This window comes from Aquirufa esocilacus, from assembly GCF_042715595.1.
Taxonomy (GTDB): Bacteria; Bacteroidota; Bacteroidia; order Cytophagales; family Spirosomataceae; genus Aquirufa; species Aquirufa esocilacus.
In genome coordinates this window covers 1-115,343 of sequence record NZ_JBBKXX010000003.1, presented here as the reverse complement: position 1 = coordinate 115,343, position 115,343 = coordinate 1, and the positions used below count along the sequence as shown (strand labels likewise).

The 115,343-nt window shown below is 42.2% G+C and carries 109 protein-coding genes, 1 tRNA gene and 2 rRNA genes (1 of these 112 running past the window's edge); 45 read left to right on the top strand and 67 right to left on the bottom strand.

All coding sequences use genetic code 11. The annotated features are described in order from the left end of the window. Together aat and proB are read left to right on the top strand one after the other, a co-directional pair. On the top strand, positions 1-225 hold the end of the coding sequence (aat, locus tag SKC37_RS09070) for a leucyl/phenylalanyl-tRNA--protein transferase (RefSeq protein WP_377981168.1). 384 nt of this gene lie to the left of the window's left edge; the window shows 225 of its 609 coding nt (coding positions 385-609); the start codon falls outside the window, past its left edge; its stop codon occupies positions 223-225. Positions 226-238: 13 nt separating this feature from the next. Then, the gene (proB, locus tag SKC37_RS09065; RefSeq protein ID WP_377981167.1) at positions 239-1,267 is read left to right on the top strand and encodes a glutamate 5-kinase; all 1,029 of its coding nucleotides are present in this window, start codon (positions 239-241) and stop codon (positions 1,265-1,267) included. Positions 1,268-1,477: 210 nt separating this feature from the next. Here proB and secA read toward each other — a convergent pair whose 3' ends face one another. Continuing rightward, complete coding sequence (gene secA / locus SKC37_RS09060) at positions 1,478-4,831, bottom strand: preprotein translocase subunit SecA (protein ID WP_377981166.1); 3,354 nt, start codon at positions 4,829-4,831, stop codon at positions 1,478-1,480. A 153-nt stretch (positions 4,832-4,984) separates the two neighbouring features. Between secA and SKC37_RS09055 the strand changes: the two genes are divergently transcribed. The 8 genes from SKC37_RS09055 to SKC37_RS09020 all read left to right on the top strand — a co-directional run bounded on the left by SKC37_RS09055 (position 4,985) and on the right by SKC37_RS09020 (position 13,817). Next, complete coding sequence (locus SKC37_RS09055; protein ID WP_377981165.1) at positions 4,985-5,458, top strand: hypothetical protein; 474 nt, start codon at positions 4,985-4,987, stop codon at positions 5,456-5,458. 1 nt (position 5,459) lies between these two features. After that, the gene (locus SKC37_RS09050; RefSeq protein WP_377981164.1) at positions 5,460-6,830 is read left to right on the top strand and encodes a DUF1800 domain-containing protein; all 1,371 of its coding nucleotides are present in this window, start codon (positions 5,460-5,462) and stop codon (positions 6,828-6,830) included. A gap of 2 nt (positions 6,831-6,832) precedes the next feature. Next, positions 6,833-8,371 (top strand): DUF1501 domain-containing protein, encoded by a 1,539-nt coding sequence (locus SKC37_RS09045; protein WP_377981163.1) that lies wholly within the window; start codon positions 6,833-6,835, stop codon positions 8,369-8,371. Between the two features lie 26 nt (positions 8,372-8,397). Further along, on the top strand, positions 8,398-9,093 hold the full coding sequence (locus tag SKC37_RS09040; RefSeq protein WP_377981162.1) for a DUF6089 family protein: 696 nt from the start codon (positions 8,398-8,400) through the stop codon (positions 9,091-9,093). Positions 9,094-9,163: 70 nt separating this feature from the next. After that, positions 9,164-9,904, top strand: a complete 741-nt coding sequence (locus tag SKC37_RS09035; RefSeq protein ID WP_377981161.1) for an isoprenyl transferase — start codon at positions 9,164-9,166, stop codon at positions 9,902-9,904. A gap of 16 nt (positions 9,905-9,920) precedes the next feature. Further along, positions 9,921-12,575, top strand: a complete 2,655-nt coding sequence (gene bamA / locus SKC37_RS09030) for an outer membrane protein assembly factor BamA (RefSeq protein ID WP_377981160.1) — start codon at positions 9,921-9,923, stop codon at positions 12,573-12,575. Between the two features lie 5 nt (positions 12,576-12,580). Continuing rightward, complete coding sequence (locus SKC37_RS09025; protein ID WP_377981159.1) at positions 12,581-13,162, top strand: OmpH/Skp family outer membrane protein; 582 nt, start codon at positions 12,581-12,583, stop codon at positions 13,160-13,162. Between the two features lie 46 nt (positions 13,163-13,208). Next, positions 13,209-13,817, top strand: a complete 609-nt coding sequence (locus SKC37_RS09020) for an OmpH/Skp family outer membrane protein (RefSeq protein ID WP_377981158.1) — start codon at positions 13,209-13,211, stop codon at positions 13,815-13,817. A gap of 50 nt (positions 13,818-13,867) precedes the next feature. On the opposite strand, the gene SKC37_RS09015 is transcribed toward SKC37_RS09020, so the two are convergent. From SKC37_RS09015 to SKC37_RS09005, 3 genes are read right to left on the bottom strand one after another with little or no spacing between them, the layout of a single operon-like run. Continuing rightward, the gene (locus SKC37_RS09015; protein ID WP_377981157.1) at positions 13,868-14,599 is read right to left on the bottom strand and encodes a sulfite exporter TauE/SafE family protein; all 732 of its coding nucleotides are present in this window, start codon (positions 14,597-14,599) and stop codon (positions 13,868-13,870) included. 2 nt (positions 14,600-14,601) lie between these two features. Then, a complete protein-coding gene (locus tag SKC37_RS09010) occupies positions 14,602-15,180 on the bottom strand; it encodes a lipoprotein signal peptidase (RefSeq protein ID WP_377981156.1) in 579 nt (192 codons plus the stop codon). After that, positions 15,177-16,376 (bottom strand): proline dehydrogenase family protein, encoded by a 1,200-nt coding sequence (locus SKC37_RS09005; RefSeq protein ID WP_377981155.1) that lies wholly within the window; start codon positions 16,374-16,376, stop codon positions 15,177-15,179. The genes SKC37_RS09010 and SKC37_RS09005 overlap by 4 nt, the downstream gene beginning before the upstream one ends. Before the next feature lie 106 nt (positions 16,377-16,482). On the opposite strand from SKC37_RS09005, the gene SKC37_RS09000 reads away from it, so the two are divergent. Further along, positions 16,483-17,577 carry a chorismate mutase gene (locus SKC37_RS09000; RefSeq protein ID WP_377979394.1) on the top strand — a complete coding sequence of 365 codons (1,095 nt, stop codon included), beginning with the start codon at positions 16,483-16,485 and terminating at the stop codon, positions 17,575-17,577. A gap of 88 nt (positions 17,578-17,665) precedes the next feature. Here the strand turns inward: SKC37_RS09000 and SKC37_RS08995 are convergent, their stop codons facing one another. Next, on the bottom strand, positions 17,666-17,872 hold the full coding sequence (locus SKC37_RS08995) for a hypothetical protein (protein ID WP_377981154.1): 207 nt from the start codon (positions 17,870-17,872) through the stop codon (positions 17,666-17,668). A 17-nt stretch (positions 17,873-17,889) separates the two neighbouring features. Then, entirely contained in the window at positions 17,890-18,771 is an 882-nt protein-coding gene (locus tag SKC37_RS08990) for a DMT family transporter (protein WP_377981153.1), read from the bottom strand. Between the two features lie 60 nt (positions 18,772-18,831). Here SKC37_RS08990 and SKC37_RS08985 point away from each other — a divergent pair, with 60 nt between their 5' ends. Genes SKC37_RS08985 through gatC form a run of 4 tightly spaced genes read left to right on the top strand, consistent with a single transcriptional unit; the run spans position 18,832 to position 21,177 of the window. Beyond that, positions 18,832-19,203: a RidA family protein gene (locus SKC37_RS08985; RefSeq protein ID WP_223131413.1), complete on the top strand. Its 372-nt coding sequence runs from the start codon at positions 18,832-18,834 to the stop codon at positions 19,201-19,203. A 5-nt stretch (positions 19,204-19,208) separates the two neighbouring features. Beyond that, positions 19,209-20,711 (top strand): glutamate--tRNA ligase, encoded by a 1,503-nt coding sequence (gene gltX, locus SKC37_RS08980; RefSeq protein ID WP_377981152.1) that lies wholly within the window; start codon positions 19,209-19,211, stop codon positions 20,709-20,711. 6 nt (positions 20,712-20,717) lie between these two features. Beyond that, positions 20,718-20,900: a hypothetical protein gene (locus tag SKC37_RS08975; RefSeq protein WP_377981151.1), complete on the top strand. Its 183-nt coding sequence runs from the start codon at positions 20,718-20,720 to the stop codon at positions 20,898-20,900. After that, positions 20,890-21,177: an Asp-tRNA(Asn)/Glu-tRNA(Gln) amidotransferase subunit GatC gene (gatC, locus tag SKC37_RS08970; protein ID WP_377981150.1), complete on the top strand. Its 288-nt coding sequence runs from the start codon at positions 20,890-20,892 to the stop codon at positions 21,175-21,177. The genes SKC37_RS08975 and gatC overlap by 11 nt, the downstream gene beginning before the upstream one ends. Before the next feature lie 11 nt (positions 21,178-21,188). On the opposite strand, the gene aroB is transcribed toward gatC, so the two are convergent. Next, positions 21,189-22,217, bottom strand: a complete 1,029-nt coding sequence (gene aroB, locus SKC37_RS08965) for a 3-dehydroquinate synthase (RefSeq protein WP_377981149.1) — start codon at positions 22,215-22,217, stop codon at positions 21,189-21,191. A gap of 111 nt (positions 22,218-22,328) precedes the next feature. On the opposite strand from aroB, the gene SKC37_RS08960 reads away from it, so the two are divergent. Continuing rightward, entirely contained in the window at positions 22,329-23,312 is a 984-nt protein-coding gene (locus tag SKC37_RS08960) for a pyruvate dehydrogenase complex E1 component subunit beta (protein ID WP_377981148.1), read from the top strand. Positions 23,313-23,516: 204 nt separating this feature from the next. On the opposite strand, the gene SKC37_RS08955 is transcribed toward SKC37_RS08960, so the two are convergent. Beyond that, the gene (locus SKC37_RS08955; protein ID WP_377981147.1) at positions 23,517-24,998 is read right to left on the bottom strand and encodes a Do family serine endopeptidase; all 1,482 of its coding nucleotides are present in this window, start codon (positions 24,996-24,998) and stop codon (positions 23,517-23,519) included. A gap of 145 nt (positions 24,999-25,143) precedes the next feature. Between SKC37_RS08955 and lysS the strand changes: the two genes are divergently transcribed. Next, entirely contained in the window at positions 25,144-26,859 is a 1,716-nt protein-coding gene (gene lysS, locus SKC37_RS08950; protein WP_377981146.1) for a lysine--tRNA ligase, read from the top strand. A 152-nt stretch (positions 26,860-27,011) separates the two neighbouring features. Here lysS and SKC37_RS08945 read toward each other — a convergent pair whose 3' ends face one another. Continuing rightward, positions 27,012-27,206 carry a cold-shock protein gene (locus tag SKC37_RS08945; RefSeq protein WP_130895221.1) on the bottom strand — a complete coding sequence of 65 codons (195 nt, stop codon included), beginning with the start codon at positions 27,204-27,206 and terminating at the stop codon, positions 27,012-27,014. Positions 27,207-27,417: 211 nt separating this feature from the next. Here SKC37_RS08945 and SKC37_RS08940 point away from each other — a divergent pair, with 211 nt between their 5' ends. After that, complete coding sequence (locus SKC37_RS08940; RefSeq protein WP_223131421.1) at positions 27,418-27,639, top strand: PspC domain-containing protein; 222 nt, start codon at positions 27,418-27,420, stop codon at positions 27,637-27,639. Here the strand turns inward: SKC37_RS08940 and SKC37_RS08935 are convergent. Further along, entirely contained in the window at positions 27,636-28,640 is a 1,005-nt protein-coding gene (locus SKC37_RS08935) for a glycosyltransferase family 2 protein (RefSeq protein ID WP_377981145.1), read from the bottom strand. The genes SKC37_RS08940 and SKC37_RS08935 overlap by 4 nt on opposite strands. 85 nt (positions 28,641-28,725) lie before the next feature. Here SKC37_RS08935 and SKC37_RS08930 point away from each other — a divergent pair, with 85 nt between their 5' ends. After that, positions 28,726-30,438, top strand: a complete 1,713-nt coding sequence (locus SKC37_RS08930; protein ID WP_377981144.1) for an amino acid permease — start codon at positions 28,726-28,728, stop codon at positions 30,436-30,438. 192 nt (positions 30,439-30,630) lie between these two features. Here SKC37_RS08930 and SKC37_RS08925 read toward each other — a convergent pair whose 3' ends face one another. From SKC37_RS08925 to SKC37_RS08915, 3 genes are read right to left on the bottom strand one after another with little or no spacing between them, the layout of a single operon-like run. Then, a complete protein-coding gene (locus SKC37_RS08925) occupies positions 30,631-31,311 on the bottom strand; it encodes a zinc metallopeptidase (protein ID WP_377981143.1) in 681 nt (226 codons plus the stop codon). 5 nt (positions 31,312-31,316) lie between these two features. Further along, positions 31,317-31,796, bottom strand: coding sequence for an adenylyltransferase/cytidyltransferase family protein (locus SKC37_RS08920; protein ID WP_377981619.1), 480 nt, complete (start codon positions 31,794-31,796; stop codon positions 31,317-31,319). Next, positions 31,786-32,769, bottom strand: coding sequence for a lysylphosphatidylglycerol synthase transmembrane domain-containing protein (locus SKC37_RS08915; RefSeq protein ID WP_377981142.1), 984 nt, complete (start codon positions 32,767-32,769; stop codon positions 31,786-31,788). The genes SKC37_RS08920 and SKC37_RS08915 overlap by 11 nt, the downstream gene beginning before the upstream one ends. Before the next feature lie 124 nt (positions 32,770-32,893). On the opposite strand from SKC37_RS08915, the gene SKC37_RS08910 reads away from it, so the two are divergent. From SKC37_RS08910 to SKC37_RS08900, 3 genes are read left to right on the top strand one after another with little or no spacing between them, the layout of a single operon-like run. Continuing rightward, complete coding sequence (locus tag SKC37_RS08910) at positions 32,894-33,703, top strand: glycogen/starch synthase (protein WP_377979407.1); 810 nt, start codon at positions 32,894-32,896, stop codon at positions 33,701-33,703. Then, a complete protein-coding gene (locus tag SKC37_RS08905; RefSeq protein ID WP_377981141.1) occupies positions 33,654-35,024 on the top strand; it encodes a DUF4270 family protein in 1,371 nt (456 codons plus the stop codon). The genes SKC37_RS08910 and SKC37_RS08905 overlap by 50 nt, the downstream gene beginning before the upstream one ends. A 12-nt stretch (positions 35,025-35,036) precedes the next feature. Then, complete coding sequence (locus SKC37_RS08900; protein ID WP_377981140.1) at positions 35,037-35,816, top strand: amidohydrolase; 780 nt, start codon at positions 35,037-35,039, stop codon at positions 35,814-35,816. Here SKC37_RS08900 and SKC37_RS08895 read toward each other — a convergent pair. Next, positions 35,797-36,486, bottom strand: coding sequence for an ABC transporter ATP-binding protein (locus SKC37_RS08895; RefSeq protein WP_377981139.1), 690 nt, complete (start codon positions 36,484-36,486; stop codon positions 35,797-35,799). The two genes, SKC37_RS08900 and SKC37_RS08895, sit on opposite strands and share 20 nt — an antisense overlap. Before the next feature lie 69 nt (positions 36,487-36,555). Here SKC37_RS08895 and SKC37_RS08890 point away from each other — a divergent pair, with 69 nt between their 5' ends. Next, complete coding sequence (locus tag SKC37_RS08890) at positions 36,556-37,767, top strand: bifunctional 3,4-dihydroxy-2-butanone-4-phosphate synthase/GTP cyclohydrolase II (RefSeq protein WP_377981138.1); 1,212 nt, start codon at positions 36,556-36,558, stop codon at positions 37,765-37,767. Between the two features lie 18 nt (positions 37,768-37,785). Here SKC37_RS08890 and SKC37_RS08885 read toward each other — a convergent pair whose 3' ends face one another. Further along, positions 37,786-38,688 carry a prohibitin family protein gene (locus SKC37_RS08885; protein WP_377981137.1) on the bottom strand — a complete coding sequence of 301 codons (903 nt, stop codon included), beginning with the start codon at positions 38,686-38,688 and terminating at the stop codon, positions 37,786-37,788. 63 nt (positions 38,689-38,751) lie between these two features. Between SKC37_RS08885 and SKC37_RS08880 the strand changes: the two genes are divergently transcribed. The 3 genes from SKC37_RS08880 to kdsA are packed head-to-tail and all read left to right on the top strand — an operon-like array spanning position 38,752 to position 41,297. Further along, positions 38,752-39,480: an ABC transporter ATP-binding protein gene (locus tag SKC37_RS08880; protein WP_377979413.1), complete on the top strand. Its 729-nt coding sequence runs from the start codon at positions 38,752-38,754 to the stop codon at positions 39,478-39,480. A 1-nt stretch (position 39,481) separates the two neighbouring features. Further along, positions 39,482-40,486: a UDP-N-acetylmuramate dehydrogenase gene (gene murB, locus SKC37_RS08875; protein ID WP_377981136.1), complete on the top strand. Its 1,005-nt coding sequence runs from the start codon at positions 39,482-39,484 to the stop codon at positions 40,484-40,486. A 1-nt stretch (position 40,487) separates the two neighbouring features. Next, positions 40,488-41,297 carry a 3-deoxy-8-phosphooctulonate synthase gene (gene kdsA, locus SKC37_RS08870; RefSeq protein ID WP_377981135.1) on the top strand — a complete coding sequence of 270 codons (810 nt, stop codon included), beginning with the start codon at positions 40,488-40,490 and terminating at the stop codon, positions 41,295-41,297. On the opposite strand, the gene SKC37_RS08865 is transcribed toward kdsA, so the two are convergent. The 11 genes from SKC37_RS08865 to SKC37_RS08815 form a co-directional block, all read right to left on the bottom strand. Next, positions 41,294-43,192 (bottom strand): ComEA family DNA-binding protein, encoded by a 1,899-nt coding sequence (locus tag SKC37_RS08865; RefSeq protein ID WP_377981134.1) that lies wholly within the window; start codon positions 43,190-43,192, stop codon positions 41,294-41,296. The two genes, kdsA and SKC37_RS08865, sit on opposite strands and share 4 nt — an antisense overlap. 72 nt (positions 43,193-43,264) lie before the next feature. After that, complete coding sequence (locus tag SKC37_RS08860) at positions 43,265-44,194, bottom strand: hypothetical protein (RefSeq protein ID WP_377981133.1); 930 nt, start codon at positions 44,192-44,194, stop codon at positions 43,265-43,267. A 7-nt stretch (positions 44,195-44,201) separates the two neighbouring features. Then, positions 44,202-44,945: a ribonuclease III gene (gene rnc / locus SKC37_RS08855; RefSeq protein WP_377981132.1), complete on the bottom strand. Its 744-nt coding sequence runs from the start codon at positions 44,943-44,945 to the stop codon at positions 44,202-44,204. Positions 44,946-44,952: 7 nt separating this feature from the next. After that, positions 44,953-46,200, bottom strand: coding sequence for a beta-ketoacyl-ACP synthase II (gene fabF, locus SKC37_RS08850; RefSeq protein WP_223131438.1), 1,248 nt, complete (start codon positions 46,198-46,200; stop codon positions 44,953-44,955). Positions 46,201-46,318: 118 nt separating this feature from the next. Further along, positions 46,319-46,555, bottom strand: a complete 237-nt coding sequence (locus SKC37_RS08845) for an acyl carrier protein (RefSeq protein WP_130895240.1) — start codon at positions 46,553-46,555, stop codon at positions 46,319-46,321. A gap of 102 nt (positions 46,556-46,657) precedes the next feature. Next, positions 46,658-47,575 (bottom strand): ROK family protein, encoded by a 918-nt coding sequence (locus SKC37_RS08840; protein ID WP_377979419.1) that lies wholly within the window; start codon positions 47,573-47,575, stop codon positions 46,658-46,660. A 63-nt stretch (positions 47,576-47,638) separates the two neighbouring features. Next, a complete protein-coding gene (locus tag SKC37_RS08835; protein WP_130923029.1) occupies positions 47,639-48,103 on the bottom strand; it encodes a YkgJ family cysteine cluster protein in 465 nt (154 codons plus the stop codon). Continuing rightward, the gene (locus SKC37_RS08830; RefSeq protein ID WP_261345562.1) at positions 48,090-48,674 is read right to left on the bottom strand and encodes a thymidine kinase; all 585 of its coding nucleotides are present in this window, start codon (positions 48,672-48,674) and stop codon (positions 48,090-48,092) included. The genes SKC37_RS08835 and SKC37_RS08830 overlap by 14 nt, the downstream gene beginning before the upstream one ends. A 48-nt stretch (positions 48,675-48,722) precedes the next feature. Next, a complete protein-coding gene (locus tag SKC37_RS08825; RefSeq protein ID WP_377979420.1) occupies positions 48,723-49,481 on the bottom strand; it encodes a succinate dehydrogenase/fumarate reductase iron-sulfur subunit in 759 nt (252 codons plus the stop codon). Positions 49,482-49,490: 9 nt separating this feature from the next. Beyond that, complete coding sequence (locus SKC37_RS08820; protein ID WP_377981131.1) at positions 49,491-51,470, bottom strand: fumarate reductase/succinate dehydrogenase flavoprotein subunit; 1,980 nt, start codon at positions 51,468-51,470, stop codon at positions 49,491-49,493. A gap of 21 nt (positions 51,471-51,491) precedes the next feature. Then, positions 51,492-52,160: a succinate dehydrogenase cytochrome b subunit gene (locus SKC37_RS08815; RefSeq protein ID WP_377981130.1), complete on the bottom strand. Its 669-nt coding sequence runs from the start codon at positions 52,158-52,160 to the stop codon at positions 51,492-51,494. 213 nt (positions 52,161-52,373) lie between these two features. Between SKC37_RS08815 and SKC37_RS08810 the strand changes: the two genes are divergently transcribed. From SKC37_RS08810 to SKC37_RS08795, 4 genes are all read left to right on the top strand, one after another. After that, on the top strand, positions 52,374-55,145 hold the full coding sequence (locus tag SKC37_RS08810; protein ID WP_377981129.1) for a T9SS type B sorting domain-containing protein: 2,772 nt from the start codon (positions 52,374-52,376) through the stop codon (positions 55,143-55,145). 1 nt (position 55,146) lies between these two features. Beyond that, complete coding sequence (locus tag SKC37_RS08805; protein WP_377981128.1) at positions 55,147-55,482, top strand: thiol-disulfide oxidoreductase DCC family protein; 336 nt, start codon at positions 55,147-55,149, stop codon at positions 55,480-55,482. A 46-nt stretch (positions 55,483-55,528) separates the two neighbouring features. Then, positions 55,529-56,410: an ACP S-malonyltransferase gene (gene fabD, locus SKC37_RS08800; RefSeq protein WP_377981127.1), complete on the top strand. Its 882-nt coding sequence runs from the start codon at positions 55,529-55,531 to the stop codon at positions 56,408-56,410. Positions 56,411-56,538: 128 nt separating this feature from the next. Further along, positions 56,539-56,609: transfer RNA gene (locus SKC37_RS08795), tRNA-Gln, on the top strand. Positions 56,610-56,659: 50 nt separating this feature from the next. Here SKC37_RS08795 and SKC37_RS08790 read toward each other — a convergent pair. The 6 genes from SKC37_RS08790 to SKC37_RS08765 form a co-directional block, all read right to left on the bottom strand. Next, on the bottom strand, positions 56,660-57,112 hold the full coding sequence (locus SKC37_RS08790) for a hypothetical protein (protein ID WP_377981126.1): 453 nt from the start codon (positions 57,110-57,112) through the stop codon (positions 56,660-56,662). A gap of 59 nt (positions 57,113-57,171) precedes the next feature. Then, positions 57,172-59,301, bottom strand: coding sequence for a WG repeat-containing protein (locus tag SKC37_RS08785; protein WP_377981125.1), 2,130 nt, complete (start codon positions 59,299-59,301; stop codon positions 57,172-57,174). Positions 59,302-59,368: 67 nt separating this feature from the next. Continuing rightward, positions 59,369-61,522: a WG repeat-containing protein gene (locus SKC37_RS08780; RefSeq protein WP_377981124.1), complete on the bottom strand. Its 2,154-nt coding sequence runs from the start codon at positions 61,520-61,522 to the stop codon at positions 59,369-59,371. 103 nt (positions 61,523-61,625) lie between these two features. Next, a complete protein-coding gene (locus tag SKC37_RS08775; RefSeq protein WP_377981123.1) occupies positions 61,626-62,549 on the bottom strand; it encodes a sugar phosphate isomerase/epimerase family protein in 924 nt (307 codons plus the stop codon). Positions 62,550-62,551: 2 nt separating this feature from the next. Continuing rightward, positions 62,552-63,808, bottom strand: a complete 1,257-nt coding sequence (locus tag SKC37_RS08770; protein WP_377981122.1) for an AGE family epimerase/isomerase — start codon at positions 63,806-63,808, stop codon at positions 62,552-62,554. Then, positions 63,789-64,739, bottom strand: coding sequence for a bifunctional heptose 7-phosphate kinase/heptose 1-phosphate adenyltransferase (locus SKC37_RS08765; protein ID WP_377981121.1), 951 nt, complete (start codon positions 64,737-64,739; stop codon positions 63,789-63,791). Before SKC37_RS08765 ends, SKC37_RS08770 begins: the two co-directional genes overlap by 20 nt. 87 nt (positions 64,740-64,826) lie before the next feature. On the opposite strand from SKC37_RS08765, the gene glmM reads away from it, so the two are divergent. Further along, positions 64,827-66,215 carry a phosphoglucosamine mutase gene (gene glmM / locus SKC37_RS08760; RefSeq protein WP_377981120.1) on the top strand — a complete coding sequence of 463 codons (1,389 nt, stop codon included), beginning with the start codon at positions 64,827-64,829 and terminating at the stop codon, positions 66,213-66,215. Next, the gene (locus tag SKC37_RS08755) at positions 66,216-67,358 is read left to right on the top strand and encodes a cysteine desulfurase family protein (protein WP_377981119.1); all 1,143 of its coding nucleotides are present in this window, start codon (positions 66,216-66,218) and stop codon (positions 67,356-67,358) included. Here SKC37_RS08755 and proS read toward each other — a convergent pair. After that, positions 67,355-68,827: a proline--tRNA ligase gene (gene proS, locus SKC37_RS08750; RefSeq protein WP_377981118.1), complete on the bottom strand. Its 1,473-nt coding sequence runs from the start codon at positions 68,825-68,827 to the stop codon at positions 67,355-67,357. The two genes, SKC37_RS08755 and proS, sit on opposite strands and share 4 nt — an antisense overlap. A gap of 118 nt (positions 68,828-68,945) precedes the next feature. Between proS and SKC37_RS08745 the strand changes: the two genes are divergently transcribed. Together SKC37_RS08745 and SKC37_RS08740 are read left to right on the top strand one after the other, a co-directional pair. Continuing rightward, positions 68,946-69,878, top strand: coding sequence for a hypothetical protein (locus SKC37_RS08745; RefSeq protein WP_377981117.1), 933 nt, complete (start codon positions 68,946-68,948; stop codon positions 69,876-69,878). A gap of 9 nt (positions 69,879-69,887) precedes the next feature. Further along, positions 69,888-71,441 (top strand): hypothetical protein, encoded by a 1,554-nt coding sequence (locus SKC37_RS08740; RefSeq protein ID WP_377981116.1) that lies wholly within the window; start codon positions 69,888-69,890, stop codon positions 71,439-71,441. Here the strand turns inward: SKC37_RS08740 and SKC37_RS08735 are convergent. The 3 genes from SKC37_RS08735 to SKC37_RS08725 are packed head-to-tail and all read right to left on the bottom strand — an operon-like array spanning position 71,438 to position 73,627. Next, positions 71,438-71,956, bottom strand: coding sequence for a shikimate kinase (locus tag SKC37_RS08735; protein ID WP_130895257.1), 519 nt, complete (start codon positions 71,954-71,956; stop codon positions 71,438-71,440). The two genes, SKC37_RS08740 and SKC37_RS08735, sit on opposite strands and share 4 nt — an antisense overlap. A 7-nt stretch (positions 71,957-71,963) precedes the next feature. After that, entirely contained in the window at positions 71,964-73,046 is a 1,083-nt protein-coding gene (locus tag SKC37_RS08730) for a BT_3928 family protein (protein ID WP_377981115.1), read from the bottom strand. Continuing rightward, on the bottom strand, positions 73,046-73,627 hold the full coding sequence (locus SKC37_RS08725) for a DUF1599 domain-containing protein (protein WP_377981114.1): 582 nt from the start codon (positions 73,625-73,627) through the stop codon (positions 73,046-73,048). Before SKC37_RS08725 ends, SKC37_RS08730 begins: the two co-directional genes overlap by 1 nt. Before the next feature lie 150 nt (positions 73,628-73,777). Here SKC37_RS08725 and folP point away from each other — a divergent pair, with 150 nt between their 5' ends. Both folP and SKC37_RS08715 read left to right on the top strand, forming a co-directional pair. After that, positions 73,778-74,572: a dihydropteroate synthase gene (gene folP, locus SKC37_RS08720; protein ID WP_377981113.1), complete on the top strand. Its 795-nt coding sequence runs from the start codon at positions 73,778-73,780 to the stop codon at positions 74,570-74,572. Further along, complete coding sequence (locus tag SKC37_RS08715; RefSeq protein ID WP_377981112.1) at positions 74,550-75,365, top strand: aminotransferase class IV; 816 nt, start codon at positions 74,550-74,552, stop codon at positions 75,363-75,365. Before folP ends, SKC37_RS08715 begins: the two co-directional genes overlap by 23 nt. Before the next feature lie 125 nt (positions 75,366-75,490). On the opposite strand, the gene mog is transcribed toward SKC37_RS08715, so the two are convergent. Genes mog through aroQ form a run of 8 tightly spaced genes read right to left on the bottom strand, consistent with a single transcriptional unit; the run spans position 75,491 to position 81,117 of the window. Continuing rightward, positions 75,491-76,006, bottom strand: a complete 516-nt coding sequence (gene mog, locus SKC37_RS08710; RefSeq protein ID WP_223131461.1) for a molybdopterin adenylyltransferase — start codon at positions 76,004-76,006, stop codon at positions 75,491-75,493. Beyond that, the gene (locus tag SKC37_RS08705; RefSeq protein WP_377981111.1) at positions 75,984-76,775 is read right to left on the bottom strand and encodes a tRNA threonylcarbamoyladenosine dehydratase; all 792 of its coding nucleotides are present in this window, start codon (positions 76,773-76,775) and stop codon (positions 75,984-75,986) included. The genes mog and SKC37_RS08705 overlap by 23 nt, the downstream gene beginning before the upstream one ends. Positions 76,776-76,777: 2 nt before the next feature. Beyond that, positions 76,778-77,731, bottom strand: coding sequence for a glycosyltransferase family 2 protein (locus tag SKC37_RS08700; RefSeq protein ID WP_377981110.1), 954 nt, complete (start codon positions 77,729-77,731; stop codon positions 76,778-76,780). 21 nt (positions 77,732-77,752) lie between these two features. Next, positions 77,753-78,472 carry a tRNA1(Val) (adenine(37)-N6)-methyltransferase gene (locus SKC37_RS08695; RefSeq protein ID WP_377981109.1) on the bottom strand — a complete coding sequence of 240 codons (720 nt, stop codon included), beginning with the start codon at positions 78,470-78,472 and terminating at the stop codon, positions 77,753-77,755. Further along, the gene (locus SKC37_RS08690; RefSeq protein ID WP_377981108.1) at positions 78,459-79,082 is read right to left on the bottom strand and encodes a ribonuclease H1 domain-containing protein; all 624 of its coding nucleotides are present in this window, start codon (positions 79,080-79,082) and stop codon (positions 78,459-78,461) included. Before SKC37_RS08690 ends, SKC37_RS08695 begins: the two co-directional genes overlap by 14 nt. Continuing rightward, positions 79,083-79,652 (bottom strand): MarC family protein, encoded by a 570-nt coding sequence (locus SKC37_RS08685; protein ID WP_377981107.1) that lies wholly within the window; start codon positions 79,650-79,652, stop codon positions 79,083-79,085. Beyond that, positions 79,642-80,688, bottom strand: coding sequence for an aminotransferase class V-fold PLP-dependent enzyme (locus SKC37_RS08680; protein WP_377981106.1), 1,047 nt, complete (start codon positions 80,686-80,688; stop codon positions 79,642-79,644). The genes SKC37_RS08685 and SKC37_RS08680 overlap by 11 nt, the downstream gene beginning before the upstream one ends. 3 nt (positions 80,689-80,691) lie before the next feature. Next, positions 80,692-81,117: a type II 3-dehydroquinate dehydratase gene (gene aroQ, locus SKC37_RS08675; RefSeq protein ID WP_377981105.1), complete on the bottom strand. Its 426-nt coding sequence runs from the start codon at positions 81,115-81,117 to the stop codon at positions 80,692-80,694. Between the two features lie 73 nt (positions 81,118-81,190). Here aroQ and xerD point away from each other — a divergent pair, with 73 nt between their 5' ends. Beyond that, the gene (xerD, locus tag SKC37_RS08670) at positions 81,191-82,099 is read left to right on the top strand and encodes a site-specific tyrosine recombinase XerD (protein ID WP_377981104.1); all 909 of its coding nucleotides are present in this window, start codon (positions 81,191-81,193) and stop codon (positions 82,097-82,099) included. Positions 82,100-82,137: 38 nt separating this feature from the next. On the opposite strand, the gene SKC37_RS08665 is transcribed toward xerD, so the two are convergent. From SKC37_RS08665 to SKC37_RS08650, 4 genes are read right to left on the bottom strand one after another with little or no spacing between them, the layout of a single operon-like run. Further along, positions 82,138-82,560: a hypothetical protein gene (locus SKC37_RS08665; protein WP_377981103.1), complete on the bottom strand. Its 423-nt coding sequence runs from the start codon at positions 82,558-82,560 to the stop codon at positions 82,138-82,140. 3 nt (positions 82,561-82,563) lie between these two features. After that, complete coding sequence (locus tag SKC37_RS08660) at positions 82,564-83,784, bottom strand: alanine dehydrogenase (protein ID WP_377981102.1); 1,221 nt, start codon at positions 83,782-83,784, stop codon at positions 82,564-82,566. Continuing rightward, a complete protein-coding gene (tsaE, locus tag SKC37_RS08655) occupies positions 83,769-84,200 on the bottom strand; it encodes a tRNA (adenosine(37)-N6)-threonylcarbamoyltransferase complex ATPase subunit type 1 TsaE (protein WP_377981101.1) in 432 nt (143 codons plus the stop codon). Before tsaE ends, SKC37_RS08660 begins: the two co-directional genes overlap by 16 nt. Beyond that, a complete protein-coding gene (locus tag SKC37_RS08650; protein ID WP_377981100.1) occupies positions 84,197-84,898 on the bottom strand; it encodes an SDR family oxidoreductase in 702 nt (233 codons plus the stop codon). The genes tsaE and SKC37_RS08650 overlap by 4 nt, the downstream gene beginning before the upstream one ends. A 38-nt stretch (positions 84,899-84,936) precedes the next feature. On the opposite strand from SKC37_RS08650, the gene SKC37_RS08645 reads away from it, so the two are divergent. After that, positions 84,937-85,668: an MlaE family ABC transporter permease gene (locus tag SKC37_RS08645; RefSeq protein WP_223131474.1), complete on the top strand. Its 732-nt coding sequence runs from the start codon at positions 84,937-84,939 to the stop codon at positions 85,666-85,668. Here SKC37_RS08645 and SKC37_RS08640 read toward each other — a convergent pair. Genes SKC37_RS08640 through SKC37_RS08630 form a run of 3 tightly spaced genes read right to left on the bottom strand, consistent with a single transcriptional unit; the run spans position 85,665 to position 88,262 of the window. Continuing rightward, complete coding sequence (locus SKC37_RS08640) at positions 85,665-86,519, bottom strand: transglutaminase family protein (protein WP_377981099.1); 855 nt, start codon at positions 86,517-86,519, stop codon at positions 85,665-85,667. The genes SKC37_RS08645 and SKC37_RS08640 overlap by 4 nt on opposite strands. Beyond that, a complete protein-coding gene (locus SKC37_RS08635) occupies positions 86,516-87,241 on the bottom strand; it encodes a proteasome-type protease (RefSeq protein ID WP_377981098.1) in 726 nt (241 codons plus the stop codon). Before SKC37_RS08635 ends, SKC37_RS08640 begins: the two co-directional genes overlap by 4 nt. Positions 87,242-87,299: 58 nt before the next feature. After that, positions 87,300-88,262: an alpha-E domain-containing protein gene (locus SKC37_RS08630; protein ID WP_377981097.1), complete on the bottom strand. Its 963-nt coding sequence runs from the start codon at positions 88,260-88,262 to the stop codon at positions 87,300-87,302. A gap of 116 nt (positions 88,263-88,378) precedes the next feature. Here SKC37_RS08630 and SKC37_RS08625 point away from each other — a divergent pair, with 116 nt between their 5' ends. From SKC37_RS08625 to lolA1, 3 genes are all read left to right on the top strand, one after another. Then, positions 88,379-89,407, top strand: a complete 1,029-nt coding sequence (locus SKC37_RS08625) for a quinone-dependent dihydroorotate dehydrogenase (protein WP_377981096.1) — start codon at positions 88,379-88,381, stop codon at positions 89,405-89,407. 62 nt (positions 89,408-89,469) lie between these two features. Next, positions 89,470-91,908 carry an FtsK/SpoIIIE family DNA translocase gene (locus SKC37_RS08620; RefSeq protein ID WP_377981095.1) on the top strand — a complete coding sequence of 813 codons (2,439 nt, stop codon included), beginning with the start codon at positions 89,470-89,472 and terminating at the stop codon, positions 91,906-91,908. A 1-nt stretch (position 91,909) separates the two neighbouring features. Beyond that, positions 91,910-92,512, top strand: a complete 603-nt coding sequence (lolA1, locus tag SKC37_RS08615) for an outer membrane lipoprotein periplasmic chaperone LolA1 (protein WP_377981094.1) — start codon at positions 91,910-91,912, stop codon at positions 92,510-92,512. 69 nt (positions 92,513-92,581) lie between these two features. Here the strand turns inward: lolA1 and purQ are convergent, their stop codons facing one another. From purQ to SKC37_RS08585, 6 genes are all read right to left on the bottom strand, one after another. Beyond that, positions 92,582-93,268 carry a phosphoribosylformylglycinamidine synthase I gene (gene purQ / locus SKC37_RS08610; RefSeq protein ID WP_377981093.1) on the bottom strand — a complete coding sequence of 229 codons (687 nt, stop codon included), beginning with the start codon at positions 93,266-93,268 and terminating at the stop codon, positions 92,582-92,584. 68 nt (positions 93,269-93,336) lie between these two features. Then, positions 93,337-93,819, bottom strand: a complete 483-nt coding sequence (locus SKC37_RS08605; RefSeq protein ID WP_377981092.1) for a hypothetical protein — start codon at positions 93,817-93,819, stop codon at positions 93,337-93,339. Positions 93,820-93,829: 10 nt separating this feature from the next. Continuing rightward, positions 93,830-94,801: a hypothetical protein gene (locus SKC37_RS08600; RefSeq protein WP_377981091.1), complete on the bottom strand. Its 972-nt coding sequence runs from the start codon at positions 94,799-94,801 to the stop codon at positions 93,830-93,832. A 159-nt stretch (positions 94,802-94,960) separates the two neighbouring features. Next, entirely contained in the window at positions 94,961-96,277 is a 1,317-nt protein-coding gene (ahcY, locus tag SKC37_RS08595) for an adenosylhomocysteinase (protein ID WP_377981090.1), read from the bottom strand. Positions 96,278-96,329: 52 nt separating this feature from the next. Further along, positions 96,330-97,628 (bottom strand): UDP-N-acetylmuramoyl-tripeptide--D-alanyl-D-alanine ligase, encoded by a 1,299-nt coding sequence (locus SKC37_RS08590; RefSeq protein WP_377981089.1) that lies wholly within the window; start codon positions 97,626-97,628, stop codon positions 96,330-96,332. Positions 97,629-97,658: 30 nt separating this feature from the next. Continuing rightward, complete coding sequence (locus SKC37_RS08585) at positions 97,659-98,591, bottom strand: sulfite exporter TauE/SafE family protein (RefSeq protein ID WP_377981088.1); 933 nt, start codon at positions 98,589-98,591, stop codon at positions 97,659-97,661. 118 nt (positions 98,592-98,709) lie between these two features. On the opposite strand from SKC37_RS08585, the gene leuS reads away from it, so the two are divergent. Beyond that, the gene (gene leuS / locus SKC37_RS08580) at positions 98,710-101,526 is read left to right on the top strand and encodes a leucine--tRNA ligase (RefSeq protein WP_377981087.1); all 2,817 of its coding nucleotides are present in this window, start codon (positions 98,710-98,712) and stop codon (positions 101,524-101,526) included. 41 nt (positions 101,527-101,567) lie between these two features. On the opposite strand, the gene SKC37_RS08575 is transcribed toward leuS, so the two are convergent. The 7 genes from SKC37_RS08575 to SKC37_RS08545 are packed head-to-tail and all read right to left on the bottom strand — an operon-like array spanning position 101,568 to position 108,253. Then, positions 101,568-101,927, bottom strand: a complete 360-nt coding sequence (locus SKC37_RS08575; protein ID WP_377981086.1) for a hypothetical protein — start codon at positions 101,925-101,927, stop codon at positions 101,568-101,570. Position 101,928: 1 nt separating this feature from the next. After that, on the bottom strand, positions 101,929-103,290 hold the full coding sequence (locus SKC37_RS08570; RefSeq protein WP_377981618.1) for an alkaline phosphatase family protein: 1,362 nt from the start codon (positions 103,288-103,290) through the stop codon (positions 101,929-101,931). Further along, the gene (eboE, locus tag SKC37_RS08565) at positions 103,290-104,444 is read right to left on the bottom strand and encodes a metabolite traffic protein EboE (protein WP_377981085.1); all 1,155 of its coding nucleotides are present in this window, start codon (positions 104,442-104,444) and stop codon (positions 103,290-103,292) included. The genes SKC37_RS08570 and eboE overlap by 1 nt, the downstream gene beginning before the upstream one ends. A 1-nt stretch (position 104,445) precedes the next feature. Next, positions 104,446-105,591, bottom strand: a complete 1,146-nt coding sequence (locus SKC37_RS08560; RefSeq protein ID WP_377981084.1) for a 3-dehydroquinate synthase — start codon at positions 105,589-105,591, stop codon at positions 104,446-104,448. Between the two features lie 4 nt (positions 105,592-105,595). Then, positions 105,596-106,471 carry a UbiA-like protein EboC gene (gene eboC, locus SKC37_RS08555; protein ID WP_377981083.1) on the bottom strand — a complete coding sequence of 292 codons (876 nt, stop codon included), beginning with the start codon at positions 106,469-106,471 and terminating at the stop codon, positions 105,596-105,598. Continuing rightward, on the bottom strand, positions 106,471-107,490 hold the full coding sequence (locus tag SKC37_RS08550) for a TatD family hydrolase (protein WP_377981082.1): 1,020 nt from the start codon (positions 107,488-107,490) through the stop codon (positions 106,471-106,473). Before SKC37_RS08550 ends, eboC begins: the two co-directional genes overlap by 1 nt. 1 nt (position 107,491) lies before the next feature. Next, the gene (locus SKC37_RS08545) at positions 107,492-108,253 is read right to left on the bottom strand and encodes an EboA domain-containing protein (RefSeq protein WP_377981081.1); all 762 of its coding nucleotides are present in this window, start codon (positions 108,251-108,253) and stop codon (positions 107,492-107,494) included. Positions 108,254-108,366: 113 nt separating this feature from the next. Between SKC37_RS08545 and SKC37_RS08540 the strand changes: the two genes are divergently transcribed. The 3 genes from SKC37_RS08540 (at position 108,367) to SKC37_RS08530 (ending at position 111,104) form a co-directional block, all read left to right on the top strand. Further along, positions 108,367-110,214 (top strand): YgiQ family radical SAM protein, encoded by a 1,848-nt coding sequence (locus SKC37_RS08540; protein ID WP_377981080.1) that lies wholly within the window; start codon positions 108,367-108,369, stop codon positions 110,212-110,214. A 38-nt stretch (positions 110,215-110,252) separates the two neighbouring features. Further along, a complete protein-coding gene (locus tag SKC37_RS08535; RefSeq protein WP_130895301.1) occupies positions 110,253-110,480 on the top strand; it encodes a zinc ribbon domain-containing protein YjdM in 228 nt (75 codons plus the stop codon). 84 nt (positions 110,481-110,564) lie between these two features. Further along, entirely contained in the window at positions 110,565-111,104 is a 540-nt protein-coding gene (locus SKC37_RS08530; RefSeq protein ID WP_377981079.1) for a hypothetical protein, read from the top strand. Positions 111,105-111,157: 53 nt separating this feature from the next. Here the strand turns inward: SKC37_RS08530 and SKC37_RS08525 are convergent, their stop codons facing one another. From SKC37_RS08525 to SKC37_RS08515, 3 genes are all read right to left on the bottom strand, one after another. After that, positions 111,158-112,420 (bottom strand): DNA recombination protein RmuC, encoded by a 1,263-nt coding sequence (locus SKC37_RS08525; protein WP_377981078.1) that lies wholly within the window; start codon positions 112,418-112,420, stop codon positions 111,158-111,160. A 214-nt stretch (positions 112,421-112,634) separates the two neighbouring features. Continuing rightward, positions 112,635-112,746, bottom strand: a 5S ribosomal RNA gene (gene rrf, locus SKC37_RS08520). Positions 112,747-112,813: 67 nt separating this feature from the next. Next, positions 112,814-115,343: ribosomal RNA gene (locus SKC37_RS08515) — 23S ribosomal RNA — on the bottom strand; the annotation flags it as partial.

Genomic DNA, 115,343 nt, shown 5'->3' with positions numbered 1-115,343 from the left:
TTTTTTGGCGAATCGATGTTCTCCTTTGTCTCTAATTCCTCTAAAGTCGCCTTTCATTATTTGATCCAAATCCTGCGCGAACAAAACTACCAGTTGTTAGATTCGCAATTCATGAACGATAACGTATTGCGTTACGGCGCTATCGATATTCCCCGGTCTGCCTACCTCAGAAGACTAACCAAAGCCCTAAAAAGCACCTGCCATTTTCAGAAACCCACAATTTAACGTAAATTGCGGTATGTCTAGGCCCATTCTTGTCATCAAATTCGGTTCCTCCTCCATCACCCACAAAAATGGGGAGGTGAATGAGCAGACGTTGGAAAAGATCGCAGCCCAGGTTTCTAGCCTCGCAAAAGACTACCACATCGTCCTCGTCTCCTCCGGAGCCGTGGCCGCTGGAAAAGCTTTTTTAACGAATTACAAAGGCACCCTTTCTGAACGAAAAGCCGCTGCAGCGATCGGAAACCCGATCCTCATTGCAAAATACAACCAGTATTTCTCAAAATACGGCATCGCCATCGCCCAATCGCTTTGCGAACGCCACCACTTTTCCAACCGCGAATCTTTCCTACAACTAAAGGAAACCTACACGGAACTGTGGAAAAGCAACGTCATTCCCATCGCAAACGAAAATGACGTAGTCTCTAACACCGAACTAAAATTCTCTGACAACGACGAACTAGCGACCTTGATCGCTACCGGCTTTGGCGCAGAAAAACTCTTAATATCTACTTCCGTAGGCGGCCTCTTAGACGCAAACGGCGAAATCATCCGCCACGTGCCTAAAATCGACGCCTCCACTTTATCCGTCGTTTCCTCTGATACCTCATCTACCGGTTTAGGCGGCATGATCTCGAAACTAACATTCACCCGCCTTGCCATGCGCTTAGGTATCAAAGTCGTGATTTTTGGATTAGATAACGCAGGCGGAATCGTAGACGCCCTACACGAAAAAATAGGCACGGTCTTCGAAGCAGGCAAAGCCAGCTTAACAGCCCGCCAAAAATGGCTCGCCGCCGGCAGCCTCATCACCGGCAAAGTCGTCCTAGACAAAGGCGCCGTCAAAGCGATCACTTCTCGCAAAAGCCTTCTTTCCGTAGGCATCACTGAAATCTTAGGTGATTTCATGAAAGGCGAGGTCATCGAATTATTGGATTCCACTAAAACTCCATTTGCCATTGCAAGAGCTAGATGCTCGAAGGCAGAGCTGGAGGAGGCCGGAAAAGGGGTGGAGGTCGCTAACGCCGACGACATCGTTCTTATTTAGTTAGTCCGTAGGGAGAGAGTCCGAAGTCCGAAGTAAATAGATGTATTTTCAAGATATAATATAAAAAAAAGAGCCAAAGGGGGGCACCTAGGGCTCTTTTATATATTTCTATCCTTCCTCCGGACTCAATTCGTATTTTCCTCCGGACTTCGGACTATCTTCCTCCGGACTAGCATAGTCGCGCCGTTTTGCGCGCAGCGCAAAAGCGCACTATGCTATCACCACCGCTCTCCCACTTTCCACATCTTGCTCCACCGTCTTGTACTTCACATCTTCTTTGATGCTTCCGTCAGCGTATTGAACAGTCACGCGTTGGTTACGATCTGCAATTTTGATGGCTTGGCGAGGTGCCGCTCGCTCTACCGATGGGGTAGATGGTTCGTGGTATTCCTCTTGAGAACCGGCTAGGCCACCTAATAAAGAAGAAATGGCATCGTCTTTGCTCATTTGCAATTTAGGTGCTTTCTCTTTCGGTGCTTTGGCTGCGGATTGATTCGTTTGTTGAACCGCTGGAATTTCGGCTTTGATCACAAAGCTGATGGTATCCATGTTCACACGGGAAACGAAACGTTGGAACAAGTTAACGGATTCGAATTTGTAGATCAATAAAGGATCTTTTTGTTCGAATACCGCGTTTTGAACGGATTGTTTCAAATCATCCATCTCACGCAAATGCTCTTTCCACTCTTGGTCGATCAGCGATAAGGTGATGAATTTCTCCATCTCTTTGACCACTTCTTTACCTTGTGTTGAAATCGTTTTGTCTGCATCTACGACGATACCTGTCGTCATTTGGCCATTACTAATCGGCACTTGAATGCCAGAATAGCCGTGTTGTTTCGCTTCTTGAGCCACCTGAATGACCTGAGAGGCGATGACCTCGTTTTTCGACTTGTAATGTTGCTCTGCCGCTAGGAATAATTGTTCCGTTCTTTGGTCATTGCTCAGTTTATTGAACGCTGACGCCTCGAATGGCGGTTCCATTCCTAATAATTCAATCGTTTTCAATTCGAAATCATCGTAGTTTGTGAACTGCGTCGCGATGTCGCGGCATACGTCGAACAAGATGTTGATGATATCTAAAGAAAGGCGCTCGCCTAATAGGGCGTTTTGACGACGCTTATAGATAGCGTTACGTTGGTAATTCATGACGTCATCGTATTCTAATAGACGTTTACGAATGCCAAAGTTATTCTCTTCCACCTTCTTCTGTGCTCTTTCAATCGACGACGTAATCATCGAGTGTTGAATCACTTCGCCTTCTTCCATTCCCAGGCGGTCCATCACTTTCGCGATACGGTCTGATCCGAAAAGACGCATCAAGTTATCCTCTAAGGAAACAAAGAACTGTGACGAACCCACATCTCCTTGACGACCCGCACGACCACGCAACTGGCGATCGACGCGACGTGATTCGTGGCGCTCCGTACCGATGATCGCAAGACCACCAGCGGCTTTAGATTCTATACTTAATTTAATATCGGTACCACGACCTGCCATATTCGTAGCGATCGTTACCTTGCCTGATTGACCCGCTTCTGCGACGATTTCCGCCTCGCGTGCGTGTTGTTTGGCATTAAGAACATTGTGTTGAATCTTACGAATCGTTAACAAACGGCTCAATAATTCTGAGTTCTCTACCGAAGTCGTACCGACTAGGACTGGACGTCCGCTGGCTACTAATTCTTGAATCTCTTCTGCTACCGCGTTATACTTTTCGCGCACCGTGCGGTACACTTTATCTTCGTGGTCCTTACGTTGAATGACGCGATTCGTAGGAATCGAAACGACATCTAGTTTATAGATCGTCCAAAACTCGCCCGCTTCCGTCTCCGCCGTTCCTGTCATACCACCTAATTTGTGGTACATACGGAAATAATTTTGGAGGGTAACGGTGGCATAGGTTTGGGACGCATCTTCTACATTCACGCCTTCCTTCGCCTCAATCGCCTGGTGTAAACCATCCGAATAACGACGGCCTTCCATTACACGACCCGTTTGCTCATCTACGATTTTCACCTTGCCATCTACTAAGATGTATTCCGTATCCTTCTCGAATAGGGTATAGGCCTTCAATAATTGGCTCACCGTGTGGATACGCGATGCTTTCTCGTTATATTCTTGGATCAATTGCTCCTTCGCGCCCAAACGGTCAGCGTCAGATAATTCCTTGTTTTGTTCTATCTTGTTTAAATCGATAGACAAATCCGGTAGTACGAAGAAGTTCGGATTCTCGGTGTTGCCACTCATGAATTCCAAGCCTTTTTCGGTCATCTCTACCTGGTTGTTCTTCTCCTCGATCGTGAACAATAACGGCGCTACTGCCTCAGGCATTAATTTTTGATTGTCTGCCAAGAATGTGCTCTCGGTCTCGTTCATCAATTGCTTCATTCCGTTTTCGGAAAGGAACTTGATCAACGGCTTCGACTTAGGTAAACCTTTGTACGCACGGTATAGGGCTAAACCACCCTCTTTCTTATCACCTGCGGCGATCAATTTCTTTGCTTCCACTAAGAAGTTTTGAACGATCTGCTTCTGTGCTTCTACTAATTTGTGAATACGTGGTTGGAACGTTTCGAACTCTTGTTCGTCACCTCTTGGAATCGGTCCAGAGATAATCAATGGCGTTCTTGCATCATCGATTAACACGGAATCGACCTCATCGACCATTGCGAAATGGTGGGGTCTTTGGACTTGATCCTCTAAACTACGCGCCATGTTATCACGCAAGTAATCAAAGCCAAATTCATTATTCGTACCATACGTAATATCCGCCATATAAGCGACACGACGCTCTTCTGTATTCGGTTCGTGCTTATCGATGCAATCCACCTTTAAACCGTGGAATTCAAATAAAGGCGCGTTCCATTCCGAGTCACGTTTCGCTAAGTAATCATTCACTGTTACTAAGTGAACCCCGCGACCCGCTAAGGCATTTAAGTAGGTAGGCAGAGTCGAAACGAGTGTTTTTCCCTCACCCGTACCCATCTCAGAAATTTTTCCCTGGTGTAATACGATACCCCCGATTAGCTGCACATCATAGTGCACCATATCCCAGGTAATTTCATTTCCAGCGGCTAACCATTGATTTTTCCAAATTGCTTTCTCTCCCTCAATCACCACATTCTTCTTCTTAGAAGCGATGAATTTATCTTCTACGGTTGCTGATACAACTAATTGTTTATTTTCTGTGAAACGACGCGCCGTTTCTTTCACCACCGCGAAAGCTTCAGGCAAGATTTCCATTAATACTACTTCTAAGCTTGAATTACGCTCTACTTGAAGTGCATCGATTTCTTGGAAAAAACGGTCTTTTGCATCTACATCCTCTGTTTCCTCAGCTGAGGTGTGTAATGCGATGATTTGGGAATCTATATTTTGTAAAAAAGCGGCGATGCGCGATTTGAACTCCGCCGTTTTAGCGCGTAATTCGTCATCGGTCAAGCTAGCTAATTTAGCGTACTCGTTTTTTATATTCTCAACGATGGGCATCAACGCTTTAATGTCGCGCTCTGATTTCGTGCCAAAAATTTTCGTTACCGATTTACTGATGAATGAAATCATTATAATAATCTATGCTTGTTAGGCGTTTGGAAAAAATGAAAAGGCAATTTACCAATTTGAAATTTTATCCTAACTATAATCGATAAATTAATCCGAAAAAATGTTAGAATCCAATCAAAATTACTTGATTTGTAAATTAAACTACTCAACAAAATGTCAGACATTCCAGTTCCACCGCGTAGAGCTCCCCGCAAAAAATTAAAAATGCCCCTTTTCGGTGGTATGGGTGGAGGTGCATCGGCGAACAAGGATGATTTTTTTGGCAAAAATTTCGGCTCTATTCTCATCGCTATGACGGGAATGGCTTTCGCAGCACAAATCTTTTTGCCCAATATTTGGTCCGAAAAAGTGTACAACGACGCTGACGAAATCACAGAGATGGCCTGGAATGGGTCAATCCGAAAGAAATACACGGACGCAAAACACAAAAGCGAAATTCATTATTATCTCTTAATTAAGGGGGAGAAAGGTAAAAAACAGTTAGTGGATCTAGTCGAAGCTGATCCTGTTTTCTTCGATCAAGTGGCGGTCCCTCAGCGAGTAATGAAAGCCGCTAATTCACTTGATGTGCGCGTTCAACGTTTCTCCAAGCCAGATACGACTTTGAGAATTAAATTCATTAATTAATATGGCAGTTTGGAATGCAACCCATGTGAGTCATTTATTAGGAAGAACCCTTTTCGGTTATTCTAAGAATAACTTAACGCTTGCCCAAGGCTACGGGACTTTTGTGGATTTGTTGGACGCCACTTTATTGAAAGATAATCCTGCCCCAGCCCCTCCTAATACTTGGGTTAACACCGTACCCGCTGCGTCTCAGACAACATCAGGCGAAACGGGGACTTGGTACCGGGAGTTCAATTATTGGTGGTTTAATTTGATGCATAAAGAGGGCCTGAATATGCGGGAGAAAATGGTCCTCTTCTTTCATAATCATTTTGCAAATGAGCGGGATAAAGTGACTTATCCCCAAAACATGTACGCTCAAAATGCCCTATTTAGGAAATATGCGTTTGGGAATTTCAAACAATTAGTGAAAGAGATCTCCATCGATCCATCCATGCTGATCTACTTAGACGGCAACAATTCCCGCGGATCTGCTCCGAATGAAAATTATGCGCGCGAGCTGTTGGAATTATTCACCATGGGTATAGGCAACTATACAGAAACTGACGTAAAGCAGGCGGCTAAAGTATTATCCGGCTGGCAGGTAAGCGGTTTGAAAGCTAATTTTGTTGCAACCCGTTGGTATACAGAAGCCTCCGTTACCGTTTTAGGTAAGACGGCTAAGTTTGATGTCAATACCTTGATTGATCACATCTTTGAGCAGAAAGCCACCGCAGAATTTATCTGTCGAAAACTCTACAAAGAATTCGTTTATTATAAGCCAAACGAAGCTTTCGTTTTACAAATGGCAGCCGTTTTACGCTCGGCTAATTATGAAATAAAGCCTTTGCTTAAATTCTTATTTACTTCGGATGAGTTTTTTACACCAGCCTACCTTGGTAGTAAAATCAAGAATCCGACAGAATTAATGGTAGGAGCATCCAAACTCCTAGAACTAACAGCACCTGATTACATCAACCTGTATGATATGTCGAAAGTACTTCAGATGCAACTCTTTCAACCGCCTGATGTGGCGGGGTGGCCGGGTCAGCGGGAGTGGATTTCGTCTACTACCTATTCCTACCGGGGTGGATTTACGGATTCATTGATTACTGGAAAGCGCTATAATGGAGTGGCTGTTACAGGTAAATTAGTGCCTGTTCCTTTTGCTCAAACATTTAGTAATTCAGAGAAAGCGGTGGAATTTGTCGATGATGTGTGTGCGTTGTTTTTAGCTTTTCCCGTATCTGCGAAGAAGAAAGCCTTTTTATTAGAAACATTGCTGGCCGGTACGATTGTGAAAAACTATTCCACTTACACTGCTGGAGTAAGCGCGAATCTGCAGCAATTTTTCAAAGCAGTGATGCGTTTACCTGAATTTCAACTTTGCTAAGGATGAAAAAAGATCTATCTCGCTCAGAATTTTTAAGGCAAATGGCGCTTCTTTCAGGAGGCGTAGGATTAGGCATTGCGGGAATTCCGGGTCAAGCCTATGCGACATTGCCTGCTGGTTTAGCGGCTTCAGTCCCTGCCGGAAACGTGTTAGTAATCATACAATTAGCAGGTGGGAATGATGGTTTAAATACCGTGATTCCGGCGGAAAATGACACTTATTTTGCCAAAAGACCAGACATCGCCATCAAAAAAACGGATGCCTTAGTTCTTAAAAACGGAATGTATTTGCATCCCTCGATGACCGGGATAAAATCCTTGTACGACCAGGGGAATGTAGCTATCGTCCAAAGCGTAGGCTACGCAAACCCGAATAGATCACACTTCCGTGCCACTGATATTTGGAATACGGGCTCCGATGCGAATGTGGTCTGGGAGGAGGGTTGGGCTGCCCGTTATTTAGCAGAAAAATACCCAGCCTATCCCATAACGATGCCCTCTCAACCGATGGCGATCCAATTAGGATCGGTCGAATCCCTTTTGTTTCAATCCGATATCGGTCGTTTTGGAACGGTTTTTGAGGATCCTGCTTTATTCTATCAATTGGTTTCTGGTACTTTAGCGGATGATGAGATTCCACCCGCAACGTTAGCTGGGGAGGAATTAGCCTTTTTGAAACAAATTTCTAGTACGTCGATTCAATATTCGAAAGTGATTCGGGATGGTGCCCTGAAAGGAGCAAACTCAGTGACTTATCCTGCCACGAGTTTAGCGAAGCAACTGGGTATCGTAGCTAAATTAATTTCAGGAGGATTAGAAACACCGGTCTATTTATGCACGATTGGAGGATTTGATACCCATGCAAATCAATTGAATCAGCACGCTAACCTTTGGAAACAAATTTCTGATGCAGTGACGGCCTTTCAGAAAGATTTAAAAACCCAAAACAAAGGGGATAAAGTGACTTTGATGACTTTCTCGGAATTTGGTCGTAGAGTAAATCAAAACGGTACCACAGGAACCGATCATGGAACGGCAGCTCCGCTATTTGTCATTGGAAATACGGTACGTGGAGGCTTGATAGGGGAGAATCCTAATTTGGTTAACCTGGATTCCAATGGCGATTTGAAAGCTAATTTTGATTACCGCCAAGTCTATTCGACCATTTTGTCTGATCATTTAGGTTTATCCCAAACGAGCACAAATAGTATTTTTAAGAAATCATTTGATCGATTACCTATCTTCTTGAATTCTCCGCTCATCGCTGAGGCCGGGGTGAAAGTTACGTTACTTGATCCTGCGCCTAACCCAGCGTCTACTCAAGTTCGCATTCAATTTGCGGCATTTGAGCCTATGCGAGTAGAATTAGCCTTATTTGATATGCAAGGTCAAAAAGTGGGATCAATTTTTGGAGGTGAAGTGCTCAGTGGTACGTATACCTATTCGGTCGATTTGAGGAATTTCCCCCCTGGAAATTATTTGGTTAGTTTAGCTACCTCTACCGGAGCTAGAATAACCAAGCGATTAATTATAGTAAATTAGAATCAGATGCTTATCTTTGTAGATTGATGAAAAAGAACCTCTATTTAGTGATTTTATTTACGTTGTTTACCTTGTCCGCAAGTGCGCAACGTTGGTCTTACGGCGCAGGCTTAGGTGGTTCCTTGTACCACGGTACTTGGGCAAATTGGCACACGTTGCCCAACAATAAGGAGTTTGCAATGACTCGTCCTGCCTTAAATCTTCAAGTGCGTTATCAAAATAATCCCACATTTGCTTACCGCTTACAAACGGTCATGACTGATTTGCGTGGAGGTACTGGAAATCGAGTTTCGCCTACAACAGTCTCTCTTCCGGCTACTAATTTTGCTACGTCAATTTTCGGAATAGATGCCTTAGTGGAATATAATTTCTTGAATTACCAAAATTCGGTTAGACGCGTGAATAATTGGACTCCTTATTTCTATGTGGGTGCTTCTACCGTTTTTGCGCGTGTTACTGGTCAAGAAAATGGAACAGGATTCCGGACAAAAACAAAGATGAATTATGCTTTGCCTTTTGGAATAGGATTCAAATATCAATTATCTCCTAGTTGGGGTATCCAATGGGACTTGGGAGCTAGAAAAACCTTTACGGATGCATTGGATCGCCCATTGGCAGATGGAGGCGAATCATCTTTTAATCTATCGAAAGGAGATCAATTTTTAAATTCCTCCTTAACGGTGACTTATACCATTCAATCCGTTTTTTGTCCTACCTATTAACAAGTTTTAATTGGATAGGGTGGCCAATATGAGTACATTTGCCCCTTACTGAATGCAAATCCTTTAGAAATTGAAAGAGTTAATTGACCTACGTAATGTACCTGTTCACATCGCCGTTATTATGGATGGTAATGGACGTTGGGCAAAGCAACAAGGGATCATGGATCGTGTTTTTGGACATAGATCTGCCTTGAAAGCGGTACGTGAGACGATAGAGGGTTGTGGTGAATTAGGCGTAAAGTTTTTGACCTTATATGCCTTTTCTACAGAGAATTGGAATCGCCCGAAAGCAGAAGTGACCGCTTTAATGAGTTTGCTAGTCAGTGCCATAAAGGACGAATTGCCTGGAATGATTCAGAAAGATATTCGCCTAAAAGCCATTGGGGATTTAAGTAAATTACCAGCCTCATCTCGCGTTGAACTCGAAAAAGCGATGGAGAAGACGGCAAACAACAAGGGTTTAACCTTGAATTTAGCCTTGTCTTATTCCGGTAAATGGGATCTAGTGCAAGCGACTCAGCAGATAGCAGAGAAAGTAAAAAGTGGCGAATTAAACGCAGCATCCATTAATGCTGATACGATAAATGAGTACTTAGCTACGGCTGGAATGCCTGATCCAGATTTGATGATTAGGACGGGAGGCGACCACCGAATTAGTAATTTTATGCTATGGCAATTAGCCTATGCAGAGTTGTATATTTTTGAAGATTTGTTTTGGCCTGATTTTAGAAAAGAACATCTAAATGAAGCGATTATAGACTTTCAAATGCGTGAAAGACGTTTTGGAAAGATTAGTGAACAATTAAATTAAGGGCTGAGGCCCCCGTATGAAAAAATCAATTGCCATCCGATTAATGAATGCCCGTAGTCTAGCTATAGGTCTACTTATTTTTATCCTAGGTGCATATTCAGCATCCGCTCAAATTTTGGGTGGAGCACGTTCCCTGGGCTCCGCTCTTCCTGATATGAGTTTCTCCTATGCTGATCCGAAAGAGTATACCATTACAGATATTCAAGTAACAGGTTCTCAATTTTACGATGGGACTTCGATGATCAACATCTCTGGCTTACAAGTAGGGGATAAAATCAAAGTGCCTGGGGAAGCCATAGGTGCTGCGATTCGGAAGATTATGAACCAAGGAATCTTGGATGAAGTACAGATATTTGCTTCGAAAGTGGAGGGGGATAAGATTTGGTTAACGATCGAGTTGAAAGAGCGTCCGCGTTTATTTTCTATTCAATACACCGGAATCAGAAAAGGGGAACAAGAAGCCTTAAACGAAAAGATGAAGACCTATAAAGGGAAGATCATCACGGAAACGCTTCGTAAAAATTTAGAATTAACCATCCGTAAATATTACCAAGAAAAAGGGCGTTTAAATGCTAAGACAAAGTCTACGATTAAGACGGATTCTTTGCGGGGGAATAATGCGATTTTACAAATCGTGGTTGATAAAGGGGAGAAAGTAAAAGTGAATAAAATCATTATCAATGGTATCGATGAAAGTCAACGCTCGTTGATTTTACGCAAGATTAAAAACACAAAGCAGATTCGTTTTGGTCGGATATTTAAGCCGTCTAAATTCGTTCCTAAAAAATGGGATGAAGACAAAGAAAAGTTGCTAGCGGCGATGAATAAATTAGGTTTCCGTGATTTTCAATTGAAGTCTGATTCCATCGGTAATTTCAATAAAGAGTCTATAAATCTAGTATTAAATATAGAGCAAGGACGCAAATATTATTACCGTAGCATTCGTTTCGAGGGTAATTATATTTACCCGGATTCAGTTTTACATGACGTATTAGGAGTAAAGAAAGGTGACGTTTACAATACGGAAGAATTAGACAAAAAGATGAATTCAAATCCCGGTGAGGATTTAAGTTCAGTGTATATGGATAATGGTTACTTGTATTACCGAGCAGAGCCGGTTGAAACAGCGATTGAAGGTGATTCGATTGATTTGACCATTCGTATTTCAGAAGGTAAGCAAGCCACCATCAATAAGGTAACTTTGAATGGTAATACTAAAACTTCGGATCACGTGGTGATGCGGGAGATTCGTACCTTGCCAGGCCAGAAATTTAATAAATCTGCCATCATTCGTACTGTACGTGAGCTTTCTACCATTGGATATTTCAATCCAGAGAAGATTAGTCCGAATCCAGTTCCTCGTCCAGATGGGACAGTAGATATCGAGTACAATGTAGAAGAGAAGCCATCAGATCAGATCGAGCTTTCAGGTGGTTGGGGTGGTTATATTGGCTTCGTAGGTACTTTAGGGGTCGTATTTAATAACTTCTCAGCTAAGAATGTCTTTAATACAAAATCATACCACCCATTGCCGGCAGGTGATGGACAAAAATTAGCCATTCGTTTTCAAGCCAATGGTGCTTCTTTTCAAAACTACAGTTTAACCTTTACAGAGCCTTGGTTAGGAGGTAAGAAACCTAATTCCCTTTCGATCTCATTAAATAGTAGTATTTCTTATCCTTATAAATTTCGTCAAACAGGGTATAACAATTTTAATCAAGGTGGCCTAGGTGGCTACGGCGGTGGTTATGGAAGTGGTTACGGTGGCTACGGCGGTTACGGTGGTGGCCTAGGTGGTTATGGTGGTGGATACGGAAATTACTCCGTACCTGATTCTTTAGTAGATGCTCACTTTAATGTCACAAGTTTGTCGATAAGCTTAGGAAAAAGATTAAAATGGCCGGATGATTATTTCTCCTTAAGTCACTCCTTAGCGTTCTCTCGTTTTGATGTAGATCGTTATTATACGTGGGCCTATCCTCAAGGTATTTCAACGTCTGTAACGTTTATGACGAACTTTTCGCGAAATAGTATAGATAATCCTACGTTCCCTCGATCTGGGTCTAGTTTCTCTCTATCAGGAACGCTTACGCCACCGTTCAGTATGTTAGGCTTAAATAAAGACAATCTCTTAATTGAGTACCATAAGTGGATGATGGATGCGAGTTGGTTTAGTCCATTGGTGGGTAAATTTATCTTACATACGCGGGCGCACTTAGGGTTCTTAGGTTCATACGGAGGAAAAGAGACAACCCGTTTTGAGCGCTTTGATCTAGGTGGATCAGGTATGGTGCAAGGATTCTCTTTTAACCGCGATATTGTTGGCTTAAGAGGTTACAAAGACCGCGTCATTGGGCCATCAGGTTCCTATGGTAATGGAGGTGTTGCTTATAATAAATTCGTAATGGAAGTTCGCTATCCTGTTTCATTGAATCCGTCGGCTACTATCTTTTTGTTAGGTTTTGCTGAGGGAGGGAATAACTTTGCCTCTTTAGGGGAATACAATCCGTTCAATTTGTACAAATCAGCTGGAGTAGGTGCTCGTATCTTTATGCCGGCATTCGGTATGATTGGAATTGACTATGGGATGGGCTTTGATAAACCACGTCCGGGAGATTCGGATTTTGGTCGTCAAGCGTTCACTTTCTCGATTGGACAACAACTTAGATAATTGTGATGCGGTTTTTACTAGCATTTTTGGGTATTCTATTATTTGCAAGTTCAAGTTTTGCGCAGAAGTTTGGGTATGTAGATACGGAGTTTATCACGTCTAAGATGCCGGAGTATGCCAAAGTTCAGCAGCAAATTGATCAAAATACCAAGACTTGGTTAGCCGAGGTAGATAAGAAGAAAAAAGACGTAGAGAAGCTAGAGAAAGAGTACAAACTGGAAGAGCTTTTGTTAACGGAAGATTTGAAGCAACAGCGTTTAGCAGCTATTCAAACGAAGAGCAAGGAAGCGAAATCTTTTGAGAATCAAGTTTTCGGAGCAGAGGGCGAGCTATTTAAAATGAAGCAAGCGGCTTACAAATCGATTTTGGACCAAATATCTAAAGCGATTGAAAAAGTTGTGAGAGCGAAACGCTTAGACTTCATCTTTGATAAGGCAAACGATGGATTAGTTTTATTGTACACAAATCCTATTCACGACTATTCTGACTATGTTTTAGAGGAGTTGGGCTTAGAGATAGATCCTAATTTGGTAGAAAAAACAAAGAAAGAGGAGGCGCAAGAGCAGAAAAGTCCTAAAAAGAATTAATTTTACCCTAAATAATACAGAGAACACAAACAAATTATCAATACACATGAAAAACAAGTTTATTTTGGCCGCAGGCCTACTTTTCGGATTAGCTGCGTTGCCTGCAACGGCTCAAGTAAAAATCGGATTCATCTACCAAGAGAAAATCTATAGCCAAATGCCTGAGGCAAAGCAAGTAGAGGAAGATTTGAAAAACACAGAGAAGCAATACCAAACATTGATTCAAGCGAAAATCAAAGATTTCCAAGATAAGGCTGCTGTGTACGAGAAAATGCCAGCGAACACGTCTGATATCATCAAGCAAGACAAAGAGAAAGAATTACAAAACTTACAAACTTCGATCCAAGAGTTCCAACAAAACGCACAAACTTCTATCCAAAAGAAGCAAGCGCAATTGTTACAACCGATCGTTAAGAAGATTGAAGAAAACATGCACGCAGTAGCGAACGAGAATGCCTATACATTCGTATTCAATAATTACGAGCCAGGTACAGGTGCTAACCCAGTGTTATTGCACTTCCCAGCTGAGGCAGATATCTCTGACTTAGTATTGAAGAAAATGGGTATTACTCCACGTGCAGCAGGTGCTCCAGCTCCAGCGGCAGCGGCTCCAGTAGCAGCGCCAGCAGCGAAACCAGCAGCTCCTAAGAAGTAATTCTTACAGCCTTTATTCAGGAAGCCCGATCGGAAACGATTGGGCTTTTTTTATGCTCTGAAATACTGAATGGTTTGTAGGATGGAAATAGTTCCGATTACTCCCAGCACGATGTAATGAAAGTATTTTTCTGGAATGTAAGTAAGTATCCTTTTGCCTAGGTAAGATCCTAAGATGGCGATAACAATCAGAAAAGGAATCAGTATAAGGTGTTCTTGTGTAAAGTAACCTTGTAGGATATACACCACCGCACGGCTAGAATCTACCCCTAAATCGATCAATGCAGATGTGGCAATGAAGATGTCTTTTTCTAGGCCAAAAGCCGCCAAAGTAATTCCCCTAATCGCACCACCTGTTCCGATTAAGCCAGCTAAAAAGCCTGAAATCACACCACCCGTGTATAAATTGAAATTACTCTGTTTGATCTTTTTTCCTGCGCCTGAGATCAAGAATAGGGTTAAACCTAGGATGATGAGGTTCATGCTTAATTCGATCTCTTTTAAGGGAATAATGGAAGTTAAATAAGCCCCTAGAATGACAAAGAGTACGGCAGGGATGCCTAGTTTCAGGGCGATGGTTTTATCTATCCCTTTTTGGAATAAAAAAATCTTCGAGAGATTGCTGAACACATGGAAAACGGCTGTGATGCCTAAGACTAATTTGAAATCAATGAAAATGGATGCCAAAGGAACGAATAGGATAGAGGAACCGAAGCCGCTGATCGTTCCAATGATCTCCGCTAACAAGGCTAATAAAAAGAAGAGATAAAAGCCTTGGTTCATGTCTATTCGTCTTTTAGGAGAAACTTGTTTTGGAAAAACAAGATAGCCATTACTCCGCAAAAGATGGCGGCATCAGCGAAATTAAAGATAGGCGTGGAATAATACGACCCACCCCAAAGAGGAATCCAAGACGGCAAAGTGCCCTCATAAAAATCCGCAAAAAACATATCAATCACTTGGCCATGGAACCAGCTCATGGGTGCGCCTGCTGGTGCATTATTAAACCAAACCCCATAGAAAACAGAATCAATCAAGTTGCCTATGGCGCCCCCTAAAATCAAGGCGACAGAAATCAATAAGCCTGTAGGACTATTTTTAACTGTCAAGGAATGCAGGTAATAACCAATCCCAAACATGGCCACAATTCGGAAGCTAGTTAACATGAGTTTGCCCCAAATAGAACCAATCTGAATCCCAAAGGCCATTCCCGGATTCAAGGTATAGTGTAATTTAAAAAAGTCTCCAATCAGTGGAATTTGGCCAAAATAACCCGGTTCCATCCACGTATGAACCGCTATTTTAATCCCCTGATCTAGGGCAATAATCAAGATGCTTAATAAGAAATAGCGGTAATTTTTCATGCGTTGTTTCGGCGGTTTACTTCTTTTTGTAATAGGGCAAATTCGCGGGAAGTTTGTCCAGCGATCGAGCTATTCTCCTCTGCTCTGCGGAATAGATACGGCATTACAGCATCTACTGGGCCGTAAGGTACGTATTTAGCTACATTATAGCCTGAGGCAGCTAAATTATAAGAGATGTTATCTGACATGCCTAATAATTGCGCAAAATAGATATTCGGGTGATTGCTTGGGATTTGTAAGGCATTCATGGCATCACAAAGTCGCAAACAGCTCGCCTCGTTGTGGGTTCCCATGCAGAAATGTACGCGTTCTACCTGTTTTAAACACAATTCAACGCCTAAATCATAATCGCGGTCTGTATCCTCCTTGCAAACATGTAAAGGCTCAGAATACTCATCCTCATGTGCTTTTTGGCGTTCTTTTTCCAAATAAGCCCCGCGCACTAATTTCACTCCTAAGAAATAATTCTTTTCCTCCGCCGCTGCGATAGCCTCTTTTAGGTTCGCTAGCATATCGTGGCGGTACATTTGGAACGTGTTGTAAATGATGGCTGTCTCTTGATTGTATTTTGCCATCATTTCATAGGTCAATTGGTCGATCGTTGTCTGGATCCAGCTTTCTTCTGCATCGATGAAAAGGCGAACCTTTAATGCGTGTGCTAGATCGCAAATCTCCATCAATAGGTCCTTGCTATGATCGAATAATTCCTGCTCTTCTTCTGTTAATTCTGTTTCGGTTTGGGCTTTTTCCAAAAGCTCTGCCTTAAAGATCCCCGTCACCTTGAAAACGGCAAAGGGAATGGCCGGATTTTCGGCCGATTTACGGATGGTTTTTAGGATTTCCTCCTTGGTATTTTGGAACGATTTTTCGCTTTCTTCCCCCTCTACTGAGTAATCCAAAATAGTCCCGATTTTTGCTTTTTCGAGTTCTTGAATCGTTGATTCACAGCCATCTATGGTTTCTCCACCACAAAATTGAGCAAAAATGGTACTTTTTATGACTTTTTTAACCGGAAAATGCAGGAAAAGGAATAATTTGATGAAAAAAGTACCTAAATTTACTAGCCAATTTTGGTTCATTGTGGCGAAAATCCAATAGGACTTCTTCAACTGAAAATTGTCTTTCGATGCAAAGGCTATTTTAGTATCCTCAAAAGATAAACTTGCAGAGGATGATGTTGATGATTTTTTTGTCATTTGTGCGAAAAATTGTTGCAAATATAAGTGAATTATTATCGATTGCTTAAGAAATAAATAAACAAATCAATAGGGGGCGAAAGTCCTCGTTAACCGTCAGATTATTATGAATGCCAATTTAGACATTGTACCGATGCAGGACTGGATTCAGACGAACGGCAAACCCTTGATTATCGCGGGTCCCTGTTCAGCTGAGACAGAAGAGCAAGTATTAGAAACCGCTCGCCGTATCAAAGCGGAGGGTTATGCTCACATTATGAGAGCGGGTGTTTGGAAACCTCGTACACGTCCAGGCAGTTTTGAAGGGATGGGAGAACCAGCTTTGAAATGGTTAGTAGAAGCAAAGAAAGAAACAGGATTACCTTTAGCGATTGAAGTAGCTACTCCAGAGCACATCGAATTAGCCTTGAAATACGGCGTTGATGTTTTATGGATTGGTGCTCGTACAACGGTTAACCCGTTTAACGTACAAGATTTAGCGGATGCTTTGAAAGGAGTAGACGTTCCTGTATTAGTAAAGAATCCAGTGAATCCAGATTTAGCTCTTTGGGTAGGTGCTTTTGAGCGTCTTCAAGGATCAGGTATCAAGAAATTAGGTGCTATCCACCGTGGTTTCTCGAATGCACAAGAAACAAAGTACCGTAACTCTCCTATGTGGGCGATGGCGGTTGAATTGAAGCGTTTGTTCCCTCAAATGCCTTTGATCGGTGACCCATCTCACATGGCTGGTAAGCGTGCGTTATTGATGGAATTGTCTCAACGTATTTTGGATTTGAACTACGATGGTATGATCATCGAAACTCACCGCGATCCAGATGCAGCTTGGTCAGATGCTTCACAACAAGTGACTCCTGAGAAATTAGGCGAAATGTTACGTGACCTAGAAGTTCGCAACGCGAGCTACGGCGCTGACTTCTCTGATGAATTAGCAGGTCTTCGTGAGAAAATCGACAACATCGACCGCGAATTGTTAGAAGTTCTTGCTGCTCGTATGTCAGTTGTAGAGAAATTAGGTGAATACAAGCGTGATAACAACGTAGCGGTATTGCAATTAGATCGTTGGAAGCAATTACACAACGACCGTGCAAACCAAGCGAAAGGTTTAGCTTTATATCCAGAATTCGTAGAAGAACTATTCAAATTAGTTCACTTAGAGTCTATCCGTAAGCAAACGGAAGTGATGAATAATGCGACAGCATAATTAGTCCGAAGTCCGGAGGAAATGAGTCCGGAGGATTTTATTAAAAATGGGGCCCTTAAAAGGTCCCATTTTTTGTTTAAAGCTTAATTTATTTAAAGTATAAAGCACAAAGAATAAAGTATGAAGATTGAATCCGCGAAGCGGATGCATTCATGAAATGTCCCTCCGGACTCAATCCCTCCGGACTCAATCCCTCCGGACTCAATCCCTCCGGACTCAATCCCTCCGGACTCATTCCCTCCGGACTCATTCCCTCCGGACTCAATCCCTCCGGACTCATTCCCTCCGGACTCAATCCCTCCGGACTAAAGACTAGCGACTAATCTTCCACCCCGCCCACACAATCAGCCCCATTCCCAGAAATGTCAGCAAATCTGGTAATCCGTGGCCTAGCACCACCTCGATCGCAATTGAAAAGATAACCGCGCTATTTCCCACTACGCCTACTACACTGGCTTTTTCGTTTAATAGCGCCTGCGTGGTAAAGTATTGAACGCCTAAAGCTAAAAGACCCATCACTAAGGCCCAGATCCATTCGGCGATGGATGGCTGCACCCAAACACCCGTCACGAAGCTGTTTTCAAAACCACCTAGTGTTCCCGTTAAAAGGGAAATGGTCGAAGCGATTAATCCAGCCCCCATAAAGGAAACGACGACCCAGCGGGAGTCATAATACTTTTGGGCCTCTTTGATCGCTAAATAGCCTAAAGCCGTACCCATTGCGTAGATGATTCCGGTACTGTGATGCCAAAGAGATCCACCGCTGCCGGGTTGGAAAATGAGCAAGATGCCAAAGAAGCCGATCAGCAGAAATAATACTTGTTTGCTGGAAAGTCCCTCATTTGGCAATAAAAAGAAGCTAAAAACCGCGATGAAAAGCGGGAATGCCTGGCCATAGGTGTTCGTTAAGGACAAACCGAGGTGTTCCAGCGTGTAGAAGAGACAATACAAGGTAAAGGCACCTAAAAGTCCTCGTAGGATGATGAAATAGAGTTTGCCGCCTGCTTGAACGGCCGGTTTTCGGTATAGGCTCGTTAATAAGAAAGGTAATCCTACGGCACTTCGAAAAAAGACGAGTTGGATGGAGCTGAATGTGTGGCTCATTTCTTTGGCGATCGCGGACATAATTGCGAAACAAAGGGAGGAGAGCAACATGAAAAAGACCCCTTTATTGGAGTAAATTCGTTTCAACATCTATATTTAAATTTCGAGGATTAGCTCAAATTTTGGTAACTTGCATTTCATTTCAAAGGTATGACAAAAAAAATAATTTTATCTCCTGAAGCACCTGCTCCCATCGGACCTTATTCCCAGGCAGTTGAGGTGAACAACACGCTTTATGTATCTGGTCAGATTGCATTGTCCGTTTTCGAGGCAGGTGGATCGATCGAAGAAGAGACGAATCAAGTGATGTTGAATTTGCAACATATTTTGACGGCGGCGGGCTATACGTTCGATCACGTGGTGAAATGTTCCATTTTCGTGAAGGATATGGGTCATTTTGGCCAAATCAATGAAGTATACGGTCGTTATTTCGTTCAAAATCCTCCCGCTAGAGAGACGGTAGAGGTGGCACGCTTGCCTAAGGATGTGCGTGTGGAGATTTCGTGTATTGCCTATAAATAATAACTATGTCTGATTCAGTACGTGTTCGCTTTGCGCCCAGTCCTACAGGACCACTCCATATCGGAGGGGTGAGAACCGCTTTATATAATTACCTGTTTGCCCGCAAAATGGGTGGTAAATTCTTGTTACGTATCGAAGATACCGACCAAGCGCGTTTTGTGCCGGGTGCGGAAAACTATATTTTAGAAAGCTTAGCTTGGTTAGGCATCAGTCCTGACGAGGGTGTAGGCGTGGGTGGACCACATGAACCCTACCGCCAAAGCGAACGCAAAGACCTCTACAAGGCCTATGCTGATCAATTATTAGCAGATGGCAAAGCGTATTACGCCTTTGACACCTCAGAAGAATTAGACGCGATGCGCGCTAGTTTTGAGAGCCAAGGTTCTGCCTTTCAGTACAATTCATTAACACGTGTGAAGTTGAAAAATTCGATTGCATTGGCTCCGGCTGAGGTGGAGGATTTGATCGCTTCCGGAACACCTTACGTCATTCGTTTGAAAGTTCCAGCGAAAGGGGAGGTGCGTTTCCAAGACAGCATTCGCGATTGGGTTCACGTGCACACGTCCAGCATTGATGACAAAGTCTTGATGAAGTCGGACGGTATGCCTACCTACCATTTGGCGAACGTGGTGGATGATCACATAATGGAAATTACCCACGTGATCCGTGGTGAAGAATGGTTGCCATCAGCGCCATTGCATATTTTATTGTACCAAGCTTTCGGTTGGAAAGCACCTCAGTTTGCTCATTTACCTCTATTATTAAAACCAGGGGGGAATGGTAAGTTGTCCAAAAGAGACGCGGATTTAGGTGGTTTCCCCGTATTCCCTATGGAATGGACGGATCCAGCAACGGGTGCGGTTTCTAAAGGATTTAAGCAGGAAGGCTACCTGAAGGAAGCCACCTTGAATTTCTTGGCTTTCTTAGGCTGGAATCCAGGCACAGAGCAAGAGATGTTTAGTTTGACAGAACTAGCAGATGCTTTTTCTTTAGAGCGTATTAACAAAGCAGGCGCGAAGTTCGATGTAAAAAAAGCCCAATGGTTTAATGAGCAATACATTAAGCAACAAGATCCAGCAGCTTTAGCGGCAGATTATTTGCCTAACTTGCCTGCAGATCAAGGTTTGTCTTTTGTTCAATTATTCTTGGATCGTATTACGTTCCCACAAGAATTAGCGGTAAAAGTGGCAGAGTTTCAAGCGCGTCCAGCGATTTATGATGAAGCTGTTATGGCTTCGAAGTGGAATGCTGATGCGGCGTCTGGTTTACAATTTATTTCACAAGCTTTGCCTAGCGTAGATTCGTGGGAGCCGGAAGGCATCAAACACGCGATTCACGAGGTATTAGAGGCGAATGGAATTAAGATGGGCAAAGTGATGCAGATTTTGCGCGTTGCCTTGAGTGGAAATGGAGCAGGTCCAGATTTGATGATTTCGATGCAATTATGGGGTAAAGCGGAGGTGATCGAGCGATTGGCTACGGCTTTGGCAAAATTCCCTGCACTATAAAAGAACATGGCTAAAAAGGACAAAAAGAAGGAATTACCCACCGTTCATCCAGAATTAGCGGGATTTGAAATGAATATCGATTCATTAGGGACCATCACGTCCACTTTGGATCGTGATCGTTTAAATGCCTTTTTGGACAAGCATATGCCCGAGGATAAAAAATTAAAATCGAAAGAAAATGAAGGTTAGTCAAGAGGATGTGAAGAAAATCGCGCATTTGGCTCGATTAGAGATGCCCGATTCTAAACTAGAGGAGATGCAAGATTCGATTAACAAGGTGTTAGTCTGGATGGAAGCCCTCAATTCGGTGGATACGTCGTCCGTGGAGCCTTTGGTCCATATGACGTCTGCCTTAAATCATTTCCGTGAAGACGAAGGAAAGGTTACGTTAGATCGTGCCCAAGCCCTGGCCTTAGGCCCAGATACAAACGATACCTATTTCAAGGTGCCGCAAGTAATCGAATAATAATCAATCAACTAGCCGATATAGTATTCAATAGCTTTCTTCATTTCCGATTTGCTCACCGGAATATCATAGCCGCAATCTCCAATACCTGTTAATAGCGAGAAGCGTACTTCTCCACCTTTGTTCTTCTTATCTTGTAGCGTTAAGGCGATAATGGCTGGAATCTCAGAAGTTTTTAGTGCTACTTTTCCATACGTCTCAAACAAGTAAACTTCGATGTCACCCAGTTCTTCCGAGCTAATCAATCCGCGTTGATAGGCTAAAAATGCCTCCATGATCATCCCCACAGCTATGGCTTCGCCATGTAAAATCTTTCGCTTTCCTTGGTCTAGTAAGAAGGTTTCCACCGCATGACCTAAGGTATGTCCCCAATTCAAGATCTTGCGTAATCCTTTTTCAGTCGGATCTTCAGCCACCACTGCCTTTTTGATTTTAACGGAATGTTCAATAAGACTGGCGAAATCAACTTCCGAGAAATCGGTGTGGCTAATTTGCTCCCATTTCTCCGTATCGCGAATCAGGCAATGTTTGATGATTTCAGCATAACCTGAAAGCTTTTGAGCCGCAGGTAATGTTTGTATGAAAGTAGGGTCAATCAATACCGTTTTGGGTAAATTAAATACCCCAATGTGGTTCTTTAATCCCTGAAAATCAACTCCTAATTTTCCGCCCACACTTGCATCTACTTGAGCTAATAAGGTCGTAGGTATCTGAATAAAGTCGATTCCTCGCTTATAAGTAGAAGCACAGAATCCTCCCAAATCTCCAATTACCCCACCACCTAAATTAATCAATAGGCCGTGGCGGTCCATATTGGCTTTTGTCATCGCTTCCCAAACCCTTTCACAAGTGCCCAGGTGTTTATTATTCTCCCCTGATTTGATTTGAATCTTGATAAAATTCTTAGGTAAATAGGCTTGAATCAATGGAAGGCAATGTTTTGAAGTTTGCTCGTCTACCAGAACCGCTATTTGCAAGTAGGAATTTTGGCTCAAAAAAGCCGGCAAAGAATTTGAAATAGCTGCGATTTCTACTGACATAGGATTTTTTCTTCAATGGATTCCTCAAAATTACCATGATTTTGTGAAAATGGACTATTTTTTGCCTAATTTTGTACCCGCTTGTTAATCCCACAAGATTTACATTTTTTTATGAGAGAAATTCAGTTTAGAGAAGCCTTACGTGAGGCGATGTCAGAGGAAATGCGTCGTGATGCATCTGTTTTTTTAATGGGTGAGGAAGTGGCGGAATACAATGGAGCCTACAAAGTTTCCCAAGGAATGTTAGACGAATTCGGTCCGGAGCGCGTCATTGATACGCCGATTGCTGAATTAGGTTTTGGTGGTATTGCCGTAGGTGCTTCTGCGAATGGCCTTCGCCCAATCGTTGAATTTATGACCTTTAACTTCTCTTTAGTAGCGATTGACCAAATCATCAACTCTGCTGCTAAATTGATGTCTATGTCCGGTGGACAATATTCTTGCCCTATCGTTTTCCGTGGACCTACGGGAAATGCTGGCCAATTATCTTCTCAACACTCGTCTAACTTCGAGAACTGGTTTGCAAACACTCCAGGCTTAAAAGTAGTCGTTCCTTCGAATCCAGCAGATGCGAAAGGTTTAATGAAATCAGCGATTCGTGATAACGATCCGGTGATCTTCATGGAATCAGAAGTAATGTACGGTGACAAAGGTTTAGTACCAGATGGCGAATACTTAATCCCAATCGGTAAAGCGAACATCGTAAAGCCAGGTTCAGCGGTAACAATCGTAACTTTTGGTAAAATGCTTTCTCGCGTGGTGATGCCAGCGGTAGAGGAATTAGAGAAGCAAGGAATCTCTTGCGAAGTAATCGACTTACGTTCTGTTCGTCCAATTGATTATATCACTGTGGTAGAATCAGTTAAGAAAACGAATCGTTGCGTTGTAGTAGAAGAGGCGAATCCATTATCTGCAATTTCATCTGAGATCGCATATCACTTACAACGTTGGGCATTTGATTACTTAGATGCGCCAGTTGTTCGCGTAAACTCACGTGACTTACCACTTCCATACGCACCTACCTTGATCGAAGAAATTCTTCCAAGCATCGAGCGTACGATCCAAGCGGTTAAAACAGTAACTTATAAGAAGTAATCTTCTTCAGTGCATAAAAAAAGCCAGCGTTTCGGAAGAAGCGCTGGCTTTTTTTAGTCCGGAGGGAACGAGTCCGAATGGAACGAGTCCGGAGGGAAAGAGTCCGAATGGAACGAGTCCGAATGGAACGAGTCCGGAGGGAAAGAGTCTAAACTATGGACTACCTCCCTCTGGACTTCGGACTAATTCCCTCCGGACTTCGGATTACAGCACATAAATAAACCTCGACCCATCCACATCCACACCCTCCAGCTTAATGCGTCCTTTTCTGGATTCCAAAGCCTCAACGGCCTCCTTAGGGCTGTTTATTGCGCGGTCGTTGATCTTAGTGATGACAGAACCTTTTGCAAGTCCATACATTTCAAGACGGCCATCCGGTAATACTTCGGCGATCTTCACACCAGAACTAACTCCGAATTTCTTCATCTCAGCAGGAGTCAAGCTCGCAAACTTAGCGCCTAAGAATTCTGATTTCGCTGATTCAGGAGAATTATCGCCTTTCACGATTTCGGTGTTGCCGTCTTTGTTCTTTAAGGTAACCTTGAATTCTTTTGTAGCGCCATCGCGGTTAACGGTTACTTGAATAGCCTCACCTGGACGCTTGCGGCTAACGATTTCCATCAATTTAGCTGATGATTTAGTCTCAGATCCATCGATCTTCACGATCACGTCGTTGATTTTGATACCTGCATCTTTCGCAGCTGAGTTTTCAGAGAAACCACCCACGTACACACCAGCACTTGTTTTAAGGTCTTTTTCGTCCGCTAATTTGGCATTCACCTCAGAGATTTGAACTCCTAAGAAACCGCGCTGAACGTTACCGTATTTGATTAAGTCACCTGATACTTTCTTCACGATGCTCACTGGAACGGCGAAAGAGTAGCCGGCGAATTGACCTGTACGAGAATAGATGGCGGTATTGATACCGATTAATTCTCCTTTTAAGTTCACCAAAGCCCCTCCAGAGTTGCCCGGATTTACGGCAGCATCCGTTTGGATGAAGGACTCTAATGGATTAACGTCTGGGCTATCGCGGTCGATGATGTTTTGGCGACCTTTGGCAGAAACGATACCTGCTGTAACCGTTGACTCTAAATTGAATGGATTACCCACGGCTAATACCCACTCACCCACGCGAAGGGCGTCTGAATCGCCAAAAGTTAAGAAAGGCAAATTCGTTTCCTTGATTTGAATGACTGCTAAATCCGAGGATGGATCCGTTGAAATGACTTTGGCCTTGTATTCGCGCTTGTCATTTAAGATAACAGTTACTTCAGAGGCTTCAGCCACTACGTGGTTATTAGTAACAATATAACCGTCTGCTGAGATGATTACCCCAGAGCCAGACGCTTCCTGTGGTTGTTGCTGTTGTCTTCGACCACCGCCACCACCGAATGGATCACCAAAACCAAAGAAGTCATCGAAAGGACTCGAGAATTGTTGTTGTCTTTGGCGGACTTCCATCTTCATCTTAATATGCACCACAGCAGGTGTTGTTTTTTCTGCTGCATACGTGAACTCGCCTGGATTTCCAGGGACGTTTTGATTAGATACGGAAGTAGTGAAAGCGGAGGGTGCATCCGAGAATCCGGATGAGTTTCCTAAATTAAAAAGAGAATAGGCACCTAAAGTGACTCCACTGGACATTAATGCGATGATTGCATACGACTTAAGCTGATTATTCATTTTTATTTTTTTGATTTAAATTAAAAATAACTGCTACGAATTTAATTGAAAATTCGCCTCGCACAACCTCATTAACAAGTTTTAAGAGTTTTAAATCCCAAAGGAAATGGCTAATTTTGTGGTTCATTCGTAAAAACACGTTCAAATGATTTTAAGTGAGCAAGAATTATTGAGGAGACAAAAGCGCCAAGAATTATTGGCGATGGGAATTGATCCTTATCCTGCACAGGAATACCCGGTGAATGTTTATTCTGATCAGATTTTGGCAGAATTCAAACCGGAGTCTGGAAAATTCCAAGACGTGGTATTAGCTGGTCGCTTAATGGGCTTCCGTATTATGGGAAATGCCTCTTTTGCGGAACTTCAGGACGCGAATGGCCGCATTCAATTGTACTTCCGCCGCGACGACTTATGTCCGGGCGAGGATAAAACCTTGTACAATACGGTATTTAAAAAGTTACTAGACATCGGTGACATCATCGGCGTAAAAGGATATGTTTTCACGACGCAGATGGGAGAAATCTCCGTTCACGTACGTGAGTTTACGATTCTCTCCAAAGCCCTAAAGCCACTTCCTGTCGTTAAAGAAGCAGATGGCCAAACTTACGACGCCTTTTCTGATCCAGAAATGCGTTACAGACAGCGTTACGTTGATTTAATTGTTAACCCATCTGTAAAAGACATCTTCATCAAGCGTGCGAAGATCATCTCGACGATGCGTGCGATGTTTGACGAACGTGGTTGGTTAGAGGTGGAAACACCGGTATTGCAAGCGGTACACGGCGGTGCTTCGGCTCGTCCGTTCAAGACCCACCACAATACCTTAGATATGCCTCTTTATTTGCGTATCGCAAATGAATTATATCTGAAGCGCCTAATCGTAGGTGGATTTGATGGCGTTTATGAGTTCGGTAAAATGTTCCGTAATGAAGGAATGGACCGCACACACAACCCAGAATTTACCTCGTTGGAATTCTATGTAGCCTACAAGGATTACAACTGGATGATGAACTTGACGGAGTTAATCTTCGAAACGGTTGCCTCTCGTTTACATGGGAAAACCAAAATCGCGGTAGGGGAGAACGAAATTGAATTTGCAGGACCTTATCCTCGTTTAACTATCTCAGGTGCTATTTTGCAGTACTCTGGAGTAGATGTGGATGCATTGTCTGAAGATGAGTTACGCGCGAAGTGTGTGGAGTTCGGAATGGAAGTAGATAAGGGAATGGGCAAAGGGAAATTAATCGACGAGTTATTTGGCGAGAAAGTAGAAGCGAATTTGATTCAGCCTACCTTTATCACCGATTATCCGGTAGAAATGTCCCCTCTAACGAAGAAGCACCGCTCGAAAGAGGGTTTAGTAGAGCGTTTCGAGTTATTCGTAAACGGGAAAGAAATCGCGAATGCTTACTCTGAATTAAATGATCCAATCGATCAAAAAGAACGTTTCGAAGATCAATTAGCCTTAGCGGAGCGCGGAGACGATGAAGCGATGGCGATGGATCACGATTTCATTCGTTCACTTGAATATGCGATGCCTCCTACCTCTGGTATTGGTATTGGTATTGACCGCTTAACGATGTTGATGACGAATCAATCCTCTATCCAGGAGGTATTATTCTTCCCTCAAATGCGTGCAGAAGTAGTGAAAGAAGTTGATTCTGAATCAGCTTTTGCTGAAAGAGGTATTTCTGAAGTATGGATCCCTGCCTTACAAAAGATGGGTATCTTAACATTAGAAGCCTTGGACGCTGCAAACCCGAACAAAGTATTTAATGACTTAGGTGGAATGCGCAAGAAATTGAAGATTGATGCGGCGATGCCGACGAAAGATGAAGTGACTGCTTGGATTCAAGGATAATCGCTTCACTTATATGCATAAAAAAAAGCCTTCCGTTAAGAAGGCTTTTTTATTTCTCTTTAACTAGAGATCAATGTTGCAATTTTTGTAGGTCAAGCCTAAATATATATTGTAAATAAAGATTTTCTCTAATCAAAAAAACGAAAGAAAAATTAGATTTTCTTTACGTTGATAGCGTTTGCTCCACGCTTTCCATCAGTAACTTCATAAGATACTGAATCATTTTCGCGGATAGTAACACCTGAAAGGCCAGTTACGTGTACGAAAATGTCTTCACCTGTTTGATCGTCAACGATGAATCCGAAACCTTTCGTCTCGTTGAAAAATTTTACTTTACCAGTTTGCATAAAAAAAATGTTAAAAATATTAATGCCATCCAGACGAAAGTCTTTCAAGCTCTCAAATGTAGAAAAAAAACAATTGTATGCAAGACTTTTAAAATAATAATTCGATTATTTTAAAATATATTTATATTATTACAATAAAACATGTAACTATTTTAAGTTGCCATCATTTGCGTTTAAAAATGACTAAATTTGTTTGTTCAATCAGTAACCTATGGAAAAGCTTAAATTTTTTGTTGAGAATCAGGCATTTGGCGTGTGCACTCGCTTAGGAGAGAAGTTAAATATTTCCACGAGTAGCATTCGATTGTACTTTATCTACACCTCATTTATCACGATGGGATCCCCGGTCATTATTTATTTGATCTTAGCTTTCTGGATGAATATCCGTCGCTATTTACGTCAAAGAAATAACCCTAGTGTCTGGGATATCTAAAATTTGATTTGATTGAATTTCTTTTTGCCTTGTAAGAAATAGGCATTCAAAATGCTGCCATCAAAACTTTTTACCCAGTTTTTTTGCAACGCTGGAGATAGATTCTGCTTGTTATTTACGAAGAACATATAGTGATAGAAGCCATAATGGGCCTTTAGGATCGCTAAAAAGGAACTGAATTTTCCCTCTGTTAAAAATTTAATTCCCGCGATTCCGTCTAAGATCATTCGGATGAAAATAGTCTTAAAACGTAAAGATGGTTCTAGGTTTTTATAGAGCAAAATCAAGTTATTGCGGAAATTCAAGTAGGTTTTGAATGGATTTTCTTTGTTTAACGTCCCACCACCTACGTGTAATACTTCACTTTCTGCCACGGCTGCGATGGAATATCCTGCTCTTTGCATGCGCCAGCATAGGTCGATTTCTTCCATGTGAGCAAAAAGGTAAGCGTCTAATCCTCCTACTAAGTGAAAAACTTCAGCTCGGACCATTAAGCAGGCACCTGTAGCCCAGTTGACGATGGAGGTAGTATATTGACCTTCACTTTTTTCTAGTGTATCGAATAAGCGACCACGGCAGAAAGGGTAACCATAGGAATCCCAAAATCCTCCCGCTGCTCCTGCGTATTCAAAATACGCTGGTTTTTGAAAGTCTAGTAGAAATGGCTGCGCCGCGGCAACTAAAGGATTGGCTTTGAAATAGGCCACTAAAGGTTGTAACCAATTCTTGCGTGGCGCAATATCAGAATTCATTAGCACGAAATAGTCCGCTTTTATTTGGCCCAATGCAAAATTATAGCCGCCCGCGTAGCCAAGATTTTCAGCCCATGAAAGGACGGAAACACTGGGGAAATCAGCCGCTAATAAGGCCAAAGAATCGTCGGAAGATCCATTGTCTGCTACATAAATCGCTGCATCCTGGGTATTCTTAAGGACAATAGGCAAGAAGTCGGCTAAGAATTTCCGACCATTATAATTCAAGATGACGACAGCAACAGGCATGGCACAAAGGTAGTCGAAATCAATCAAATTAGAATTTCTTTCAGAAAGATGTATTTTTGTCACTTCATTAACAATCCAATACCGTATGTGGTCAAGTTTTTTTCGCAAGAAATCCATCGATAAAATTATTTCGGATCAGTTAGAAATCGAAAGTATAGAGGGCAACTCTATGGACCGTAACCTAGGGGTCCGCGATTTGACCTTTATGGGTGTGGCGGCAATCATCGGCGCAAGTATCTTCTCTGCGATCGGTCAGGCTTCTGCTAATGGCGGTCCAGCGGTATCGATGTTATTCGTGTTTACGGCCATGGCCTGCATGTTTACAGCTTTTTGTTATGCGCGTTTTGCAGCTACAGTGCCTATTTCTGGTAGTGCTTATACCTATGCTTATACGAGTTTGGGAGAGATTGTAGCCTGGATTTTAGGCTGGAATTTATTGTTAGAATATGCCATTTCGAACGTAGCTGTGGCTATTTCGTGGTCAAAATACTTTGTGGATTTGCTTGAAGGATTAGGAGTTCATGTGCCAGAGTTTATGACGATGGATTATTTATCTGCCAAAAGAGCCTTCACCGAAACCTCCTCCGCACTAGCTAGTGGCGAGAAATTTGAAGCTTTATCTGTTAACCTACGTGAGGGTTTTACGGCCTATCAATCAGCTCCTACTATTTTTGGTTGGCATTTTGTGGCTAATATTCCGGCGCTCTTGATCACGGTAGCGATTACCTATTTGGTATATATTGGAATTAAAGAGTCAAAAAATACGAACAATATCCTCGTGATATTGAAGCTATTGGTTATTATGATCGTAGTGGGAGTGGGTGCTTTTTATGTGCAGGTAGATAACTGGACGCCTTTTGCGCCTAATGGAATTTCAGGGGTATTGAAGAGTGTGGCGGCTGTTTGTTTTGCCTATATCGGGTTTGATTCGATTTCCACCACCGCAGAAGAGTGCAAGAATCCGCAGCGGGATATTCCCAAAGCAATGATGTATGCCTTAATCATCTGTACAGTACTTTATGTATTAGTCACCTTAGTTTTAACGGGTATTGTGCCATCTGAAAATTTAGCTGGAATTGAGGATCCATTGGCCTTTATGTTTGTACGAGTAGGCTTACACGGCGTGGCTGGAATTGTAGCAGCTAGTGCAGTGATTGCCTTAACCTCTGCGCTTTTGGTCTATCAATTAGGTCAGCCCCGTATTTGGATGACGATGTCGCGTGATGGTTTATTGCCAAAAGCGTTCTCACGCATTCACCCCAAATACCGTACTCCTTCGTTCTCGACCATTATGACGGGCGTTTTAGTAGGTGTTCCCGCCTTGTTCGCAAACTTGGAAGAGGTGATTAATTTAAGCTCTATTGGAACGTTATTTGCCTTTGTATTAGTCTGTGGTGGAGTATTAGTGTTAGATCTAGATCCAGAAAATCAAAAGAAATCTAAATTCAAAATTCCCTACATCAATGCTAGTTATTGGGTAGGTCTATCGCTGATTTTGGCACTTGGTCTGATTTCTTATTCGGGCGTAAATCTAAGTGAATGGTTACAAGGATTGTATTCTGGAGAAGCTAAGGCAGATCATTTTATTATGTTCGGGTTCTTCATCATTTGGGCTATGATGGCCTTTTTTAGTGTAACCAAGAAATTGTCATTAATTCCTGTCTTGGGATTATTGGTCAACCTGTATTTGATGACTCAAATGGGTGCAACTAATTGGGAGCGCTTTATGTACTGGTGCTTGGCGGGGGTTGTTATCTATTTTGGGTATAGTTATAGGAAGTCGAAGTTGAACGTATAGTTCAAAGCATAAAGCACAAAGAATAAAGTATAAAGTTGGAATAAAAATAGGGCTGAATTTTCAGCCCTATTTTTATGTTTCAGAAAAATACATTTCATAGATCGTTGCGAAGCAACAACCTTCTTTATTCTTTGTGCTTTATTCTTTATGCTTTAAAGTAGTGCTTTATTCTTTGTGATTTAAGAAATGACGCTAGTCATTTCTTCTCCCACCCAACAAATTCAAATAATACAGCAACTGCGCTAACATACCTAGCGCAGCAACGACATAGGTCATAGCTGCCCACCAAAGTGCATCTTTTGACATCGCATACTCTGTAGGATTAACTATTCCTTTTTCTTTGATCCAATTCAACGCTCTATTCGAGGCATCGAATTCAACGGGTAACGTAATAAAACTGAATAAAGTTGCCAAAGCGAAAAGGGCAACACCAATGGATAATAAGGTGGTGTTTCCTGTTGAATAAAGCGCAAACATTCCGGCCATCAATAAAATAGGCATGAAGCCATTCGCAACGTTTAGCATAGGAACCATAGCACTACGGAATTGTAAGAACGAATAAGCTCTGGCGTGTTGAACCGCGTGGCCGCATTCGTGGGCGGCTACTGCTGCTGCTGCCGCATGGCGACCGTGGAACACATCATTACTTAAATTAACGGTCTTATCGGCCGGATTGTAGTGGTCAGTTAATTGTCCTTCTACAGAGATAACGCGAACATCCGTGATTCCGTGGTCAGCCAGCATTTGCTCCGCAATTTCCTGTCCAGACAAATTACTCTGTAAAGGGGTTTGGGAATAGGTTTTGAACTTCGATTTAAGTCGCCAAGAGATAAGCATACTCGCAATACCGAAAATAATGAGAAGGATATACATGGTTTTTATTGTTTAAGTTTTTGAATGATTTTAGTAGTGGAATAATTAGGAACTAGCCCAATGGTTTTTACTTCGCCGCCGGCTGCTATCACTTCTTTGGCCCCCACAATTGTTTCAATCGTATAATCGTCACCTTTAACAAGCACGTCCGGACGGAGTGATTGAATCAATTCCAACGGGGTTGGCTCCCCGAAAATAATAACCATCGATACAAATCCCAAAGCGGCAATCAATCGAGCTCTAGCATATTCAGCATTAACAGGTCTCTCGACTCCTTTCTCTAAGGTGCGTACAGAGGCGTCTGAGTTAATAGCAACGATCATTTGGGTGCCAAATTCGCTGGATTTTTCTAAATAATCCACGTGGCCCAAATGTAAAATATCGAAGCATCCATTTGTGAAAACGACTTTATCTCCGTTCGCTTTCCATTGTTTTCGAATTTCAATTCCTTCCGATAAAGTGACAATTTTATGTTCAGTTCTGATCGACACGTGAGTTGATTTTGGGTAAAAATAAGGTTAAAATAAAACTAATTCCACCCAATAACAACAGGGTAATCATTTGAGTTCCGTGGAAAAAGGTAGCCAGCATGAAGCCGTCTTTGTAAGCGAGTGAATAGAATACAAAAGCGGATGCCACTAAACTGTGGTAAGCACCGATTCCGCCCTGGGTAGGTGTTGCCATCCCAAAAGTCCCCATCACTAAAACAGTCAATGCGGCACTCATCCCCAGGTTTTCACTCATTGGGAATGCGAGAAATAAGGTGTAAGTGCTTAAATAATAGCACAACCAAATACCTGCACTATAGCCGATGAATTTTCCAGGTTGATCCAAGTGGCGAATACTCCCAATGCCAGCGACCCAGCCCAGAATCATTTTCCCCACTTTCGATTCCTTACCTACTTTTTGTAGAAAATCCTTAAACTTCCATAAAATCCCTAATCCCAATAAACCCAGCACAGAGGCAGTGATAATTAGGGTGCCCGATGGTAAATGCAAGGTGGGAAATAAGCTCTCTTGCAAAGGTTTCCACTCGAATATAAAGGTGATCCCGACTAATACAACCAGACTCAATAAGTCCACAATCCTTTCTGTTATAACGGTGCCAAATGACTCTTCAAATGGGATATCAGCCGTCTTTTTCAAAGACCCACAGCGCGAAACTTCGCCTAGACGAGGTACGAGAAAATTAGCAAAATAACCTATTAAAACTGCCGAAAAAGTCCTCACCGTTCCCGGTTGATACTTCATAGCCCCCAATAATTGCTCCCACCGTAAGGCTCGAAGTAGATGGGAAATAATAGCGATTACTATCGAGACGGTCACCCAATTATAGTCAGCTTTAAAAAAAGTTAAAAGTAGGTCTCTCCAATGAAGATGACTGGTAGAAAAAGCCCATGACAGCAAGACTAGTGCCAATAAACTGGATATAAGGTATTTTAGAATCGATTTTAGCATTTGGTTGTTTAATCAGATGGCAAATTAAAGACCTTTCATTGTATAATGATGGTGATAATCCGATTATTTTTTTGTATTTTTGTAATGTTTTTTGGGGTAATTTTCCCCTAGTAATCAATTTAGAATGGCCAAATTACGTATTCTTTACGTTTCAAGTGAGGTAGATCCTTTTCAAAACACGTCAAAAATTGCTGATTTCGTTCGCGCTCTTCCTACAGCTATGCAGGAGAGAGGGATGGAAATTAGAATTTTAGTGCCCCGATTCGGTTCGATCAATGAGCGTAAAAACCGATTGCACGAAGTGGTTCGTCTTTCAGGTATTACCATTCCAATGGGTGAGGAAGAAAAGCCTTTGACCATTAAAGTAGCGAGTATTCCGGCTGCGAAATTACAAGTATATTTCATCGATAACGAAGATTATTACCAACGTAAATATGTGTTAACTGATAAAGAAGGTGCATTTTACCCAGATAATCACGAACGTGCTATTTTCTTCTGCAAAGGAGCGTTAGAGACGGTTGTGAAGTTAGGTTGGGCTCCTGATGTCATTCACTGTAATGACTGGATGTCTAGTTTAGTGCCTTTGTATATTTCGACACATTACCAAAATCACCCGATCTACAAGGATTCGAAAACTATTTTCTCTCCACACAATTCAGCATTTGATTTCACGTTTGAATCAGACGATTTGATCGAAAAAGTGAAGATCGGAGATTTAGACGAAGCTCATTTAGGTAGCTTAGCTGGAGGAAATTACGAAGCATTTATCAAGATAGGTGCGGAGTATGCAGACAAAATAGTTTCTTTAGAAAATGCGGATAATAGCCGTATCCAATCGATTATTGATGAATATCAACATAAAACCTCTCAAAACATTGCCGACAATGACCTCGATTTCTTCGAAAAAACGTACTTGGAAATGTCCGGCAATTAAATGGGTAGGAATTCTTTCCTTATTCCTTGCATCCTGTGATACACCTAAAGAAATCGGCGACGATTTGTTTAGTGTGGAGGTGGGATTGAATTATACGGATACGCTGACAGTTAAGTCATCGACAGTTCTTATCGATTCCATATATACGGGATCCCCAAGCACTTTTTTAGTGGGTACATACAATCATCCTGTATTGGGTTTGGCTGAATCTGCTGTGTATACCCAAGTATCTAGTATCGATACACTTTTCGCTAAATCTACCTCTGTATTTGATTCGCTGACGATGCGTTTAGCCTATGCTGGGTATCAAGGCGATACGACTAAAACGCAAACCTTGAGTGTTTATCGTTTATTAGATAGTTTAAGTAGGGGTACAGATTATTTTGCAAGTTCGTCTATTCGTACGGATGGCGCTATTTTAGGTAGACACACTTTTGCTCCAAGACCAATTCGAATGAAGGCCATGAATGGAGATTCTATACGCTACGATACTTTACGGTTTCGGATGTCAGATTCCTTTGGTCGCGAATTGTTGAGTAAATATGCGGAAACAACGGTTGCTGCTGGTGGTAAGGGCTTTAGAGATTTTTTCCCTGGATTGTTATTCAAGGCAAATACGTCTTCAGCTGGTGCTTTAATAGGCTTTAATCCGGGTTACTCTCGCATGACTTTGTATTACCATAATCCGGGGGATACAACTAAGTACAATATGGATTATTATTTCAGTCTTTCTAATGCGCTGTATCCTGAATTATTAGCTCGATTTAATCAAATTAAGTCAACTAAATCAGGGGCTTTAGCAGCTCTCCAAAATCCAGGCAATATCGTTTCCTCCACAGCAACTGGTGGATTGACCTATATTCAAGCTGGAACCGGCGTAGCTACTAAGGTGGAATTTCCATACTTGCAGAGCTTGAAAGGTAATCGAAATGTAGCGGTTAATAAAGCGGAATTGGTGCTAACAGCAGCTGATAATGTTGATTTGCAGCAAACGATTGGTCAATTATCAATCGTTGAAACAAATGCTACTAATCGCACGCTTCGAAATAGTTATGGTCTAAAATATTTGCTTTCTGAGGGTGGTTCGAGTGTGTTGACCTCTGCGATCGATCCAGGTGCAAAGACCTATACATTCAATGTGACGACAGCGATTCAATCGATCTTAGTAGGAAAACAAGCGAATAGTGGTTGGTTAATTACTCCGGCATTGACTTCGAACTCGGCTGGGAATACGAGAATCATTAATGAAAGTGCGCGATTTGTTCCATTGCAAGCTATGAAAGCTCGTTTGAAAATCTATTATTCCTATATTGCCAAATAAACTCCGGCAATCATGACGAATTTACGACTAAGCATAGTTCAAACCGATTTAGTTTGGGAAGATCCGTCAGCTAATTGTGCTCAATTAGAGGAAAAAATCGCGGCATTAGCTGGCCTAACTGACGTAGTCGTATTGCCTGAAATGTTTGCAACTGGTTTTTCTATGTCGCCTGCAGGCGCAGAAATAGGCAGAGGTCCTGCACTTCAATGGATGCAGATTCAAGCGAATCGCTTAGGAGCTTTAGTCATTGGTTCCCTCAAAGTAAAACAACAGAATTGTTTCTATAATCGACTTTATGCTGTCTATCCTGATGGTACCTATTCTGCCTACGATAAACGTCATCTGTTTCGTATGGGGGGCGAACACGAGTTCTATCAGTCAGGTGATGAGCAGGTAATTGTCTCTTACATGGGTTGGAATTTAGCTTTATATATATGCTATGATCTTCGCTTTCCGGTATGGTCTCGTAATGCGGGGATGGTATATGATGTAGCTCTTTATGTAGCGAATTGGCCGGTTCCTCGTGCGAATGCTTGGCGAACCTTATTGCAGGCAAGAGCGATTGAAAATCTATCTTATGTGGTGGGGGTGAATCGAGTTGGAATGGATGCCAATGATTTATCCTACGCTGGAGATTCCTTATTAGTGGATTTCAAAGGCGGATTACAGCTTGATTTACAAGCGCAGGAGCAAATCTTGACTAGTGAATTATCTCGTGAGGCATTGGATGAATTTAGGGCCAAATTCCCTGCACATCTTGATGCAGATTCCTTTAGTTTGTCTTCTCTTTAAAGAATTTTTCCAAATCTTTAATTTCTTTCATAGGGCTATCGCTGACCAGTTTCCCTTGGTTGATAAGCAAAACGCGATCGCAAATAGCTTCTACTTCTGAAAGTATATGGCTAGAAAATAAAATGATTCGATCTTTTTGAAGACTTTTAATTAAGTTTCTGATTTCATCCCGTTGATTCGGATCCAAGCCACTTGTAGGTTCGTCTAGAATTAAAATTTGGGGATCGTGCAAAATGGCCATGGCGATACCCACCCGCTGCTGGAAACCTTTCGAAAGCTCTTGGATTTTCTTATGTGCTTCTTTTTGTAGGCCCACCCATTCGATGACATCTTGAATTCGGCGATCAAGATTTTTCAGCTGGTGGATATTTCCGATAAAGGCTAAAAACTCACGTACATACATCTCCGGATAGAGTGGGTTGTTCTCTGCTAAATAGCCAATTTGTTTTTTGAGTTGAATATTTTGTTCTTGAGGGTCTTTGCCATCGATTAGAACAGTCCCAGCAGAAGGAGAAATTAGTCCCAAAAGCATTTTTAATGTGGTCGATTTCCCTGCGCCATTGGGTCCAAGAAAGCCAACGATTTCGCCCTCACCTAAATGAAAGTTCAGGTCTTGGACGGCTGATTGTTTTCCGTAGTTTTTAGAAAGATTTTTGGCCTCGATGAACATAATGACAAAGGTAGTTAAAAAGGGAATTATTTCGTGTAACTTTGTGTTTCTGATTCAAATGCCTACAAAATGCTAGATAAAATTCGCTTAGATCGTATCGAAGACGCCTTGGAAGATATTCGCCAAGGAAAAATAATTATAGTCGCTGACGATGAAGATCGAGAGAACGAGGGCGATATGATCTGTGCCTCAGAAGCGATTACGCCTGAAATCGTCAATTTTATGATTAAGGAGGCGCGCGGTTTGATGTGTGTATCTTTGACAGATGAGCGTTGCCAAGCCTTGGGTTTAGAGATGATGGTAAACCAGAATACTACCTCCCACGAAACGCCTTTTACGGTATCAGTGGATTTGTTAGGCAATGGTTGCACCACGGGTATTTCAGCACAAGATCGGGCCAAAACCATACAAGCGCTAGTGGATCCCGCTACTCAGCCGACTGACTTAGGAAGGCCGGGCCATATTTTTCCTTTAAAATCGCGTTCAGAAGGCGTTTTACGTCGAACTGGTCATACCGAGGCTTCGATGGATTTCGCACGATTAGCGGGCTTTAAACCCTCGGGTGTATTGATTGAAATTCTGAATGAGGATGGTAGTATGGCGCGTTTACCGGACTTACGTGTCATTGCTGACAAATTTGATCTGAAATTAGTAACAATTAAGGATTTGATTGAATACCGTTTGGCAAAGGAATCCCTCATAAAAAGAGAAATAGGCGTGAATATGCCCACAGAATGGGGTTCTTTTGAATTAGTGGCCTTTAAGCAGATCAATACGGGTGATACTCATTTAGCCTTGATCAAGGGAAGTTGGGAGAAAAACGAACCGGTGATGGTACGTGTTCACAGCTCTTGTGTGACAGGAGATATTTTTGGTTCCTGTCGCTGTGATTGTGGAGAACAATTACACGCCGCGATGGAAATGGTAGAGAAAGAGGGGAAAGGTGTGATTTTATATATGTTCCAAGAAGGCCGCGGAATCGGTCTAATCAATAAGTTGAAAGCGTATAAATTGCAAGAGCAAGGCCGGGATACGGTAGAAGCGAATTTAGAATTAGGCTTTGCTATGGATGAGCGTGATTATGGTGTAGGAGCCCAAATATTACGCGATTTAGGCATTCACAAAATTCGGTTGATCTCCAATAATCCGAAGAAAAGAGCTGGCCTAATGGGCTATGGATTAGAAATAGTAGATTCTATCGGGATTGAGATTCCCGCTAACCCACACAACAAGAAATACTTAGAAACGAAAAGAGATAAAATGGGGCACGCGATTCGTTAGAATCGCGCGCCGTTAATTTTATTGATTCCCTAAAATAATGGGGGTGCTTTTGCCTCCACCCATAATAATCACTTTAGCGTTAGGGGATTTTGCTAATTCTTTTTGGGCAATAATCGATTCATATTGTAATTGCTTATCGCTTAGGCCCGTAGATAAAATTTTCTGGTAATCTGCGATACCTTGCGCCTCAACCCGTTTTCTCTCTGCTTCTTGCTTCTCTTTCTGTAACACGAACTGCATTTTTTGCGCATCTTGTTCGGCATTGATTTTTGATTCAATGGTGGTCTTTACAGAAGTAGGAAGGTTGATGTTGCGAATCAACAATTGCTCTAATACTAAGCCTCTTTTCTTGAAGTTCTTCTCAATATCTGTGTAGATACGTTGTTGGAATTCATTGCGCTTCAAAGAGTAAAGGGCTACTGCATCGTAATAAACCGCATTATCGCGGATCATCGTACGCGTAATAGGACGAACTACTTTGTCTTTATAATCCTCTCCAATCTCCCGTAAAACGCGTGGTGCTTCTGATGGAATAATGCGAAAAAGGACGGTCAGGTCAACAACCACTTCAAGACCATCTGCCGTTAATACGCGAATGGCATCATCTCCTTCTTTGTCGCCCTCATCATGGACGCTGGACATGGTGTAGTTTTGTGTTTTAGCATCGAAAACGACCACTTTAGCTAAGGGGTTAACGAAGTTTAAGCCACTATTTAAGGTGGAAGTTTGTACTTTTCCGAAGACACTTTGGACTCCTACTTCACCCGCGTCTACTTGTACAACGGCTGAACTGGTTAGTCCAAGGATGGCGAATGCGGCACCTACGACTTTTAAAGTTGTCGCATATTTGTAGAATACTAAATTCGGACTAATCGTGTTTGCGCCGATAAACAACAAGATACCTAGGAAGATGAAAAACATAGTTTTTTGATTTAAATGTCATCAAATTTATCATAAAGTATTCAATAATCCCTAATTTTGAATATGATTGAAATCAAGGGTTTATCTAAATCTTTTAACGGTCGTGTGGTGCTCGATGACATTAGTGCGAATTTCCAACCTGGAAAGACGAATATGGTGATCGGGGGTAGTGGTACAGGTAAATCTGTGCTGCTAAAATGCATGATCGGGATTTTAGTGCCTGAAAAGGGAAAAGTATTGTATGACGGTCGTGATTTTTTAACGGCACATCAGGATGTGGTAAAGGAAATTCGCCGCGAAATGGGCGTTCTTTTTCAAGGAGGAGCCCTTTTTGATTCCAAATCTGTTCTAGAAAACGTTCGTTTCCCACTTGATACCCTTACTTCCCAAACGCTCGAAGAGAAAAACGCGCAGGCGATGCTTTGCTTGCAACGCGTGGGTTTGGAAAATGCGGCGCTTTTAATGCCTTCAGAAATTTCTGGTGGGATGAAAAAACGGGTAGGTATTGCGCGTGCCATTGTCATGAATCCGAAATATTTGTTCTGTGATGAGCCTAATTCAGGATTAGATCCATTAACGGCAGTGAAAATTGATTATTTAATCCAGGAAATTACGCAGGAATACAACATGACCACGGTTGTCATATCGCACGATATGAATTCGGTGATGCGGATGGGAGAATCGATCATTTTCTTGAAAGAGGGAAAGAAGATTTGGGAGGGGAATTCGGAGACATTTCACCATTCAGGCGTGCCTGCTTTAGAGGAGTTTTTATCTACTAAATTATTTTAATATGTACTCTCTACGTGCTTATAATACGTTTGGGATTGAGGCGGAAGCTAGTCAATTCGTAGAGATTAGTTCGATTGATCAATACATTTCTCTTCGTAAATCTGGTGAATATGCGCATTTGCCCCATCTTTTTCTAGGAGGAGGAAGTAATGTGTTATTGACCAAAGCGCAAGAGGCTCTTGTGGTTAAAATTTCCATTCCAGGCATTACGTTATTAAACGAGGATGCTGATTTTGTGTGGTTGAAAGGTGGTGCCGGGGTGGTTTGGGATGAATTTGTACAGTATTCTGTGAACCAAGGCTGGTCTGGATTAGAGAACTTATCCCTGATTCCAGGTACCGTGGGTGCGGCTCCGATGCAAAATATTGGAGCTTATGGCGCGGAAATTAAAGATACGTTTGCCTCGTTGGAGGCGTTGAATTTAGAAACGTTAGAAGTGGAGGTTTTTGATGCCAAAGCCTGCGATTTCGGCTACCGTGAAAGCTTTTTTAAGCGTGCGGGGAAAGGCCAATATTTAATTAGTTCTGTAACGTTTAAGTTATCGAAGCAAGCTTCGGTTAAAACCTCCTATGGCGCAATTCAGGAAGTTCTAGCTACCAAAGGTATAACGCAGCCCTCTATACGGGAGGTGGCCGATGCAGTGATTGAAATTCGCAGAAGTAAATTGCCAGATCCGAAAGAAATTGGTAATTCTGGGAGCTTCTTCAAAAACCCTACTGTTTCTGCCTCTGAAGCTGCTAGACTTATTTCTGCCTATCCAGGCATTCCGAATTATCCGGTAGACGGAAGTACAGACGTTAAGTTTCCGGCGGGTTGGTTTATTGAAAAAGCGGGTTGGAAAGGCTACCGTAAAGGGGATGCGGGAGTACACGCCAAACAAGCTTTGGTATTAGTGAATTATGGTGAGGCGACTGGCGGGGAGATTTTGGCCCTGTCAGAAGAAATAAAGAAATCAATTAAAGACACTTTCGGTGTATCATTAGAGACCGAAGTAAATATTTTATAATATGACATTACCGACTTTAGATAATTTAGGCAAAGGCCCCTTCTTTTTGATGGCAGGATCTTGTGCGATAGAAAGCAATGATTTAGCTTTTGAGATTGCGGAAAAAATCGATGGAATTACAAAGTCGATGGGTATTCCCTATATTTTTAAAGGTTCGTACCGTAAAGCTAATCGTACCAAAATCGATTCTTTTACCGGTATTGGTGATATAAAGGCATTGGAGATTCTACAAGCGGTAGGTAAACATTATTCCCTACCTACGGTGACAGATATTCACGAAAGTGCAGAAGCAGCTATGGCAGCGGCTTATGTCGATGTTTTGCAAATTCCCGCTTTCCTTTGCCGTCAAACTGATTTATTAGCAGCTGCTGCCCAAACAGGCAAAGCCGTGAATATCAAAAAAGGTCAGTTCATGTCAGGTGCCTCGATGCGATTTGCGGTAGAAAAGGTTTTGCATGAAAATCCCGAAGCAGTAGTGTACTTAACGGATCGAGGTAATTCGTTTGGATATGGTGATTTAGTGGTGGATTACCGTAATCTTCCTGAGATGTCTGCCATGAATGTTCCTGTTATCATGGATTGTACGCACTCTTTACAACGTCCTAATCAAACCACGGGTGTAACAGGTGGACAGCCAGCACTTATCGAAACCATCGCTAAAGCTGCTATTGCGGTAGGAGCAGATGGTATTTTCATCGAAACACATCCGAATCCGGCTGTGGCTAAATCAGATGGTGCGAATATGCTACCATTAGATCAACTCGAGGGACTTCTAGAAAAGCTATTGCGTGTTCGCGAGGCCATTGTTTAATGCATTTTATAGCTAATTTGTAGGGTAATATCCGTTTTAGTTTGGCCATCAATGGCATCTAATCCCGATCCAATTTCTGTTCGATCTTGGTATTGAATACGGGCCCATTTAGCCGCAATAGACATTTCTCTATTCCATTGGTAAGATATCACTAGCATGGTTTTGAAGGCTTTACCCGCGTAGGCTGGGAGTAGGAAAGAATACGGCACCCCAGGTTCATAAGCGTAATTTCGGGTATCGTAGCTGGGGGTATTCATATAAGCGACTCTACTCTGCCAACTCCATTTTCCCTGATCCCATTTGATATCTTGCAAAAGTAGGTACCCAAACTCTGAGCCTAACTTAGAGGCCATGGCACGGATATGGAAATCCCATGATTTTTGGATTACATAGTGTCCATCAAGACTGATTTGTAGAAGATCTTTTGCTTCTTTTCGAGTCCATTTTCCTTGGATGAATCCTCTAGCGATGTGCCTTTTCTCCCACTGTAAACGGCTTAATACTTCCCATCCTGAAGTATTGGGCTCTATGACCTGGTATTTGGGCCCCGGGAAACGAAAATAGTCTACGTACGAGCTTAGTTTCATTCGTTTGTTTATCTGATAGCCCGCGCCTAGGAATAAACCCATTTCGTTGAGGTTCTCGGAGTTCTCTGATAGGCCGTTAGACTTAGGGCTAAAATAGCCAGCTGAATAGTTTCTAAAAAGGTAGGAAAGATCTAGTTTCTTGGAAAGTGAAGTTGCACCTGATTGAATGATAGCATAACCACCATGACTGGCATAGGCAAACTCACCTACCAAACGGATATTTCGTAGCGGATATTGAAAGCTAAGGGAGTAATTTAATAGCTCGTTTCCGGACCATTCAGGTTGCTTGTAGCCCGTTCCAATAGGTTTAGTCAATGACCAGGAGGTGAGTACCGTATTGAATTGAATGACGAGCGGGATCTTGAAAGGCGAATATACCAGGTTTGTGCCGCCGGTCTTTTCTTGCATTGCGTTTCTGTGGCTAATTTCTGAGCTTGTCCTATGAAAACCATCTTCTACCCTGGAACGTAAGTATTGGGTTCCTAGTGAGTCTATTCCGGTGGTAGCGTCCAAATTCCGGTAGGAAAAGAAAGCTTGTATTCGTACATATTCGGTCATTTTTAGCGTAGTATTTATTCCTCTGTAATATCCGTATTCCACGCTAGAGCTATAGGCCAATCCTCCTAAGTTGAATTTTTGGGTAGCCTTTATGCTTTCGAAACTTTTACCTAAGGAGAATCCCCCTGATTGGACAAGGCCTTGTCCCCACTGATTGACAAAATCCCCCAAGATGATTTTTTCGACTATTCCTGTTGACTTAATTTCTAAAAATCCGCTACTGAAGTCACTTAGGTCTTTTTCCCCGGCATCTTTCTGTAATAGAAAGCCCAGTCGGAGATTGGCATTCAACTGACCTCGGTAGCGCAGGGTTTGGTTTGTTCGATCGCCCATATAGCGCGTTTTACTACGTAAATCAGGATCTGTAAAGCCTTTCTTTGTCTCAGCAGTCCAATCTGTTTTAAACAGTATTTGATGCGTAGACGAGTTTGGCTTCCACCAATTAGGTTGTATTGGGTTACAAACTAAATAGTCTTGTATTCTGCGCAGCAAATCGAGGTCCCAGCCTGGAATGGTTTGCAGTTCAAGTATGGACTGAAAAGCACCGATTTGCGCGCGAAATGCAAGGAATGAGTTAATTTGTTCTGGGCTGAATAGGAGGGAGGATTGTAATTCGGTTTCTGATACTAAGTTGATATTCAGCGGATTTGCTAGAAAATAGTCAAAGCTAGATAGTTTTTCCTCTTCTTCTTGTAGGGAGATTTGGGCGAAACAAGTAAATGTACTAAGCAATAAGATTATCGTTTTCAAGGGGAGTGTTTTTCCTTGAAATTACGTTGACTTGACTTAGAAAGACTGGGTAAAGCTGATAATGAAAATCAGTTAATTGAACTTTCGTTCGATGAGTTGATGTAGTTCTTCCCAAATGGCCTCGTTTTCCGCCACGCGATAATTTTGGTAGCGATGTAACAATTCGTTAGCCCATGTTTCAGCTTCAGCTTCGTCATCGATGTACTGAATAAGTGATTCCAATTGCTCCACATCCCCCCGGAAAATTTCTTGAATGAATTTGATCCGTTGATGTAGACTGATGGTGTCTGCGATGCGTTGAGTCATTTGTGACTCGACTTGGGACTTTAATGACCCTAAATTACCACTCAGTAGGTCTTTTAAGCGAGTATATTCTTCCTCAGTGGAATCTTCTAGACTTTCAGTTGCCTCGAAATAGACTTCGGTATTCAATAGGTCAAAGGGCTCTGCTGGCGTTTCCGCTGCCGGGTACTCCATTTTCGCTGGCGTTTCCGCTGCAGGGTACTCCATTTCCGCTGGCGTTTCCGCTGCAGGGTACTCCATTTCCGCTGGCGTTTCTGCCGCCGGGTAATCGAAAGTATCCACAAGTGCTTCGAAAGCTGGCGCATCAGCCGTCTCAACTTCTGCCACCGCCATTTCTAGCTCATCCATTACGGGTGCATCCGGTGCTTCATACGCATTCAATAAATCGGCGAAACTAGGTTGTGGCACATCCTCTATAGGAACCACCAGACTTTCAATCCAGGAGCCCCAAATGAATTCAGGCAATGCAACTTGGTACAATAAGGTTTGAGCAATACCTTCCCATTTCTCTAAAAAGCGTGGACTAGACCAGGGGAAATTTGGGAAGTTTTCTTGGGCTCGCGCAGAGTTTAGCTGAGCTAACAAATCCGCTTGAATGGATTCTATGATAGGAGTAGGAACCTCCCAGGCTAATACCTCTTGAAATGTGATTGATTCAGGGGAATCATTCCAGTATTGCAAGAATATATTAGGTGCCATAGGTGATTTATTTTATGTCTAGTAGTTCACAAGCCATTCTAGCGGCTGTTTGTTCTGCTTTCTTCTTCGAGTAACCTTTCCCTTCAGAGATCTTTTCGCCGTCTAAGATGACCAAAGCCGTAAATTCACGGTTGTGGTGCTCTCCTTCTTGATCTAACTCAAAAGAGACCTTTTTGCCTTCTTTTTGAGCCCATTCAATTAGCATTGACTTGAAGTTCGGGTTGTTTTGTACAACGGCTTCTAGGTCAAAGTATTGCGTCAGAATCTTTTTAATGATGAAGTTTTGGGTGAATGCGAAGCCTTTGTCTAAATATATTGCTCCCACAAAAGCTTCCAAAGCATCTCCGTACATCGACGTGCGGGACATCGCGTTTTTGCGCTGTGTTTCGTATTCGATTACTTCCTCTAAGCCTAATTTGCGGCCAATTACGTTCAAAGACTCCCGGCTGACCATACGAGAACGTATTTCAGTCAAAAAGCCTTCGTCTTTGAAAGGGAATTTTTGGAACAAATACGTCGCCGTAATCATCCCTAGGACAGAATCACCTAAGAATTCCAGGCGTTCATTTGACTCTTTGTAGTTTTCTGCTACACTCTCTTTCGAAGCAGAGGAGTGTAAAAAGGCTAGTCGATATAACGTTAAATTACTCGGACTAGCCCCAATAAGATGAGTAACCGATTTCTTTAAGAATTTCTCTCGTTCGTCTAGTCGAATCGGATCTAACCAGTTTAGGAGAGATTTTACGGCCATATTTGTCTTAGATTTTTCTGAAAATAACCGTTGCATTGTGACCACCGAAACCAAATCCGTTACTCAATGCTACGTCAATTTTACGCGCTTTACCCACGTTCTCCGTCAAGTCGATGCGTTGATCGATTTCTGGATCACGGTTAAATACGTTGATGGTAGGAGGGACAAATTGGTGTTGAATGGCTAATACAGACGCTACCGCCTCTACTGCACCTGCACCGCCTAATAAGTGACCCGTCATTGATTTCGTAGAAGAGATCGCAATTTTATAAGCGTGCTCACCAAAACAATCCACGATCGCTTTAATCTCTTGTGGATCACCGATCGGAGTGGATGTTCCGTGGGTATTCACATAATCAACTTCTTCAGGCTTGATGTTAGCATCTTCTAAGGCGTCGATCATCGACAATAAAGCGCCATAACCCTCTGGGTGCGGTGCTGTAATGTGGTGTGCATCAGAAGAGAAACCTCCACCGATTAATTCAGCGTATATTTTCGCACCACGCGCTTTAGCGTGCTCGTATTCTTCTAAAATCAAGGCACCCGCTCCTTCACCTACCACGAAACCATCGCGATCCACGTCATAAGGACGTGAAGCCGTAGCTGGATCGTCATTACGAGTTGACATGGCGTGCATTGCGGTGAAACCACCTACCGATGCAATCGTCACTGGAGCCTCAGAGCCACCCGTTACACACACGTTGATACGGCCTGTGCGGATATAGTTGAAAGCATCAATAATCGCGTTGTTTGCTGAAGAACAAGCCGAAACAGTCACGTAGTTAGGACCACGGAATCCGTTGCGGATCGAAATTTGGCCTGATGATGAATCTGCAATCATCTTAGGGATAAAGAATGGATTGATTTTCGGGGTTCCGTCTCCTTGTCCGAAATAGATCATCTCGTCTTCAAAAGTCTTCAAACCACCGATACCTGATCCCCAGATAACGCCTACTTTGTTTTTATTCAAGGTTTCCATGTCAAAATTCGCATCAGCGATGGCTTCGTCAGCCGCCACTACTGCGTATTGTGTGAATGGGTCCATTTTACGCGCTTCTTTGGCATTGATAAAATCTTCTACCTTGAAGTTCTTTAATTCGCAAGCAAAACGAGTTCTGAATTTTTCCGCATCGAATTTCGTGATGGGTCCACAACCGCTTACGCCGTTCTTTAATCCATCCCAATATTCACTAACTGTGTTCCCGATGGGGGTTAGGGCGCCTAAGCCCGTGACAACTACTCGTTTTAACTCCATATTCTTGTTATTTATGAATCTGCTTAAAATAAAAAATGTCAATCAGTCCGAGAAATCCCATGGAAAAATCCACCTGATTACTGTTAACTAATTGACATAATTTTTATGGTTGCTTCGATTACTTTGCGTTCTCTTCCAAATAAGTAATAGCTTGGCCTACTGTTTGGATGTTCTCCGCTTGATCATCTGGAATAGAAACAGAGAATTCTTTTTCGAATTCCATGATTAACTCAACTGTGTCTAGAGAGTCAGCTCCCAAATCGTTTGTGAAAGATGCCTCAGGAGTAACTTCTGATGCTTCTACACCTAATTTTTCAACGATGATGCTCTTTACTTTTTCTGCAATATCTGACATTTTAATATTATTTTGGGGTTCAAAAACGATGCAAAGATTAGAATTAAAGTTGAATTTATCAAACAAATTCAATTCTTATTAACCTGTTCTACGCTGTTTATCTTAAAAACAAAGTGATGCAGCCCCTAAAAGGCCTGCGTCATTGCCTAATAAGGCTTTTTTAATCGTCAATTTTTCTAAATAAGCCGGAGTTAACCAGTAATTCAACTGCTTCTCCATACTAGGTAAAATAAAGTCGTAAGAGGCTGATAATCCGCCACCTATGAAGATATTTTTGATATCTAGGATACGAATCAATGAAACGAGCATATCACCTAACATCGTACCTACTTCGTTCCAAATCGCTAAGGCTAATTCATCTCCTTCTTCTGCGCCTACCACTAAAGCGGTAGTTGAAATAGTGCCATCAGCAGGAAGCGAGGTTTTACCTGTATAAGCTGCACGCATGGCGGTAGCCATTTGCAATAATTCCTTCTTACCTACATTGCGCTCTAACACTTTCCCATCACGAGAGGGCACGTGACCCGGTTCCATGGCATTCCCATCGCCACCTAAGAAGATTTTGCGGTCAATAACAGCAGCGCCACCTACACCTGTTCCCAGGGTAATGAAAACGAAGTCTTCGGGCATATTCGTTTTCTCAGGAGAGAAGTAGAATTCGCCTAAAGCCGCTGCATTCGCATCGTTTTCCATAAAGAAAGCGTGCTCAGGGAAACGTTTCTCTAGCATCTCAATCATAGGAGAACCATCGATTTCAGGAATAGCGGTGATTTCAATTAAGGTACGGCGGTCTTTTGTTAGGATACCTGGAAGACCGATTCCCACTTTCTTTACATTCTTGTGTTGGTACAATTGCAAAGCAATCGCATCGGCCAAACGCTCTAAAAAGTGGTGTGATTCTCTCCAGGTAGCAGTATCGTAGCTTTGAAAATTGTTGATTTGACCCGTGTCTGCGTGGACGATTCCCATTTTAACGCCGGTTCCACCTACATCGATTCCTAAGTATTCTGCTGCTGCCATAATTTTGATTTATTGAGTTACGAAATTGTCGAATTTTGACGTGAATTTCAAATCAAAAGTAGCTCAAGGGTAAATTTGCTCGATTTTTTCAAGGATTTGTGTCACTGCTGGACAGATTAACGCGTTTTTTGAGGTTAATCCCAAAATCCCCATGATGTTCTTTCGGTCAGTATGGGGGTATTCGCGGCAGGCTTTTGGGCGGTGATCATAGATGCCACATTTATTGTCCTCTAGATCTAAAAAGGGGCAAGGGGCTTTCGGATACACCCAATCGCCATCAGAATCTTGTACTAAATAAGCATCCAAGAAAGCTGACGTCTTCATTTTAAATAAATGTGATACGCGCTGTATATCCGTGTCATTCCACATCGGACTTGTCGTGCGGCAGCAATTGCCACAGGTCAAGCAATCTGTTTTCTTGAAAACTTCGGTGTGTGCTTGGAAAAATTGCTGGTCCAAGTTCTTAGGCTTACGAGCCACTAAACGTTGAATCAGTTTACGGAAAGAGGGATCTTTAGTTTTGGCCATGGAAGCAAGAACGGCAGCGCGCCTCGTAAGACTCGGTTTCGCCTAATAAGACGGTTTGTTGTTGCTCCACCTTGCGGTAAGAATAATGGGCTGCTGCGCCACAGTTTACGCAAACTGCGTGCACCTTTGTGACGAACTCGGCGATAGCCATAAGTCCAGGCATAGGCCCAAAAGGTTGCCCTTTAAAGTCCATATCTAATCCCGCCACGATGATTCGCTTACCTTGATTCGCCAAGGAATTACATACTTCTACGATGTTATCATCAAAGAATTGTACTTCATCTAAACCGATCACATCGCAATCTCCAGCTAACAAAAGGATTTCTCCCGAGTTGTTGACTGGTGTGGAACGGATGGAATTTTGATTATGGGAAACAATATCTTCGTCATGGTAGCGGGTATCTGCCATCGGTTTGAAGATTTCGACCCGCATTTGGGCGATTTTTGCGCGTTTTAGGCGGCGAATCAGTTCCTCTGTTTTACCAGAGAACATGGAACCGCATATTACTTCAATCCAACCAGCGGGTGGATTGCGTTCAGCAGATTTGGAATGGGTAGGTTCTAAAAACAAGGGCGTAAAAAGCCCCTGAAATTGCATCCAGGGGCTATAAATTAAAGATTATTTAGACGAGAATGTCGCTGAGAAATATTCGCGGTTCATACGCGCGATGTTCTCAATCGAGATACCTTTAGGGCATTCAGCCTCGCAAGCACCGGTGTTTGAACAAGCACCGAATCCTTCTTCGTCCATCTGAGCGACCATTGCCTGAGCACGTGTCGCTGCTTCGATTTGTCCTTGAGGAAGTAGGGCTAACTGAGAAACTTTGGCAGAGGTAAACAACATCGCTGAAGCATTCTTACAAGCCGCTACGCAAGCACCACAACCGATACAAGCCGCTGCTGCGAAAGCTTCGTCCGCATCGTCCTTGTTAATCGGGATGTTGTTCGCATCCTTCGCATTTCCTGTGTTGACTGAAACGAAACCTCCTGCCGCGATAATACGGTCAAAAGAAGAGCGGTTCACTACTAAGTCCTTAATCACTGGGAACGCACTCGCTCTCCAAGGCTCTACCGTGATGGTTTCGCCATCTTGGAATGAACGCATGTGTAATTGGCAAGTCGTAACGCCACGGTTTGGTCCGTGAGGACGACCGTTAATGTACATCGAGCACATACCGCAAATACCTTCGCGGCAATCGTGGTCAAACGCTACCGGATCATCTCCTTCTTCGATCAAACGGTTGTTTAACACGTCAATCATTTCCAAAAATGACATATCTGTGGAGATGCCGCTCACCTGGTATGTTTCGAACTTACCAGCTACGCTTGCATTTTTTTGTCTCCAAATTTTGAGTGTCAGGTTTAAATGTCCTTCCATTGTATCGAATTATTTATAAGATCTTTGAGCAATTTTGATGTTTTCGTATTTCAATTCTTCTTTGTGAAGTTTGAAAGTCGATTGTTTTTCGTATTCCCAAGCCGCTACATAAGCATACTTTTCGTCATCACGAAGGGCTTCCCCGTCTTCTGTTTGGAATTCTGTACGGAAGTGACCACCACAACTTTCGTCGCGATCCAAGGCATCAATACACATTAACTCACCTAATTCAAGGAAGTCAGCCACACGGCCCGCTTTCTCTAATTCAGGGTTAAGGTTATCGATCTCACCTGGAATCTTCACATCTGACCAGAATTCTTTCTGTAAGGCTTGGATCTCCTTGATAGAAGCTTTCAAACCTTCTGCGCTACGTGCCATACCGCACTCGTCCCACATGATCTTACCTAAACGCTTGTGGAAGTAATCGACTGGCTTAGATCCTTTAATGTTCATCAAGGTCTCTAAACGATCACGTACCGCTTTCTCTGCCGCTACGAAATCTTCTGAATCCGTTGACATCGCTGGCGTACGAATCTCTGATGCTAAATAAGCACCGATCGTGTAAGGAATCACGAAATAACCATCTGCTAAACCTTGCATCAAGGCTGAAGCTCCTAAACGGTTAGCGCCGTGATCAGAGAAGTTAGCTTCTCCTAAAGCGTATAAACCTGGAACAGTCGTCATTAAGTTATAATCTACCCAAAGTCCGCCCATCGTATAGTGAACCGCTGGATAAATACGCATAGGCACCTCGTAAGGATCTTCACCCGTAATTTGCTTGTACATATCAAACAAGTTACCGTATTTCTCTTTCACGACTGCTTTACCCATCGCTTGAATCTCTTCGTCGGATGGATTGTGCATATTGTTTTTGTTTGCTTCTCCTTTTCCGTAACGGATGATTGCCGCTGCATAGTCTAAGTAAACCGCCATTTTAGACGTCCCTACACCATAACCTGCATCACAACGCTCCTTAGCTGCACGTGACGCAATATCACGAGGTACTAAGTTACCGAACGCAGGATAACGACGCTCTAAGTAGTAATCTCTTTCGTCTTCAGGAATCTCGTTCGCCTTACGGTTATCGTTTTGTTTCTTAGGAACCCAAATACGACCATCATTACGAAGGGACTCGGACATCAAGGTTAATTTCGACTGGTGATCGCCAGAAACTGGGATACACGTCGGGTGAATCTGCGTGTAACAAGGATTAGCGAAGTAGGCACCTTTTTTGTGTGCTTTCCAAGCGGCTGTTACGTTCGATCCCATCGCGTTAGTAGACAAGTAGAATACGTTTCCGTAACCACCTGTACACAATAATACCGCGTGCCCGAAGTGACGCTCTAAAGCTCCTGTCACTGAATCACGAGCGATAATACCACGTGCCTTTCCTTCGATCGTTACGACATCTAGCATTTCGTGACGTGTATACATTTTTACGTTACCCATTCCCACTTGGCGTTGCAAAGCAGAATAAGCACCTAATAATAATTGCTGTCCAGTTTGACCTGCCGCGTAGAACGTACGTTGTACTTGCGTTCCACCGAATGAACGGTTAGAAAGCAATCCACCGTATTCACGAGCGAAAGGAACCCCTTGCGCTACGCATTGGTCGATAATGCTTCCAGATACTTCAGCTAGACGGTGAACGTTCGCTTCACGCGCACGGTAATCACCACCTTTGATGGTATCGTAGAATAAACGGTAAACCGAGTCACCGTCGTTTTGGTAGTTCTTCGCTGCGTTGATACCTCCTTGTGCGGCAATCGAGTGCGCACGACGTGGGGAATCTTGGAAACAGAATACTTTTACTTTATATCCTAATTCAGCTAACGATGCAGCGGCAGATGCACCTGCTAGGCCTGAACCTACCACGATGATTTCTAAGCTACGTTTGTTCGCAGGGTTTACTAGGGAAACGCTGGAACGATATTTGGTCCATTTGTCGGCTAACGCGCCTTCTGGAATTTTGGCATCTAATTTTGTCATATCAATCGAATCGCTGAAATATTATTGAATCAAATGGAAATAAAAAGCAATCGGCATCGCAGCAAAAGCCGCTGGGATGACGATAGAGAAGATAGTACCGATCGTTTTGATCGTAGGCGTATACTTCGGGTGATTCCAACCAATGGACTGGAATGCGCTAGAGAAACCGTGTAAAAGGTGGTATCCTAATGAAATACATCCTAACACATACACCACAACTACTACTGGGTTATTAAATACGGATTGCATCTCATTGTATAAGGTATGCGAGGGTGTTAGGTCGTTTGTTAAACGAGAGAAGTACCAAAAGTGCTTCAAGTGAAGAATTAAGAACAATAATAATAAAGTTCCTAATAGACCCATCGAGCGAGAATACCACTTGCTGTTAGCTGCACCATCTACCTTTGCATAGGCAACGGGACGTTTTGATTTGTTTTCAAACCAAAGACGCAAACCATCATAAATGTGTAACAACAATCCTGCGAACAACACAATCTCCATCGTCCGGATGATCGGGTTTGTTCCCATGAATTCTGCACCCTCATTAAAAGCTTTACCTCCATCATTTAAGAAGATTAAAGCGTTCAAGCTGCAGTGAACTAACAGGAAGCTAATTAAAAAGAGGCCCGTAATGGCCATCAGGAGCTTTTTCCCGAGAGATGAATTAAGTGATTTTGCTAACCAAGCCATAAATACATGTATTTGTTAAGAGGAAATAAAATGAAACGAACAGGTTCGATTTTTTTTACCTACCAAAACTACAATCGAATCCCCGCTCTATCAAATTTAAAACGTAAAAAATCCATTTTTTTTGAAAAAAACGAATTGCATTCTTAACTTACAGCTAATCAAAAATGTTTTATGTTCATCAATAGATTTAGCCTTTATTTTCTTTTTCTGTGCATGCTAGGTTTTGCAGCTCAGGCGACCCATTTAAAGGGGGGAGAGATTACGGTAAAACGTATTTCAGATAAAACATTAACGTTTGAATTTACACTGACGACCTTTACAGAGAATAACCGGGCGAATGTGGAGCAGAACTCGGTGAATTTCTGTTTTGGGGATGGGTCTTCCATTCTCTCTGCCAGGCGTTCTGCCGGATATCCTATCAATTTAGGGAATGGGACCATGAAAAACGTCTATAAAATTCAATACACGTATCCAGCAGCTTCTTTATTTTACAAAGTCTCGGTAGCCGTGCCTAATCGAAATGATGGCGTTTTGAACATCACACGTTCCGTGGATGTGGCCTTTTACGTGGAAACGATATTTTCTATCAATGCGGGTTTGGGCTTAAATTCCACCCCCGTCTTGTTGAATCCAGCCGTCGACTTAACAGCCGTAGTCGGTCAACCCTTTATTCATAATTCGAATGCGGTAGATGCGGAGGGAGATTCTTTGGCCTACCGATTATCTGTTTCCAGAACAGGAGCGGAATTAACGTGTGATCCTGCTAGCCGTGGCTTATTAGCCCCTAATTTCAAGCAGCCGAATGAAGTGTCAGCGACACCATCCTCTTTTACGATTAATGCCAAAACAGGGGATTTAATCTGGAGATCACCCCAAGAAGTGGGAATTTACAACTGCGCTTTTATCATCGAGGAATGGCGAAATGGAGTGAAAATATCAGAAACAGTTCGGGATATGCAGATCGAGGTGAAAGATTTAGATAACAAAGGTCCCTTGTTATCGATACCCGCGGATGTCTGCATACAGGCCGGAACGCGTTTAAATCAAACGATTACGGCCGTTGATCAAGTTTCTAAAACAGGACGGGTGGATCCGATATCCATTACTAGTAGCGGAAATGTGTATGCAATAGATACGTCGTATGCTGTAAAGCCTCCTAATGCCACTTTCGCAGCCGCAGCTCGCCAAACAAGTTTAACAGCAGTGGGTACATTCAACTGGCAAACAGATTGTGTTCACATTCGAAAAGAGGGATATGATGTCTTTTTTAAGGCAGAGGACTTTCCGCCTGTGACAAACGCTGGGGTGAGTAATTTAGTGGATAGTAAGATTTGGAATATACGCGTGCTCGCGCCAGCAGTGAAAAATGTGACGGCTACAGCGGGTGTAGGAACCTCCATCGCGCTTAAATGGTCTAGCTACGCTTGTTCTTTACCTAATGCGACTTTGATTTTGTACCGAAAACAAGGTGCCTGCGATGCCATCTTAAATGCGAATTGTGCTACTGGAATGTCTGCCACAGGGTATACAGAGTTAGCTCGTTTACCTAGTAGCACAACCAGCTATACAGATAATGCAATCGTAAAAAATACGAACTACTCCTATGTGTTAGTGGTGTCCTTTACGAATTCGAAAGGGCAAGATGATTTTAGTCCGATGTCTAATGCAGCCTGCTATCTTATTGCCAGTGCGTCGCCTATTATGACAAATGTGTCGGTTATTAAGACGAGTACGACGGCAGGAGAGAACCTTGTGCGTTGGACGCGTCCAGTGAAATTAGATACCTTGCAATTTTCAGGTCCTTATGCTTATCAAGTGATGCGTGCGGCTGGAACAGGTGCTTTTGGCGCGATTGGTTCGCCTATTTCAGCATCGATTCGCACGGCAGTAAATGATACGACCTACACAGATACGGGAATTAATACTTCTGCCGTGACGTACCGTTATCGGACGGATTTATATTATACTTTGAACGGAGTGCGCACCTTATTAGAGTCGCCTACTCCAGCTGCCAATGTGCGTTTAAATACGCAGGTGGCCATTGCATCGGTTAAATTAGCCTGGTCAGCGACGGTGCCTTGGACAAATGAAAATAGAATTCACCGTGTTTACCGCGAAACGCCTCGTGGTTCTGGAATCTTTAACCGTATAGCGGATGTGCCAGTAACTACGGCAGCCACCTTTAAATATGTGGATTCAGGTGCAGATACGTATGCCGCAGATGGGACTTTTTCTGTGGCGATGAAAACAGATTCATCGTATTGTTATTACGTGGAGACCTTGGGTTCGTATGGGCCAGGATTGCCAGCCATGGAGTTGATCAATAAGTCCCAAATCATTTGCGGCGTTCCACAGACAGACATTTTTCCTTGTCCTCCAGCTTTGCAATTATATACAGTGGATTGCGCGTCCTTAGATGCGAAAGCGGATTGTTCATTTAGTAGCTTTACGAATCAACTTACTTGGACGCCTACGGTGTCTGGTGTTTGCGATCCAGATATTGTGAGTTATAAGATTTATTATGCCAAAGACCCGTCTTCTCCCTACACCTTGTTAGCCACATCTTCTACGTTAAACTTCTCGCACATACTTCAAAACTCCTACCGCGGATGTTATTATGTGACGGCAGTCAGTGCGCTAGGGAAGGAGAGTGGGCCTAGCACAAAGATTTGTGTAGAAAACTGTGCCTCGTTTGACTTACCTAATTTATTTAGTCCAAACGGCGATGGTTTGAATGATTCTTTCAAGCCAATGCGTTGCCCTCGTTTTGTTAGTTTAGTGACCTGTAAAATCGTGGATCGCAATGGCCAATTGATCTACCAATATACGGGACCTTTGTCTGGTTTTGGCTGGAATGGAACGGATGCGAATGGCAATCAAATGGCCGCCTCGTCTTATTTCTATACTTGCGATGTGGTTTTCGATCTGTTTGATAAATCCGCTCAGAATAAAAGCCTCAAAGGCTGGGTAGAACTAGTTCGTTAAGATGGACGGAATTGTATTAATCGATGGCAGTTGCCGCTTTTGCCGTTTCGCATCGAAGCTGCTGAAACGGATGGTGGCTGGAAAACTTCAGATTATCCCCGAGACATCATTCATATCGTTTGCACTTCCAGCTATCGATAGCATCAAATGGGTGGTAGGCGAGGAGGTCTACATGAAATCAGATGCCATATCGCGCATTTTGGTCAATGCTCATTGGTATTTTCAACCCATCCGCATCGTGTTTTTGTTGCCCGAAAGTCTGCTGGACAAAGTCTATGATTGGGTGGCGAAGAATCGATTATTTTGGGGTAAATCGGTGGATGATTGTGCCATTTAGGGCTTTTGGCCTATCTTTGTGAAATAATTAATCAAAAATCATTCAAATGAAAGCATATATTTTCCCAGGTCAAGGTTCTCAGTTTCCAGGTATGGCAAAGGATCTGTACACGAATTTTCCTTTGGCAAAGCAGATTATCGATGAGGCGGATGCCATCTTAGGTTTCTCGTTATCGGCTGTGATGTTCGAGGGAACAGAGGAGGAATTGAAGCAAACGAAAGTGACGCAGCCTGCGATCTATTTGCATTCTATTTTGATCGCCAAATTAGGCAAAGACTTCGCTCCCTCGATGGTAGCAGGTCACTCCTTAGGTGAGTTCTCTGCCCTTGTTGCTGCCGGTGGTTTAAGCTGGCAAGATGGATTACGATTAGTATACCAACGAGCTCTTGCGATGCAAAAGGCCTGCGAAATCGAGCCAAGCACCATGGCTGCCGTTTTGGGCTTGCCTGATGCAACGATTGAAGAAATATGTAAGGCCTACGGACCATCCGTAGTAGCAGCGAACTTTAACTGCCCAGGCCAAGTCGTGATATCCGGATCAGTAGAAGGAATCGAAGCAGTGGGTGTTCAATTGAAAGAAGCAGGAGCGAAGCGCGTATTGCCTTTACCAGTGGGTGGAGCATTCCATTCGCCTTATATGGAACCAGCTCGAGTAGAGTTAGCCGCAGCGATCGAGGCAACCGAAATCGTAAAGCCGATTTGCCCTATCTTCCAAAACGTGAACGCTAAGCCATCTCAAGACCCAGCTGAAATCAAAGCGAATTTAATCTCACAGTTAACAGGTGCAGTTCGTTGGACACAGTCAGTAGAAGCGATGGTGGCTGCTGGTGCAACTGAATTCATTGAATGTGGGCCAGGTAAAGTATTGCAAGGCCTTGTTCGTAAGATTCATGCGGAGGCGGTTGTTTCTTCTATAGAGTTAGCATAAGAATAATCGAATTTGATGCGCTGATTGTGAGCGCTTAAGCAAAAAATGACCGAAATAATTCAATTATTTTTTCGGTAACATTTGATAATTTGGGTGCAAGCCCTTACTTTTGCATCACATTATGGAATTGACCTATGGTGTAATGGTAACACACCAGTTTTTGGTTCTGGTTTTCTAGGTTCGAATCCTGGTAGGTCAACATAAATTAAAAGAGCTCATCGCAAGACGAGCTCTTTTTGTTTCTAGGAATTAGTATTCCCATTCTGAATGAAACAGATAGGGAGTGCAGTCAAAAGTATGTACAATATTATCTGGCATCGGGATAATAAATAACCAGGTTACTACTTTATCCTTTTTCGCAAATTCCATCCATTGCGTTACAATAATTTTATGCTTTTGTTTCTCAATCGTAAATGGGTTGAGCGCAAAAGATAACCGCCAATCTTCCCATTGGTGAAATCCGACTTTATGTTTTTCTCCAATTTTCATGTGAGCTAAATGCTTTTTAATCACAGGAGAGTTTTTGATATAATCAGGACTTACCTCAAGTTGAGATCCATCGCCAAAACAATAATGACGAAGTGTTTTCGAGGCTTCTGGAAAGAATATCGCTCCCACCACAATCATCCCAATGACAAGTATCTTTTTACTAAAATACAGTAATAGCAAGAGTATGGAAATGGTTTTGTAGGGGATTTTCAAAAAAAAAGATATATTTTTTGGAGTTAATTTTTTTATTAATTATTTCTCAAATGTAAATTTTAATATTCATGTCCATATTGCCAAACGCCTAATTCATCAATAATAAATTTCATTTTATTTAGCTGCACAGTTGCACGATATTCATAATGTTCTTCTATTTTAGTGAATATAGTTGGTATAATTATTTCCCCATTTGTATTTATAAATCCCCATTTGCCATTTTTTTTAATTCCACATAATTTGTGTGCAAAAAACGTTACATCCTCCAATTCGTTTGGATAAATCATTACCCCATTATTGTTTATAATTCCCCACTTATTGTTCATCATGACTTGGCAATGTTTTCCAAGATCTCTATCGCTAAATCCTCCTACTTTTTGAAATTGAAATGGAATTTCAATTTCTCCCTTAGTGTTACAAAAACCCCATGAACCATTTTTTTTAATAGGTATAAGTTTTGTTGAGTAACTTGGAAATATACCAACATCTTCATAAATCGGTTTAATTATTTCTTTAACTTCGTTATTTTCGATAATTCCAACTCCCCAAAAATTATTTTTTTTGAATCTTATATACCCACTACCTTGAAAGCTGAATTCATCTAGGTTGTTAATTTCAGAGTAATTGGTTGGAATTATTATAGATTTAGGTTTATTATATGCTGAATTGATATCTCTTATAATTATGTAGAGTTGTTTGTTTTTATATCCTACTATTCCATAAGCCCATGCATTAAATTCTGACGTAATAACTTTTAAGGAATCATAAACATCATTAGTTAGTTTTGTTGAATCTATCGAATAAATCAATTCATATTTATTGCCATTTTTCAACCATTTTATTTCTGAATCATCAAATTTTCTATTAACTAGAGATATTGAACCATTATTAAAGGAATTCATCATTGAATTCATTGGACCTACTAAAGCACGCGTAAATCCATTAGAATATAAACTTTTATTGATTTTTGAAAGTTTAGAGTTTTCATCTAATAATTTCCCTTTTTCATCGAAAAGTAACTGTTTGTTTGATTTTATAGCAATTATTCCCTCATATGATTTAGCAATCGAATCATAACTGATTGGAATGATTTCTTTACCATTTCTTGAAATAACGCCCCAATACCCATTGTTACTCACAATTGCTATATTTGAATCTCTTTCATAATCGGAATGGAAATCTTCAGCTATATCATACATTTTATGACCAATTAAAGATCCATATTTATTGATCCATCCAAATTGGCCGAATTTTTTTATAAATGCCATGCCACTTGAAAATGAATGTGAATAATCATAGGTGGCAGGTATTTTAAAACTTCCATTTTTATCAATAAACCCAAATTTCATTTCATCTGAAATTAATACTCCTACCCTTGCAAGATCCTCAGAGAAATCTGATGCCTCGTCAAACAGAAATGGAATAACGATTTGTCCTGATGAATTTAAGTATCCTGATTTTCCAATATCTTCATAATGTTCTCCAATTGATTTAGTTACTCTTATAAAATCCTTGGTGATATTACCTATGTTGTAGTAAATAGCTGGAATTACAAATTGTCCGTCCTTATTTATAACTCCATATGAAGTATAATTTCCACTAAAACTTCCGTCTTCAGATTTGTAATTATTAGAAATTCCTACTTTAGCTAGTCCTAATTTATTAAAATCATCAATGTTATTGTATATGGGAGGTAATCTCCAATTCCCATTTTTGTCAATCCAGCTCCAATTGTGTGTTGCAAGGTCTTTAGCTATTGCTAGCCCATCCTTAAATCCATAGAGTTGTCCATATTTGAAATCGATTATTGTTTTTCCATTAGAATTTATCATTCCATATTTTTCATCTTTGTGAAAAACATATCCATCTTCATTAGTTTCAATTTTAGCTAAACTCACAGAGGCTAATCCTTCACTAAAGTCTTCTGCGTGTACATAACGAGGTCCTATAACTTCTTCGCCACTTTTATTTATAAAGCCCCAATAGCCATTCCTGCTGACTCTCGCTAACCCTTCTCTAAATGGAAAAGCTTGATCATAGGTATATTGGCTTATTATTTTCTTTGAAGTGGAGTCTACATAATCATATCCGTTATTTGCAAAATTTATGGTTGGAATTATATTTTGTGAATAAACTTTACATACTAAAAGAATTAAACTAATGAATATGATTCGATTGAACTTAAACATTAAGACCATATGAATTTATATAGTTAATGAAAATTGTCATTTTGAATATAAAAGTGAATTACATGTTTTAATAATATTCAATGCCAGTTGAAGAATAATGGTCTATAGAAATAATCATTTTTCTAATATGTCCAGAGAGCTCTCTGTTATGATTATTAATGAGTAACCCATCAAAAATGTTTAGAGTTGAAATATTTCCATGAATATCAATTAATCCCCATTTTTTATCTTTTTCCATCCCTTTTAAGCCTTTTTCATTGTAAAGTGTCAAGTCGTCGTATTCAAATTTTGTTAACGGAAACCCATATCTATTGATAATTCCCCATTTGTTATTCAGCATTACTTCACAAGAATTACCGTAAAATGTTCCTACTTTATCATATTTAAATGGAATAACTACAATTCCTTTTTCATTGCAAAATCCCCATTTTTCATTTTTTTTGATAGGAAATAAAATTACTTCTGCGAATTTGGGGAATCTACCAACATCTTCATAAATCGGTTTTATAATTTCACTTAAAATTCCACCTTTTATTGATGCTATTCCCCATTTTTCATTTTGACTTACTCTAATAAAGTCATCACTTGAATAATTTAAGTTTTCTATTTTCGAATATATAGTCGGTATTACTTCCAACATACCCTCATTATTTATTCTAATAATTTCAGTATGGTTATTTTTATAACCGATCAGACCAAAATCCAGATTACATCTTTCTGAGATAGATTTGATCGAATCATACACATAATTGCAAAATTGGGTGGAATCTTTGTTTAGAATTCCGTAATATTTTTCATTCTTAGAAAGCCTTTTGTCAGAATTTAAAGAACCACCCCCATAAATATAGGATTCAGAAGTAATATTCCTATTTGGTGAATTTTGAATCGAGTTTAATGATGCAATGTCGCCATATAAACTTTCAGAATTCCCTGCGATTCTGACTCCACCTATTTTTTTATTGTTAGCATATGGTTCAGATTTAATGTGTTTTCCCAGTAAGTCAAAATATTTTTTCGAAATAGTATCAATAGCAATAAACCCATTTGCCGTTTTTACGATAGAGTCATATTTAATCGGTATAATCTCTTCTCCGTATCTCGAAATGGCTCCCCAAGCACCATTATTACTAACGATTGCAAATTTTGATTTCCCAACTTGTGTATGGTCATATCCTGCTTTGGGTATTGTGTCATTTATAAAGTTTTCAGCGACATCATAGTTTTGCTGAAAAACAGGCTCCCCTAAATTGTTAATCCATCCGAATTTGCCATTTGATTTTATAAAAGCCATTCCTTTGATAAATGAATTTGCATAATCATATTTGAGGGCAATTTTTATTTGTCCTTTTTTATCAACAAATCCATATTTAATCTTTTGGTTTTGTTTGTAGCTAACAAGTGCCAAGTTTTGGCTAAAATTTTCTACCGAATGATAAATAAATTGAATAATGGTTCTTCCTTTTTCATCTAATAATCCAGAATATCCAGCTGTATAATCATTATTAAACTTTATTGCTTCAATTATACCATTGTTAAACTTGCCTAAGTGAAAATAATTTTGAGGGATAACAAAATTTTCTTCTCTATTAATAATTCCATAAGCTATATAATCTTTGCCCTCGTTTCCCTCATCAGAAGCAATTTTTTGATTCCCAACCTTTGCAAGGCCTAGTTCATTGAAATCTTCAGCATAGTCATATTTTCTTAATGAATTCCAATTACCTAGTTCATCTATCCATCCCCATTTTTCTGACTCAAGATCTTGAGCTAAAGCCATCTGCTTATTAAAGCTTTTAATATCTTTGAATCGAAAGGCAATGGTTTTCGTTCCTTCTTTATCTATTACACCGTATTTTACATCTTTTTTAATAATGTAGCCACTTTCAGTTATTTCAATTGTACCTATGCTTACTGAGGCTAATCCTTCACTAAAATCATTTGCATCAATATATTTACATGGTATAATTTCGATGCCATCTTCATTAATAAATCCCCAGAATCCGTTGCGACTAACTCTGGCGAATCCTTCTTTGTAAGGAAATGCTTGATCATAAGTAGCCCTACTTACAATTTTGTTAGAAGCAACTTCAATATAATCGTATCCATTATTAAATGCATTTCTAACTGGAATGACATTTTGTCCATCAACAACAAAAGTGTTTAAAATAATGGTAATCAATAGGAGGGTAAATTGAAATTTCGTCTGAATTTTAGTTTTCATTTATAATAGTAGCAATTTTTATTCGTGTTAAAAGAAGCCTTAAAATAAGAATTAAAATTATTATTAGCGTTTATGATTTATTTTATGGTATTTAATTTCAATCCTAAATCATCCCTTTCATCTTCTCCAGTCCCGTTTTAGCCACTTTCAGAGGATCCTGAGTCCAAAGCTCCTTATTGAATAATTCCAATGATAGAATAACCGGCTTTTCAGATGGTTTTAAGCTCTTGATGATTTCCTTAATGGGTGCTTCGCCGTCCCCCGCATAAATGCGGTCACCATCGGTAATTGAAGTAGGTTTAATGGAAGTGACGTAGTCGTTTACGTGGAAGACGTCGATCGAGTTTTCGCCTACTAGGTGGAGGCAGTCGATGGAGGATTCGCCTTTGTAGATATGGAATACGTCTAATAGAAGTTTAGCGTTGGGTTGGCCCGCTTCGGCGGCTACGAAAAGGACGTCAGCGACGCGGTTTAAGTTTTTAGAGTGTCCCCACATTTCTAGTTGTGGAGTGACGCCGGTGCTGACTCCTAAGTCAAGGATAGCGCGGTAGCGTTCGGCGGCGCGGCGTAGGTCTAGTCCTGGTTCTTTGGTGGCGCCCATCGGTGGAGCAGCGGTGCGGAAACAGCCTAATTGCGCGAGCATATCCATCTCGCGTTTCATTTGCTCTAAACCTTGTTTACGCATCGCCTCATCATCTACAATCCATTGGGCGAAGCCAATGGCGTTTTGGATCTTAATTCCTAGGTCATCGATGCGCTTCTTCGCTTCTAAAAGGGTTCCGCCTGATTTTAAATAGGCCTCAAGTGTAGGTACCCAAATTTCACAATGCTGAAAGCCAGCCGCGGAGGCGACTTCGAGTTCTTTGATGAGTCCTAATTTTTGGCCCATAATCGTACTCATATTCAATGAAAATTCGAATTTAGGAACCTTTGCAACCGGTGCGGCGGAGGCAGATGATGGCAGTAATACAGCTCCCGCGGCAGTTCCAGACGCAATTAATAAATCGCGGCGACTAATGTTTGTCATAGTTATAAGTTTATTTCGCCTAGCTTCTCATAAGCGAGAATCATCGAGCGAACATTATGGTAATTTATTTTCCAGTTGTGGGCCATATGTCGCCAAATCGGTTCCCCCTCACGGGTCATCAACGGCCACCATTCACCCGTATTTCGGTTAATCATTTTGTCAAAAACAAAGCGATGCACTTGTTCGTAGGCTTTTAGGAATTGCGGATCTCTGGTTACTAGATAAGCATCCAGCATTCCGATGAGCATTTCAGCTTGCTGCCAAAATTCCTTCTCTACATCCGTAGGTCCTCCACTGTGCGAACCCTCTACGTAGACGCCGCCATATTCCCAATCTATGCCATTTTCCATCGAATGATAGAATGCCTTTTTGATGTTGTCCAAATAAGGTGCGATATCGATCTTGCCTACCTTCAACGCATGCAATAATAGCCAGCCAAATTCCGAGTTGTGGCCGTAGGAGGTATTGTCGACGGCTGAGGCTTTTTGGCCTCCATCCTGAAAACGATCCCAGCCCCACACGATATCGAATTTAATCTGTGGCGCCACGCTCCAGTCTGCCCAAAACTGCGGAATACCCGTTCCAGTAGCCGGATCCATAATTTTCTCAATCAATATATCGATGGATTCTTTCAGCTTTCTTCGGTGAATCTCTTTCCCACTCGCCTCATACAGGGTCGTGAATGCCTCCATCAAGTGCATGTGTACATCTAAGGTTTTTCGATCCCCACCAGGAGCACCCAGTCCCATGAGCGACCAATCTTCCGCAAAGAATTCCCAGTAACCGCCGTGATGGGTATCCACCGCATATTTTTGGAGTAAATCAAACACCCTCTCCGCATATTCTAATCCCACCGGATCCCCCGTCGCCAGGGTATATTCGCTGAGAGAATAAATCGCAAAGCTATGTCCATACCCAATCTTCTGTTTATTGGTTGCTTTACCCGCTCGGTTGACCATCCAATAGAATCCACCGTTAGTAGAATCCCACATTTTGTCCAGCAAGAATCGAACACCATGTGCCGCCATCTCTTTCATTACCTCTCCTCCAAAACCATGGCGATATGCCTGTGAATACGTAAACACCGAGCGCGTCATCGCAATCAGCGACTTATCATCATCCCCCGCATCGTCCCCAAACTCATTGAAGTGGGTTATGTACCCACCCAGTTTCATATCGACCGTGCGTTGAATCCAAAAGGGCAACAACGCGCCCTCGGTATAGTCCTTGATTTCTGCTCTAAGCGATTGTATGTCCATCGTGTAATTGTCTAATGGCGTCCGGACTCGCGGAGCCCGTTTCGCCTAGTTGATGAATACTGATATGTACGGCCAAAGAGGCGAATTCACAAGCTTCCTCCACCGAGGCCCCCGCCGCTCTCGCCGCAGAAAACCCTGCTACTACCATATCTCCCGCACCTACCGTATCGATGGGGCCTTTCACTGGGAAAGCAGGTTGGTGATGAAATTCCTCCGTACCTGCATATACCATTCCTTTCTCGCCTAAGGTGACTAATACCGGATTGTTTCTCGTGTTAGCCCAGATTCGGATGTTTTCTGGGGTGGCAGGCTTTTGGTGTATTTTGACAAACTCAGCCTCATTTACTTTTAGAGGGAGGTGTTTTGCGTAACTGCCTAATGAACGCAGATCTGCCAAGGCGTTTGCGTGATTAATTCCCTCGATGTGCTTCGCTTGCAGTAGGGGAATTCCAAATTGTTCATTGAATATAATCCAGTCGAAAGTCTCAGCGGCTAAAGATTGTAGGAGTTCTCCCGTCTGTGCTTGAAAATTCGAAGACCTAGTTCCAAAATCGATTCGATTCAATTCCTCTTGGGTTTGCAGCGGTTTCGAATAGGTAGGAGTATCGATATGCGTTTCTTTAATGTTCGTAGCATTGATGCCTAAAGCCGCCATTTGATGTAGCATCTCTCTTCCAAAGAGATCATTCCCTCGCACCCCGAATGCCGAGACTTGGGCTCCTAACACTGCTAGATTTTTGGCTACATTGCCGGCTCCGCCTAGATAGGTACGTGGTGCAGAAGCGCAATGCACTTCTTTTGCGGTTTCAAGAGAAAATTCATTGGTGGAGGTTTGAAGGTCAAAATAGAAGTCCAAAGCAAAATCCCCCATCACCGCTATACGCAGCTGTTGGATTCGAGCCAATAAGGTCTCCAATCTTTCCGAGTTCATGTCTGATAGGTTTAGCTAAATTTTCATCGAAAAATAGGGATATTTTCTTTAATTTTGATCATCTATTCATTCTAATTCATATTTGTTTTGGCACTAATCAAATCAATCTCAGGCATACGTGGTACTATCGGTGGAAAACCGGGCGATGGCTTAAGTCCACTGGACGTGGTCACTTTCGCAGCAGCTTATGGTACGTGGTTAAAGAAAAAAGGACATCCATCTAACTCGATCGTGTTAGGTCGCGATGCGCGTATCTCCGGAGAAATGGTCAGTTCCTTAGTAGCGAATACCTTAATCGGTTTAGGCTGGGATGTTTTAGATATTGGTCTTTCTACGACCCCCACTGTTGAATTAGCGGTGCCCTGGACGAAAGCGGCAGGAGGAATCATTATCACGGCTAGCCACAATCCGGCGCAATGGAATGCCTTGAAATTATTGAATGATCGCGGAGAGTTTATCTCAGATCAGGATGGAAAAGACTTATTAACCCTCGCCGAAAATCAAGATTTTGATTTTGCGGACGTGATGAAATTAGGTCAATTAACCCAGGACGATAGCTTTTTACAGCAGCACGTGGATCATGTGTTAGGTTTGAGCTGGGTAAATCAACCCGTGATTGCGAAAGCGAACTTCCGTGTATTAGTCGATGCTGTGAATTCGACGGGAGGAATCGTGGTGCCTATGTTGTTGAAAGCTTTGGGTGTTCAACACGTGGACGTGATTTTTGGGGAGGCGACGGGTCATTTTGGCCATAACCCTGAACCACTTCCGGAGAATTTAACGGAGATGATCTCGAAAATGAAAGGCGGTAACTACGATTTAGGAATTGTAGTGGATCCAGATGTGGATCGCCTTTGCTTTATTTCGGAGGATGGGACGCCTTTTGGCGAGGAATATACCTTGGTTGCAGTAGCTGAATATGTGCTTTCTGTGAAGCCAGGCAATACCGTATCCAATCTTTCTTCTACGCGTGCTTTAGCAGACGTAACGCGCAAAGCGGGTGGCGAATATTTCGCGGCAGCGGTAGGAGAGGTGAATGTGGTGACTAAGATGAAAGCGGTGAACGCGATCATCGGTGGCGAGGGTAATGGAGGCGTGATCTTCCCAGAGTCGCATTACGGTCGTGATTCCCTGGTGGGAATTGGTTTGTTCTTGACGCATTTGGCAAACAAAGGCATCAAAGCATCCGAACTACGCGCGAGCTATCCGGCGTATGTGATTTCCAAAAATAAAATCGAATTATCCGCTGACCTGAACGTTGATTTAATCCTCGTGACGGTGGCAGAAAAATACAAGAATGAGAAAGTAAACACCATCGATGGTGTGAAAATTGACTTCCCAGATCGCTGGGTTCATTTACGCAAATCGAATACAGAACCGATCATTCGCATTTACGCGGAGGCATCTTCGGAGGCTGAGGCAGATACACTCGCTCAACAAATTATACACGTGATTGAAGAAATCGCGAAAGTTTAAATGTCAGAAAAAACACCTATTTACCTAGATAACGCGGCGACCACTCCGGTGGATCCAGCGGTTTGGGCTGAAATGCAGCCTTATTTCGAGAATTTTACCGCGAATCCCTCGTCGATTCACTCCCACGGTCGCCAAGCAAAAGTGGCGGTAGAAAAGGCGCGTAAAACGATTGCGACTTTATTAGGCGCCTCGCCATCGGAGATATTCTTTACCTCGGGTGGAACGGAAGCGGATAATACGGTCTTGCAATCAGCTGTTTTGCACGGTGGATGCAAGGTGATCATCACGTCTCCATTAGAGCACCACGCGGTATTGCATACGGCGGAGGCTTGGGCGAAACTCGGTTTAGCGGAATTGAAATTAGTTCGCGTGAATCCGGATGGAGCGATTGATTTGGTGCATTTAGAAGAGTTGTTAGCTTCATCTGACAAAGCGATTGTGAGTTTGATGCACGGGAACAATGAGATTGGTAATTTATTGGATTTAAACGCGGTGGGCGACCTGTGCGAGCAATATGGAGCCTTGTTTCATTCAGATACCGTCCAAACCATGGGACACTACAAGCACGACGCCTCAGCCTTGAAAGTGCATTTCATGGTGGGTGCCGCGCATAAATTCCACGGTCCAAAGGGTATTGGTTTCTTGTATGCCAAAGCCGGAACGAAATTTAGTCCGCTGATGCACGGTGGAGCGCAAGAGCGTAACCAGCGCGGAGGCACGGAAAACGTGTATGGGATGATTGGTATTGCCAAAGCCCTAGAAATGGCCTACACCGCGATGGACGAGCACGCAACCTACATCAAAGGTTTGAAAGCGTATTTCATCGAAGGATTACAAAAACAATTCCCGGGCATTTCCTTCAACGGAGCTTCTGGGGATGTAGAAAATAGCTTATATACAGTATTGAACGTGCGATTCCCATCGGTGGCGGACGGCGACATGCTGTTGTTTCAATTAGATATAGAGAAGATCTCGGCTTCCGGCGGTAGCGCTTGTTCGAGCGGAACTTCGGTGGGTTCACACGTTTTGTCGGCCTTAAATCCGACAGCGACGGGTGCCGCTGTTCGTTTCTCCTTTAGCAAAAATAATACCCGAACGGAGATCGATCGGGTATTAGAAGTATTGAAAAATATCGTGTCTTAGTAGGCGCGAGCAAAGATGACTCTGCGGCTGGAAGGTGCTCCTGTTAGGATGCATTTTCCAGCTTCTTCTTTTGCATCTAGTGGTATACAACGAATCGTCGCCTTCGTTAATTCTTTGATTTTCTCTTCCGTCTCAGATGAACCATCCCAGTGCGCAGAAAGGAATCCACCGTCTTCGATTTTCGCGGTAAACTCGTCCCAGCTATTTACCTCGAAGGTGTTCGTTGTTCTGAAATCAAGTGCTTTTTGATAGATACTTTTTTGGATGTCTTCCAAAGTGTCCACGATCACGTCTTCGATTCCCTCGAACGGCATGCTTGTCTTCTCTCGTGTATCACGACGAGCTAATTCGATCGTTCCGTTTTCCATATCGCGGTTACCAATCGCAAGACGCACAGGAACCCCTTTTAATTCGTATTCAGCGAATTTAAAGCCTGGACTTTGATTTTCAGCGAAGTCAAACTTCACGGATACGCCGCGGGATTTTAGCGCTTTAACTAATGGATTGATACGCGCTTTAATATTTTCTAATTGCTCTTCACCCTTATAGATCGGTACGATCACGACTTGAATAGGAGCTAATTTAGGAGGCAAGACTAAACCTTGGTCATCCGAGTGTGCCATAATCAAGGCACCCATTAAACGCGTGGAAACACCCCAAGAGGTTCCCCACACATAATCCAATTGATTTTCCTTATTAACGAATTTTACATCGAAGGCTTTGGCAAAGTTTTGGCCCAAAAAGTGCGATGTGCCCGCCTGTAACGCCTTTCCATCTTGCATCATCGCTTCGATACAATAGGTTTCATCTGCTCCAGCAAAACGCTCATTTGCCGTTTTAATTCCTTTCAATACGGGCATCGCCATAAAAGTCTCTGCGAATTCCGCATACACCTCTAGCATCTGTTCGGTTTCTTCGATTGCCTCTTGCTTAGTCGCATGAGCCGTGTGGCCTTCTTGCCACAAGAACTCAGCTGTACGTAAGAATAAACGCGTACGCATTTCCCAACGCACTACGTTCGCCCATTGATTAATTAATAAAGGCAAATCGCGGTAAGATTGAATCCAGTTTTTATAAGAGGACCAAATCACCGTTTCCGAGGTAGGTCTCACAATTAATTCTTCTTCTAATTTCGCGTCTGGATCGACGATCACTCCACCGCCATTTGGATCATTCTTTAGACGGTAGTGCGTTACGACGGCACATTCTTTGGCAAAACCCTCTACGTGTGAAGCCTCTTTAGAAAGGAAAGATTTAGGGATGAAAAGGGGGAAATAGGCATTTGTGTGGCCCGTTTCTTTGAACATATCATCCAATGCGCGCTGCATTTTCTCCCAAATGGAATAGCCATAAGGTTTAATGATCATACAGCCTCTCACCGCTGAATTTTCAGCTAGATCTGCTCTCTTCACTAATTCGTTGTACCACTCAGAATAATTGTCCGCGCGGCTTGGTAGGGATTTACTCATAAATTATGTTAAAATCGTCATGTATTGTTCGTTTTTTCGTTTACTTTACGTTTGAAAAATGGAACGTTACAAAGATACGTTTTGTTAGGCTTTTAATTGACATCATCCGCTAAAAACCATGAAAAATCAATCCATTGCTTATTTAATGCTTGTGGGATTTGGAATCCTTTCCAGCTGCGTGAATGTAACTAACAATTCCTATGCTTCAGATGATTTATACGATGAAGCAAATCGTTCTGTCCAGATAGAAAAAGCAAAGGCTACGAAAGCAGCAAAAGATAAAAAATACCTTGATTTTCAAGACTTAGAGGAAGATGATGTAGAGGTGATTGAGGAGGAAGAAGGTCTAGCTCAGCGTAATGCGGTTAATCCTAATTTGTATCAATCTGCTTATCAGCAAGGACTTTCAGATGGTTTATACAATAGTCCGTACCTTGGTTATGGCTACCGTTACACTCCATTCTCGTATTGGAGCCCTTCGTATTCGTATTTTGTGAATCCGTATACCACGTTTAGTTTAGGGATGGGATATTCATATTTTAGTCCTTATTCAGTGTATAGTCCATACAATAGTCTTTTTTACGATCCATATTTTTATAGTCCTTACTACAGTCCATTTGGATTTAATTCCTTTTATCGGAATTATAATTATTATGGCCCTGGTGGCAATTACACAGGTTACAGCGGGCAATACATGACAAATGATACACGTGAACGCAAGAGTTTTGGGCCGCGGGATGATCGTTCGAATAACCGTAATTCGGGTGGAAATTATACAAATTCTCCTCGTGGGGGTAATAATTCCTACAACACGCAAGGAAATAACTTGCCACGGGTGAATACACAACAGACTTACGGATCTGGATCTAGTTCTCAGCCTTATGTGGCACCACGTCGTAATTCGAATTATGAATACAGAGCGGCTCCTTCAGACGGAGGAAGTACGCAACGCAGTAATTCGACCTCAACACCCTCTTACAGCAACCCTAGTTCTGGTGGAGGTTCAAGCTCTGGCGGAAGCGGAGGTGGTTCAAGTCGCGGTCCTCGTTAATTTACGATCATGAAAAAAGCACTTTTCTTATTATTTAGCGTCTGTACGCTAAGCGAGGCTGTAGCCCAAATTTATACCTATCCTAGCTTAGCGAAACAGTTTTCAACTAGCTACTCTGCTGGAACTGCGCGTATGCAAGCACTAGGTGGCGCATCGAGTGCCCTAGGAGCAGATTTGAGTTCGCTCACGGGTAATCCGGCCGGCCTTGGTTTTTATACTCGATCTGAGGTGAACATGAGTCTTGCCTATACAGCTGTACAAACTAAATCGTCCTATTTAAATACATCAAGCGAGGCTACAGAGAGTCAAATTCAGATGCCTACATTAGGCATGGTGCTCTCCGGTAATTACCTTGGGGGTGGAGATTGGCACGGGTCTTTTGGGTTTGGCTATTCACGTCAAGCTATATTTATTCAGCCGATTCAGATTTCTGGTACGAATAATCGCAGCTCCTTGCTGGATAATTTTATTGAAAAGGCAAATGATAAAGGGGCAACAGGCGCTAGTCTAGATGAAGAGTATGATGCTTATTCAGGGACGGCATCATCTCCTGAAGCTTTGGCCTACCAAACTTATTTAATCAATCCGAATTCCGTTTCAGGGGGTGCTCCTTTTGAACGTTTTCAGCCACTATTGCCTACAAATCAATATGGGGCAGCTACTAATTCAGGTTCTTTATCTTCTTGGGATTTTGCCTATGGTGCGTCTTATCGGGACAAATTTTACCTGGGTGCTGCGATTCATTTTTCTAAAATTAGTGCGAGTTCATCTACCACCTGGGAAGATGAATTCGTGGGGGCTAAAAATGTAGCAGGTTTTCAATATGCAGAGACCTTATTAACATCAGGTTCTGGTATCGCTGTAAGTCTCGGAGGTATATATAAAGTGAATCCATCGCTGCGTTTATCCTTAGCATTCAGAAGTCCTACTTACTATGATCAGATGAATGAGACGTATGATGCACGTTTATTTCCTAATGTTATAGGTATTCCAGCCATCGGAACTACGGGCAATCCGATTACTATTACGAAGGTAAATCCGATGCGTTTGACGACGAATGAATTTACTTACCAGTTATTAAGTCCGATGAAAGTTTCGGGCGGTTTCGCCTTTTTCTTTTCAAAGAGAGGGTTCTTGACGGCAGACCTGGAATATGTAGGTTATGGAGGCATGAAAGTCTATTCTGCTGAATTAGGCGGATCCGCTAATCAGGCATTTCAAGCGAAATACAATGGTCAAATATCTCGTAATTTTGAAGGGTCTCTGAATGTCAAAGTGGGGTCTGAAATTCGCTTAACATCTAGTTTGAGTGTACGTGGTGGGGTGGCGATGTTTGGAAGTGGCTATGCCGCGAGTTACGATACAATCGATCGCAATGCCTTCCAATTCTCTGGAGGAATCGGATACCGTAAATCGAATTTCTATCTAGATTTAACAGCTATTCAACGAACTCAGAAAGACGCCTATACCCCTTACACATTAAAGAATGCATCCGATTTTAGCTCAGCCACATTAGATCTAACGTCCATGCAATTGATGCTGGGTGGCGGAATCTACTTCTAGACAGGTAAGTATTGGTCTAATAACCAAAGTAATTGGCTAACGGTGATTTCCCCGTCCACCTGAATATCAGCTTGCTGATAAAAGGGTAGGCGCTCTTCGAATGTTTTTTTGATGGAGGCGATGACCACTTCTTCGCTTTGGGTCTTATCTAATAAGGGACGATTGTTGCCTTGTGCTTTGTACAAACGCTTCGCTAAATCATTTACATCCACGTTTAGGAAAACGCTAACGCCATTTTGCTTAATGAAGTCCATATTGTCATTAAAGCAAGGAATTCCACCACCCGTCGCAATCACCATTGATTGATCCGGTTGAAAACCTCGGAGTGTCTTTTTCTCTATTTCACGGAAATGTGCCTCGCCAAAATTGGAGAAAATCTCAGATACCGTCTTCTGTTCACGGGTTTCAATCAACTTATCCATGTCCATAAACGAGTAACCGATATTCTTTGCTAATTCTTTTCCTAAGGTGCTTTTACCCGAGGAGGGCATTCCTACTAAATAGATATTCTTCATTCTGGTTTTATTCTAGGCTTTGTTGAATCTCATCCGCGGAGGGTAGGGCATAGGAAGACCATTTTCCTTTGACCGTTCCATCTTTCAATAGCCACAATCCTGGGCTAGAGCGAACAATGGTTTTTAAGATTTTCGTGTCCGCAGAAAGTGCAGGAAACGCTAATTGGTATTTGTGTCGTAGGGCATTTACCTCCGTATCTGGCGAGGAAGAAACTAACCAAACGGTGATATTTTTTAATCCTTTTGTCAGCTGCTCAATATGCGGAATCGCTCCCTCATTCATGTGGTGGATGTTTGGGATGATGATCAGTAATTTCGAGCCTTTAAAGCTTTCTTGAGTGTAATTTGTGGTGTCGCCCTCAGCCCACAATTGGTAGTCTGTAATCAATGGCCGTGCCTCTTTTTCATTCGTCGCCTGCATGGAGATGAATTGCGCCGTCGTATCGGTGGGCATCTCGCTTAGCTCCGTTTCAACCCCTTTGATTTTGTACACGTAGGAGAACTTTAATGGCTCGCGCTCCTTCATATTGCTCGGAATATGGTCACCTACCGCATAAGGTAGACCATCACTAATAGGTAGGTGGAAATAGCAGAATGTTCCCATTGCGATGCTGGCGATGGCTGTTGCTGCTACCCATTTTCCTGTTTTTCGATCTTCCGGTTTCTTTGCAAGCAGTAAAATAGCCGTCAGAATAAGTAAGAAAATGTCTTTTCCAAAAGAGGTCCAGGGCGTTAATTTGATCGTTTCTCCAAAACAGCCACAGTCCGTTACCTTGTTAAAATAGGCTGAATAGAAAGTAAGAAATCCAAAGAAAGCAAGGATCCCTACAAAGGCATATAAAGTCTGTTTGATGCGGTAATTAAGGGCTAAGGCAATCGCTAAAACGATTTCTAAGGCACTTAATAGGATAGATAAAATCAGTGCATAGGGAATCCAAAACTTCCAAAATCCCGCCATAAAGGCGAAGTCTACAGAGAATACCTCAAAGTATTCTTCTAATTTTAGTTGGGTCCCTATCGGGTCATTCAATTTAATGAGACCAGAGAAGATGAAAATCCCTACCAATAAAAATTTCGCGATTTTGGTCATTATTGCTGTTGTTGCTGCTTTTGTTGCTCGCCTTTCAATGTGATCAAGCAGAAGACCGCGTAATTAAGCATGTCTTGGTAATTAGCTTCTACACCCTCTGAAACCAATGTTTTTCCGTCATTGTTTTCAATTTGCTTGGTACGGAAGATCTTCATCAGAATCAAATCCGTCATGCTGCTGATGCGCATATCTCGCCAAGCTTCGCCGTAATCGTGATTTTTGTTGCGCAATAATTCCAATGTGATTTCCACCTGCTCATCGTAAATACGGCCTAATTCTTCCGGCGCGAATTCCATTTGATCGGAACCTTCCAGTGATTTTTGAATTAACGCGATGATGCAATAGTTGATTATCCCAATGAATTCTCCCTCGATGCCATCCTCGATTTTTTGTGCTCCTTTTTCTTGGATACTGCGAATGCGTTGGGCTTTGATGAAGATTTGGTCGGTTAAGCTAGGTAGTCGTAAAATTCTCCATGAAGTACCGTAATCTTTGTTTTTTTTATCAAACAAGGCTTTGCAGTATGAAATTACTTGGCGATATTCGATTTCGGTTTGGGAAGGCGTTGAGTCCCTATTCATAGATACAGTTTTTAGACGATGCTCACGTTTTTATAGCCTACAAAATTATTTAAATTATCCTAAAATTCACTCGATTTGGACGCTCTTTTTTCCACAAGTCAAACAATCCGTTTAAATGGGCAATTGCTTGATTTTTCGAAGCCCCAAATCATGGGAATTTTGAACATTACCCCTGATTCTTTTTACGAAGGTAGTCGCGTAACTTCGGTCGATATAGCCTTGAAACAGGCTTCTGAGATGATCGCAGCCGGTGCTTTGATTTTAGATATTGGTGGGCATTCGACTAGACCCGAAGCAACTCCGGTGAGTCCGCAAGAAGAGATGGATCGGGTTTGTCCGATTATTGCGGCTATCTCTGCTGCCATTCCTGCTGTTATTATTTCTATCGACACCTACCGAGTGGCGGTAGCAAAAGCGGCTTTAGCGGCTGGTGCGCATCTGTTCAATGACATAGGTGCTGGCCAAATGGATGAAGGCGTGTTCGATTACATCGTTGAAAATCAAGTTCCTTATATTTTGAGTCACAGTGTGGGTCGTTTCGAGCAAGTACACGAAGTGCCAGAATACCAGAATGTGGTGGCAGAAGTAATACACGATTTATTGCCAAAAGTCCAGGAGCTTCGCTCGCGAGGCTTTAAGGATTTGATCGTAGATCCGGGTTTTGGCTTTTCTAAATCGTTAGATCACAATTATACTTTACTGGCACATCTACGCTCATTTAAATTACTAGGTGCACCTATTCTCGCTGGATTATCACGAAAAACGATGATTTGGAAAGAACTAGGCATTTCTGCGGATGAGGCATTGAATGGATCATCCGTTTTACACACCGTTGCTTTATTGCAAGGCGCTTCCCTCTTGCGCGTTCACGATGTAAAAGAGGCCAAAGAAACCATTCATTTAGTTCAAAAATTACAAGCAAATGGCATATCCCATTTATTATAAAGGTACTTGGCAAGATCCTGAAAAGGTGACTGTGTCCGTTAAGGATGTCGGTTTTTTGCGCGGCTTTGGCATCTTCGATTTCTTCCGCATTATGGATGGGAAACCCATCTTTATGTCAGATCATTTGGATCGTTTTTTGAGTTCGGCTTCGAAAATGGGTTTGTCTCATAGCTATTCTAAAGAGTCGCTAGCTACTTTGATTAATGAGATCGCCTTGCTTTCCTTCGATCCTTGCCTAGGAGTGAAGTTGGTTTTAACGGCCGGTTTCAGTTTAAATGGATTCGATCCGGTAGGGGAGTCAGAATTGTATATTTTCCCAGGGGTATTCTCTTTTGCAGAGCCTACCGCGGGAATGCGTTTGATTAGTCGCGAATATAAGCGTGAAATGGCGGATATCAAATCCTTGAATTACGCTTTTGCTTTACGAGAAATGCCAGCCGTTCGAGCATCAGGTGGTGATGATTTGATTTACCATACTCCTGAATTTGGCGTTTCCGAGTCTTCGCGCTCTAATTTGTTTTACGTCAAAGACGAGATAATTTATACGCCTGCTGACCATATTTTGGAAGGTATTACGCGTAAAAAAGTAATTGAATTAGCGACCTCCGTTTACGAAGTTCGCGTGGGCACTTGTTTACTTGAAGATTTTTTGAACGCAGATGAAGTATTCACAACTGGCAGCACGAAACGTGTTCTACCTATATTTTCCATTGATGGAAAGCAGATAGGTGATGGGAAGAGAGGGAAAGTGACCGAGAGGCTTTATGGGATGTTGTTAGGCTTAGAAGCCTAATAAAGCATAAAGATTAGAGCAAAAAGCATAAAGTTGGAATCCTCTACGAGGATGAATTTGAGAAATATGTCTAAGCCTGAATTTATTCTTTGTGCTTTATACTCTATTCTTTGTAGAGCGAAGCTCTACTTTGGCCTAAAAGCCTTCATATTCTCCTCTCGACAAACCAAGAATGGTCCACCAATTAGATCAATGCAATAAGGGATGGCTGGGAAAACAGCCTCTAGGCATTGTCGGATGGCTTTCGGTTTTCCTGGTAGATTTAAGATTAATGTTTGGTTGCGAATGCCCGCTGTTTGACGGCTTAGAATAGCGGTGGGAACATATTGCAAACTCACAGAGCGCATTAGTTCGCCGAAACCTGGCATCATCTTTTGACAAACGGCCTCTGTCGCTTCTGGGGTGACATCGCGCAAGGCGGGTCCAGTTCCGCCGGTTGTCACAAGAAGACAAACTTCCTCTGACATTTCGATCATCTTCGCTTCGAGTTGATCTTGTTCGTCGGGAACGACGGCGTAGACTACCTCGAAATCAGATTCCAAGTATTCTTTTAATAATTCCACTACGGCCTTGCCTGGAATATCTTCGTAGATACCCGCACTTGCCCGGTCGGACACATTAATTACGCCTATTTTGATCATTCTTTTTGGGTAATTTAAGTTTCTTCTCCATCGGAATCGGCTCGTCTAATAGATCGCGAATAACAATAGAAGCGACTACGCCTCCAAAGGCAGCCGGTAAATAAGAAATCGTTCCGTAGGCTGACTTTTTGAAGTTGCTTCCGTCCGTTAGGATAAGTGATTCGTCTTTGACTTTTTCTAAAGAGAAAACGGTTTTAATCCCTTTGCCTACTCCCATCTTGCGAATGCGCTTACGAACTAAAGAGGCTAAATAACACTCACGAGTATCAAATAAATCAGCTGTTCTGATTTTGGTCGGATCCATTTTACCTCCGGCGCCCATTGAGCTAGCAATTTTAAACCCTAGATCGTAAGCCGTTTTTAGTAAAGTGACTTTAGGCGTTACAGAGTCGATGCAGTCCATGACGTAATCGAATTTATTTGTCTCAAGCAAGTTTTTCGCTTCTTCTGGGCTTAAAAATTGCTCGATGGCCGTTAGTTCGAGTGCGGGGTTGATGGCTTGTAAGCGTTCGGCCATAATTTGGGCTTTGGAAACCCCATGGTTCGTCGCTAAAGCGGGTAATTGTCTGTTGCGATTCGTTGGATCCACGACGTCTCCATCGACAATCGTCATTCGGCCTACGCCTGAACGTGCGATGAATTCAGCGGCAAAGGAGCCTACGCCTCCTAATCCGACTACTAAAACGTGTGATTTTTGTAATTTATCGATCCCTTCCGGTCCGATCAAGAGTTCAGAGCGGCTTAGCCAGCTTAGATCATTGTTTGGCATAATTAGGATATTTCTTCCTTGATTTGATAATTCGTCGTCTTATCTGAGTTGGTGATTAATAACTCCCCGATAAATCCGGCTAAAAAGAGCTGTACGCCCAATATGATAGCAACAAGCGCTAAAAAGAATAGCGGATTGTCCGTTACATTACGGTACTTTAAATTGTAGGCGATGTTATAAATTTTAACTGCCATTAAATAGATGGTCAATCCAGAGCCTGTTAAAAAAGACAGGATGCCTAGGCTTCCAAATAAGTGCATCGGGCGTTTCCCAAAAATCTGTACAAAGGAAATTGATAAAAGATCTAAGAAACCATACAGGAAGCGCTCTAAACCAAATTTAGTCACTCCATACTTGCGCGCCTGGTGTTGAACTACTTTCTCGCCAATCTTCGTAAATCCATTCCATTTCGCTTGAACGGGTATGTAGCGGTGCATTTCACCATACAGACGCAGCGTTTTCACCACTTCAATTTTATAGGCCTTTAAGCCACAATTGAAGTCGTGCAAATGTACACCAGACAATTTGCGAGTGGCAGCATTATATAATTTGGTTGGAATGGTCTTCGAAATAGGATCAAATCGTTTCTGTTTCCAGCCTGAAATGAGGTCGTAGTTTTCTTCAGTAATTAAGCGATACAATTCAGGGATTTCATCCGGTGAATCCTGTAAATCCGCATCCATCGTGATCACTACTTGGCCTGAAGCCTTGCTGAATCCTTCGTGAAGAGCTGCCGATTTACCATAATTACGTGCAAAGGAGATAGCTACAATCGTGCTATATTGGGTCGATAATTGCTTTAAAATCTCCCAAGAATTGTCATTGCTGCCATCGTTTACGAAGATCATCTCGTAAGAAAAAGCGTTTTCTTTCATCACTCGATCGATCCAAGAACAAAGTTCTGGAAGCGATTCGGCTTCGTTATAAAGAGGTACTACGATGGATAGCTGTAACATACGAGCAAAAATACAAAATAATTATGAAGGAAAGATGATATAATAGGGTCTTAATAATTCGATGAATTCCGAGCTATAGTCGCCTTGGTCGGTTTTGATATTTATTCGCTCCTGTTTAACAGGACTTTTTTCCCTTGAACCGCAGGCCATTATGCGTAATAAGGGACTAGACGGGTTGGAGTGGATAGCTACTTTTTCATGGATGAAGAACCCATTTGCCTGTAACGATTGTTCGAAGAGGGCCAAAACATCAGCTGGATACAGCACCGTAAATGTCCCATCATTCGTCAGAAGTCGATCAATTGAGGAAGCTAGATCCTTCGGACTTAGGTGATCTGCGTGAATCGCCATGTGTTTTGCTTCATCGGAAGCTGCAAGGTGATTCGTGAAAAAGGGTGGATTAGAGCAGATAAAGTCGAATTTTTCGTTCGAGTTAAACGTTAAAACGTTTGCTTCGATGGTTTGCAGGCGCGCTTTGAATGGACCACTATTGAAATTTTCGGAGGCAACCTTTGCCACCTCTCGATGAATTTCGAGCGCTATTACAGTAGAGGAGGGTTGAGCTTGAGCTATCATTGAAGCTAGTAGGCCACAACCGGTTCCAATATCCAAGCATTTGCCTCGTGCTTTCAGAGAAGACCAAGCACCAAAAAGACAAGCCTCCGTACTAATCTTCAATCCCGGATTACCGTGATGTAAAGAGAATTGTTTGAACTCAAAAGTGGATCTATTTTCGGCCATAATCCGCCGGATTTTCGCCCCAGTCCTCGGTTTCCCACTTCAAGACTTTGGTCGAATAATGATTACTTTTTAGCCAAGCGATGGCATTATCAACCATTTTGAATAACTCTTCTGTCCGCGCATTGCGCTCTAGGTTCGTTTTGATGGCTCGATTTCGTACCCAGGCAATAGCAGTTCTGGAATCTGAATACAATGGATAAGGGCAATCTAATTTTTTCAAATAGGCTAATCCGTGTACAATGGCTAGGAATTCACCCAAGTTTACGGTACCCTCAGGGAAAGGACCTCGGGCGAATAAAACCTCTTTTGTTTCCGTATTCACACCTTGATATTCTAAAACACCAGGATTTCCTGCGCAAGCGGCATCCACCGAAATGCTAGGAATAACTATTTTAGTTGCGTTTAATCGAGGCACTTTTGTCTTGGAAGCAGGAGAAACGCTCGCCCAATAATTCTTTTTAGCTGCGCTTTCAGCCTCAGCTTTTGACTCAAAAGATTTGTATTGTGCACCAGCAAAACCTTTGATATTTTTTTCAGTCTCCGCCCAAGAATCAAAGATTCCGGTCTGATGACCTACCCAAATCACATAATACTTTTGTTTTTTTGCCATCTACATCAAACGTGATTTGAAAATCTTAATGGCAATTGCAATCAAAATCACCCCAAAAATTTTACGTAAAATCTGCGTTCCAGCATTACCTAATTTCTTTTCAATCCATACACTTGAACGCAATACGATATAAATGAAAACGAGGTTAATGAAGATACTAACGATGATATTTTCTTCTTCAAATTGCGACTTCAGGGAAATCAGGGTGGTCATGGTACCCGCACCTGCGATAATGGGAAAGGCTAGAGGGACGATTGAATGGGTATTAGTTTCGATTTCTTCGCTCTTGAAAATATTGCGGCCTAAGGTCATTTCCATACCGATCAGGAAAATAATCAAAGCTCCGGCCATGGCAAAGGAATTCGTATCTACCCCTAGTAAATGCAAAATGAATTTTCCGGCAAAAAAGAATCCAACCATGATGATACCGGAAGCTAAGGTGGCTTGTCCCGCATGGATGTCGCCATTCTTTTTGCGTAATTCGATGATAATGGGGATCGACCCTAAAATATCGATGACCGAAAATAAGATGAGAGAAGCCGATAGGATCTCTTTTGAGTTAAAGTTCATTTGTTATGGTTTGGATGAGTGTTTCAATATCTTCAAATGTATGGCTAGGGAAGTTCGCAATGCGGAAGCTGGTTTTCTTCCAATCGCCATAACCTTTTCCTAGTTCAATGCCTTTATTAAGGCATATTTTATGTAATTTTTTAATCTTTTCAGGGTCTCCTGTTAAGGCCAAAACCGTAGGTAAACGCAATTCAGGGTTTTCAATTAAGTAACTAAAATCAGAATGATTGTCCCAAAAATCCGTCCACCGTTTCATTTTTTCAAGCGTCATTCGATGCGTCTCAGATAGGATCGGAAGCTGCTGTGTTAAACGGTAAACTAAGTAAATGCTTAGCACATTAGGAGTCATTTGTGTTTGAAAAACACGTCTATTTTCTTCCAAAAATAAAACATCATTATAATGAGTCTCCCGACCTAACTCTTTTGCCCTAGCTAATGCCTTAGGAGAACAAAGAAGGATTCCCATTCCAGCGGGAATTCCGATACATTTTTGTACGGATGCCAGCCATACATCGGCCTCATTCCAGGGTAATTCCATTCCACCCATAGAAGAGGTGGCATCTACTGCAATAAGGGTATCATCTGTTAACTGAAAATCTGAGCGTCGAATTTGCTGTCCCGTTCCATTCGAAGTTTCACTTTGAACTAAACACAGCGTGTCTCCCGTAATAGGTCCTATTTTTTGGCTGATATCAGATAGGCTTTGGTTAATTGAAAATTCAAATGGTTCCGCAACTTCTGCAGCATAATGCGCCCATTTTTTTCCAAAGGCGCCATTAAATAAATGGGTTGACTTTTTTCTAACTAAAGATTGAACGACTATTTCCCAGGCCTCCGTGGCCGAAGAAACGAAGTAAATCGTATAGTCATTAGGGATATTCCATTTCTGATGTAATTCTTGAAATGTCGCCTCTAACAGCTTTTCGAAGCGTGGGCTCCGGTGATTTATGCTGACAATACCCTGATCAAAAGCCTCTTGAATGTATCCAAGGGCCTCTGGGTGAACCTTAGAGGGACCAGGGTAGAAAGATAACATCAGTTATAGGAATGAATAAAGGCCTAATTCGTAACCTCGAAGCCCAAAACCTACGATGATTCCTTTCGCCTTAGGGCTCAAATAGCTGTGGTGACGAAAATCTTCCCGTGCATGTACATTCGAAATGTGAATCTCAATGACAGGTGTTTTAATAGCGGCCACGGCATCGCCTAATGCCACCGAAGTATGCGTATATCCTCCGGCATTAAATAAAATACCGTCATAGCTAAAGCCCACTTCATGTAATTTATTGATGAGTACACCTTCCTCATTGGATTGGAAATAGGAGGTGTCCAGTTGACTCCCAAATTTATCTTGTAAGATTTCCAAAAACTGCTCGAACGTCTGTGCACCATAAATTTCTGGTTCACGCGTGCCTAATAAATTCAAATTAGGACCATTCAGGATTAATATTTTCTTTCTTACCATATTTAAAAAGGGACATGCGGTGTAAAAATACGTAATTACTTTAAATTTACGGGATTCATTACATAAAATGTATATGTGGGAGACAGAAATCCAATCTTTTGGGGATTACTTAAAAATAGAGCGTGGCCTATCCAAGCACTCCCATGAAGCCTATTTGCGGGATATACAAAAACTGGCCACCTATTTGGCTGTTTCGCCGGTGGCAATAGACCAAGTAGATGAATCCCATATTTTGGCCTTTTTAAAAGACTTACACAGCCTAGGCATTGAAGCAAGTACTCAATCCCGAACACTTTCCGGTATTCGCGCCTTTTTTCAATTTCTCGTTTTTGACGGCACCTTAAAAGCGGACCCCACTGTTCATGTGAAGAATCCTCAAATGGGGCGTAAATTACCCGACACTCTATCCTTTGATGAAATCACTGCGATTCTGGATGAAGCAGACCTATCTAGTCCTGAGGGAGTACGCAACCGGGCCATGTTGGAATTTTTATATGGCGCTGGGTTGCGGGTTTCTGAATTAATTGGCTTGAAACGGGAAGATATTTATGAGGATCAAGGATTTATCAAAGTGCGAGGAAAGGGCGACAAAGAACGATTAGTTCCCGCAGGTCGGGATGCTTTCAAATACTTGAATCTGTATTTGGACTCAATAAGACCCTCCGTGCCCGTCAAAAAAGACGCCACCCATTTGGTATTTCTAAATCGCCGAGGTTCAGGTTTAAGTCGGGTGATGGTTTTCCTGATTTGCAAAGATCTTGCAGCGAAAGCTGGTATAACCAAAGTTATTGGCCCTCATACCTTTCGTCATTCTTTTGCTACCCATTTGATAGAGGGAGGAGCGGATTTACGCGCCGTACAGGAGATGTTAGGCCATGAATCGATCTTGACGACTGAAATTTATACGCACTTAGATCGGGCGTATTTGACGCAGATGGTACAGGATTTTCATCCTTTTTCAAAAATAGATAAGAGATTGTAGAGTATAGAGTAGAGATAAAAATCTATACTCTCTTATCCCTACTCTACTATCTCTTCTCTCCCTTCCTCGGGAAAAGGAATAAACACAAAATTCGTAAACTGTCCATCGACCACAAAAAGACAAGCGAATTCTTCAATGTCTTTGAAGTTTTGGACGAAGAGTTCCATATTCTCTTCAGCGATTAGTTTGCGCTGCACAAATTCTTCCATCATAGAAGCGTGGTAGTTCCACTTGTTTTCGTGCAATTCTCCTACGCCGATTAGCTTTTGGCCGATTTCAATGGGACGTTGGGAGGTCACAAAGATGGGAAAGTCGGAGAAGCCACGTTTTTTGATTTGGTAGGACGCTTCTTTTAGGGCATCTGCTACTTTGATGAAATCAGAGGATATGAGGCCTAAGTATTTCCCATTTAGGTCTGGAGAATTAGGTGCATTCGAAAGGGCTGTGTAATCTTCGATCATGATTTAACTCTTACTTAGTAATAATAATTGAATGTCTTTGACTGGTTTGTGGAACAATTTTCCGGTACTTGGTTGCGTCACGAAGCCTCGGTAGCAGAATACCCCTTTCATAAAGGATTTACCTTGCCAAAGCATTTCTTCCACACCCCCAGTCTTTCCAGCTTTCAAAATGAAGGAGGTCATCAGGTTGCTCATCGCTAAACTAGCGGTGTGAGCCACAAGAGATGGAATATTGGGGACACAGAAATGAGTTACGCCGTATTTCTCGAATGTTGGCTTTTGAATCGTACAAGGCTCTGAAGTCTCGAAACAGCCGCCTTGGTCAATACAAACATCTAGGATTAATGTTCCCGGATTCAGTTTACTGACCATTTCTTCTGTCACGATGCAAGGGGTAATTCCACTGTCTGAACGCAAGGCACCCACGATGATTTGGGCTTCTTGTAAAGCTTTGGCCAGATTTTCAGAGTCAATAACCTGAGTGACAATGGGGAAACCAAGCGCCGATTTTAGGCGTTGTAACTTATAAATATCTTTATCGAATACTTGGAACTGAATGCCAGCGCTCGCTGCCGCTCGCGCCACTTGCTCCACCACCTGACCCGCTCCTAAAAGCACTAGATTACAAGGAGGAACTCCAGTGACGTGTCCTAAAAGCAATCCTTTTTTCTTTTGAATCAAATCGGTAGCAATCGGCAAAATCAATTGTCCGGCTATTTCAGCCATGATTTTAATGAAAGGAAAGCCGCCGCCATTGTCCTCGACGAATTCGAGGCCGATCGCCATCAGTTTTTTGGCATTCATCGCATCGATTAACTCGGATGACAAATGCTGGTACGAGGCACTTGAAATAAACGCTTGGCCTTCTTTCATGCGCGCGATTTCCGCGATGCTAGGAGGTGTGATCTTTAAAGTCAACGCACTTTGCCAAATCATCGCCACATCCTCACTCACACTCGCTCCAGCTAGTAAATAGTCGGAATCACTGAAACCAGCACGTTCACCCGCGCCTTTTTCGATCACAATTTCATGGCCATTATTGGTTAATAAAGCAACGGCTTGTGGGCTTAAAGAAATGCGGTTCTCGTTCGGGTCGGATTCCTTAGGCAGACTGATGCGGATGCTTTGTGCATTCTGCTTTGTCCACGCCATCGCCTCTAAAGGCGCGATGCCTTGTTTCGAAAGTAAATCCTGAAAGGGGTTGTGCTCTAGTATCTTCGCCATACAACTTCTAATTTACGGTGCGCGTCATCGACGTGGGAGATGTTTAGTTCCAAATGTTCAAAGGTCCAAAATTCCTCCGCCTGTTCCGGCCACTCCACCAGACACAAGTGTCCAGAGTCTAAATATTCTTCTAATCCGATATCAAAAGCCTCTTGCGCGTTCTTCAATCGGTATAGATCAAAATGATACACGGGATTACCTTTGCCATCCACATATTCATTTACCAAAGAAAAGGTGGGGCTTTGGACGGATTGTGCCACCCCTAATTGCTGGCAAATCTCCTTAATTAAGGTCGTTTTTCCGGCACCCATTTCCCCACGAAACAGCCACACATTGGGGTAGTCTTTCGTCTCGCGAAGGAGGCTAGCCGCTATTTCGGGCAATTCAGTGATGCTGTATTTATCCCAGGGTCTCATAGTTCGATATCCCCTAATTGTGGTCTGATGAGTATTTCTTCTAAAACAGTAGATGGATTCATCGTATAAGCCGAATAAATCGTCGATGCCACATCGTCTGCCGGTATAAAGCGTGACTCGGGCAATTCCACTCCATCCCAAGCGGGCGTTAAAGTAGCCCCAGGTAAGATGGCTGTTACTTTAATACCTTGCAACTTCGTTTCCTCTCGTAACACTTTAGTAAAACCTAATAAGGCAAACTTGCTGATGCAATAAGATCCACCGGCAGTATAGGCCGTAATAGACGCGGTAGAGCAGATGGTGAAAATGTGGCCTGATTTTTGGGCCTGTAAAGTAGGTAAAAAGGCACGTGTCAAATGATACGCACTGTATAAATTAGCCTCGATTTGACGCTCTAAAACTCCATCTTCCTCGTTCTGGATTTGACCCGGCATAAAAAATCCGGCGTTGTTGATCAGTACATCGATGGTTTTGGTTTGGCCCAAAACCCATCCAGCAAAGTCCTGGCATTGCTTTTTGTCGCTTAAGTCTGCGACAAAAGTGTGTAATAACGGCGAGTTGAACTCGGTCGTTAAGTCCTTCAATTTATCGCCTGTTCGCGAACAAGTATACACGGTAAATCCTTCCGAAAGGAATTTTTTCACCAACGCTTTGCCAATTCCCTGGCTACCCCCACTAATTATTGCCGTTTTGTTCATTATCTTTGATAAATATCGATGTGTAATATACCAATCAGATGTCAAAATTAGGCAAATATTTAATCTTCCTGGGTAAGCTTTTTACAAATCCAGAAAAATTTCGGGTTTATCTCGCTTTGACATTTCAAGAATGCGTGGATATTGGTATTAATTCGATCTTGATTGTGGCGATTGTATCTTCTTTTTTAGGAGCTGTGACCTGTGTACAAACCGCAGCAAACATGGATAATCCTTTCGTTCCGCAATATATTATCAGTTTAATTGTTCGTGATTCGACGATTTTAGAAATGGGGCCTACTATTACCTGTGTGGTGTTAGCTGGTAAAATTGGTTCCAATATTGCTGGTCAATTAGGGACGATGCGTATTACGGAGCAAATCGATGCTCTAGAAGTAATGGGGATCAATTCTCGTTCCTATTTAGTCTTACCCAAAATCATTGCAGCAATGATTACTTTTCCTATGCTGGTGACTCTAGCTTGCTTTTTGGCTATCTATGGAGGTTATTTAGCCGGATGGTTGACAGGATCAATCTCACCACAAGAATACATCAAAGGGTTACAATTCCAATTCAAAGGGAACTATATGATTTTTGCATTGACGAAATCAGTGGTATTTGCCTTTTTAATAGTAACTATCTCCGCCTTTAAAGGATTCTACACGAAAGGTGGTGCTTATGAAGTAGGAACGGCGAGTACCGCTGCCGTAACCAATTCGTGTATTGCGATTTTGATTGCGGATTATCTGTTGGCCCAATTATTAGTAGGCTAAATTCTCTCGATAAATACGTTGGTAGTTAAAAGCGAGCTTGCAGAACCTCTGTAAGATCCGTAAACGGGTGTGATTTCTTCTGGAAGACAAGATGCGGCTAATGGAATATGGTTTCCAGAAACGACCTCGTGTTGCGTCGGATCATAGCCTCTCCAGCCACCACCAGGCAAATAAACCTCCACCCAAGCATGTAAATGATGTGTTTGATTAGGTACATCTACTGGAGCAACCCCAATGTAGTATCCAGAGACAAATCGCGTAGCTAAACCCATGGCACGGCACAACGCTGAAAACAAGACGGCGTAATCACGGCATGAACCCTTTCGGTTAATCAATGTAAATTCAGGCGTATTGGGATTGCCCTCCTCGCGAATTTCGTAGGCGAATTTGGTGAAAATAAACTCATTTAACGCAGACAAGTAGGCTGAAGTGCTGTAACGAACCCCCGATGCAATTTGTCGGGCCATTTGTTCTACGTTCGGCGTTACCCCCTCCAATCCTACATAGGGGCTTAAGGTCTTTTGGTACGAATTTGAATACGTAATGGGTAACGTTTTACTTTCAAAAGGAAAGTACACGAAATCAAATGGATTAAACTCGGTAGTCTCTACCATGGCCTTCATTTCTATTTCTAGAAAATTTGTGGGCTCTTTGAAGAACAGAATATTTTGAATATTACCTTCTGGATCTAGATTTTTAGATACTTGAACCGGACTAGGTTGAATGTCTAATTGAAAATCTTGAACCGTCAAAAGCGCACTTTTACGTGGATGTAAATAGAGCACGTGCGGGTCTAATGTGACCGATTCACTGTAATCATATCGAAGTTTATGCTGGATACGTGCGATCATTTCGAAGACGAAATTAACTCTTTCATCCAACCTTCATCGATTCCCGCTAAAGATTTACGCAATGCTTCATTCCAATCATCAGAAATAGCTTGCATGTCCTCCTTGTAAAGCCTAACCTCTTTAGCCTTAAAACTTCCCTTTTCATAAACGACCACATCAATGGGATAATCAACATCGTTTGCGCTGACTTGTGTGGCATCGAATGACAAGAAACCCATTTTTAAGGCCTCTTTTAGCGAGGTTTCATGGGTCAAATTGCGGTTCAATAAAGGTTTTCCGTAATTAGAATTACCAATAATCTGGTATTTTAACCCGTCATTTATCTCAATCCAATTGCCTTCTGGGAAGATTAAGAATAACTTATGCTCGTTGTCTTTGGGCATTTGTCCACCTACAATCGCGTGTAAATTGAAAGCATAGCCTTCTTTTTCTAGGGTTTCACGATCTTCTGAAGCTACTTGTTTTAGTTTTTGTCCAAAAGACGTAGCCGCCTGAAACATGTAATCGTAGCTTTCCTCTTCATCCTCAATCGCTTGATTAAAATAAGTCACCGCTTTATCACGTACAGAGCGCAATCCAGCTGTCATGATGAAAAGGGAATGATCTTTAATCTCATGGATAGAGATTTTCTTATTTGAATATACTTCGTTACCCGCCGTAATGCGCGTGTCTGCAATCGCGATCAATCCTTCTTTAACGGTAATTCCTAAACAATAAGTCATATAATGATGGGTGGCAAATGGGAGCGCAATATTACATTAATTTTAACAAATAGCTGGCTTAATTGACCGGCTTTAAGTCAAAATAAGTGTTGTGAATGGTCTGTCCGATATCGTTGTTTGAGCTTTGGAAAGCATCTAAAAATTGGTGTAATCCCGTGGTCAGAATATCCTCAATCTCCGTGAATTGTACTTCAGAAAGGATCTTAGATAGTTTTTTCTCAGCTAAATTCGAATAGCCGTGATCAAATGAGGTACCTGAAATGGCGTATAGCGATTGTTCCGCTTCAGTCAAACAATGCACCACCGATCGCGGAAATCCTTTGTCTAAAATTAAAAACTCCACAATGTTCGTGGGATTCACCACTTTGTATTGCTGGCGGAACATATTGTAGGCTGAAACGGATTTTAAAACAGACGACCATAATAACAGATCTAAAGGAGATCCCACCGCATCCACGTTAGGTAGTAAGGTGAAGTACTTAACATCCAAAAATCGAGTCGTTTTATCTGCCCGCTCTAATAATTTACCTAATTGACCAAAATGCCAGCCCTCTCCGCGAGTAATTGTCGAATCGACAATGCCATAAAAAAGTTGACTTCCTGATTTGATTTCCTCTAAAAAGCCTTGATATCTAGCTAATTCCCAGCTTTTGCTCCCCTCTACACGGTCTTTTACTTTCCAGTAGATTTGGTTCACATACTCCCACATCTCTTTTGAAATACTCTCCCGAATCGTACGGGCATTTTCGCGCGCGGAATACAAGCAAGAAAGAATGGAGTTCGGATTATTGACATCGAATGTCATAAAGTACAAAACGTTCTCCCGGTTTGCCTCTGGATAATGTTCGAAGAAATTGTAATGGTCTGCAGTAGCCACGATTAAGGGTTCCCATTGTTCCGGGACATTCGGAGGTAAATCTAGGGCAAGATTGAAATTCACCGAGATGAAGCGGGCATAATTGTCAGCTCTCTCGATGTACCTGTTCATCCAATAGATGGAATTGGCTACACGACTTAACATAGGCTATAAATGTTTCTAAAATGCTTGATATCTTAAAATTAGGATTTTTTTTCAGAGTGCGGCATCAGCCCGTCCTTTTTTGTATTTTTGTCTATTAATTCGTCCAAAAAATCCACATGTTTTATCAAATTTTCATAAAACCCCTTTTCTTTTTATTCAATCCTGAGCGTGCGCATTACCTGGCCGCAGATATAATTCGGTTGACTTTGCGAATTCCGGGGATGTCGTCTCTCTTTAAAGCTTTATTTCAGGTGGAGGATAAACGATTAGAACGGACGGTTTTTGGACTGCATTTTCCCAATCCAGTGGGATTAGCTGCCGGATTTGATAAAAACGCGATGCTAATTGATGAATTCGCAGAATTAGGTTTCGGATTTATAGAAGTAGGTACAGTTACGCCTAAGCCTCAAGAAGGAAATCCCAAGCCTCGTTTATTTCGTTTAATTGAAGATGAAGCGATTATTAATCGAATGGGATTTAATAATGAGGGTTTGGCAGCGATGAAAGCTCGTTTAGAAAAACGTCGTTCAAAAGTTATTGTCGGTGGAAATTTAGGCAAGAATAAGGTAACACCGAATGAATTAGCGGACGACGATTACCATCAAGGTTTTGAAGCCCTTTATGATGTTGTAGATTATTTTGTGGTTAATGTAAGTTCGCCTAATACGCCTAATTTACGTGCCTTGCAGGAAAAGGAGCCCTTAAAACAATTGTTGCAGACCTTGCAGGATTTGAATGCCTTGAAGCCGGTGCAAAAACCAATCTTGTTAAAAATTGCCCCAGATTTAAGTAATGATCAATTAGACGATGTCATTGATATTGTACTAGAAACTAAACTAGCAGGTGTCATTGCAACGAATACAACCTTATCACGAGAGGGATTGCAATCAGCTCACAAAGAAGAAGCAGGTGGTTTAAGTGGAAAACCATTAACCAAGAGATCTACGGAAGTAGTGGCTTATTTACACCAAAAGTCGAACGGTCAATTCCCTATCATCGGGGTAGGCGGAATTTATTCTGGGGCTGATGCGATAGAGAAATTAAAAGCAGGAGCCTCCTTAGTTCAAATCTATTCCGGCTTTATTTATGAGGGGCCGGGTTTGATCAAAAAAATTAACCAAGAAATACTCGCATCTGGACTGTAATTTGATTTTGTAAATCGGATCAAAAAAGCGAAATTTATAAGATTATAACCTTGGTTCCCACAATGGCAAAAAAGATTAGTAACCCTACCAGCACCTTACAACTTAATTTTGAGCAAGATAAGCCCAAAAGAAAAATGGACGGTGCCGTTCTATACCGCTTTCAGTTAATTATAGCCGCCTTTTTATTTCTGATTGGTACCCTATTGCTGGTCTCTTTTGGGTCAAGTTTTTTCGTAGGCGTTTCAGACCAAAGTGAGGTTGAACGTGGAATGGTGGAAACAATCAAAGGTTCTGATATTCCGATTAAAAACCTGGCAGGGTTGTTAGGTGCAAAAATTGCCCATTTCTTTTTATTCAAGACTTTTGGTTGGTCGACTTTATTGTTGATCCCTTTATTTTATTTGTCAGCCATTAAAGTAGGTTTTAAGAAAGAATTTTATTCTTTAGAACGTCTTTCTTGGCAGGTATTATTTTATATACTTTGGTTCAGTTTACTAGCTGGATTTTTCGTATTCTCGCTTGATTTGCCCCATTCTATTGGAGGTGGTGTAGGCTATTTTGTAAATGAAAAATTATATCAATTATTGGGTTACTTGTCCATTTTTGTGATTGGATTTGGTGGATTTATCTTCCTCGTGTTGTTTTATCAGTTGAGTCCGAAGAAAGCTAAAGTAGCTGTACCAATGAATACGGAGGAAGATGACGAGGAAGAAGAGAGCTTATTTCTTGATGAGGATGGCCCTGCTGTTCACATTGACAATGATGATTTAGAGGAGTTTCGGCCGATTGTCCCTCCCGTAGTGGAAGAAGTCGTCCCTGTGGTGGAAGAGACAGTGGAAGTAGCGCCTGAGCCTGTTGTTTCAGAGGAAAAGAAAGAAGATGACCTAGACTTTACGTACAAAGTAGCGGATGTAGCAGATGAGGTTATCGAGGAAGAGCCTACACCGGTTTCGAGAGAGATCAAGGCGAATGATCTAGTAGAGCAGTTTGGTCTATATGACCCTACGGCTGATTTACCTAAATATCAGTTCCCTACGATTGATTTATTAAAAGAATACGATCAAAAGAACCAGACATCGCAAGTGACGATGGATGAGTTAAAAGCGAACAAGGAGAAGATTGTTGAGACTTTATTGAATTATGGAATTGGGATTCAGAAGATTGAAGCGACCATAGGACCCACGGTTACTTTGTATGAAATTGTGCCCAAAGCCGGTGTTCGTGTGAGTAAAATCACTTCGTTAGAAGATGATTTGTCGCTTTCATTAGCTGCAATGGGTGTTCGTATTATTGGCCAAATGCCAGGTAAGGACACGATTGGTATTGAGGTCGCTAATAAGAACCGCGAGATGGTTCCTGTACGTGCCGTGATTGGTTCAGAGAAGTTCCAAAAATCTACTTTTGATCTACCTATCACCCTAGGAAAGACCATTTCAAACGAGATCTTCGTAGCCGATTTGGCGAAAATGCCTCACCTTTTAATGGCCGGTGCAACGGGTCAAGGTAAGTCCGTTGGTTTAAATATGCTCTTGACTTCATTAATTTACAAGAAGCATCCAGCGACCTTGAAATTTGTTTTAGTCGATCCGAAGAAAGTGGAATTATCCCTTTTCAATAAGTTGGAGCGTCATTTTTTAGCTTGTCTGCCTGATTCAGCTGAAGCGATCATTACTGATACGAAAAAAGTAGTGAGTACGTTGAACTCACTTTGCAAGGAAATGGATTTGCGTTATGATAAATTAAAGGATGCGGGTTGCAGAAACATCAAAGAATACAACCAGAAATTTATTAACCGTCGTTTGAATCCAAATGAGCACGACTTTATGCCTTACATCGTTTTGGTGATCGATGAGTTAGCGGATTTGATGTTAACGGCTGGTAAAGAGGTTGAACATCCGATTGCACGTTTAGCGCAATTAGCGCGGGCAATTGGTATTCACTTAGTCGTGGCTACACAGCGTCCGTCCGTGAACGTTATTACGGGTACCATTAAGGCGAACTTCCCAGCGCGTCTTTCGTTTAAGGTAATGTCCAAAATTGACTCCCGCACCATCCTAGATGCCGGTGGCGCTGACCAATTAGTGGGTATGGGAGATATGTTATTGTCGATGGGGTCAGAAGTAATTCGTTTGCAATGTGCATTCGTAGATACCCCAGAAGTTGAAGATATTTGTGATTTCATCGGGAATCAACAAGGATATTCATCAGCTTATTTATTGCCTGAACCAGATTCAGAGGAAATGGGTGGACAAGATCGCGGGGATTTTGATCCGAGTGATCGCGACTCATTCTTTGATGAAGCAGCTCGTTTAGTCGTAATGCACCAGCAAGGAAGTACTTCCCTTATTCAGCGTAAGTTGAAACTTGGGTATAACCGGGCAGGTCGCTTAATTGATCAGTTAGAGGCAGCTGGAATTGTGGGTTCTTTTGGTGGTTCCAAAGCCAGAGAGGTACTCGTAAAATCAGAAACGGAATTAGAAGAGATTTTGAAAAATTTATAAGATGAAAAAAGGACTATTATTACTATTCTTGAGTTTTAGCGTATTTGCGCAATCGAATAAGGCATTGAGCCTGATTGATGGGATGCAGAAGAAGTACAAAGCAATGGGATCATTCTCCGCTAATTTCACCTACCAAAATGAGGGTTCGGCCACGATGTCTGGATCCATAACGGTAAAGGGAACCAAGTTTCGCTTAAAGACGGCAGGTCAGGAGATCTTCAATAATGGAAAAGAGGTAGCGACCTATATCAAGGAAATCAATGAAGTCAATATCTCCAGCTTTGATCCGTCAGAGGGAGATTTGAACCCTGCTAAAATTTATTCTTTTGATAAGAAAGCCTATAAGGTTACTTTAAAGGGCGAATCGGGTGGATTTGCCACAGTAGAATTAGCTCCTGTCGCTAAAGGTACTCAAGTAAAGAGTATCACGCTTAAAATCAATTCCAAAGACCTTTCTGTGAATGAATGGACAATCATTAATAAAGCAGGAAAGAAACAGCATTTTAAAGTAGCGAAATTAAACCCGAAAGCGAATGCTGACGATAAATTCTTCAACTTTGATAAGAAAGCTTTTCCTGGTGTAGAGATGAATGATTTACGCTAATCTATTAACGGTATTGCATGAAAAAAGGCCTCTCGAAAGAAAGGCCTTTTTTATGTGTTATGAATAAGATTAAACAGTCTGCAATATCAATTGCTTCATAATCTCTAATCCATCCGTATTATTCAAATCTGGATCTGCCGCTCTTTCTGGATGTGGCATCATGCCAAATACATTTCTACCTTCATTACAGATACCCGCGATATTTAAAAGGCTACCATTAGGGTTGGATTCCTCGGTTACATCGCCGTTTTCATCACAATAGTAGAATAAGATTTGATCATTTGCTTTCAAGGTAGCTAACGTCTTTTCATCCGTAAAATAACGTCCCTCTGCGTGCGCGATAGGTATTTTGTAGGCTTTGTTCGTATCTAATTCTTGTGTTAATAAGGAATTATTCGTAGCCGCTTTTAAGAAGATATTCTTTGAAATGAATTTCTGAGAATTGTTTCTTAATAAAACACCCGGCAATAAATGCGCTTCAACCAATACTTGGAACCCATTGCAAATTCCCATTAAATATCCGCCATTTTTTGCATGCTCGATAACGTGCTCCATAATAGGGGAGAAACGTGCAATAGCACCAGAACGCAAGTAATCTCCATAAGAGAAACCACCTGGAACGATGATGAAATCGCAGTTTTGTAAGTCAGTCTCTTTGTGCCAAAGTTTTACGGCTTCAAAGCCTAAACTTTGGATGACTCCGACTGTATCGTCGTCACAATTGGATCCAGGGAATACTACTACGCCAAATTTCATATCTTCTTTGCTATTATATTGTGCAAAAATACGGTATTTGAATGAAAAATGCAGACCATCTGGGGCATTTATTTTAACCAAAATCCGAGTCTAAATCCTGCTTTTGTCTCAAATCCATTTTGCCCAATCCCCGCATTTATCGATAAGTCAAGATGGAAATGGCTAGTATAGTTACGTTGAATTCCCCAAACACCTCCGGCATATAGGTTCGTGGATTCTTCTCCTTTGGCAAAAATAAAAGATGGCTCTGCAAATAATCCTACGTAATTGCCAGAATAAGTTGTGGAGAGACGACCTTCGTCCCTCCGTTTTTCTAGATTATAATAGTGACGGTATTCGCCTCTCAAAAGAAATAGTTTATTCTGAAAGCCATTTTTGCTACCATAGCCGATGGAGTTACCGATGGAAAATTTTAGGGATTGGTTTGCCCTTAGGCTTTTTTCAACTCCTAGTGTAGGAGATAAAATGGATAAAGAATATACGGGTTTGATTTCTTGTGCGCTTGCTTGAAGTGCAACCAGTAGGAGAATCAGGCTGATTGTGAATTTCATAGGATTAGAATTAAATAGTTAAAGAATAGTAAAGGCCATTTCTTCCACGGCAAATAGCCGTTCCTACATTTGTTGCCCAATTTAGAGGAACATAATTATAGGTTTCATCAATGACCGTTTCGATTTTGTAATCATCATTTGTAGAAGCAGAATAGTGTTTTGTGAATGGGGTATAATACTCCAAGAAATTGATATCTCCCTCCATAGACATAGCGGCACTACTATTCCCCCAATAATAACTAAACCAAAAGCGCTGACGCCATTCGTGTTTTACCCTCACAGCAAGTTTGCGGTAGAAGCCTAAGTCTAGCAAATATACTTCCGCGGTAAACCGACAGGTACCTTGTCCGGGGTTTTCGTAGGTTACGGAATTGCTCTCAACTCTGTTCTGCATTTTTACGGCATTAGTGGGTTTAATCGCGTTTACAGCTTGGCTTTTGTAGGCCGTTGCTTGTGTCACTTTTTCAGGAAAGGCAAGAAAAGTAGCTTTGTTTAGTTCAAAGTCAACAATACGTATTTGAAAGACTTTGGTTGAACTAACTTGGTAAACGAGTTCACCTATTTGAATAAGCCCATCTTTCGATATCAATCTACTTAGGATTGTATCATCTACTAGCGGTTGGAGAGATTTCTCCTCCCCATCACCTACTAGTTTTAGTAGATGTTCAAAACCGGTTAAATCCCCAGTTTCGGCCATTTGTGATAAGGTTAGTGTATCTAATTTTCGTAACTCAGTGCTTTGAGATTCTAAGAATTGAATGTCACGCATAATCCCGGGATCGGAGGGATTCTTTTGGAATTTTTCGACATATGCTTGAAAAGCCACTTGGTCTTCGAAAGCTAGAAAGCCATTCGAGTTAAGTAAGGTATACGTCGTGCTCGCGGGAACAATGGACGCAGCTGGGTCTTTAGAACAAGAGCTGATGAAAAAAGTAAAGGCAAATAGGATTGCCACGACATAGGTCGTGTAGTGATTTTTCATTGTATTAGTGGTTAAATGTGAGTACTGGGATAAAGGTAGACTAATCTTTGAGAGTTCGGTCCCCGCGCATATAGATTACCAAGAAACTGATATTGGCTAAAAGAAAAAGGCCGCGACTCGTAGAGTCGCGGCCTTTCAAAACCGAATAGGAAATAAATCCTAGTATCTGTAGTGCTCTGGCTTGTATGGCCCTGCTTGAGGAACTCCAATATAGTCCGCCTGCTCTTTTTCTAACTTCTCTAACTTCGCACCAATATGCGCTAAGTGTAAGAACGCTACTTTCTCATCTAAGTGCTTAGGAAGAATATACACTTTGTTCTCATAGCTCGCTGAGTTAGCCCAAAGCTCTAATTGAGCTAACGTTTGGTTACAGAACGAGTTCGACATCACGAATGATGGGTGACCCATCGCGCAACCTAAGTTCACTAAGCGACCTTCTGCTAAAACGATTACGTTTTTGCCATCAATCGTGTACATATCTACTTGTGGTTTGATTTGATCTTTCGTAGAACCGTAGTTTTTGTTCAACCACTCCATATCGATTTCGTTATCGAAGTGACCGATGTTACAAACGATTGCTTTGTCTTTCATCGCTTTGAAGTGACGATCACGGATGATCTTCACGTTACCAGTCGCTGTTACAAAGATGTTTGCGCGTGTAGCTGCCTCGTCCATTGGAACTACTTCGTAGCCATCCATCGCTGCTTGTAAAGCACAAATTGGGTCGATCTCCGTTACTAACACACGGCAACCAGCACCACGTAATGAATCAGCAGAACCTTTTCCTACGTCACCGTAACCAGCTACTACCGCTACTTTACCAGCTAACATTAAGTCAGTTGCACGACGAATCGCATCTACTAATGACTCTTTGCAACCGTATTTGTTATCAAATTTAGACTTTGTTACCGAGTCATTCACGTTGATCGCTGGCAAGAATAACGTGCCATTCTTCATACGCTCATATAGACGGTGAACACCCGTCGTTGTTTCTTCAGATAAGCCTTTGATGCCTTCGATTAACTCTGGATATTCATCAAAAACCATATTAGTTAAATCACCACCATCATCTAAGATCATGTTTAATGGTTGACGATCTTCTCCAAAGAATAAAGTCTGCTCAATACACCAGTTGAATTCTTCTTCGTTCATACCTTTCCAAGCATAAACGGGGATTCCCGCTGCTGCGATAGCTGCTGCTGCGTGATCTTGTGTAGAGAAAATGTTACAAGATGACCAGGTAACGTCAGCTCCTAAAGCGGTTAAAGTTTCGATTAAAACCGCTGTTTGGATCGTCATGTGAAGACAACCAGCGATACGCGCACCTTTCAACGGTTGTGCTGCACCAAATTCGGTACGCAATGCCATCAAACCTGGCATTTCTGCTTCTGCTAATTGAATTTCTTTACGACCCCAGTCTGCTAAGGCAATGTCTTTTACTTTAAATGGTACATATGTACCCGATTGTGATGCCATTGTATAAATTTTTGAAAGATGATTTTCTTACTAAAGTGCAAATTTAATGCAATTATTTGGAGTTTTCTAGAAAAGCCAAAACACTTTCTAGTTGGATGCCTCTAGAACCTTTTATTAGCAGAAAACTATCCTGAATCGGATGATCTTGTAACCAAGTATGTAAGCCAAATTTATCAGGGAAATAATATGCTGTGGGTAAATGAATCAAGGCGTGTTGCATATGCTGCCCTACTAAAAGTACTTTTTCAAAGGATAACCCTGCAATAAGCTTACCCAAAGCAGCATGTTCCTCAAGGGAAGATTCTCCTAATTCAAACATATCTCCTAAAATCACAAGTTTGGGAGCTCCCTCCGTTTCAGCGAAATGAGAAATGGCGGCAGACATTGATGATGGATTCGCATTATAGGCATCCATCAAAACTTGGTTTGATCCTATTTTGATAAATTGGGATCGGTGATTATTGGGAACGTATGTGCTAATTCCTGTATTGCATTGATCGTCGCTCAGGTCAAAGAATTTACCTACAGCAATGGCAAGTTGAATATTCTCAAAATTATAAATGCCTGGCAAGTGGGAATCGATAATTTCACCTGAGGCTAGGGCATAAAGTACCATTGGTTTTGCCTCTACCAACGTAGTAGGCATCACCTCGTTCGTATAAATGGCATTTTCCATTCCTCTTTCGCTGAACATTTCTTGTACGGGTCCTGCTTGCTGAGGTAAAAAGGTGACGCCGCCGGAAGCCTTTAAAAAGTCAAAAAGTTCCCCTTTCCCTCTACGAACCCCTTCGATTCCCCCAAAGCCTTCTAAATGGGCTTTACCGATATTGGTGATCAAACCGTGGGTAGGTTGCGCAATGTCGACCAGTTCTTTGATGTCCCCTTGCTTGTTAGCACCCATTTCGATCACTGCAATTTCGTGCTCCTTTTTAATGGATAATATAGAAAGTGGAACTCCGATATGGTTGTTTAGGTTGCCGGTGGTAGCGAAGCAATGGTACTTTTGGGATAAAACAGAGAAGATTAATTCTTTCGTGGTGGTCTTTCCGTTCGAACCGGTTAAGCCCACAATGGGTATTGTTAAGGTTTGACGATAGGCGGTTGCCAAAGCTTGCAAGGCTAATAAGCCATCTTCTACCAATAAAGTCCGTTCCCCCGCTAAATAGTCCGCATCATCAATGATGGCATATTGAGCACCTTTTTCTAGTGCTTCCGTTGCCATAGCATTGGCATTGAAATTAGGCCCTTTTAAGGCGAAGAATAAATTTCCTGCTTGGATTTTTCGGGTATCGGTAGATACGCCAGTGGAGGATAAAAACTTTTCTAGAAGTGTTTGTGTATTGACAATCATTAGCCTGTTGTGACAATTGACTGCAAATATCTACAAAAATTTTGGAACCCCTAAGATAATCTGACGTAGACTGACGATGATAATGACGATTCCTACGAGAATCATCATGGATTTTACTGGCAATTTATTCGCTAAACGTGCTGCGATAGGAGCTGCGATGACACCGCCTAGAATTAACCCGATGATGACATGTAGATATCCAAGTCCGATGACAGCAAAAAAGGTTAGCGATGAAGCAAGTGAAACGAAGAACTCTGTCAAGTTCACACTTCCGATCGTATACTTCGGATGACGACCCGAGGCAATCAGGGTAGAGGATACAATCGGTCCCCAGCCGCCACCGCCTATGGAATCTAAATAACCACCAAAAAGCGCTAACCAGCCTACTCTTTTTAATTGACGTTTCTCTTGGCGTTTGATGAGTGCCTTACGAATGATAATAGCACCTAAGAATAAAGTATAGACGGAAACGATAGGTTTAATATATTCAGCATAATCTTCTAGACTTGACAAAACATAGGCGCCCAGAATAGCTCCGATAACACCAGGAATGACCAAGGTTTTAAATAATTTGGAATTCACATTTCCAAACTTCAAGTGCATATAGCCTGAAACACCAGAAGTGAACACCTCAGAGGCATGAACGCTAGCTGAGGCTGCGGCAGGGGTGATACCCACGGATAACAAGAATGTTGTTGCTGTCACGCCATAGGCCATTCCCAAAGCCCCATCGATCATTTGGGCAATAAATCCTCCTAAAACGTAATATAAGATGGATGAATCGACCGTATTAAACACAGCAATTACCTTTTCTGCCGTTAGGTAGGTGAACAAAAGATGTCCCACAATCATCAATGCCAGCGCATTACTGATGTGAATAATCACTTCAGTGATGCTACGATCACGCATCCAGATGGTTTGGATGGCATTAAAAATACTCGGAAAATTTCTCTTAGGAGGCATAGATTTTTTAATTCCCTACAAAGCTAATAGACTTTACTTAATCTACCAACAAAGTAGAGTAAATATTTTTTCATAAAAAAGCCGTAATTTGCATCTCCTTTTACAATAAAAACTTTTTATGCGTACAGAGTATCAGTTTAGAGAGATCGAGAAAGCTTGGCAATCGTTTTGGGAAGCCAATCAAACATTCCAGGCTCAGGTAAATCCAGCAAAGCCAAAATATTATGTCTTAGACATGTTCCCGTATCCATCGGGTGCAGGATTACACGTGGGTCATCCGCTGGGGTATATTGCCTCTGATATCATGGCGCGCTACAAGCGTTTACAGGGTTATGAGGTGTTGCACCCGATGGGTTTCGACTCTTTTGGCTTACCTGCTGAGCAATATGCAATCCAAACAGGGCAGCATCCTGCCATTACGACGGAACAGAATATCGCTCGTTACATCGAGCAATTGAAGAATATGGGATTCTCTTTCGATTGGTCGAGAGAGGTCAGAACATCTGATGCGTCTTATTACAAGTGGACTCAGTGGATTTTTATGCAATTATTTAATTCTTGGTATAACCAGGATTCGAATAAAGCAGAGTCAATTGAAACCTTGAAGACTATTTTAGGGGCCAAAGGTTCGATCGGATTAAAAGCCGTATGTGATGAAGAAGTCACACGAATTACTGCGGAGCAATGGAATGCGATGTCTGCGGACGAGCAATATGCGTATTTATTGAGCTTCCGTTTAGCTTATTTGGATGATTCAGTCGTAAACTGGTGTCCGCAATTAGGGACGGTTTTAGCAAATGATGAGGTCAAAGACGGCGTTTCAGAGCGTGGTGGTTACCCAGTGGAGCAGAAGAAAATGCGCCAATGGTCGATGCGCATCACAGCGTATGCAGATCGCTTATTGCGTGGTTTGGACGAGGTAGATTGGGCTGATTCTTTGAAAGAGCAGCAGCGCAATTGGATTGGAAAATCGATCGGAACGGATGTGGAATTTGCCATTGAAAACGTTTCAGATAAGAAGATAAAAGTATTCACTACGCGTGTGGACACCATTTATGGGGTTTCCTTTATGGTGTTAGCGCCGGAACATGAGTGGGTTTCAGAATTAACGACACCAGCTCAGAAAGAAGCGGTGGAGGAATATGTGAATTGGGCCAAAACCCGTTCGGAACTGGACCGCGTCTCCGAAGTAAAAACCGTTTCAGGAGTTTTTACAGGAACCTATGTGATCAACCCAGTGAACCAAGAACGCGTTCCTTTATTCCTAGCTGACTATGTGTTAGCTGGATATGGTACAGGAGCTGTGATGGGCGTTCCATCAGGTGATCAACGGGACTGGAACTTTGCGAAACATTTTGACTTGCCTATTCCATCCATTTTAGATGGCCAAAAAGACATCGAAAAACAAGCCGATCCTACGAAAGAGGGGAAATACATTAATTCCGGAATGATTAATGGAATGGGCTACAAGGAAGCGACAAATACCTTAATCGCTTGGTTAGAGGAAAATGGAATCGGAAAAGGAAAAGTTCAATATAGAATGCGTAATGCGGTATTTAGCCGTCAACGCTATTGGGGCGAACCTGTTCCGGTGTATTTCAAACCAACGGCCTCAGGCGATTTATTGCCTTATTTGATCGAGGAGTCTGAATTGCCCTTGGAACTACCTAAAATAGATAAATACCTGCCTACTGAGACGGGAGAACCTCCTTTAGGACGGGCGGCAGCTGATTGGAAATACAAAGGACAATACGATTACGAATGGTCTACGATGCCAGGATGGGCAGGCTCTTCATGGTATTGGTATCGCTATATGGATGCCACGAATTCAGGTGAATTCGCTTCGAAAGAAGCGATTAACTACTGGAAAGCGGTGGATTTGTACATCGGTGGATCGGAGCACGCGACGGGTCACTTGTTGTATTCTCGTTTTTGGAACAAATTCTTAAAAGATTTAGGCTATGTACCGGAAGAGGAATTTGCGAAGAAATTAATCAACCAAGGGATGATTCAAGGGCGTTCGAACTTTGTTTATCGCTTAAAGGATTCTGCCAAAGTCACTTTTGTCTCTCACGGCTTGAAAGATCAATATGATGTCGCGGCACTTCACGTGGACGTAAATATCGTAGAAAATGATGTGTTAGACCTAGAGGCCTTCAAAAAATCCAGAAATGACGTGCCTGCGGATGCGGAATTTATTTTAGAAGACGGCAAATATGTGTGCGGTTGGGAAGTGGAGAAGATGTCGAAATCGAAGTTTAACGTCGTTAATCCGGATGATTTAATTGCCAAATACGGCGCAGACACCCTTCGTGTCTACGAGATGTTCCTTGGACCTTTAGAGCAATTTAAGCCTTGGAATACGAACAGTATCTCGGGATCTCATAATTTCTTGCGTAAGGTTTGGCGCTTATTCTTTGATGACAATACGAACACCTCAAAAATAGTAGACGCGCCTGCTGCTCCGGAAGAATTGAAAGTATTGCACACCGCGATTCGCAAAGTGCAAGATGATTTAGATCGCTTCTCGTTCAATACGGTGGTATCGACCTTGATGATTTGCGTGAATGATTTGGGCGCTTTAAAATGCCATAAGAAATCAGTATTACGTGAATTAGTAATCTTGTTGTCTCCATACGCACCGCACATCGCAGAAGAATTGTGGGCCGCTTTAGGCGAGCAGGAGGGAAGTATATCGTATGCTTCATTCCCTGCATTTAACGCTGTTTTCTTAGAGGAAAATGATTTCAATTACCCGATTTCATTCAATGGTAAAGTGAAGTTAACGCTTGCTTTCCCAGTGACGGCAACGCCAGCGGAAATTGAGGCTGCTGTTTTAGCGAATGAGCAAGTAACAAAGCATTTAGAAGGCAAGACCCCATCGAAAGTGATTGTCGTACCGAAACGGATTGTGAATATCGTCTTAGGTAAATAAAAAAAAGGCTCCTCAATCTGAGGAGCCTTTTTTTAGGTTGATTATTCTCTTGGAGGTCCACCTTGACGCGTTTGGCTTTGCATCGTTTTGTATTTCTCTAACTGTTCTGGAGTTAAGATGGCTTTGAATTGCTCTGCTTGCGCATCGTTTGCTTTCTTCATTTCAGCCATCATCTCTTCTCTTTCCATACCTTGCTCACGTAATTCCATCATCTTTTTCATACGAGCTGCAACTAAGGGTTCCACTTTGGCAACTTGATCTTTCGATAAACTTAACTCAGTCGTCATGCGATCTACTTGACGTTGAACCATCGCTTGAGGATCCATCCCTTGTGCGTGGATTTGGGTACTAAATGCCATCATTGCTACAACAAAGGCAAAAATTGTGCTGATCTTTTTCATGTTATTTTGGAAAAATAGTTTCCCAAATATATTGATATACTTGGGTTGATGGTATCTGTTTGTCGATATTTTGCGACGAAATGAAAACAGGATAATAGGCCTCATCGCAGAAAGGACTTCCGTGAGAGCCTTTTACTAGGCTAGCATCGAGCGGAATTACGTCCATTCTGTAACGGAAACCTAAGAGCTTACGCGCTAATTTATACGCCGCTCTGAGCTTTATAAAAGGGTTTTTAGGATCCATGAACATTTCCACTGGGTCGTAACCTGGTTTTTTGAAGATGTCCACACAGCGCGCGAAGTCTGGCGCTTTCGCATCATCTAACCAATAATAATAGGTAAACCACTTGTCAGAATCTGCGACCAAAACCAGATCTCCACATCGCTCGTGTGCGATCTGGTAGTCTTCGAGTTCTTTTCCACTGAGGATTTTGGAGATGCCTGGTACCTTTTCGAAAAGGGCTCTTATTTCGGATGGATTCTTACAATAAATATGGGCAATCTGGTGATCTGAAACGGCGAATGCTTCACTAGCCCCTGGATCCAATAATTCCAAACCTTGCTCTTCTCGAATGGCGATTTTACCCGCCTCGCGCAAAACACGATTTAAATGAATCGGCGTATGGACATCATTGATACCATATTCGGATAATAAGATGATCTCGGTATTTTTGGCCTCGAAATGAGTAATTAACTGCTCTAAAACTCCATCTATTTCTTTTAATTCTTTTGCAATGGCCGGTAAATCTACCCCGAACTTCTGAAGACAATAGTCTAAATGCGGAAGGTAGATCAGGTTCAGCGTAGGGTCGTATTTTTCATCTACATAGATGGATGCGTCTGCAATCCATTGGGTGGACTTGATATTTGCATTCGGCCCCCAAAAATTGAACAAAGGGAATGTGCCCAGTTTGGCCTGTAATTCATCTCTTAGTGTGGCAGGATACGAATAGCAATCCGGCGCCTTCACCCCATCAGAATGATATTGTGGACGGGGAGTAACCGAATAATCCGCAGAGGAATACATATTATACCACCAGAACATTTTCGCGCAGGTGAAATTCGGATCTTTCTTCTTCGCTGCCTCCCAGATTTTTTCAGCCCCGACTAAAGGATTCGACTGTTTCCAAAACTTCACTTCTGAGTCCGTCTTGTCATACCAACCATTCCCCACGATACCGTGCTCTGATGGGTTTTTGCCCGTCAAATACACCGATTGTGAGGTAGTTGTTACCGCCGGAAAAGGAGGCTGGATTTTTTGAATCTGCTTCTTTTGGATATAGGCATATAAAAAGGGGGTGTACTCAGCGGAAATGACACTTTCGCTGAGCCCCACTACATCGATAACGGCAGTCTTTTTCATCATCCTAATAGGTCTGTGATGGTTTTTATTTCGCGGCTAATGGATTCAGCCATCGGTACTTGGAATGCAGGAGGTAATACGCCCCAGGTATAAGTTTCGATTTCCAAATGATTCGTAAACGGACTAGCCTTTTGGATGGCGAGCGTTTCTCGGATTTCTTTTTGTGTGGACCCTAATAAACCATAGGTTTCTAAAAAGAGAGGCACATGGAAATGCACCCGCCATTCGTCGTATGTATTGGGTGTATAGGCCGCAAAGGCCTCGTCTAAATCTTTGAATTCTTGGTAGGAACCGTCTTTATGCAAGGCTTTCACCTGGTGTAAATAAACGGGTTCTTGGTATTTCTGTAATTCTACGATCTTTTCCGCTTCTTGCGTTCTTAAATCGATTCGGAGAGCTGAACTGATTTGAATCTTTCCGACAGGGATATTTTTGGCTTTCAACTCCTGAATACTCGCCTCTGGCGCATCAAAACTCACTCCATAATGGCAGATATCAAAGCACAATTGGATGTGTTTTCTAATTAAATCTGGATTTCCTGCTGGCAATAATACCTGCTCATACCAAGCCACAAAATCACCGTGATTACTTAATAAGCCATCCGGCTCCGGTTCGATATCGATATGGATGATTTTACCGGTGTTTTTCTGAATCTCAGCTAATGCATCCACTACTTCCAATAGATGTTGCGTCGATGCGCGCATCGCTTGCTGGCGCTCTTCTGCTGTATTCCACCAGAATTTGTAAGACAGGGGAGAGGTAGAAATCCCTCCCTCATTTTCTATTAAAAGTGCAGCTAAAATATGCGCTAATCGAATCGTATAATCTCGTCTATCCGTCGTAGTCCAATCGGGTGCGTGCACCTGATCTTTAACGATGGTGTTATGGAAACCTCCATAAGGGAATCCATTGAGTGTAAAGACATACAGTTTTTGCTCAGAAAGCCACGTTTGTAAGGCCATTAATTCTGCAGGATTTTGTAAATCAATACTCGCTTGATTCGCAAAACGTATACCTAAACCCATCGGGTGGTCGGGTGAAACTTGTGCCTTGACTGCAGGAACGTGCTGCTTTAATTGTGCAAAATGTTCCGACCAGATCTCTCCGGTATGAATATTACTGCAATAACTCAGGTGTCCGTAAGGCGTTTTCATATTAGGCGATTTGTTCCAGGTAATCGACTGATTTTTTGATGAGATCGAAATCCATCTCGTGCACTTCCACGCCTTTGCCTACTTGTTCCAGCAAGGTGATAGTTAATTGCCCGCCTAAATGTTCTCTGAACTCATTTAAGCCGTTCGTTAAATTGATTTTGTCGTTTTCTGCCAAAGCAGGATGAAAAATAGTAAAACCCAGTTTTTTTAACAAGTGGATGATGCGATCTACGTCCTCTTTTGTCAAATGTCCAATCAAGTGCGAATAGACGCTATCTAGGGCAATTCCAATGGCCACCGCTTCTCCGTGACGGATCTTGAAATCGCTTAAGTATTCTAATTTATGTGCCGCCCAATGGCCAAAATCCAAGGGTCTAGCGGAGCCAAGCTCAAAAGGATCTCCGCTGGCGATGTGTTGCATGTGTAGCGAAGCGCAGCGGTAAATCTGCTCAATCATCACGGACTTGTCGCGCTGGTTCATCGCATCCGCAGTTGATTCTAACCAGGTAAAAAAGCTAATATCTTTAATGAGGGAAACTTTAACTGCTTCAGCAATACCCGAACGCCAATCGCGTTCCCCTAAACTCTCTAGGAACGAATAATCGTTAAATACGGCTACAGGTGGCGCGAACGTACCCAGAAAATTCTTCTTGCCTAGGTAATTGACGCTGTTTTTAACACCTACACCCGAATCGTTTTGGGATAATACAGTCGTCGGTATCCGGATGAATTTCACGCCTCTATGGGAAATGGCAGCGGCATAGCCGGCCATATCTAAGAAAGCGCCACCACCGATACAAGCTACAAACGAGTGGCGATCGATTCCATGCTCATCTAACGCGCGAATCACTTCCTCGTAAAAGCGTGGGTCGTTTTTACACACTTCTCCACCTGGAAGAACCAGAATTTCTGGGGCTAAGTCAGCTGGAGAATGCGCTTGAAAATAACTGACAATCTCAGCGGTTAATTGAGTTTGAATATCCGTTATCCCTTTATCGAGTACAAAAAGAATCTTTTTGCGAAAGCTAGGGTTGCCAAAGTTTTGGACAAAATCAGCAAAAACGCGATTTTCTGGCGCAAATAAACGCTCCGTGAAGAATACCTCGTAAGAATAGGGTACCTGAAAATGTTGTTTTAAAGATTGCATAGGTTTACGTAACGGCGAATTTTTTAGCTAAACCCAAAGATACGGGTAATAAGGCTAAAACAAAGAGGGCGACCATCCATTGTCCACTCGAGGCTACCCACGCTGCATTCATCAATATAAGCGTCAATACCCCTGTTTTTACTGTTAATCCGATGTTTTTGCCCATCGGATTCTTAATAGCAACGCTTAGTTTTCTGAAAATCAGGATAAAGTGGGCCAAGACAAATACCAAGGCAAATTCCACTTTCTCCGCGAAAAATAGCTGCGAAGCGTGTACTATCAGAAACAAAAAGCCAGCAAAATAGAGTGTAATCGACTTGCCCCCGTGAACTTCTCCTCTACTAACTAACGTAATGGCTGCAATGTATATCAATGGGATAGCAATCACTGGGAAGTGTTTTAAAGCATCTAATTCATACACGCTCATCCCTAAAAGTAAATTGAATGCTCTGCACAAACCCATATTGATAGGGCCAAAAATGCGCATATGCTTTCCTTTCCAATCATAAAAAAGTGCTAAGGCGGTAATGAAAATGGCTACAAATCCACTCAGTCTACTTTGCCAAAAGGCCAAAAATATGCCCAGCGCTAATAACAAAATGCCACCGACAATTGCTTCTGAACGTTTAATCCGGCCACTCGGCAAGGCTCTTTCAGGCCTTTCTGTGCGATCTAATTCATGGTCAAATACATCATTAAACACCACGCCACCTGCGTATAAACACATACTAGATAAACCTAAGAATAGGGCAGGGTAGAACTGGTAGTCTAAACGACCAAAAAAAAAGCCCACTATGGCTAAACCTGCCATAATATCAGACAGTGCCGTGACTACATTCGCAGGCCGAGTAAGCTCAGCAAAAGCTCTAATTTTAGACATTAGCGAATGAAGATTGAGTTTTTATCTACGCGAGGAGCTTGTCCGCCACGCAACACCGTATTGCCATTAAACTTCAAAGATTGATCGATTTCTAATCCGTCAATGAAGTCTTTCTCATTGATTTGACCGCTTTGCGCGAAAGAATCGAGGGCATTTTGGTAAGTCACTTTTTGGATATCCGCATCAGAAATTCCTTTGATTTTCATCAAGGCCGCCGTTTTAGGAATCGCCAAAGGATCAGAAATCCCCCAATCCGCTGCAGAATTCACCATAATACGTTCCGATCCATATTGTTTCACGATCTCCACCATTCGCTCATTCCCCATTTTGGTGAATGGATAAATAGTGAAAGCCGCATAAAATCCTTGGTCTAAAACGGACTTCACTGTCTCTTCATTATTGTGGTCAATCACGACCATATGAGGTGCTAAACCGTGCTCTAAGGCGATTGCCATACTGCGTTCGGTTCCCTTTTTCTTATCTCGGTGAGGTGTGTGCACTTGTACAGGCAAGCCCATCTCTTTCGCAAGCTCTAATTGAGCTCTGTAGTATTTTTCCTCTGCGGCCGTTTGGTCGTCAAAACCAATTTCACCCACCCCCACAACGCCTTCTTTCTGCAAAAATAAAGGCAAAATCTCCATCACCTCTTCCGCAAGAGCCTCATTGTTTGCCTCTCTTGAGTTTAATCCAATCGTGCAATAATGCTTTATGCCAAACTGAGACGATCTAAAACGCTCCCAACCCACTAAACTCGCGAAATAATCCTTGAACGAAGCTAATCCCGTGCGCGGTTGTCCTAGCCAAAATGCCGGCTCAATAATGGCCACCACACCTGCATCAGCCAGTGCCTGGTAATCATCTGTGGTACGGGAAGTCATATGTACGTGTGGGTCGAAAAACTTCATCCCTTGTGTGTAGGCTGCAAAACCACCTTCTACTTCTTGGGCAGTTTGTTTTTCCTCGGTGGATCCTTCGAAATGGGAGGGATTTAATTTAAGTTCGTTGGGGTTTTGGCACATATTAATAGGCTGTTTCTTCTTTTTCTAAGGCCTTCCAGGCTTCTAGAGGGCTATTTTGTAGGACTAATTCGGCGGCTTTTTGATCGTTCGGATCTGAGCTTTCTGCTAATCTTATTAAATCTTGTTCTTTTGTATCTGTCTGGAAGTTTCGGATTAATCGCCAAACTTGCGACGGCACTCGTCTTCCAGCCGACCATCGTTCGTGTGCAAAATCAGCTAAGGTATTCGCTAACGCTTGATTCGCACGTTCATCCAGTCCTTCGATTAAATGGATAGGCTTATCGTTGAAAATGCATTTTAAGACTAATTGGTTCCAGGCTAATTCGCTGAAATATTGCATAGGGTATGGATTGCCAAAAGCAATCGCATCAAATACCGGCCCCATATTAGATCTAACCGCATCGGTAGCCCGGTGTAACCAAATTTCTGGCGTAGGTAAAACGGGCAATGCTCGATAAAGTGCGACTAATTCGTTCATCTCCGCTGTATCAAATAAGGTCTCAATTCTGGATTTACCATCTTCTTTTTCAGCTAGCTGAATTAATAAGTAAACCCGAACGAGCTGATCAAGCGTGCTATTTTGCCAATTCCAACCGGGGATATTGCCTACTCGTGTTTTAGCTACTTGGCGTGGTACCATCACAAAGGCTAAAGACAAACCTTTCGAATCAGTTTTTATTTTATCTGCTATCCACGCTAGTTCAGTTGGACTGGCCAATGACTGAATAGATTGATATAGAAGTTCGGCGGTATTCAATTTCAAAATAGGTTTAATTCATCACTATGAACGAATTTACTAAAAAAAAGTCAATTCGCTCCTGATTTTTGACAGGATATTCAATAGGTTAAGCCCCTAATTTCCGTTAATTTTGTTGTATGGAAGAAAGACCGATAACTGACTGGCTGCCCCTCACGAAAAAAGAGGTAGAAAAACGTGGCTGGGATGAACTGGACGTGATTTTAATCTCTGGTGATGCCTATGTGGATCACCCGGCATTTGGTACGGCTGTCATCGGTCGAATCATGGAAAGTGAAGGTTTAAAAGTGGGTATCGTCGCGCAGCCAAACTGGAAAGATGATTTACGTGATTTCAAGAAATTAGGCAAACCCAAATATTTCTTTGGCGTAACCGCAGGATGTATGGATTCCATGGTGAATCACTACACGGCTAACAAGCGCTTACGTTCGAACGATTCCTATACACCTGGTGGTGAAGCTGGTTTTAGGCCTGATTATGCAACCACGGTTTACACTAAGATTTTAAAGGAAATTTACCCTGATGTACCCGTATTAATCGGAGGTATCGAAGCTTCTTTGCGTCGAGTAACGCATTATGATTACTGGGCGGATAAATTATTTCCCTCTATTTTAGTCGATTCTGGAGCCGATATGTTGGTTTATGGAATGGGAGAGCAGCCTTTGCGCGAGATTATGCGTGGGGTGAAAGAAGGTAAGAAATTGGGCGATTTGACCCACATCAATCAAGTAGCATTCTTGCAAAAAGCAGCTCCTGCTTGTGATTGGGAAACAGTTGAGTTAGCCAGTCACGAAGTTTGTTTAGAGGATAAAATTAAATACGCTGCTAACTTTAAGATTGTTGAAGTTGAATCAAATAAGTGGCAAGCTAACCGAATCATTCAGAAAGTAGGAGAGGACGTTTTAGTCATTAATCCTCCTTTTAAAACGATGGAGGAGGTCGAAATGGATAAATCATTTGATTTGCCTTACACGCGTTTACCGCATCCAAAATACCGAAAGCGTGGACCTATTCCTGCTTTCGAGATGATTAAATTCTCTGTCAACATGCACCGCGGATGTTTTGGAGGATGTAGTTTTTGTACGATTTCTGCTCACCAAGGCAAGTTTATTGCGTCTCGAAGTGAGAAATCGATTATGAAAGAAGTCGAGCAAATCACGAAAGCACCTGATTTTAAAGGCTATATTTCCGACTTAGGAGGTCCGTCTGCGAACATGTACAGAATGAAAGGGAAAGATGAGGAGATTTGTGCACGTTGTGTCAGCCCTTCTTGTATCCACCCGGTCATTTGCAATAACTTAGATACTTCGCATAAACCTTTGACGGATATTTACCGCAAGGTGGATAAGCATCCTGCCATTAAAAAGGCCTTTGTTGGATCTGGGGTTCGCTATGATCTTTTGGTGGATGATTTCAATAAGAATAATTCAGATGGTAATCACGACGAATACATGGAGCAATTGATTACGCGCCACGTATCTGGTCGTTTGAAAGTAGCCCCGGAGCATACCTCAGATGCGACTTTACGAATTATGCGTAAGCCGTCGTTCAAGTATTTTCACGCTTTCAAGAAGAAGTATGATGAGATTTCTGCCAAATTTGGCCTAAAACAACCTCTCATTCCCTATTTCATCTCTTCTCACCCAGGTTGTGAAGAAGAAGACATGGCAAATCTTGCTGCAGAGACGAAGGATTTAGGTTTCCACTTAGAACAAGTTCAGGATTTCACGCCTACTCCAATGACAGTGGCGGAAGTGATTTATTATTCAGGTGTTCATCCGTATACTTTGCAGCCCGTTAAAACGGCCAAAACCAGGGAGGAAAAGCAGAATCAAAACAAGTACTTTTTCTGGTACAAGCCAGAATACAAAGATTGGATTCGGAATCGTTTGACACAATTAAAACGACCTGATCTGGCACAGCGCCTTTTAGGATTTAGAAACAATAAAAATGGTTGGAATAAATAATCCAGCTTTTCATTAATTAACCAAAAAACAAGAATACAATGGATGAGAATGAAGAATTAATCGTTCGCGATAGCAATGGTGCTGTTTTGAAAGATGGCGATTCGGTTACTGTAATTAAAGATTTAAAAGTACGTGGATCTTCAAGCGTAATTAAACGCGGCACGATGGTAAAAAACATTCGTTTAACTGACGATGCAGATGAAGTAGAAGGCAAAGTAGAGAAATCGATGATGGTTTTGAGAACAGAGTTTTTGAAGAAAGCATAATACAGTCGGCAGTGGTCAGTGGACAGTTGTCAGTGGACACTGGTGCAAGCTTGTGTTTCTGAAATTAAAATATAATTAATGATGATGAAATATCGCAGTGCTTTGATTTTACCAATTGCGCTAGCAAGCGGATTATTGTTCACTAATTGTGAATCAAAAAATGAACCGATTGTTAGATCATCTCCAAAGCCTTTAACTGCTGCAGAGAGTAAAGCTGCCTTGAAAAAATGGGAGGCAACCCCGGATGGTGTTCATTTTAAAAATTGGGAGGCATCTCCAGCAGGCAAAAAAGTGCAAGCCGGAGCTGTGAAAATTAATAGGTTTATTCGTAGCAATGCAACTATGGAGGGTGTCATAACCTCCCTTTCTCTTCCTGTCGGTTCTAGATTGGGTTTTGGAGTAATGGTTAATATTAATGGTGAAGAATATATCCTTTCAATGGGCTCCGTTTCAAAATCCGAAATTGAACAATTGAAAAGTCTGAGGGTGAACGATAAAATTGTTATCAAAAGCCGCGGTGTTTCGAAAGCCCCTAAATATGCCTTTGCCATCGTTTCAGGCGACTATCTTGAAAGAGATAATAAAGTGATTTATAAGCGCATACCTAACAAAGGAGGATGCTAGGTAGATTTTAGATAGGAGAGTAGAGATAATAGATGTTTTATCTCTACTCTTTTTTACTCTTCCTCGATTTCCGGTTCCTCATCCTGAACCAATCCCTGATTCAGCTTTTTTGTTGATTTAAGGCCCAATTTATGTAGGTTTTGGGCTCTATTAATTAGGTTTCCTTTTCCAGTACTAAGTTTGTTCAAGGCTTTGGTATGTACATCTTCTGCTTTTTTGATGTACTTCCCTACTTCTTCTATATCCTCCGTAAATCCAACAAATTTATCGTATAAATCACCTGCCTGACGGGCGATTTCATTCGCATTTCTTGTTTGATATTCCGTTTTCCAAACAGATCCTATGGTACGTAATGTGGCTAATAGGGTAGAGGGAGATACCAACACGATTTTTCGATCCCAGGCATAATTGAATAAGTTCGTATCTTGACTGATTGTGGCTACGAAACCTGATTCAATTGGAATAAAAAGTAAAGTGAAATCTGGACTAGTCAAATCTAACGCCGTGTGGTAATCCTTTGCAGATAGCTCTTTTATATGCGTTTTGAGTGATTCTATATGTGCTTTTAAGGCCAAATCCTTTTCCACTGTTCCATCCTCTGCACTTGTGTAGCGCTCATAAGCAACTAATGATACTTTACTATCTATGATAAGGTTTTTATTATCAGGTAGGAAAATAACCGCATCGGGTTTGATGGTTTCATTGATCTTATTTTTAGTGACAAATTGAGTCTCATATTCCATTCCTTTTTTTAGGCCTGAGCTTTCTAATACGCGTTCCAAAATCATTTCTCCCCAGTTACCTTGGGACTTATTAGATCCTTTAAGGGCATTCGTCAAATCTTCTGTTTTCTGTGTTACGGTTTGATTTAAACTCGTGAGATTCTTTATCTGCTCCATGAGCACGGTACTTTGTTCTAAGCTATTTTTTTGGCCTTGATTAACCTTTTCCTCAAACTCACGTAATTTCTCTTTGAGAGGGTTCAAAACGTCGTTTAATTTAACTTGTTGTTGATCGCTTAGCATCTTTCCTTGTCTCAGAACGGATTCGTTACTGATATCCACTAGTATTTTGCGTAGTTTATCCTCATCTGACTTCTGATTCTCCACCGTCATCTTTAAGGTTTCATTCTGACCCTCCATTTGAGATAATTTTCCAAATAGCGTCCGATTTTCTGCTTCCATTAAAGCTACTTTCGTTTGTTCTTGACTTGCCTGAGCTAATTGACTTTGTAATAAGGCTAATTTACCTTGAAATAGGAGATAGGTAGCTCCTGCGCCGGCTAAAATGGCTAGAATGATGTAAAGAATTGTCATGCCCTAAATTAAAGTATATTCAATGAAGTGCAAAGAGCATTGATGATAAAAGAGTGACAGTTTTAATCAGTGGGCAGTGGGCAGTCGCTAGTCTGGACCTTATCTCTACTCTTTGCTCTCTACTCTATTCCTTATTTCCTTCGGACTCATTCCCTTCGGACTCATTTTAGGGCATAAAAAAAGACCCACACTTACGTGCAGGTCTATTATAATAACTTGGAGCTTACTTACTTTCCCGGGTTTGATCCCAGTATCATCAGCGGTGCGGGGCTTAACTTCTCTGTTCGAGATGGGAAGAGGTGAACACCCGTCCTATCGGCTCCATACTTTTTGCAAGGTTTTAGCCTTTAGCCATATTGTGAGATAAAATAAACAGCAGTGTGTAAATTAATAAAAGGTAAGCTTTCGGGTAATTAGTACTACTCGACTTTGACATTACTGTCTTTACATCTGTAGCCTATCGACCGTGTCGTCTACACGGACCCTTCATGGAATACTCATCTTCAGGTCAGTTTCGCACTTAGATGCTTTCAGCGCTTATCTGGTCCCGACGTGGCTACTCAGCTATGCCCTTGGCAGAACAACTGATATACCAGCGGTCAGTCCAACTCGGTCCTCTCGTACTAAAGTCAGAACCTGTCAATATTCCTACGCCCACAACAGATAGGGACCGAACTGTCTCACGACGTTCTGAACCCAGCTCGCGTGCCACTTTAATCGGCGAACAGCCGAACCCTTGGGACCTTCTCCAGCCCCAGGATGTGACGAGCCGACATCGAGGTGCCAAACCTCCCCGTCGATGTGAGCTCTTGGGGGAGATCAGCCTGTTATCCCCAGAGTACCTTTTATCCTTTGAGCGATGGCTGTTCCATACTAAACCACCGGATCACTATATCCTACTTTCGTACCTGATCGACTTGTCGGTCTCACAGTCAAGCTCCCTTTTGCTATTGCACTCTACGCACGGTTACCAAGCGTGCTGAGGGAACCTTTGAAAGCCTCCGTTACTCTTTTGGAGGCGACCACCCCAGTCAAACTACCCACCAAGCAATGTCTCCCCTTTGGGGATTAGAATTCCAGTACAAGAAGGGTGGTATTTCAACGTTGGCTCCCCGATGCCTAGCGACACCGGCTCACAGCCTCCCACCTATCCTACACATCCAGTACCAAAACTCAATGCTAAGCTATAGTAAAGGTTCATGGGGTCTTTCCGTCCCGTTGCGGGTAAACGGCATCTTCACCGTTACTACAATTTCACCGAGCTCACGGCTGAGACAGTGCCCAGATCGTTACACCATTCGTGCAGGTCGGAACTTACCCGACAAGGAATTTCGCTACCTTAGGACCGTTATAGTTACGGCCGCCGTTTACTGGGGCTTCAGTTCAATGCTTCGTGTTGCCACTAACATCCCCCCTTAACCTTCCAGCACCGGGCAGGTGTCAGGCCTTATACGTCATCTTTCGATTTAGCAAAGCCATGTGTTTTTGTTAAACAGTCGCCTGGGCCATTTCTCTGCGGCCACGATTGCTCGTGGCTCCCTTTATCCCGAAGTTACAGGGTTAATTTGCCGAGTTCCTTAGCCGTGATTCACTCGAGCGCCTTAGAATATTCTTCTCGACCACCTGTGTCGGTTTACGGTACGGGTTACTTATAAGTTATACACGCCTAGACTTTTCTTGGAAGTTTACTCACTACACTCGTTTTGGCATTGCTGCCGCCTCTCAAAGACACTATTCCGTCAGTATCTGGTAACCTGTAATCTCCGTCATCTATTTGCCCTATAAGTAAGTACAGGAATATTAACCTGTTGTGCATTAGGTTGTCGCCTTCGCTAGACCCTTAGCCCCCGACTAACCCTCAGTTGATTAGCATAGCTGAGGAAACCTTAGTCTTTCGGCGTGAGGGTTTCTCGCCCTCATTATCGTTACTCATGCCTACATTTGCTTTTCTGAACGCTCCAGCAAAGCTCGTCGCTTCACCTTCACCGCAGATCAGAATGCTCCCCTACCAGTATATAAATATAATCCAAAGCTTCGGTACTTTACTTGATGCCCGTTTATTATCGATGCCCGCCTCGCTCGACCAGTGAGCTGTTACGCACTCTTTAAATGAATAGCTGCTTCCAAGCTAACATCCTGGCTGTCACTGCAATCAGACTTCCTTAGTTCAACTTAGTAAAGATTTTGGGACCTTAGCTGTTGGTCTGGGTTCTTTCCCTCTCGGATTGGGACCTTAGCACCCCAACCCTCACTCCCGGGTATATTTTAAGCCATTCAGAGTTCGTCAGGATTTGGTAGGATTTGACTCCCCCTAGTCCTATCGGTAGCTTTACCTGCTTAAAACTTAACCCCGAGGCTGTTCCTAAAAACATTTCGGGGAGTACGAGCTATTTCTCAGTTTGATTGGCCTTTCACCCCTACCCACAAGTCATCCAAATACTTTTCAACGTAAACTGGTTCGGTCCTCCACTCCGTGTTATCGGAGCTTCAACCTGCTCATGGGTAGATCACAAAGTTTCGCGTCTACTCCCACTGACTAAGCGCCCTATTCAGACTCGCTTTCGCTCCGGCTGCTCACGTCAACGTGATTAACCTCGCCAGTGAAAGTAACTCGTAGGCTCATTATGCAAAAGGCACGCCGTCACCCCACGAAAGGGCTCCGACCGCTTGTAAGCGTATGGTTTCAGGGTCTTTTCACCCCCTTACTCAGGGTACTTTTCACCTTTCCTTCACAGTACTCGTTCACTATCGGTCTCTTGGTAGTATTTAGCCTTACCGGATGGTGCCGGCAGATTCAAAGGGGATTTCTCCAGTCCCCCCCTACTCAGGATACCACTACAATTACATAAACTTACCAATACAGGGCTCTCACCTTCTATGGCCTGCTTTCCCAAACAGTTCTCGTTGATTTATATAATCGATG

What these genes read in the sequence shown, in the direction of transcription:
- proB (WP_377981167.1), top strand. Translation starts at nt 239, where the DNA reads ATGTCTAGGCCCATTCTTGTCATCAAATTCGGTTCCTCCTCCATCACC.
- secA (WP_377981166.1), bottom strand. Translation starts at nt 4,831, where the DNA reads ATGATTTCATTCATCAGTAAATCGGTAACGAAAATTTTTGGCACGAAA.
- SKC37_RS09055 (WP_377981165.1), top strand. Translation starts at nt 4,985, where the DNA reads ATGTCAGACATTCCAGTTCCACCGCGTAGAGCTCCCCGCAAAAAATTA.
- SKC37_RS09050 (WP_377981164.1), top strand. Translation starts at nt 5,460, where the DNA reads ATGGCAGTTTGGAATGCAACCCATGTGAGTCATTTATTAGGAAGAACC.
- SKC37_RS09045 (WP_377981163.1), top strand. Translation starts at nt 6,833, where the DNA reads ATGAAAAAAGATCTATCTCGCTCAGAATTTTTAAGGCAAATGGCGCTT.
- SKC37_RS09040 (WP_377981162.1), top strand. Translation starts at nt 8,398, where the DNA reads ATGAAAAAGAACCTCTATTTAGTGATTTTATTTACGTTGTTTACCTTG.
- bamA (WP_377981160.1), top strand. Translation starts at nt 9,921, where the DNA reads ATGAAAAAATCAATTGCCATCCGATTAATGAATGCCCGTAGTCTAGCT.
- SKC37_RS09025 (WP_377981159.1), top strand. Translation starts at nt 12,581, where the DNA reads ATGCGGTTTTTACTAGCATTTTTGGGTATTCTATTATTTGCAAGTTCA.
- SKC37_RS09020 (WP_377981158.1), top strand. Translation starts at nt 13,209, where the DNA reads ATGAAAAACAAGTTTATTTTGGCCGCAGGCCTACTTTTCGGATTAGCT.
- SKC37_RS09015 (WP_377981157.1), bottom strand. Translation starts at nt 14,599, where the DNA reads ATGAACCAAGGCTTTTATCTCTTCTTTTTATTAGCCTTGTTAGCGGAG.
- SKC37_RS09010 (WP_377981156.1), bottom strand. Translation starts at nt 15,180, where the DNA reads ATGAAAAATTACCGCTATTTCTTATTAAGCATCTTGATTATTGCCCTA.
- SKC37_RS09005 (WP_377981155.1), bottom strand. Translation starts at nt 16,376, where the DNA reads ATGACAAAAAAATCATCAACATCATCCTCTGCAAGTTTATCTTTTGAG.
- SKC37_RS09000 (WP_377979394.1), top strand. Translation starts at nt 16,483, where the DNA reads ATGAATGCCAATTTAGACATTGTACCGATGCAGGACTGGATTCAGACG.
- SKC37_RS08990 (WP_377981153.1), bottom strand. Translation starts at nt 18,771, where the DNA reads ATGTTGAAACGAATTTACTCCAATAAAGGGGTCTTTTTCATGTTGCTC.
- SKC37_RS08985 (WP_223131413.1), top strand. Translation starts at nt 18,832, where the DNA reads ATGACAAAAAAAATAATTTTATCTCCTGAAGCACCTGCTCCCATCGGA.
- gltX (WP_377981152.1), top strand. Translation starts at nt 19,209, where the DNA reads ATGTCTGATTCAGTACGTGTTCGCTTTGCGCCCAGTCCTACAGGACCA.
- SKC37_RS08975 (WP_377981151.1), top strand. Translation starts at nt 20,718, where the DNA reads ATGGCTAAAAAGGACAAAAAGAAGGAATTACCCACCGTTCATCCAGAA.
- gatC (WP_377981150.1), top strand. Translation starts at nt 20,890, where the DNA reads ATGAAGGTTAGTCAAGAGGATGTGAAGAAAATCGCGCATTTGGCTCGA.
- aroB (WP_377981149.1), bottom strand. Translation starts at nt 22,217, where the DNA reads ATGTCAGTAGAAATCGCAGCTATTTCAAATTCTTTGCCGGCTTTTTTG.
- SKC37_RS08960 (WP_377981148.1), top strand. Translation starts at nt 22,329, where the DNA reads ATGAGAGAAATTCAGTTTAGAGAAGCCTTACGTGAGGCGATGTCAGAG.
- SKC37_RS08955 (WP_377981147.1), bottom strand. Translation starts at nt 24,998, where the DNA reads ATGAATAATCAGCTTAAGTCGTATGCAATCATCGCATTAATGTCCAGT.
- lysS (WP_377981146.1), top strand. Translation starts at nt 25,144, where the DNA reads ATGATTTTAAGTGAGCAAGAATTATTGAGGAGACAAAAGCGCCAAGAA.
- SKC37_RS08945 (WP_130895221.1), bottom strand. Translation starts at nt 27,206, where the DNA reads ATGCAAACTGGTAAAGTAAAATTTTTCAACGAGACGAAAGGTTTCGGA.
- SKC37_RS08940 (WP_223131421.1), top strand. Translation starts at nt 27,418, where the DNA reads ATGGAAAAGCTTAAATTTTTTGTTGAGAATCAGGCATTTGGCGTGTGC.
- SKC37_RS08935 (WP_377981145.1), bottom strand. Translation starts at nt 28,640, where the DNA reads ATGCCTGTTGCTGTCGTCATCTTGAATTATAATGGTCGGAAATTCTTA.
- SKC37_RS08930 (WP_377981144.1), top strand. Translation starts at nt 28,726, where the DNA reads ATGTGGTCAAGTTTTTTTCGCAAGAAATCCATCGATAAAATTATTTCG.
- SKC37_RS08925 (WP_377981143.1), bottom strand. Translation starts at nt 31,311, where the DNA reads ATGTATATCCTTCTCATTATTTTCGGTATTGCGAGTATGCTTATCTCT.
- SKC37_RS08915 (WP_377981142.1), bottom strand. Translation starts at nt 32,769, where the DNA reads ATGCTAAAATCGATTCTAAAATACCTTATATCCAGTTTATTGGCACTA.
- SKC37_RS08910 (WP_377979407.1), top strand. Translation starts at nt 32,894, where the DNA reads ATGGCCAAATTACGTATTCTTTACGTTTCAAGTGAGGTAGATCCTTTT.
- SKC37_RS08905 (WP_377981141.1), top strand. Translation starts at nt 33,654, where the DNA reads ATGACCTCGATTTCTTCGAAAAAACGTACTTGGAAATGTCCGGCAATT.
- SKC37_RS08900 (WP_377981140.1), top strand. Translation starts at nt 35,037, where the DNA reads ATGACGAATTTACGACTAAGCATAGTTCAAACCGATTTAGTTTGGGAA.
- SKC37_RS08895 (WP_377981139.1), bottom strand. Translation starts at nt 36,486, where the DNA reads ATGTTCATCGAGGCCAAAAATCTTTCTAAAAACTACGGAAAACAATCA.
- SKC37_RS08890 (WP_377981138.1), top strand. Translation starts at nt 36,556, where the DNA reads ATGCTAGATAAAATTCGCTTAGATCGTATCGAAGACGCCTTGGAAGAT.
- SKC37_RS08885 (WP_377981137.1), bottom strand. Translation starts at nt 38,688, where the DNA reads ATGTTTTTCATCTTCCTAGGTATCTTGTTGTTTATCGGCGCAAACACG.
- SKC37_RS08880 (WP_377979413.1), top strand. Translation starts at nt 38,752, where the DNA reads ATGATTGAAATCAAGGGTTTATCTAAATCTTTTAACGGTCGTGTGGTG.
- murB (WP_377981136.1), top strand. Translation starts at nt 39,482, where the DNA reads ATGTACTCTCTACGTGCTTATAATACGTTTGGGATTGAGGCGGAAGCT.
- kdsA (WP_377981135.1), top strand. Translation starts at nt 40,488, where the DNA reads ATGACATTACCGACTTTAGATAATTTAGGCAAAGGCCCCTTCTTTTTG.
- SKC37_RS08860 (WP_377981133.1), bottom strand. Translation starts at nt 44,194, where the DNA reads ATGGCACCTAATATATTCTTGCAATACTGGAATGATTCCCCTGAATCA.
- rnc (WP_377981132.1), bottom strand. Translation starts at nt 44,945, where the DNA reads ATGGCCGTAAAATCTCTCCTAAACTGGTTAGATCCGATTCGACTAGAC.
- fabF (WP_223131438.1), bottom strand. Translation starts at nt 46,200, where the DNA reads ATGGAGTTAAAACGAGTAGTTGTCACGGGCTTAGGCGCCCTAACCCCC.
- SKC37_RS08845 (WP_130895240.1), bottom strand. Translation starts at nt 46,555, where the DNA reads ATGTCAGATATTGCAGAAAAAGTAAAGAGCATCATCGTTGAAAAATTA.
- SKC37_RS08840 (WP_377979419.1), bottom strand. Translation starts at nt 47,575, where the DNA reads ATGGCAGCAGCAGAATACTTAGGAATCGATGTAGGTGGAACCGGCGTT.
- SKC37_RS08835 (WP_130923029.1), bottom strand. Translation starts at nt 48,103, where the DNA reads ATGGCCAAAACTAAAGATCCCTCTTTCCGTAAACTGATTCAACGTTTA.
- SKC37_RS08825 (WP_377979420.1), bottom strand. Translation starts at nt 49,481, where the DNA reads ATGGAAGGACATTTAAACCTGACACTCAAAATTTGGAGACAAAAAAAT.
- SKC37_RS08820 (WP_377981131.1), bottom strand. Translation starts at nt 51,470, where the DNA reads ATGACAAAATTAGATGCCAAAATTCCAGAAGGCGCGTTAGCCGACAAA.
- SKC37_RS08815 (WP_377981130.1), bottom strand. Translation starts at nt 52,160, where the DNA reads ATGGCTTGGTTAGCAAAATCACTTAATTCATCTCTCGGGAAAAAGCTC.
- SKC37_RS08810 (WP_377981129.1), top strand. Translation starts at nt 52,374, where the DNA reads ATGCTAGGTTTTGCAGCTCAGGCGACCCATTTAAAGGGGGGAGAGATT.
- SKC37_RS08805 (WP_377981128.1), top strand. Translation starts at nt 55,147, where the DNA reads ATGGACGGAATTGTATTAATCGATGGCAGTTGCCGCTTTTGCCGTTTC.
- fabD (WP_377981127.1), top strand. Translation starts at nt 55,529, where the DNA reads ATGAAAGCATATATTTTCCCAGGTCAAGGTTCTCAGTTTCCAGGTATG.
- SKC37_RS08785 (WP_377981125.1), bottom strand. Translation starts at nt 59,301, where the DNA reads ATGTTTAAGTTCAATCGAATCATATTCATTAGTTTAATTCTTTTAGTA.
- SKC37_RS08780 (WP_377981124.1), bottom strand. Translation starts at nt 61,522, where the DNA reads ATGAAAACTAAAATTCAGACGAAATTTCAATTTACCCTCCTATTGATT.
- SKC37_RS08775 (WP_377981123.1), bottom strand. Translation starts at nt 62,549, where the DNA reads ATGACAAACATTAGTCGCCGCGATTTATTAATTGCGTCTGGAACTGCC.
- SKC37_RS08770 (WP_377981122.1), bottom strand. Translation starts at nt 63,808, where the DNA reads ATGGACATACAATCGCTTAGAGCAGAAATCAAGGACTATACCGAGGGC.
- SKC37_RS08765 (WP_377981121.1), bottom strand. Translation starts at nt 64,739, where the DNA reads ATGAACTCGGAAAGATTGGAGACCTTATTGGCTCGAATCCAACAGCTG.
- SKC37_RS08755 (WP_377981119.1), top strand. Translation starts at nt 66,216, where the DNA reads ATGTCAGAAAAAACACCTATTTACCTAGATAACGCGGCGACCACTCCG.
- proS (WP_377981118.1), bottom strand. Translation starts at nt 68,827, where the DNA reads ATGAGTAAATCCCTACCAAGCCGCGCGGACAATTATTCTGAGTGGTAC.
- SKC37_RS08745 (WP_377981117.1), top strand. Translation starts at nt 68,946, where the DNA reads ATGAAAAATCAATCCATTGCTTATTTAATGCTTGTGGGATTTGGAATC.
- SKC37_RS08740 (WP_377981116.1), top strand. Translation starts at nt 69,888, where the DNA reads ATGAAAAAAGCACTTTTCTTATTATTTAGCGTCTGTACGCTAAGCGAG.
- SKC37_RS08735 (WP_130895257.1), bottom strand. Translation starts at nt 71,956, where the DNA reads ATGAAGAATATCTATTTAGTAGGAATGCCCTCCTCGGGTAAAAGCACC.
- SKC37_RS08730 (WP_377981115.1), bottom strand. Translation starts at nt 73,046, where the DNA reads ATGACCAAAATCGCGAAATTTTTATTGGTAGGGATTTTCATCTTCTCT.
- SKC37_RS08725 (WP_377981114.1), bottom strand. Translation starts at nt 73,627, where the DNA reads ATGAATAGGGACTCAACGCCTTCCCAAACCGAAATCGAATATCGCCAA.
- folP (WP_377981113.1), top strand. Translation starts at nt 73,778, where the DNA reads ATGGGAATTTTGAACATTACCCCTGATTCTTTTTACGAAGGTAGTCGC.
- SKC37_RS08715 (WP_377981112.1), top strand. Translation starts at nt 74,550, where the DNA reads ATGGCATATCCCATTTATTATAAAGGTACTTGGCAAGATCCTGAAAAG.
- mog (WP_223131461.1), bottom strand. Translation starts at nt 76,006, where the DNA reads ATGATCAAAATAGGCGTAATTAATGTGTCCGACCGGGCAAGTGCGGGT.
- SKC37_RS08705 (WP_377981111.1), bottom strand. Translation starts at nt 76,775, where the DNA reads ATGCCAAACAATGATCTAAGCTGGCTAAGCCGCTCTGAACTCTTGATC.
- SKC37_RS08700 (WP_377981110.1), bottom strand. Translation starts at nt 77,731, where the DNA reads ATGTTACAGCTATCCATCGTAGTACCTCTTTATAACGAAGCCGAATCG.
- SKC37_RS08695 (WP_377981109.1), bottom strand. Translation starts at nt 78,472, where the DNA reads ATGGCCGAAAATAGATCCACTTTTGAGTTCAAACAATTCTCTTTACAT.
- SKC37_RS08690 (WP_377981108.1), bottom strand. Translation starts at nt 79,082, where the DNA reads ATGGCAAAAAAACAAAAGTATTATGTGATTTGGGTAGGTCATCAGACC.
- SKC37_RS08685 (WP_377981107.1), bottom strand. Translation starts at nt 79,652, where the DNA reads ATGAACTTTAACTCAAAAGAGATCCTATCGGCTTCTCTCATCTTATTT.
- SKC37_RS08680 (WP_377981106.1), bottom strand. Translation starts at nt 80,688, where the DNA reads ATGTTATCTTTCTACCCTGGTCCCTCTAAGGTTCACCCAGAGGCCCTT.
- aroQ (WP_377981105.1), bottom strand. Translation starts at nt 81,117, where the DNA reads ATGGTAAGAAAGAAAATATTAATCCTGAATGGTCCTAATTTGAATTTA.
- xerD (WP_377981104.1), top strand. Translation starts at nt 81,191, where the DNA reads ATGTGGGAGACAGAAATCCAATCTTTTGGGGATTACTTAAAAATAGAG.
- SKC37_RS08665 (WP_377981103.1), bottom strand. Translation starts at nt 82,560, where the DNA reads ATGATCGAAGATTACACAGCCCTTTCGAATGCACCTAATTCTCCAGAC.
- SKC37_RS08660 (WP_377981102.1), bottom strand. Translation starts at nt 83,784, where the DNA reads ATGGCGAAGATACTAGAGCACAACCCCTTTCAGGATTTACTTTCGAAA.
- tsaE (WP_377981101.1), bottom strand. Translation starts at nt 84,200, where the DNA reads ATGAGACCCTGGGATAAATACAGCATCACTGAATTGCCCGAAATAGCG.
- SKC37_RS08650 (WP_377981100.1), bottom strand. Translation starts at nt 84,898, where the DNA reads ATGAACAAAACGGCAATAATTAGTGGGGGTAGCCAGGGAATTGGCAAA.
- SKC37_RS08645 (WP_223131474.1), top strand. Translation starts at nt 84,937, where the DNA reads ATGTCAAAATTAGGCAAATATTTAATCTTCCTGGGTAAGCTTTTTACA.
- SKC37_RS08640 (WP_377981099.1), bottom strand. Translation starts at nt 86,519, where the DNA reads ATGATCGCACGTATCCAGCATAAACTTCGATATGATTACAGTGAATCG.
- SKC37_RS08635 (WP_377981098.1), bottom strand. Translation starts at nt 87,241, where the DNA reads ATGACTTATTGTTTAGGAATTACCGTTAAAGAAGGATTGATCGCGATT.
- SKC37_RS08630 (WP_377981097.1), bottom strand. Translation starts at nt 88,262, where the DNA reads ATGTTAAGTCGTGTAGCCAATTCCATCTATTGGATGAACAGGTACATC.
- SKC37_RS08625 (WP_377981096.1), top strand. Translation starts at nt 88,379, where the DNA reads ATGTTTTATCAAATTTTCATAAAACCCCTTTTCTTTTTATTCAATCCT.
- SKC37_RS08620 (WP_377981095.1), top strand. Translation starts at nt 89,470, where the DNA reads ATGGCAAAAAAGATTAGTAACCCTACCAGCACCTTACAACTTAATTTT.
- lolA1 (WP_377981094.1), top strand. Translation starts at nt 91,910, where the DNA reads ATGAAAAAAGGACTATTATTACTATTCTTGAGTTTTAGCGTATTTGCG.
- purQ (WP_377981093.1), bottom strand. Translation starts at nt 93,268, where the DNA reads ATGAAATTTGGCGTAGTAGTATTCCCTGGATCCAATTGTGACGACGAT.
- SKC37_RS08605 (WP_377981092.1), bottom strand. Translation starts at nt 93,819, where the DNA reads ATGAAATTCACAATCAGCCTGATTCTCCTACTGGTTGCACTTCAAGCA.
- SKC37_RS08600 (WP_377981091.1), bottom strand. Translation starts at nt 94,801, where the DNA reads ATGAAAAATCACTACACGACCTATGTCGTGGCAATCCTATTTGCCTTT.
- ahcY (WP_377981090.1), bottom strand. Translation starts at nt 96,277, where the DNA reads ATGGCATCACAATCGGGTACATATGTACCATTTAAAGTAAAAGACATT.
- SKC37_RS08590 (WP_377981089.1), bottom strand. Translation starts at nt 97,628, where the DNA reads ATGATTGTCAATACACAAACACTTCTAGAAAAGTTTTTATCCTCCACT.
- SKC37_RS08585 (WP_377981088.1), bottom strand. Translation starts at nt 98,591, where the DNA reads ATGCCTCCTAAGAGAAATTTTCCGAGTATTTTTAATGCCATCCAAACC.
- leuS (WP_377981087.1), top strand. Translation starts at nt 98,710, where the DNA reads ATGCGTACAGAGTATCAGTTTAGAGAGATCGAGAAAGCTTGGCAATCG.
- SKC37_RS08575 (WP_377981086.1), bottom strand. Translation starts at nt 101,927, where the DNA reads ATGAAAAAGATCAGCACAATTTTTGCCTTTGTTGTAGCAATGATGGCA.
- SKC37_RS08570 (WP_377981618.1), bottom strand. Translation starts at nt 103,290, where the DNA reads ATGAAAAAGACTGCCGTTATCGATGTAGTGGGGCTCAGCGAAAGTGTC.
- eboE (WP_377981085.1), bottom strand. Translation starts at nt 104,444, where the DNA reads ATGAAAACGCCTTACGGACACCTGAGTTATTGCAGTAATATTCATACC.
- SKC37_RS08560 (WP_377981084.1), bottom strand. Translation starts at nt 105,591, where the DNA reads ATGCAATCTTTAAAACAACATTTTCAGGTACCCTATTCTTACGAGGTA.
- eboC (WP_377981083.1), bottom strand. Translation starts at nt 106,471, where the DNA reads ATGTCTAAAATTAGAGCTTTTGCTGAGCTTACTCGGCCTGCGAATGTA.
- SKC37_RS08550 (WP_377981082.1), bottom strand. Translation starts at nt 107,490, where the DNA reads ATGTGCCAAAACCCCAACGAACTTAAATTAAATCCCTCCCATTTCGAA.
- SKC37_RS08540 (WP_377981080.1), top strand. Translation starts at nt 108,367, where the DNA reads ATGGAAGAAAGACCGATAACTGACTGGCTGCCCCTCACGAAAAAAGAG.
- SKC37_RS08535 (WP_130895301.1), top strand. Translation starts at nt 110,253, where the DNA reads ATGGATGAGAATGAAGAATTAATCGTTCGCGATAGCAATGGTGCTGTT.
- SKC37_RS08530 (WP_377981079.1), top strand. Translation starts at nt 110,565, where the DNA reads ATGAAATATCGCAGTGCTTTGATTTTACCAATTGCGCTAGCAAGCGGA.
- SKC37_RS08525 (WP_377981078.1), bottom strand. Translation starts at nt 112,420, where the DNA reads ATGACAATTCTTTACATCATTCTAGCCATTTTAGCCGGCGCAGGAGCT.